Source organism: Levilactobacillus enshiensis (assembly GCF_007115095.1).
GTDB classification, from domain to species: Bacteria; Bacillota; Bacilli; order Lactobacillales; family Lactobacillaceae; genus Levilactobacillus; species Levilactobacillus enshiensis.
Genome location: NZ_SULH01000001.1, coordinates 1 through 115,343 on the forward strand (window position 1 = coordinate 1; position 115,343 = coordinate 115,343).

103 protein-coding genes (1 of these 103 running past the window's edge) are annotated in these 115,343 nt (G+C 47.3%); 67 read left to right on the top strand and 36 right to left on the bottom strand.

Annotated features, from left to right (window positions below):
• Both FAY32_RS00005 and FAY32_RS00010 read left to right on the top strand, forming a co-directional pair.
• Positions 1–4,619 (top strand): MBG domain-containing protein (locus FAY32_RS00005; protein ID WP_318635479.1); only part of this gene is annotated, 4,619 nt, incomplete at its 5' end.
• A gap of 527 nt (positions 4,620–5,146) precedes the next feature.
• Positions 5,147–5,878: a hypothetical protein gene (locus tag FAY32_RS00010; protein ID WP_143461282.1), complete on the top strand. Its 732-nt coding sequence runs from the start codon at positions 5,147–5,149 to the stop codon at positions 5,876–5,878.
• Positions 5,879–6,141: 263 nt separating this feature from the next.
• Here FAY32_RS00010 and FAY32_RS00015 read toward each other — a convergent pair whose 3' ends face one another.
• From FAY32_RS00015 to FAY32_RS00025, 3 genes are all read right to left on the bottom strand, one after another.
• A complete protein-coding gene (locus FAY32_RS00015; RefSeq protein WP_143461283.1) occupies positions 6,142–7,101 on the bottom strand; it encodes a tyrosine-protein phosphatase in 960 nt (319 codons plus the stop codon).
• A 247-nt stretch (positions 7,102–7,348) separates the two neighbouring features.
• Positions 7,349–8,275, bottom strand: coding sequence for a tyrosine-protein phosphatase (locus tag FAY32_RS00020; RefSeq protein ID WP_143461284.1), 927 nt, complete (start codon positions 8,273–8,275; stop codon positions 7,349–7,351).
• 360 nt (positions 8,276–8,635) lie between these two features.
• On the bottom strand, positions 8,636–9,271 hold the full coding sequence (locus tag FAY32_RS00025) for a glutathione binding-like protein (RefSeq protein ID WP_143461285.1): 636 nt from the start codon (positions 9,269–9,271) through the stop codon (positions 8,636–8,638).
• A gap of 182 nt (positions 9,272–9,453) precedes the next feature.
• On the opposite strand from FAY32_RS00025, the gene FAY32_RS00030 reads away from it, so the two are divergent.
• Both FAY32_RS00030 and FAY32_RS00035 read left to right on the top strand, forming a co-directional pair.
• Positions 9,454–10,311 carry a glycosyltransferase family 8 protein gene (locus FAY32_RS00030; RefSeq protein WP_143461286.1) on the top strand — a complete coding sequence of 286 codons (858 nt, stop codon included), beginning with the start codon at positions 9,454–9,456 and terminating at the stop codon, positions 10,309–10,311.
• Between the two features lie 432 nt (positions 10,312–10,743).
• Positions 10,744–13,203 (top strand): phosphoketolase family protein, encoded by a 2,460-nt coding sequence (locus FAY32_RS00035; protein ID WP_143461287.1) that lies wholly within the window; start codon positions 10,744–10,746, stop codon positions 13,201–13,203.
• 344 nt (positions 13,204–13,547) lie between these two features.
• Here FAY32_RS00035 and FAY32_RS00040 read toward each other — a convergent pair whose 3' ends face one another.
• Positions 13,548–14,099 (bottom strand): TetR/AcrR family transcriptional regulator, encoded by a 552-nt coding sequence (locus tag FAY32_RS00040; protein ID WP_143461288.1) that lies wholly within the window; start codon positions 14,097–14,099, stop codon positions 13,548–13,550.
• A 138-nt stretch (positions 14,100–14,237) separates the two neighbouring features.
• Here FAY32_RS00040 and FAY32_RS00045 point away from each other — a divergent pair, with 138 nt between their 5' ends.
• The 9 genes from FAY32_RS00045 to FAY32_RS00085 all read left to right on the top strand — a co-directional run bounded on the left by FAY32_RS00045 (position 14,238) and on the right by FAY32_RS00085 (position 20,565).
• On the top strand, positions 14,238–15,239 hold the full coding sequence (locus FAY32_RS00045) for an NADP-dependent oxidoreductase (protein WP_143461289.1): 1,002 nt from the start codon (positions 14,238–14,240) through the stop codon (positions 15,237–15,239).
• A 72-nt stretch (positions 15,240–15,311) separates the two neighbouring features.
• A complete protein-coding gene (locus FAY32_RS00050) occupies positions 15,312–16,256 on the top strand; it encodes a helix-turn-helix transcriptional regulator (RefSeq protein WP_225428250.1) in 945 nt (314 codons plus the stop codon).
• A 145-nt stretch (positions 16,257–16,401) separates the two neighbouring features.
• The gene (locus FAY32_RS00055) at positions 16,402–16,956 is read left to right on the top strand and encodes a hypothetical protein (protein WP_143461290.1); all 555 of its coding nucleotides are present in this window, start codon (positions 16,402–16,404) and stop codon (positions 16,954–16,956) included.
• A 53-nt stretch (positions 16,957–17,009) separates the two neighbouring features.
• A complete protein-coding gene (locus FAY32_RS00060) occupies positions 17,010–17,555 on the top strand; it encodes a hypothetical protein (RefSeq protein WP_143461291.1) in 546 nt (181 codons plus the stop codon).
• Between the two features lie 30 nt (positions 17,556–17,585).
• Complete coding sequence (locus FAY32_RS00065; protein ID WP_143461292.1) at positions 17,586–18,143, top strand: hypothetical protein; 558 nt, start codon at positions 17,586–17,588, stop codon at positions 18,141–18,143.
• Between the two features lie 14 nt (positions 18,144–18,157).
• Positions 18,158–18,694 carry a hypothetical protein gene (locus FAY32_RS00070; protein WP_143461293.1) on the top strand — a complete coding sequence of 179 codons (537 nt, stop codon included), beginning with the start codon at positions 18,158–18,160 and terminating at the stop codon, positions 18,692–18,694.
• A gap of 58 nt (positions 18,695–18,752) precedes the next feature.
• A complete protein-coding gene (locus tag FAY32_RS00075; protein ID WP_143461294.1) occupies positions 18,753–19,289 on the top strand; it encodes a hypothetical protein in 537 nt (178 codons plus the stop codon).
• Positions 19,290–19,303: 14 nt separating this feature from the next.
• A complete protein-coding gene (locus FAY32_RS00080; protein WP_143461295.1) occupies positions 19,304–19,828 on the top strand; it encodes a hypothetical protein in 525 nt (174 codons plus the stop codon).
• 26 nt (positions 19,829–19,854) lie between these two features.
• Positions 19,855–20,565, top strand: a complete 711-nt coding sequence (locus FAY32_RS00085; RefSeq protein WP_143461296.1) for a hypothetical protein — start codon at positions 19,855–19,857, stop codon at positions 20,563–20,565.
• A 201-nt stretch (positions 20,566–20,766) separates the two neighbouring features.
• Here the strand turns inward: FAY32_RS00085 and FAY32_RS00090 are convergent, their stop codons facing one another.
• From FAY32_RS00090 to FAY32_RS00105, 4 genes are read right to left on the bottom strand one after another with little or no spacing between them, the layout of a single operon-like run.
• Positions 20,767–22,008: an ABC transporter substrate-binding protein gene (locus FAY32_RS00090; protein WP_143461297.1), complete on the bottom strand. Its 1,242-nt coding sequence runs from the start codon at positions 22,006–22,008 to the stop codon at positions 20,767–20,769.
• The gene (locus tag FAY32_RS00095; RefSeq protein ID WP_143461298.1) at positions 22,005–22,835 is read right to left on the bottom strand and encodes a carbohydrate ABC transporter permease; all 831 of its coding nucleotides are present in this window, start codon (positions 22,833–22,835) and stop codon (positions 22,005–22,007) included. The genes FAY32_RS00090 and FAY32_RS00095 overlap by 4 nt, the downstream gene beginning before the upstream one ends.
• A complete protein-coding gene (locus FAY32_RS00100; RefSeq protein ID WP_143461299.1) occupies positions 22,832–23,731 on the bottom strand; it encodes a carbohydrate ABC transporter permease in 900 nt (299 codons plus the stop codon). The genes FAY32_RS00095 and FAY32_RS00100 overlap by 4 nt, the downstream gene beginning before the upstream one ends.
• The gene (locus FAY32_RS00105; RefSeq protein ID WP_143461300.1) at positions 23,728–24,768 is read right to left on the bottom strand and encodes an ABC transporter ATP-binding protein; all 1,041 of its coding nucleotides are present in this window, start codon (positions 24,766–24,768) and stop codon (positions 23,728–23,730) included. The genes FAY32_RS00100 and FAY32_RS00105 overlap by 4 nt, the downstream gene beginning before the upstream one ends.
• Before the next feature lie 292 nt (positions 24,769–25,060).
• Here FAY32_RS00105 and FAY32_RS14570 point away from each other — a divergent pair, with 292 nt between their 5' ends.
• From FAY32_RS14570 to asnS, 8 genes are all read left to right on the top strand, one after another.
• Positions 25,061–25,234, top strand: a complete 174-nt coding sequence (locus tag FAY32_RS14570) for a hypothetical protein (protein WP_158727512.1) — start codon at positions 25,061–25,063, stop codon at positions 25,232–25,234.
• A gap of 17 nt (positions 25,235–25,251) precedes the next feature.
• A complete protein-coding gene (locus FAY32_RS00110) occupies positions 25,252–25,602 on the top strand; it encodes a hypothetical protein (protein ID WP_158727513.1) in 351 nt (116 codons plus the stop codon).
• A 126-nt stretch (positions 25,603–25,728) separates the two neighbouring features.
• Entirely contained in the window at positions 25,729–26,436 is a 708-nt protein-coding gene (locus FAY32_RS00115; RefSeq protein WP_143461302.1) for a response regulator transcription factor, read from the top strand.
• A complete protein-coding gene (locus FAY32_RS00120) occupies positions 26,417–27,802 on the top strand; it encodes a sensor histidine kinase (RefSeq protein ID WP_158727514.1) in 1,386 nt (461 codons plus the stop codon). Before FAY32_RS00115 ends, FAY32_RS00120 begins: the two co-directional genes overlap by 20 nt.
• 676 nt (positions 27,803–28,478) lie before the next feature.
• Positions 28,479–29,054 (top strand): DUF2975 domain-containing protein, encoded by a 576-nt coding sequence (locus tag FAY32_RS00125; protein WP_158727515.1) that lies wholly within the window; start codon positions 28,479–28,481, stop codon positions 29,052–29,054.
• A gap of 13 nt (positions 29,055–29,067) precedes the next feature.
• Entirely contained in the window at positions 29,068–29,277 is a 210-nt protein-coding gene (locus FAY32_RS00130) for a helix-turn-helix domain-containing protein (protein WP_143461305.1), read from the top strand.
• 273 nt (positions 29,278–29,550) lie between these two features.
• The gene (locus FAY32_RS00135) at positions 29,551–30,681 is read left to right on the top strand and encodes a GGDEF domain-containing protein (RefSeq protein WP_143461306.1); all 1,131 of its coding nucleotides are present in this window, start codon (positions 29,551–29,553) and stop codon (positions 30,679–30,681) included.
• 572 nt (positions 30,682–31,253) lie between these two features.
• Positions 31,254–32,645, top strand: coding sequence for an asparagine--tRNA ligase (gene asnS / locus FAY32_RS00140; protein ID WP_143461307.1), 1,392 nt, complete (start codon positions 31,254–31,256; stop codon positions 32,643–32,645).
• A 49-nt stretch (positions 32,646–32,694) separates the two neighbouring features.
• Here asnS and FAY32_RS00145 read toward each other — a convergent pair whose 3' ends face one another.
• Positions 32,695–33,123 carry an Rrf2 family transcriptional regulator gene (locus FAY32_RS00145; RefSeq protein ID WP_143461308.1) on the bottom strand — a complete coding sequence of 143 codons (429 nt, stop codon included), beginning with the start codon at positions 33,121–33,123 and terminating at the stop codon, positions 32,695–32,697.
• 165 nt (positions 33,124–33,288) lie between these two features.
• Here FAY32_RS00145 and FAY32_RS00150 point away from each other — a divergent pair, with 165 nt between their 5' ends.
• Positions 33,289–33,864 (top strand): NADPH-dependent F420 reductase, encoded by a 576-nt coding sequence (locus FAY32_RS00150; protein ID WP_143461309.1) that lies wholly within the window; start codon positions 33,289–33,291, stop codon positions 33,862–33,864.
• A gap of 173 nt (positions 33,865–34,037) precedes the next feature.
• On the opposite strand, the gene FAY32_RS00155 is transcribed toward FAY32_RS00150, so the two are convergent.
• Positions 34,038–35,078 carry a zinc-binding dehydrogenase gene (locus FAY32_RS00155; RefSeq protein WP_143461310.1) on the bottom strand — a complete coding sequence of 347 codons (1,041 nt, stop codon included), beginning with the start codon at positions 35,076–35,078 and terminating at the stop codon, positions 34,038–34,040.
• A 476-nt stretch (positions 35,079–35,554) separates the two neighbouring features.
• Between FAY32_RS00155 and FAY32_RS00160 the strand changes: the two genes are divergently transcribed.
• The gene (locus FAY32_RS00160) at positions 35,555–40,909 is read left to right on the top strand and encodes a phosphodiester glycosidase family protein (protein WP_143461311.1); all 5,355 of its coding nucleotides are present in this window, start codon (positions 35,555–35,557) and stop codon (positions 40,907–40,909) included.
• Between the two features lie 397 nt (positions 40,910–41,306).
• Positions 41,307–42,485: a DUF998 domain-containing protein gene (locus FAY32_RS00165; protein ID WP_143461312.1), complete on the top strand. Its 1,179-nt coding sequence runs from the start codon at positions 41,307–41,309 to the stop codon at positions 42,483–42,485.
• Positions 42,486–42,531: 46 nt separating this feature from the next.
• Here the strand turns inward: FAY32_RS00165 and FAY32_RS00170 are convergent, their stop codons facing one another.
• The 4 genes from FAY32_RS00170 to FAY32_RS00185 all read right to left on the bottom strand — a co-directional run bounded on the left by FAY32_RS00170 (position 42,532) and on the right by FAY32_RS00185 (position 45,729).
• A complete protein-coding gene (locus FAY32_RS00170) occupies positions 42,532–43,077 on the bottom strand; it encodes a hypothetical protein (RefSeq protein WP_143461313.1) in 546 nt (181 codons plus the stop codon).
• A gap of 129 nt (positions 43,078–43,206) precedes the next feature.
• Positions 43,207–43,605 carry an aggregation-promoting factor C-terminal-like domain-containing protein gene (locus tag FAY32_RS00175; RefSeq protein ID WP_143461314.1) on the bottom strand — a complete coding sequence of 133 codons (399 nt, stop codon included), beginning with the start codon at positions 43,603–43,605 and terminating at the stop codon, positions 43,207–43,209.
• Between the two features lie 245 nt (positions 43,606–43,850).
• Positions 43,851–44,678, bottom strand: a complete 828-nt coding sequence (locus FAY32_RS00180) for an undecaprenyl-diphosphate phosphatase (RefSeq protein ID WP_143461315.1) — start codon at positions 44,676–44,678, stop codon at positions 43,851–43,853.
• Between the two features lie 139 nt (positions 44,679–44,817).
• Entirely contained in the window at positions 44,818–45,729 is a 912-nt protein-coding gene (locus FAY32_RS00185; protein ID WP_143461316.1) for a hypothetical protein, read from the bottom strand.
• A 366-nt stretch (positions 45,730–46,095) separates the two neighbouring features.
• On the opposite strand from FAY32_RS00185, the gene FAY32_RS00190 reads away from it, so the two are divergent.
• From FAY32_RS00190 to FAY32_RS00235, 10 genes are all read left to right on the top strand, one after another.
• Positions 46,096–51,201 (top strand): phosphodiester glycosidase family protein, encoded by a 5,106-nt coding sequence (locus FAY32_RS00190; RefSeq protein WP_143461317.1) that lies wholly within the window; start codon positions 46,096–46,098, stop codon positions 51,199–51,201.
• Between the two features lie 151 nt (positions 51,202–51,352).
• On the top strand, positions 51,353–52,177 hold the full coding sequence (nudC, locus tag FAY32_RS00195) for an NAD(+) diphosphatase (protein ID WP_143461318.1): 825 nt from the start codon (positions 51,353–51,355) through the stop codon (positions 52,175–52,177).
• A 74-nt stretch (positions 52,178–52,251) separates the two neighbouring features.
• Positions 52,252–53,049, top strand: coding sequence for a type I methionyl aminopeptidase (map, locus tag FAY32_RS00200; RefSeq protein ID WP_143461319.1), 798 nt, complete (start codon positions 52,252–52,254; stop codon positions 53,047–53,049).
• A 123-nt stretch (positions 53,050–53,172) separates the two neighbouring features.
• Positions 53,173–53,301: a hypothetical protein gene (locus FAY32_RS14955; RefSeq protein WP_263862535.1), complete on the top strand. Its 129-nt coding sequence runs from the start codon at positions 53,173–53,175 to the stop codon at positions 53,299–53,301.
• A 211-nt stretch (positions 53,302–53,512) separates the two neighbouring features.
• The gene (locus FAY32_RS00210; RefSeq protein WP_143461320.1) at positions 53,513–54,154 is read left to right on the top strand and encodes a helix-turn-helix domain-containing protein; all 642 of its coding nucleotides are present in this window, start codon (positions 53,513–53,515) and stop codon (positions 54,152–54,154) included.
• A 69-nt stretch (positions 54,155–54,223) separates the two neighbouring features.
• The gene (locus tag FAY32_RS00215) at positions 54,224–55,033 is read left to right on the top strand and encodes a Cof-type HAD-IIB family hydrolase (RefSeq protein ID WP_143461321.1); all 810 of its coding nucleotides are present in this window, start codon (positions 54,224–54,226) and stop codon (positions 55,031–55,033) included.
• Positions 55,034–55,225: 192 nt separating this feature from the next.
• The gene (locus FAY32_RS00220) at positions 55,226–56,425 is read left to right on the top strand and encodes a multidrug effflux MFS transporter (RefSeq protein ID WP_143461322.1); all 1,200 of its coding nucleotides are present in this window, start codon (positions 55,226–55,228) and stop codon (positions 56,423–56,425) included.
• 134 nt (positions 56,426–56,559) lie between these two features.
• Positions 56,560–56,742, top strand: coding sequence for a hypothetical protein (locus tag FAY32_RS00225; RefSeq protein WP_143461323.1), 183 nt, complete (start codon positions 56,560–56,562; stop codon positions 56,740–56,742).
• 296 nt (positions 56,743–57,038) lie between these two features.
• Positions 57,039–58,496 carry an NCS2 family permease gene (locus tag FAY32_RS00230; protein ID WP_143461324.1) on the top strand — a complete coding sequence of 486 codons (1,458 nt, stop codon included), beginning with the start codon at positions 57,039–57,041 and terminating at the stop codon, positions 58,494–58,496.
• 173 nt (positions 58,497–58,669) lie between these two features.
• Positions 58,670–59,374, top strand: coding sequence for a matrixin family metalloprotease (locus FAY32_RS00235; protein ID WP_143461325.1), 705 nt, complete (start codon positions 58,670–58,672; stop codon positions 59,372–59,374).
• Between the two features lie 417 nt (positions 59,375–59,791).
• Here the strand turns inward: FAY32_RS00235 and FAY32_RS00240 are convergent, their stop codons facing one another.
• Positions 59,792–61,594: a bifunctional metallophosphatase/5'-nucleotidase gene (locus tag FAY32_RS00240; protein WP_143461326.1), complete on the bottom strand. Its 1,803-nt coding sequence runs from the start codon at positions 61,592–61,594 to the stop codon at positions 59,792–59,794.
• Between the two features lie 168 nt (positions 61,595–61,762).
• Between FAY32_RS00240 and FAY32_RS00245 the strand changes: the two genes are divergently transcribed.
• The 3 genes from FAY32_RS00245 (at position 61,763) to FAY32_RS00255 (ending at position 63,485) form a co-directional block, all read left to right on the top strand.
• Positions 61,763–62,389: a cation transporter gene (locus tag FAY32_RS00245; protein ID WP_143461327.1), complete on the top strand. Its 627-nt coding sequence runs from the start codon at positions 61,763–61,765 to the stop codon at positions 62,387–62,389.
• 33 nt (positions 62,390–62,422) lie between these two features.
• Positions 62,423–62,923, top strand: a complete 501-nt coding sequence (locus tag FAY32_RS00250) for an isochorismatase family protein (protein WP_143461328.1) — start codon at positions 62,423–62,425, stop codon at positions 62,921–62,923.
• A gap of 88 nt (positions 62,924–63,011) precedes the next feature.
• Positions 63,012–63,485 carry a glutathione peroxidase gene (locus FAY32_RS00255; RefSeq protein ID WP_143461329.1) on the top strand — a complete coding sequence of 158 codons (474 nt, stop codon included), beginning with the start codon at positions 63,012–63,014 and terminating at the stop codon, positions 63,483–63,485.
• A 93-nt stretch (positions 63,486–63,578) separates the two neighbouring features.
• Here the strand turns inward: FAY32_RS00255 and FAY32_RS00260 are convergent, their stop codons facing one another.
• From FAY32_RS00260 to FAY32_RS00280, 5 genes are all read right to left on the bottom strand, one after another.
• On the bottom strand, positions 63,579–64,115 hold the full coding sequence (locus tag FAY32_RS00260) for a zinc metalloprotease (RefSeq protein WP_143461330.1): 537 nt from the start codon (positions 64,113–64,115) through the stop codon (positions 63,579–63,581).
• Between the two features lie 307 nt (positions 64,116–64,422).
• Positions 64,423–66,354: a copper-translocating P-type ATPase gene (locus FAY32_RS00265; protein ID WP_143461331.1), complete on the bottom strand. Its 1,932-nt coding sequence runs from the start codon at positions 66,352–66,354 to the stop codon at positions 64,423–64,425.
• Positions 66,351–66,623 (bottom strand): cupredoxin domain-containing protein, encoded by a 273-nt coding sequence (locus FAY32_RS00270; RefSeq protein WP_143461332.1) that lies wholly within the window; start codon positions 66,621–66,623, stop codon positions 66,351–66,353. Before FAY32_RS00270 ends, FAY32_RS00265 begins: the two co-directional genes overlap by 4 nt.
• Before the next feature lie 14 nt (positions 66,624–66,637).
• Positions 66,638–67,009 carry a cupredoxin domain-containing protein gene (locus FAY32_RS00275; protein ID WP_143461333.1) on the bottom strand — a complete coding sequence of 124 codons (372 nt, stop codon included), beginning with the start codon at positions 67,007–67,009 and terminating at the stop codon, positions 66,638–66,640.
• Between the two features lie 260 nt (positions 67,010–67,269).
• Positions 67,270–68,250 carry a serine hydrolase gene (locus FAY32_RS00280; protein WP_143461334.1) on the bottom strand — a complete coding sequence of 327 codons (981 nt, stop codon included), beginning with the start codon at positions 68,248–68,250 and terminating at the stop codon, positions 67,270–67,272.
• A 464-nt stretch (positions 68,251–68,714) separates the two neighbouring features.
• Between FAY32_RS00280 and FAY32_RS00285 the strand changes: the two genes are divergently transcribed.
• The 5 genes from FAY32_RS00285 to FAY32_RS00305 all read left to right on the top strand — a co-directional run bounded on the left by FAY32_RS00285 (position 68,715) and on the right by FAY32_RS00305 (position 73,950).
• A complete protein-coding gene (locus FAY32_RS00285) occupies positions 68,715–69,683 on the top strand; it encodes an aldo/keto reductase family protein (RefSeq protein ID WP_143461335.1) in 969 nt (322 codons plus the stop codon).
• Between the two features lie 245 nt (positions 69,684–69,928).
• Entirely contained in the window at positions 69,929–70,597 is a 669-nt protein-coding gene (locus FAY32_RS00290) for a hypothetical protein (RefSeq protein WP_143461336.1), read from the top strand.
• Positions 70,598–71,021: 424 nt separating this feature from the next.
• On the top strand, positions 71,022–72,230 hold the full coding sequence (locus tag FAY32_RS00295) for an NAD(P) transhydrogenase subunit alpha (RefSeq protein ID WP_143461337.1): 1,209 nt from the start codon (positions 71,022–71,024) through the stop codon (positions 72,228–72,230).
• On the top strand, positions 72,227–72,538 hold the full coding sequence (locus FAY32_RS00300) for an NAD(P) transhydrogenase subunit alpha (RefSeq protein ID WP_048732835.1): 312 nt from the start codon (positions 72,227–72,229) through the stop codon (positions 72,536–72,538). The genes FAY32_RS00295 and FAY32_RS00300 overlap by 4 nt, the downstream gene beginning before the upstream one ends.
• A complete protein-coding gene (locus tag FAY32_RS00305) occupies positions 72,535–73,950 on the top strand; it encodes an NAD(P)(+) transhydrogenase (Re/Si-specific) subunit beta (RefSeq protein WP_143461338.1) in 1,416 nt (471 codons plus the stop codon). Before FAY32_RS00300 ends, FAY32_RS00305 begins: the two co-directional genes overlap by 4 nt.
• 96 nt (positions 73,951–74,046) lie before the next feature.
• Here FAY32_RS00305 and FAY32_RS14575 read toward each other — a convergent pair whose 3' ends face one another.
• Positions 74,047–74,214 carry a hypothetical protein gene (locus FAY32_RS14575; protein WP_158727516.1) on the bottom strand — a complete coding sequence of 56 codons (168 nt, stop codon included), beginning with the start codon at positions 74,212–74,214 and terminating at the stop codon, positions 74,047–74,049.
• A 228-nt stretch (positions 74,215–74,442) separates the two neighbouring features.
• Between FAY32_RS14575 and FAY32_RS00310 the strand changes: the two genes are divergently transcribed.
• The 3 genes from FAY32_RS00310 to FAY32_RS00320 are packed head-to-tail and all read left to right on the top strand — an operon-like array spanning position 74,443 to position 76,274.
• A complete protein-coding gene (locus tag FAY32_RS00310) occupies positions 74,443–74,817 on the top strand; it encodes a GntR family transcriptional regulator (RefSeq protein ID WP_143461339.1) in 375 nt (124 codons plus the stop codon).
• The gene (locus FAY32_RS00315) at positions 74,810–75,520 is read left to right on the top strand and encodes an ATP-binding cassette domain-containing protein (protein ID WP_143461340.1); all 711 of its coding nucleotides are present in this window, start codon (positions 74,810–74,812) and stop codon (positions 75,518–75,520) included. Before FAY32_RS00310 ends, FAY32_RS00315 begins: the two co-directional genes overlap by 8 nt.
• Positions 75,513–76,274 carry an ABC transporter permease gene (locus tag FAY32_RS00320; RefSeq protein WP_143461341.1) on the top strand — a complete coding sequence of 254 codons (762 nt, stop codon included), beginning with the start codon at positions 75,513–75,515 and terminating at the stop codon, positions 76,272–76,274. The genes FAY32_RS00315 and FAY32_RS00320 overlap by 8 nt, the downstream gene beginning before the upstream one ends.
• Before the next feature lie 378 nt (positions 76,275–76,652).
• On the opposite strand, the gene FAY32_RS00325 is transcribed toward FAY32_RS00320, so the two are convergent.
• Complete coding sequence (locus tag FAY32_RS00325; protein WP_143461342.1) at positions 76,653–77,771, bottom strand: ROK family transcriptional regulator; 1,119 nt, start codon at positions 77,769–77,771, stop codon at positions 76,653–76,655.
• Positions 77,772–78,167: 396 nt separating this feature from the next.
• Between FAY32_RS00325 and FAY32_RS00330 the strand changes: the two genes are divergently transcribed.
• The 4 genes from FAY32_RS00330 to FAY32_RS00345 all read left to right on the top strand — a co-directional run bounded on the left by FAY32_RS00330 (position 78,168) and on the right by FAY32_RS00345 (position 84,046).
• Entirely contained in the window at positions 78,168–79,595 is a 1,428-nt protein-coding gene (locus FAY32_RS00330) for a glycoside-pentoside-hexuronide (GPH):cation symporter (RefSeq protein ID WP_143461343.1), read from the top strand.
• A gap of 117 nt (positions 79,596–79,712) precedes the next feature.
• Positions 79,713–80,492, top strand: coding sequence for an SDR family oxidoreductase (locus FAY32_RS00335; RefSeq protein WP_225428251.1), 780 nt, complete (start codon positions 79,713–79,715; stop codon positions 80,490–80,492).
• Positions 80,493–80,929: 437 nt separating this feature from the next.
• The gene (locus tag FAY32_RS00340; RefSeq protein ID WP_143461345.1) at positions 80,930–82,471 is read left to right on the top strand and encodes an FGGY-family carbohydrate kinase; all 1,542 of its coding nucleotides are present in this window, start codon (positions 80,930–80,932) and stop codon (positions 82,469–82,471) included.
• A 210-nt stretch (positions 82,472–82,681) separates the two neighbouring features.
• Positions 82,682–84,046: an MDR family MFS transporter gene (locus FAY32_RS00345; RefSeq protein WP_158727517.1), complete on the top strand. Its 1,365-nt coding sequence runs from the start codon at positions 82,682–82,684 to the stop codon at positions 84,044–84,046.
• Between the two features lie 47 nt (positions 84,047–84,093).
• On the opposite strand, the gene FAY32_RS00350 is transcribed toward FAY32_RS00345, so the two are convergent.
• Positions 84,094–84,810, bottom strand: a complete 717-nt coding sequence (locus FAY32_RS00350; RefSeq protein WP_143461347.1) for a sulfite exporter TauE/SafE family protein — start codon at positions 84,808–84,810, stop codon at positions 84,094–84,096.
• Between the two features lie 189 nt (positions 84,811–84,999).
• Between FAY32_RS00350 and FAY32_RS00355 the strand changes: the two genes are divergently transcribed.
• Complete coding sequence (locus FAY32_RS00355) at positions 85,000–85,788, top strand: tyrosine-protein phosphatase (protein ID WP_143461348.1); 789 nt, start codon at positions 85,000–85,002, stop codon at positions 85,786–85,788.
• Between the two features lie 102 nt (positions 85,789–85,890).
• On the opposite strand, the gene FAY32_RS00360 is transcribed toward FAY32_RS00355, so the two are convergent.
• Positions 85,891–86,463, bottom strand: coding sequence for a GNAT family N-acetyltransferase (locus FAY32_RS00360; RefSeq protein ID WP_143461349.1), 573 nt, complete (start codon positions 86,461–86,463; stop codon positions 85,891–85,893).
• A 9-nt stretch (positions 86,464–86,472) separates the two neighbouring features.
• On the bottom strand, positions 86,473–87,024 hold the full coding sequence (locus tag FAY32_RS00365) for a TetR/AcrR family transcriptional regulator (protein WP_143461350.1): 552 nt from the start codon (positions 87,022–87,024) through the stop codon (positions 86,473–86,475).
• Positions 87,025–87,428: 404 nt separating this feature from the next.
• Here FAY32_RS00365 and FAY32_RS00370 point away from each other — a divergent pair, with 404 nt between their 5' ends.
• The 5 genes from FAY32_RS00370 to FAY32_RS00390 all read left to right on the top strand — a co-directional run bounded on the left by FAY32_RS00370 (position 87,429) and on the right by FAY32_RS00390 (position 91,111).
• Positions 87,429–87,788, top strand: a complete 360-nt coding sequence (locus FAY32_RS00370; RefSeq protein ID WP_158727519.1) for a VOC family protein — start codon at positions 87,429–87,431, stop codon at positions 87,786–87,788.
• A gap of 160 nt (positions 87,789–87,948) precedes the next feature.
• A complete protein-coding gene (locus FAY32_RS00375; RefSeq protein WP_143461352.1) occupies positions 87,949–88,473 on the top strand; it encodes a MarR family winged helix-turn-helix transcriptional regulator in 525 nt (174 codons plus the stop codon).
• 27 nt (positions 88,474–88,500) lie between these two features.
• On the top strand, positions 88,501–90,270 hold the full coding sequence (locus FAY32_RS00380; RefSeq protein WP_143461353.1) for an ABC transporter ATP-binding protein: 1,770 nt from the start codon (positions 88,501–88,503) through the stop codon (positions 90,268–90,270).
• Between the two features lie 146 nt (positions 90,271–90,416).
• Positions 90,417–90,887: a DUF2975 domain-containing protein gene (locus tag FAY32_RS00385; RefSeq protein WP_158727520.1), complete on the top strand. Its 471-nt coding sequence runs from the start codon at positions 90,417–90,419 to the stop codon at positions 90,885–90,887.
• Positions 90,884–91,111, top strand: coding sequence for a helix-turn-helix domain-containing protein (locus FAY32_RS00390; RefSeq protein WP_143461355.1), 228 nt, complete (start codon positions 90,884–90,886; stop codon positions 91,109–91,111). Before FAY32_RS00385 ends, FAY32_RS00390 begins: the two co-directional genes overlap by 4 nt.
• A gap of 45 nt (positions 91,112–91,156) precedes the next feature.
• Here FAY32_RS00390 and FAY32_RS00395 read toward each other — a convergent pair whose 3' ends face one another.
• On the bottom strand, positions 91,157–92,887 hold the full coding sequence (locus tag FAY32_RS00395; protein WP_143461356.1) for a phosphatase PAP2 family protein: 1,731 nt from the start codon (positions 92,885–92,887) through the stop codon (positions 91,157–91,159).
• Positions 92,888–93,170: 283 nt separating this feature from the next.
• Here FAY32_RS00395 and FAY32_RS00400 point away from each other — a divergent pair, with 283 nt between their 5' ends.
• Positions 93,171–94,736 (top strand): glycoside hydrolase family 31 protein, encoded by a 1,566-nt coding sequence (locus FAY32_RS00400; RefSeq protein ID WP_143461357.1) that lies wholly within the window; start codon positions 93,171–93,173, stop codon positions 94,734–94,736.
• Positions 94,737–94,757: 21 nt separating this feature from the next.
• Positions 94,758–96,188: a glycoside-pentoside-hexuronide (GPH):cation symporter gene (locus FAY32_RS00405; protein WP_143461358.1), complete on the top strand. Its 1,431-nt coding sequence runs from the start codon at positions 94,758–94,760 to the stop codon at positions 96,186–96,188.
• A 124-nt stretch (positions 96,189–96,312) separates the two neighbouring features.
• Here FAY32_RS00405 and FAY32_RS00410 read toward each other — a convergent pair whose 3' ends face one another.
• Positions 96,313–96,900: a TetR-like C-terminal domain-containing protein gene (locus FAY32_RS00410; RefSeq protein WP_143461359.1), complete on the bottom strand. Its 588-nt coding sequence runs from the start codon at positions 96,898–96,900 to the stop codon at positions 96,313–96,315.
• Between the two features lie 170 nt (positions 96,901–97,070).
• Here FAY32_RS00410 and FAY32_RS00415 point away from each other — a divergent pair, with 170 nt between their 5' ends.
• Positions 97,071–98,246, top strand: coding sequence for an NADH-dependent flavin oxidoreductase (locus FAY32_RS00415; RefSeq protein WP_143461360.1), 1,176 nt, complete (start codon positions 97,071–97,073; stop codon positions 98,244–98,246).
• A gap of 63 nt (positions 98,247–98,309) precedes the next feature.
• Here the strand turns inward: FAY32_RS00415 and FAY32_RS00420 are convergent, their stop codons facing one another.
• Both FAY32_RS00420 and FAY32_RS00425 read right to left on the bottom strand, forming a co-directional pair.
• Positions 98,310–98,624 carry a winged helix-turn-helix transcriptional regulator gene (locus FAY32_RS00420; protein ID WP_158727521.1) on the bottom strand — a complete coding sequence of 105 codons (315 nt, stop codon included), beginning with the start codon at positions 98,622–98,624 and terminating at the stop codon, positions 98,310–98,312.
• A gap of 64 nt (positions 98,625–98,688) precedes the next feature.
• Positions 98,689–99,765 (bottom strand): PucR family transcriptional regulator, encoded by a 1,077-nt coding sequence (locus FAY32_RS00425; RefSeq protein WP_143461362.1) that lies wholly within the window; start codon positions 99,763–99,765, stop codon positions 98,689–98,691.
• Positions 99,766–99,918: 153 nt separating this feature from the next.
• On the opposite strand from FAY32_RS00425, the gene FAY32_RS00430 reads away from it, so the two are divergent.
• The 5 genes from FAY32_RS00430 (at position 99,919) to FAY32_RS00450 (ending at position 105,055) form a co-directional block, all read left to right on the top strand.
• A complete protein-coding gene (locus FAY32_RS00430; protein WP_143461363.1) occupies positions 99,919–100,575 on the top strand; it encodes a nitroreductase in 657 nt (218 codons plus the stop codon).
• Between the two features lie 13 nt (positions 100,576–100,588).
• A complete protein-coding gene (locus FAY32_RS00435; protein WP_143461364.1) occupies positions 100,589–101,209 on the top strand; it encodes an NAD(P)H-binding protein in 621 nt (206 codons plus the stop codon).
• Positions 101,210–101,335: 126 nt separating this feature from the next.
• Positions 101,336–103,555: an alpha-galactosidase gene (locus FAY32_RS00440; RefSeq protein ID WP_143461365.1), complete on the top strand. Its 2,220-nt coding sequence runs from the start codon at positions 101,336–101,338 to the stop codon at positions 103,553–103,555.
• Between the two features lie 88 nt (positions 103,556–103,643).
• Positions 103,644–104,255 (top strand): pyroglutamyl-peptidase I, encoded by a 612-nt coding sequence (gene pcp / locus FAY32_RS00445; RefSeq protein ID WP_143461366.1) that lies wholly within the window; start codon positions 103,644–103,646, stop codon positions 104,253–104,255.
• 149 nt (positions 104,256–104,404) lie between these two features.
• Entirely contained in the window at positions 104,405–105,055 is a 651-nt protein-coding gene (locus FAY32_RS00450) for an MIP/aquaporin family protein (protein WP_143461367.1), read from the top strand.
• A gap of 113 nt (positions 105,056–105,168) precedes the next feature.
• Here the strand turns inward: FAY32_RS00450 and FAY32_RS00455 are convergent, their stop codons facing one another.
• The 5 genes from FAY32_RS00455 to FAY32_RS00475 all read right to left on the bottom strand — a co-directional run bounded on the left by FAY32_RS00455 (position 105,169) and on the right by FAY32_RS00475 (position 108,551).
• A complete protein-coding gene (locus FAY32_RS00455) occupies positions 105,169–105,513 on the bottom strand; it encodes an iron chaperone (RefSeq protein WP_143461368.1) in 345 nt (114 codons plus the stop codon).
• Between the two features lie 13 nt (positions 105,514–105,526).
• Entirely contained in the window at positions 105,527–106,474 is a 948-nt protein-coding gene (locus FAY32_RS00460; RefSeq protein WP_143461369.1) for a DNA adenine methylase, read from the bottom strand.
• Positions 106,474–107,247: a DNA-methyltransferase gene (locus FAY32_RS00465; protein WP_404820109.1), complete on the bottom strand. Its 774-nt coding sequence runs from the start codon at positions 107,245–107,247 to the stop codon at positions 106,474–106,476. Before FAY32_RS00465 ends, FAY32_RS00460 begins: the two co-directional genes overlap by 1 nt.
• Before the next feature lie 117 nt (positions 107,248–107,364).
• Positions 107,365–107,913, bottom strand: coding sequence for a DUF7004 family protein (locus FAY32_RS00470; RefSeq protein ID WP_143461371.1), 549 nt, complete (start codon positions 107,911–107,913; stop codon positions 107,365–107,367).
• Between the two features lie 11 nt (positions 107,914–107,924).
• A complete protein-coding gene (locus FAY32_RS00475) occupies positions 107,925–108,551 on the bottom strand; it encodes a hypothetical protein (RefSeq protein ID WP_225428252.1) in 627 nt (208 codons plus the stop codon).
• A 267-nt stretch (positions 108,552–108,818) separates the two neighbouring features.
• On the opposite strand from FAY32_RS00475, the gene FAY32_RS00480 reads away from it, so the two are divergent.
• Positions 108,819–110,216: a type II restriction enzyme gene (locus tag FAY32_RS00480; RefSeq protein WP_143461372.1), complete on the top strand. Its 1,398-nt coding sequence runs from the start codon at positions 108,819–108,821 to the stop codon at positions 110,214–110,216.
• A 144-nt stretch (positions 110,217–110,360) separates the two neighbouring features.
• Here the strand turns inward: FAY32_RS00480 and FAY32_RS00485 are convergent, their stop codons facing one another.
• Positions 110,361–111,782 carry an APC family permease gene (locus FAY32_RS00485; protein WP_143461373.1) on the bottom strand — a complete coding sequence of 474 codons (1,422 nt, stop codon included), beginning with the start codon at positions 111,780–111,782 and terminating at the stop codon, positions 110,361–110,363.
• Between the two features lie 229 nt (positions 111,783–112,011).
• On the opposite strand from FAY32_RS00485, the gene FAY32_RS00490 reads away from it, so the two are divergent.
• The 3 genes from FAY32_RS00490 to FAY32_RS00500 all read left to right on the top strand — a co-directional run bounded on the left by FAY32_RS00490 (position 112,012) and on the right by FAY32_RS00500 (position 114,712).
• On the top strand, positions 112,012–112,365 hold the full coding sequence (locus FAY32_RS00490; protein WP_143461374.1) for a hypothetical protein: 354 nt from the start codon (positions 112,012–112,014) through the stop codon (positions 112,363–112,365).
• 318 nt (positions 112,366–112,683) lie between these two features.
• Positions 112,684–114,090, top strand: a complete 1,407-nt coding sequence (locus FAY32_RS00495; protein WP_143461375.1) for a subtype B tannase — start codon at positions 112,684–112,686, stop codon at positions 114,088–114,090.
• A gap of 253 nt (positions 114,091–114,343) precedes the next feature.
• Entirely contained in the window at positions 114,344–114,712 is a 369-nt protein-coding gene (locus tag FAY32_RS00500; protein ID WP_143461376.1) for a hypothetical protein, read from the top strand.
• A 90-nt stretch (positions 114,713–114,802) separates the two neighbouring features.
• On the opposite strand, the gene FAY32_RS00505 is transcribed toward FAY32_RS00500, so the two are convergent.
• Positions 114,803–115,343, bottom strand: partial view of a sugar O-acetyltransferase gene (locus tag FAY32_RS00505; protein WP_143461891.1) — the 3' portion only. The gene runs 77 nt beyond the window's last position; 541 of the gene's 618 nt are visible here — the last part of the coding sequence; its start codon lies beyond the right edge, outside the window; its stop codon occupies positions 114,803–114,805.

The following is a 115,343-nucleotide window of genomic DNA, read 5'->3' on the forward strand; positions in this document are numbered from 1 at the left end:
ATGCAATTACAGTTACGCCTAAGAGCAATAACTACACCTTTGAAGTGACACAAGGAACATTCACAATCAAAAAGCGAGCTGTTACGGTTCAGATTGAAAATCAGAGTAAAACTTACGATGACGATGTTTCGACAGACCCAGCTTTGGGTTGGAAAGTTGTTTCTGAACAAGGTTTGGCCCCCAACGAGACAAGCGACGTGTTAAATGTAAAGTTGAATCAACAAGCAGGTGAAACAATTGGTCACCATGCCATTACAGGGACTTTCGACAATGCTAACTATGATGTTCATTTTATCGATGGGAACCTCTTGATTAATCCACGCGTGGTTGGACTTATCGTTGACCCCCAAGGAAAGACGTACGGTGATGATGATGCGGATCACCCTTTGACTTGTAGACTTGCAGATGGTTCGACCCTTGCGGCTGGCCAAAAACTGACAGACTTGGTAACTTTGACACGTGATATTGGCGAAAATGTCGGTGATTATGCTATTACAGTCACTCCTAAGAGCAATAACTACACCTTTGAAGTGACGCAAGGAACCTTCACGATTAACCAGCGTTCTCTCACGGTTCAGACTGATAATCAACAGAAGGTATATGGTGAAAAGGATCCGCAACTGACTTGGCAAGTTTCTGAGTCGACGCCACTGCTAAAGGGTGATTCATTGGCGGACTTACAAGTTGCGCTTCAGCGACAGTCTGGTGAGAATACCGGTCGTTACACAATTAGTGGTGAAGGGACTGCTAAGAACTATGCGATTACAGTTGTTGACGGCACCCTTGCGATTGATCCACGGCCAGTAGCCGTCACCATTGATAAACAAACGAAGGTCTACGGTAACATTGCCCCTGAGTTAACATGGCATGTGAGTGAGCAGACGCCGCTAGCTACCAGCCAGCAACCAGCTGACTTACAGTTGAGTTTGAGTTGTGGCACTGCCAGAGACGTGGGGGCCTACACCATTTCAGGAACGGCTGCGAACACTAACTTCTTAGTCACAGTTACCAATGGGACTTTAGAGGTGACTAAGCGGCCCGTTACAGTATCCGTGACCAATCAGACTAAGACGTATGGCGATGCTGATAAACCATTTACGCTAAAAGATGGTCAATCCGTTGTCGTTAATGGCGATTCTGAAGCAGCGTTGGGTGTCACCTTAACGCGGCGTTCCGGTGAAAACGTGGATACCTATGCCATCACAGGCTCGTCAGCGAGTCAGAATTATGAGGTGACTGTCACCCCTGGAACGCTAGACATCATCAAACGGAAAGTAACCGTTACCGCTGATACGCAGTTGAAGACCTATGGTGAAGATGACCCAACGTTGACGTTGACCAAGGACAGTGACGATGTATTGGTCAACCACGATTCAGAAAAAGCACTCGGCGTTACCTTGACGCGGGTTGCTGGTGAAAATGCTGGGACTTATAAGATTAGTGGCACGGCCGATAGTCAAAACTATGATGTCACGGTCGACCCTGGAACGTTCAAGATTGCGCCAAAGGTGGTAACGGTCACCGCAGCTGATAAATCCAAGACATTTGGCGAAGCTGATCCAACATTAACCTTGGTGGATCCATCTGCTCAATTAGTAAATGGTGATTCGGAAGCCGCTTTGGGCGTGAAGTTAACACGCCAAGCGGGTGACACAGTTGGGGAGTATGAAATCACTGGGACAGCAACTAATCGGAACTATACGACGAATGTTTTATCAGGGACGCTAACGATTAAGCCAGCTGCAGCACAAGTCAAAGTTGATGATTCAAATATTGTCTACGGGAACATGCCCGCGTTTATGGGACGGTTTAGTTTCCTGCGAATGGCCTACAGTTTTGCGCCAGAGGATTTGATGATTATCAATTCGCAGAAGCAGGTCGTTGCGTTAGCTGACTTGCAAGCCGGTAATTACACGCTCCAGTTAACGAAGCAAGCACAGAAAAACTTAGCCGCGCAACATCCAAACCATGATTTTACGAAATTTAGTCTGGGCCAGTTAAGCGTCGCTAAGCGGCCAGTTACGGTTCAAGTGGCTAACCAGGAAATGTATGCTGGCCATCAGAACCCTGAGAATCAGACGAAATTGGTCGATGGTTCACTCGTCGATGACGCGTCGAAGCTGGGCTTGCAATACGAGGAACCAAATAGCAAAGAAGTGGGGACCTACACAATTGGTGTCAAGGCCGACAATCCAAACTATGCGGTGACGGTTATCCCTGGTGAGTTGAAGGTCCTGGGTAAGGACGTTGATTCAGCTGGCAATGTGACGATAACGGAAAAAGATCCGGCTGGTAACGTGGTTAAGGTCGTCAAGCAGTGGCACGATGGGAGTCAAACGACTTTCACCTATGATCCAGTCACGAAAGACCGGGCGGTACATGAGCAGAAGGACGGTAAGCCAGTTGACCAACAAAAGATTGCTCCTGATTCTGCGCCGGTGACGTTACCTGATGATGGTCATACGGTTACCGTGGTTAGTCTTGATCCGACCACGAAAGAGCCGGAGTTTGACCACAAGACAACTGATCAAACGACAGACGCAAGCGGCAATGTGACGACCACGACGAAAAACGCCACGGGCGATGTCGTTAAGGTCGTCAAGCAGTGGACGGACGGTAGTAAGACTATCTATACCGCCGATCCAGCCACGGGCAAGCAGACGGTTACTGAGCAAAAAGACGGTAAGACAGTCGCCCAGCAGACGATTGCACCAGACTCAGCACCAGCAACGTTGCCGAGTGGTGACAACAGTAAAACAACGGTTACTCCTGGGAAGCCAGGCGCACAACCGACGATTGACCACTACACAACGACCAAAGACGTTGACAAGTCTGGTAACGTGACGCACACGACGAAGGACGCCGAAGGCAATGTCGTTAAGGTCACGAAGGATTGGCATGACGGTGGCAAGACGATTTACACCTACGATCCCAAGACTGGCAAACAAACAGTTACGGAACAAAAGGACGGTAAGACAGTCGCCCAGCAGACGATTGCTCCTGATTCAGCGCCAGCAACGTTGCCGAGTGGTGACAACAGTAAGACAACGGTTACTCCTGGGAAGCCAGGCACGCAACCAACGATTGACCACTACACGACGACCAAAGACGCCGACAAGTCTGGTAACGTGACAACTACGGTCAAGGATGCACAGGGGAATGTCGTCAAGGTCACGAAGGATTGGCATGACGGTGGCAAGACAATTTACACTTACGATCCTAAGACTGGCGACCAAACAGTCACGGAACAGAAGGATGGTAAGACGGTTGCGCACCAAGCAATCGCCCCTGATTCAGCGCCGGTAACGTTGCCGAGTGGTGACAACATTGAAACAACGGTGACTCCCGGGAAGCCAGGCGGGCAACCAACGATTGAGCATTACACAACGACCAAAGTTGTCGACAAGTCGGGTAACGCGACGGCCACGACGAAAGATTCTGCTGGTCACGTCGTCAAGATTGACAAGCAGTGGCCAGATGGCAGTGGCATTGTGTATACCGCCAATCCGACAACTGGCAAACAGACCATCAGTATACAAAAGAATGGCCAGACGATTGCGCAACAGACCATCAAGCCGGATTCCATAGCAACCACGTTACCGGATGGTGCCAGTGGTGAAATTATCGTTAAGTACGATCAAGCGGCCAACATGCCGACATTTGATCACTATACGACGACTAAAACTACCGATGCCAGCGGTAACGTGACGGCCACGACGAAGAATGCGACTGGCAAGGTCGTCAAGATCACGAAGCAGTGGACCGATGGCAGCACCACGACTTACACCGATGATCCAACGACTGGCGACCGGACCATTACCGAATCGCGGAATGGCAAGACGGTTAAGCACCTCACGATTGCTCCCGGCATTACGGAAGTGACCTTGCCGGACGGGACGGGTGGCAAGACGATTGTTAAATTCAGTCAGTCAGCCGCCATGCCGACCTTCAGTCATTATCCGGCAGTTAGCTATACGGCGCCGGCAGTGCCAACAAGTGATGCCGGTAAGACCGTGAAGATTACCAAGCAGTGGCAAGATGGCAGCAAAGTCATCTACACCTACAATCCGGTAACCGGTAAACGGCTACTCCGTGAGTTGAAGAATGGCCACCTGATTGAACAACGAACCGTTGCCCCCGGGTTGTTACTCGCAATTTTACCTGATGGCAAGAATGCTTCGATCATCGTTAAGTTTGATGCGTCCGGCACGCACCCAGTCTTTACGCGGCAACTTGCCGGCGCATCTGGCAGACGCCACTTGACGCCACGGAAAAAGGCAGTGAAGAGCGCTGGCACGCGCAAAGGTGAAGACTTACATGAGCGGATGACCGCACCGAAGTTAACGCTTCGGGGTGCAAATGGGAGTCGCCATGTTCAGTCACCAGCGGGACGTACGCGCAAGCTTGCTGGGACTGAACGTGTTCGAACGTTGCAGCAAGCCGTGACTAAGCAGCAAGCCGTACAACGGCAAACCAGTCAGCAGCAGGCCAGTCAGCAACAAGCCGAGTTACCACAGACGGGCCAGAAGAATGAGAGCTTCTTGGTACGACTAGGAGCTGTGTTATTGGCTTTGCTAGTGACACCGTTTGTTCGGCGGCGGTCACATGAATCACGTTAAAAAAATAGTCTGGTTAGCAATGACCTGATAAGTCTAAAAAACCGCCCTGCAACCTGAGGACGGTTTTTTAGTTAGACTAACTTATTTAGCTGTGCTGGCAGCATCTTCAATTAGACGTTGCGTCTTGAAAGATAGGCGTTATTTGAACAATTGGTGTGTAAAAAGACTAAGCTCAAAGTGATAGTGATTTGAAGAACGAGGAGTGAGGAGCCGATTTAAAAAAAATGTGAAAAAAAGATAGTTGCGCGGGGTAGCCAATCTATTGAGGGTGGTAATTGTCTATTTTTTACAAAGTTGACGATTAGTCAGTTACTTTTGAAGAACGGATGCCGGCAACAGATGGGTTGCCAGCAAAAATACTGATTATAAGTAGTAGAAATAGTCGGTACTGTGGCCCGTATAAACCCGGGCATGAACGATGTGGGGCCTTTAGAATATTTTAATAATATTACAGTTCTCACCCCGTTGACACAATTCTGTAACAATAATATAATAGTTGTAATCTTTGGATAGGGGAGTTGGATATTATGAAAAAATCATTAACGCTTATGACTGTTTTAGCTTTGGTAGCACCTTTAGCGCTGGCTGTACCAGCCTCAGCTAAGGGCACGACAACTGCAACAACGACTGCTGCAACGACGAAGGGGAAGACCTACACGATTGTGTCTTCTAACTTCTTCAAGAAAGCCAAGACGTACCACACGAAGGACGCTAAGCCAGTTGTTTACAAGGCAGCGATTGCTGCAGACCGGCCAACCATGACGTTAACCACTAAGGGGAAATTAAAGGCGGGCACAACTTACAAGGTTACGAAGCAAGCTAAATTAAAGATCAACGCTAAGAAGACCCAAAAGTACAGTTACGTTAAGGGCCAAGGCTGGGTCGTTGCTAGCCAATTAACTGCAGGCAAGTTCAAGGCTGCTGACGGTAACGGTGTGAAGGATGCCAAGACGACCGCTGCTAAAGTAACGAAGGGTAAGACTTACACAATCGTGTCTTCTGACTTCTTCAAGAAAGCCAAGACGTACCATACGAAAGATGCTAAGCCAGTTGTTTACAAGGCAGCGATTGCTGCAGACCGGCCAACGATGACGTTGACGGCTAACGGTAAATTAAAGGCCGGCACGACTTACAAGGTCACGAAGCAAGCTAAGTTAAAGAGTTCAGCTAAGAAGACCCAAACGTACAGCTACGTTAAGAGTCACGGCTGGGTATTAAAGAGTGATTTAACCAGCGGCCAATTCAAGAACGCTGACTAGTTGGGGAACTAGAAAATCGTTCAAATGGTCACTGAAGTAAGGAAATTGAGAATATTTGGTAACCACTAACTCGGTTTGCCATTAAGATAGGGCCTCAGATCTGATGAGTTTTCAGATTTGAGGCCCTATTTGTGTGGTGTGGACATCGTTGTGCCGATTGCACATTCAGTTCATATTTGGTTGGTGTACCAACGTTAAAACGACCAGCACTGATTTTCGTGGGCTGGTCGTTTTAAACGTTACAAGAGATTTAAGCGGCGATACTACTTAGCTGGCGTCAGGTAGTTTGCCCGCAGTTGCTTTAATTGCGTGTTGGATAAGCCTAGACCCTTGTGGAGGAAGTTATCCATGCTACCGTACTTGGTGTTGATGGCCTTGTACATGGTATCGATGTAGGACTTCTTCACACCATTTTGATCCTTGAAGTTGGCGATGACGGTTGGTGTCAGCGCCTTGCCTTGTGCCTTCCAACCGGCTTCTTGCTTTTGCAGGTTTTCGGCGTTAGTTTTGGCTAAGTAGGTGTTGGACTTTAAGTAATCGGTAGTAATCGCTTTTCTATTAAAGTTAAGGGCAGAGAGCACCAGAGCAGTTCCCATCCCGGCGCGGTCCTTACCTGCTGAACAGTGCCACAGAACGGCCTTGTTCTTAGGGTTCTTCAGTAATTGATGGAACAAGGACTTGTAAGCCTTGCGACCTTGGGCAGTCGTGATGGCGTCGTGGTAAGACTTCTTCATCATCTTATCGCCGGCGTTCTTCTTGGAGAAGTCGGGGAAGGCTGGGAAGGCCTTGAAAACATTGGCTTTGACCAACTTAACGCCCTTAATTTTAACATCGGGGCTCTTTTGTTGTTCAACGACCGTTCGCAGGTCAACATCGGTGGCAACGTGATAAGTCTTAACCAGCTTTTGTTGGTCGGACTTGGACAGAGTGGACAGACCATTAGAACGAATTAAGCGGTGAACCTTGATCTTTTGACCATTTTGGTTGATGTAACCACCTAAATCACGGGCATTGGAAGCGCCTTGAAGTTTGATATGGGTTGACTTTCCCGCCACAGTTTTGGCCTTAGCGTGTTTCGGCGCTTTGGCTTTCTTAGTGGCTTTAGTGGTCTTAGTCGTTTGGGTCGTTTTCGCAGCGGCCGTGAGGGTTGATAATGGTTGTTGCCAACCTAAAGTAGTGGTCAACAGTAAGGCAGTAACGAGTGTGCTTAATCGTTTGTTCATAATACGAATTCCTCCTCTGTGTTTGGTACAGTTTCTAGAATACAAAGTGGATGTAAAGGGGAGGTGTAGATTGTGTAAAGGTATCAGGCACCACATCAATCAGCTATGTAAATCGTTATAAAAGGGAATTGTGACCGTGAAATGATGGGTTCTTCAATAATATAGGTAAATTGGCCAGTCTACAGAAAAATGCGACATCTTCTTGTGAGGACGTCGCATTTTTTCTTATAACCTAGTTAGGTTGCGCTTACTTGGCTGGTGTCAGGTAGTTTGCTTGCAATGACTTCAGTTGGGCATTGGTTAAGCCAAGTCCTTTGTTGAGGAACTTCGCCATACTGCCATACTTCGCATCAATGGCCTTGTAGGTGGCGTTCAGGTACGCTTTTTGAACCCCGTTTTCATCCTTGAAGTTGGCAATGACGGTCGGTGTCAGCGTCTTGCCTTGGGCCTTCCAGCCAGCTTCTTCTTTTTGCAGATTTACCTTGTTCGTTTGAACGAGATAGGTGTTGGACTTTAAGTAGTCCTTGGTGATGGCAGCTCTGCTGAACCCAAGGGCAGAGAGGATAAATGCGGTCCCCATGCCAGCACGATCCTTACCCGCGGAGCAGTGCCACAGAACAGCCTTGTTCTTAGGATTGATCAGTAGTTGATGGAATAGTGATTTGTAGGCTTTACGGCCTTGCGCCGTGGTCACGGCATCACGATAGGTTGTTTCCATCATTTGATTAGCAGCATTCTTTTTAGTGAAGTCAGGTAATGGTGGAAATTCCTTGAAGACGTTAGCCTTGACCAACTTGACGCCCTTCATCCGAACGTCAGGACTCTGCTTTTGTTCACTGATCGTTCGCAGGTCGACATCGGTTGCAACGTGGTAGGTCTTGACGAGCTTGGTCTGGTCGGCTTTAGTTAAGGTGGAGAGGCTGTTGGAGCGAATCAAGCGGTGAACCTTGATCTTTTGGCCCTTCGAGTTGACGTAACCGCCGAGATCACGGGCATTGGATGCGCCTTGTAAGTTGATGTGGGTGGATGTTGTGGCAACGGTCTTCCCCTTGACCTTTGCCGTCTGCGTGGTTCTCGCCTTAGCAGCGGCGGTGACGGTCGCCAACGGTTGCTGCCAGCCGAAAGTAGTTGCTAACAACATCGCCGTTACTAAAGTATTCAATCTCTTATTCATTTTGCGAACTCCTCCTCTAAATTTGGTACAGCCCTTAGGATAGTTGGCGAATGTAACGAGATCATGTTGATTGTGTAAAAATATGGGGTAACCTGATAATCCGGCAATGTAGTCAGTCATTGAACCGCCTAAGAATAGTGCAATGTTAGTTGCTGCGAGTGTTTAACCGATCAAAGGTGGTTTGTAAAGATGATGATCAAATTTAGTGTGCGGCGGGCGTGATGACGTGGTCGATTTTGTGGGCGAAATGGGTTCTGAACCCGAGATTGTTGGAAAAAGTAAAAAGGCAGCGACACACTCGCAATCGAGTTGATCGATACCTTACTTGAATGACTATAGTAGTTTTAGAATATTCAGTAGTTATTTGCCGTCCACCAAGGAGTGAGGCTGCCCCTCTTGTCGGAAGACGCGTTGCACGGCTGGCCGTTGTCGCATGCGAGTGTCGAAGGCTTTCAGCTGAGGAAAATCAGCAAAACTGTAATCCAGCCGTTGCATCCAGTTGGTTATGACGAAGAGGTAGGGGTCGGCCACGGAAAAGTTGTCGCCTAGCAGATACGGACCATTTGCCGCCAACTGATGTTCTACGAAGACTAAGCGCGGCTGCACTCGCGTCCATACCAGTTGCTTAGATTCCGCCGTATTGGGTAGCCAGTTGCCCTGGCGGAAGGGAGAAATGAAGTTCTTGTGCAGCTCCGTTGCGATGTAGTTCAGCCAGACGCGCTGCTCCCAGTAGGCGGGGGTCGCATATGCCGGCATCAGTGGCGATTGGGTACCGATGAATTCGAGGATCACGGCGCATTCCGTCAACAGGGGATGATCATCAACTTTGAGGGCGGGGACGTAGGATTTGGGAGTTACCTGATTGTAATCACCCTGAGTCCACGTCTTGTCATCCAGATTGACCTTTTCTAAGTGATAGGGCAGGCCGAGTTCTTCGAGTAAAATGTGGGGCGCCATGGGACTTGCACCAGCAGCGTAAAATAACGTTAACTTCATTTTTGATCATCACTCCTTAACTGTAATGTTATCAGTATAGCTGGCGGCGATGATTAACCTAAGTAAGTTGACTCGGCTAAGTTGGCTGTGAAGAGATAGTCGTCCACAGTCATAATCTGTGTTTAATATCGCAATAAATGATTAAATAGAGGAGAACCTAAAAATGAAAGTCGGTGGAGACCTTGTCTGATGAAATCAATCTTTTGGTCACCCTCAACGCGGGCTATTTGGCGCCGTTAAAGGTGATGCTCTACTCGGTACACGCAAATAATCCGGACGAACAGATTCACTTGTGGTTGGTGCACGCCAGTCTGACACCAGCGGAAGTCGCTGAGATTCAGACGCTAACAGACGCCTTCAGTTGGCAGTTCAGCAACGAACGGGTACAGACGGATTTTGCTGCCGGGGTGCCGTTGATCAAACGTTATCCCAAAGAGATGTATTTCCGGCTACTAAGCGGCCAAATTTTGCCACCAACGGTTAAACGCGTCATCTATTTGGACCCCGATTTGTTGGTCATTAATCCGTTGCGGCCACTCTGGGAGTTGAATTTGGATGGGCATATGTTGGCGGCCGCTGTCCATCGCGGCGTTACCAATCTGGTCGATAGCGTGAATCAGCTGCGGCTAGGAACCACGACCAGTTATTTTAACTCTGGGGTGCTGGTGATCGATCTCGACCAGGCGCGGGCCAAAATCAAGCTAAACGACATTACCACCATGATCGAAGAACACCAGAGTGAACTCCTTTTGCCAGATCAGGATGTCCTGAACTTCTTATACGGGTCAGATATCGTTGAAATTCCTGAGGAAATCTGGAATTACGATACGCGGAAATATTTAACGTATCAAACACGGAGTCTCAATGAACACGAAATCCATTGGGTGATGGCCAATACGGTCATTCTGCACTACTGTGGCACGCCCAAACCCTGGGAGGCCAATAGCGACAGCAAGTTTACCGGGCTATTCCTCAACTACCAGCAGCAAGTTCAGCGGCTGATTGCTAAGCTGACGCCGGTTGTTGTGGATGAAAATTAAGTGAGCAGTAATGAAAACGGACTAGGCCGCTCAGCGACTTAGTCTTTTTTAGTGGCAATAGCTGCCAATTGAAAACGAAACTAGTGAATCACCTTGAAGAAAATTCCCCGGACACGAGTAAACCACAATGCTTCACGGTGAAAATCTGGTATACTGAGAACGAAATTTGAATTTTGAATTCATTTTCTGGGAAAGCAAGTCGTGGCAACCGATAGAAGGGTCGTGGGTGAGCACAAACGGTCGATTTCGGAATAGAATTTGCAAGCAGTATGGGCTATGAAAAATGATTTGTACAAATATTGGGTCGTACCACTTTAGAAAAAGGTTGACTTTTTCGAAAAGTTTAGTATAGTTAAGGAATACAAATTGACTCTGACTCATTGATGTTAATTTAGAAGATGCAACTCAACGACACGAAGGAGTGTAGAATTCATGGCAGTAGATTTTGATTCCAAGTCTTACTTGGAAAAAGTTGACGCTTGGTGGCGTGCTACGACGTACCTTTCCGGTGGTATGATCTTCCTGAAGAGCAACCCATTGTTCTCAGTAACGAACACACCAATCCAAAAGGATGACGTTAAGGTTAAGCCTATCGGACACTGGGGTACTATTTCAGGACAAACGTTCCTGTATGCCCACGCTAACCGTCTGATCAACAAGTACGGCTTGAACATGTTCTATATCGGTGGCCCTGGTCATGGTGGTCAAGTAATGGTTACCAACTCTTACTTGGACGGCACGTACACGGATGCTTACCCTGAAATCACTCAGGACCTTGAAGGGATGTCACGTCTGTACAAGCGGTTCTCATTCCCTGGTGGAATTGGTTCCCACATGACTGCCCAAACGCCTGGTTCACTCCATGAAGGTGGAGAACTTGGTTACTCACTTTCACATGCAACTGGTGCTGTTTTAGACAACCCAGACCAAATTGCCTTTACGGTAGTTGGTGATGGGGAAGTTGAAACCGGCCCTGCTATGACTGCATGGAACTCCATCAAGTTCTTGAACCCTAAGAATGATGGTGCCGTATTACCTATTCTTGACTTAAACGGATTCAAGATTTCCAACCCAACTCTCTTCTCACGGATGAGCGACGAAAACATCGCGAAGTTCTTCGAAGGTTTAGGCTGGTCACCTCGTTTCCTTGAAAACGACGATATCCATGATTACATGACTTACCACGAAAAAGCTGCTAAGTTATTTGACCAAGCTATCGCTGACATTCAACAAATCCAAAAGGATGCGCGTGAAAACGGCAAGTACGAAGATGGGACTATCCCAGCTTGGCCAGTCGTTATCGCTCGTTTGCCAAAGGGTTGGGGCGGTCCTCAAAAGAACCCAGCCGGCGAACCAATCGAAGGCTCCTTCCGTGCTCACCAAGTTCCACTTGGCTTAGCACAAGGCAAGCTTGACGAACTTCCAGAATTCGAAGCTTGGATGAACTCATACAAGCCTACTGAATTATTCAATGCCGATGGTTCATTGAAGGCAGAAGTCGCTGACTTCGCTCCTAAGGGCGACAAGCGGATGGCTGCTAACCCAGTTGCCAATGGTGGCCGTGTTCGCGGTGCCAAGGCCGACATGCTCGACCTGCCTAACTGGAAAGACTTCGCTAACGACATCAACGAAAATAACCGTGGGACGCAATTGCCAGATGGCAACAAGAACATGGATATGAACGTTCTGTCAACCTTCTTCGCTGGCGTTGCTACGAAGAACCCATCATCATTCCGGATCTTCGGACCTGATGAAACGATGTCTAACCGTCTTTGGGAAATGTTCAAGATTACGAACCGTCAATGGATGAGTAAGGTCAAGGAACCAAATGACCAATACGAAGCTCCTGAAGGCCGTATCTTGGATGCCCAATTATCAGAACACCAAGCTGAAGGTTGGCTTGAAGGTTACACCTTAACTGGTCGTACCGGTGTGTTCACGTCTTACGAATCATTCTTGCGGGTTGTCGACTCAATGACGACGCAACACTTCAAGTGGATCCGTCAGGCCGCTGCAGAACCATGGCGTAACGATTACCCATCCCTGAACTTGGTTTCGACTTCCACTGTGTTCCAACAAGACCACAACGGTTACACCCACCAAGACCCAGGTATGCTGACTCACTTGGCTGAAAAGAAGTCTGACTTCATCCGCCAATACCTGCCAGCTGATGGGAACACGTTGTTAGCTGTCTTTGACCGTGCCTTCAAGGACCGTCAAAAGGTTAACCACATCGTTGCTTCCAAGCAACCTCGTCAACAATGGTTCTCCGTTGCCGAAGCCGAAGAACTGGCTAACACCGGTTTGAAGACTATCGACTGGGCTTCCACTGTTGCTGAAGGCGAAGATGCTGATATCGTCTTTGCTTCTGCTGGTGTTGAACCAACCATCGAAACGTTGGCTGCTGTTGACTTGATCAACGATGCTTTCCCAGCTGTTAAGATGCGTTACGTCAACATTGTTGAATTAGAACGTCTGCAAAAGAAGAACGGGCCTCTTAACGATGACCGTGCCTTGAGCGACGCTGAATTCAGTTCATTCTTCGGCGAATCCGGGACTCCTGTTGTCTTTGGTTTCCACGGTTACGAAGACTTGATCGAATCAATGTTCTACGAACGTCAACACTTAGGCTTACACGTTCATGGTTACCGTGAAGACGGTGACATCACGACTGCTTACGACATGCGTGTCTACTCCGAACTTGACCGGTTCCACCAAGCCAAGGACGCTGTTAACACCTTGATTGCTAAGGGTGTTATCGACGAAGCTGCCGGTAAGGCCTTCGACGCCAAGATGGACACTATCTTAGCTAAGCACATGAAGATCACTCGTGACGAAGGTCGCGATATCGAAGAATTTACGAAGTGGCAATGGACGCCATTAAAGAAGTAATTTTCTTTAATCAACGTTAATTAAAACTCGGGAGACCAGCTCAGAAATGAGTTGGTCTCTTTTTTGTTCTTTGGCAACCGTACTTCAGGGTAAAAATATGGTTGGCGACTGTTCGACTTGTCGGGTCATCCTTAACAGATCACAAAAGGTGCGTTCTGAGAGTGATTCTCGAACGCACTTTTTGTGACCACTATTAAGATTAAAATTCCTAAAATACCAGCCATGCCGGTTCAGCAATACTAGGACTAAAGCTAGGCAACCTGGTGATCTTCCAGCCCACAGCAGGTGGAATCCCTGGCAGCCAGAGTGCGCTCAATCTAGACTAATTTAAGGGATGAATCCAGTCAGAATGATGCCAACCCGGGGGCAATCAAGCGCCAAACAAGTTCAAACCGATGCTGATAGTCCGGTGAGTTCCAGCTGTCCTTAAAGTTCGGTAGCGTGAAAGCGGAGAACGCGGCCAGAATCGTTTCCGCTCGTTCAAAATTGGCATCGTGATAGCCTAAGATGTCGTCAATACTGCGATAGGCGCTAGTCAGCACGGTTCGCAGGGCCGCCGGATTGTTGTCGATGTAACGGGTATTGAGGGTAAACATCTGGGGGTTCGCGTGATACGCTTGCTTTTTGGCAGTCACGAAGGCCCAGAGCCAGGCGTGGAGTTGCTGCTCTGGCGGGAGGGTGGTGTCGACCGTGATCTGGTTGATAATGGTTCGTTGAAACCAGGCGGCGGCAACGGCTTCCCACAGGTCACGTTTATTTTGGAAATGTTTGTAAAGGGCGGCGTGCGTGATACCTAATTCCTGAGCGAGTTGGTCTAAGGTCACCGCTGCGTTACCAGTTTGCATGATGAGTTTTTCAGCAACGGCGATGATTTTGGTGCGGGTCAGTTGTGCCATGAGTTGCGTGACCTCCTTGGATAGCTTTCTTTCTAGTGTAGCACAAAATGGCTAAAAGTAACTTTATTTGATTTTTGTTACTAAATGCGATAAACTTTGGAAAAAGTTAGCAGCACATCCAAGGGGGATAATTTAACTATGCAGGCAGCACAATTAGACAAGTACCAATCAGATTTCAAACTCGTGGTCCGAGAGGTGCCGACACCAGAAATTACGGCTACCGAGGTGCTCGTGCAGGTCAGGGCGGCAGCAGTCAATCCTTTGGAAATGCTGATCGGAACCGGTAGCGTCAAGCTGATTCAAGACTATGCGCGGCCCGTTACCATGGGGAACGAGTTGTCTGGTATCGTGACGGCCGTGGGCAACCAAGTAGCCGATTTTAAGGTGGGCGACCGGGTTTACGCCCGTCTGCCACTCACCAAGATTGGTGCCTTTGCCGAATACGTAGCGGTCGACCAACAGGCGTTGGCACCGATGCCAGCTGGGATGGACTTTGACCACAGTGCTGCAGTACCCTTAACCGGTTTGACGGCATATCAGGGCCTCCATGAAGAGCTGGGTGCCCGGCCTGGACAATCAGTGATGATTCCTGGTGGGTCCGGCTCATTTGGCCAAATGGCGATTCCAATTGCCAAGGCGATGGGGTTGAAGGTCAGCGTTAGCGGGAACGCCCGGGCCAAGGAACAATTGTTGGCGCAGGGCGTCACCAACTACTTTGACTATCACAAAGAGAATTATTGGGAAGAACTTGACCCCGTTGATTACGTGATCGACACCATTGGTCCTAAGGAATACGCCCATGAATTGCAAGTGTTGAAGCGCGGCGGTCGGCTGTTATCTCTCCGGATGGGACCTAACCGGCAATTTGCTAAGGATCGTCATTTACCATTCTGGAAGACGACTCTCCTCACGCTGGCCGGCTTGAAGTTTGATCGACAGGCCAAACAGGTTGGCGGTCAGTATCGGTTTATCTTCGTCAGAAGCGATGGCAAGCAGTTACGGACCATTACGAGATTGGTAGAGGAAGCGCAAATCGTGCCAGTAATCGACCCAACGCCCTTTAAGTTAGCCGATATCAATGAGGCCCTTAAGTTAGTCGCCACCGGTCACCCCAAGGGGAAAGTCTTGATTCACTTTTAGCGGTTTACTTTTACACGGGAACACGCCATAATTACTGATATATTGTGTAAATTGGTAAGCGGGGTGAACAGGGTGCAGAGTAATCAGCGAATTGCGGAATTAATGGTCCAGTTGATGGCGGGCAAGACGTTACAGGCGGAGAAAATCGCCGCCAAGTATGCCGTCAGCGCACGAACCAGTCAACGGGACTTTGCCTACATTCGCCGGGCGCTGTCTGAGTACACCGTGGGGGACTTAATTGAGAAACACGGCACCTACCGGCTGTCCCAACGGAGTGAAGAGACGGATGCCGCGATGGTGCTGGCCATGAGTAACATTCTGTTAGGCTCGCGCGCACTGAACCAAACGGAGTTGTCGGGGACCCTTGATTACCTCAGCTCTGGGCTGGCACCAGCGATGCAAACTATTATCCGTCAGCAACTTACATCAGCACGGGGCAGCTACATGCCGTTATCGCGCAGCAAACCGCTATTGCACATGTTAAGAGAAGTCGCCAGTTGCATTACAAAAAATCAGCGGCTGGTGTTCACTTACCGTAGTAGTCAAGCTGGGGAGACGCATGCTAAGGTGCATCATGCCAAACCGATTGCGTTATTTTTTGAGACCTATTACTTTTATGTGGCAATGCTGAGTGAGGAGCATGCGGGGTATTGGCTGTACCGCTTGGATCGCATTCAGACCATTCAGGAAAAATTGCCAGGTGAGAAGCACCATTTCGATGACCGCTACTCACTACAGGAACACCGGAACTACGCGTATCTATTAGATTCAGGAGCGCTCACGCAGATTCGGTTTCGTTACTATAATTATGCGCAGACGGCCCTCGACCATTTTCCAGCCTCCCGCGTGGTCAAAGAATATCCAGATGGCAGTTGCGACATCGAAGCTTACGTGAAAATTGACGGTGCCATCCTGTGGTTACTCAGTCAGGGAGCAGCCTTACGTGTGCTATCGTCAGTCTCGCTGGTGGACCAGATGCGTGCAACTTTACAGGCGACTTTAGAACAATACGACTAGTACCAACGCTTAGTAGTGATCAAACTACTAGGCGTTTTTTTCATGGCTGCCCTAAAAGTGACATATTATGTCGCCATCGTTTTGTATAATGAGGCTTGTGAGTGGATTCTGATTATTGATAGAAACATAAGGAGGAGAGTTACAAATGAAACTAGCAAAAGTAATTGGTTCATTATTAGTTGTGGGAACGATGGGGGCCGTTGCAATCGTCACCACACCAACGGCGACGGCACAAGCCAAGACCACTTATTTGAAAACGCTGCCTAAGTCAATCCGGGGCACCTGGTACTACTATGAGGGTGGTCACTATCAAACGGATACGATTACCGCTAAGACTTGGAAGAACCAGATATATTATGGCAAAAAAATGAACACGAGTACTTATACCCTGCATCAACCCAGCGTTAAGGGGAAGGCAAGTTGGATTTATGCGACTAAGAGTAGTAAGGGAACCGTCAGAATTGATGATTGGCCGTTATATAAGGGTAAGGCAGCGATGAAGGATTTTGGTAAACGCTACCTTACTGGTTTTAAAGCAACGACTAAGACCTATCAAGGAAGGAAAATCAAAGCACTTTCGCAAGTAGCCTACTCGTCACTTCCACGGATTACAAACTACTCATTCACCAGTAAGAAATTAGCCAAGCATTTTAATCCCAAGGGCCTGAGCTTCTACGACCGAATGGATCAACAGAAATAAATAGATTTGTTGTAACGGTGAAAAGATGATGCAGAATGGAAGGAAGAATTTAAATGAAAAAGTGGTTCAAACAAGTTTTGTTGGGGATGGCGTTGGTTGTCGGCTTCTTGGTTGTTGGTCTTGGTTCACCAGCTAAAGCACAAGCCGAGGCGCTTCCACATTTTGCTAGTCGGACGATTACATACCGGATTACGACGAAGAGCAAGGCTTACAAGAATGCGTGGACGAATGCCCTGAAGCAGTGGGGAAAGCTTGGCGTAGTCAAGTTTGTCCCAGCAACAGGGACTGCAAAGCCGGATTTTCAATTGGGAGCGGCTAACCTTAGTGATAATAGGAGTGACCATTACGATACTACGCAAAGCATTGTGGAAAACTCTGAAGATGACATTGTTGTGAGGTATAAACTTAGCCTGAACCGGCGTGGTAAAAAGTCTGGCATTAAGAGGACAGCCATGGGTGCTATCGGTATCACACTTGGCTTAGAGACACCTAGCAAAAAGGCGAACAGTGCGCTGAAACCAGGGAAGAAGGCACCATCTAAGCCAACCAAACTGGATAAAAAGAATTTACAGAAAGTATATAAAGGTGTTCCTTACTAAGCGCTAGGAACAGTAAAGGAAGAAAATAAAATGGAAACGTGGTTAAAACGATTAATCGTGAGCACAGCACTGATTGTCGGCTGCCTGATTGGCCTTAGTACATCGGTTAATGCGCAGGCAAGTAGAACATTTCCCAGTCGAACAATTACCTACCGCATCACTTCGAGCAGTCCCTACTACAAGAGTGTCTGGACGAAGGCAATCAAACGGTGGAATCACTTGCGGGTGGTTAAGCTAGTCAAGGCAGACGCTAACGCGGGTATGCCAGATGTTCAGATGACGACTACGCCGGGCGACAAGGGATCTTCTTACATGCTGATTTTAGATGAAGGTGATGATGATGCACCTAGTCAGCGTACGACTTATAAAATTCAGCTGTATCGCAAGTTCATGAAATCCTGGTATTTTGACAAAGGTGATCGGGTTCAACTGGCAACGCGTACCATCGGTGATGTAATGGGGCTGAAGACATCGAGTGATCCGAATAAGTTTGATAGTGTGATGAATACAACGACCTTTTCGTCTGCTAAACCAACGAAACGCGATAAGAAGAATTTACAGAAATTGTACAAGAACGTCGCTTACTAAAGGAGAAAATTATCGTGAAATTACTTAAAGCAACCAGTATTTTGCTGGCAGCAACCACTTTTGGTGCTGCATTGGTAGCAGTGACTCCTGCAGCCACTGCCCATGCGGCAAAAAGAACGATGTTGAAGTCATACCCGAAGAATATGCGGCGGACTTGGTATCGTTACGAAAAGGGCCAGTATGTTTCGACGAAGATTACCGCTAAAAAGAATAGTGGTGTCGTGTTACATTACTTCAATCCGAATAAGAAGTGGCCAACAATCACCAAGAAAAATCTATATTGGGCCTATGCTTATAAGATGAATAACGGTGTAATTGGTTCTGGCCCTTGGGGATCAATCAAATCTGAAAACTGGACAACGGTCAATGATCTTGGTGCTTTGTTCGATCAAAAAGTGACGACTAAGACCTATAAAGGCAAAAAAATTAAGGTGCTTAAGGAACTTTATGCGAATTCGCAACCAGCCACTTGGCGGTATTCTTACACCTCGAAGAAGCTCGCAAAGCATTTCAATCCTAAAGGGACTGTTTTGTGGGCAGCAGATAAGTAAAATGGAGGAGAAATAATATAAGAAATTGATTGAATAATTTGAGAAGGGAAGAACTGAAGTGAAAAAATGGGTTAAGCAACTCATGATGGGCATGGCTGTCGTGGTTGGCCTTTTGGTGATTGGGTTTGGCTCACCAGTTAATGCACAAGCTAAAAAAGATTCACATTTGCCAAGCCGGACGATTACATATCAGATTGTGACGACGAGTCCGACTTACCGGCAGGCGTGGACTGATGCGCTCAAGCAATGGGGGAAACTCCACGTCGTTCGTTTTGTCCCAACTACGGAAACGGCAACCGTTCAGTTAGGAACATTTACGTCGAAGAACAAAAAGAATGTGTTCAAGACGGATCAACGGACGACCTACACGCAGACAGGCGTCTTTTCAACCTACAAATTGGACATGAATCGGCGCGTTATCAAAAAGGCCGATACCCCTAAAATGGCAAACAAAGCCATCGGCATCTTCCTGGGATTACAGCCAACCAGTAAAAAGGCCAACAGTATCTTGAGCCCGCGGAAGAAGGCGCCTGCTAAGCCAACGAGGCTGGATAAACAGCATTTACAGAAATTGTACAAGAACGTCGCTTACTAAAGGAGAAAAATATAGTGAAACTACTTAAAGCAACCAGTATTTTGCTGGCAGCAACCACATTTGGCGCTTCGTTAGTAGCAGTGGCTCCTGCAGCCACCGCCCATGCGGCCAACAAAACGATGCTTAAAGCATACCCCAAGAATATGCGCCGGACTTGGTATCGCTACGAGAAAGGCCACTACGTCAAGGAACGGATTACGGCTAAGACTAATGATGGGGACAAGCTCCATTACGTTAATCCAAAGAAAAAATGGCCGAAAGTCACTAAGAAAAATAGAAATTGGATCTACGCCTTCCGTACGAACAAAGGTGTCGTTGGCACAGGTCCTTGGTGGGGATTTGAGACCAACTGGGAGAGCCTGAATGACGTTGGTAGTATGAAGGGTGAACAAGTTGTTACGAAGACTTATCAAGGTAAGAAAGTTAAGGTGCTTAAGGAAATTTACTCCAATTCGGCACCATTAGTTTGGGGTTATTCCTATCCAACCAAGCAAATGGCCAAGCATTTTAACCCTAAAGGGACCGTTTTGTGGTCTTAGAATTAACATCCTAAAGGAGAAATAATATGATGAAAAAATTTGTTAAAGCAAGTGTCTTAGCAACGTTGAGTTTAGGTCTAGTCGTACCAGCTGCAACCACATCGGCTAGTGCCAAGAGTCGTGTCAAGGTCATTTCAACGACCAGCGTGGCGAAGCAGGCCTACCACGGGAAAAAGGGAAACATTTACACGAGTGCCAAGCTGAACAAGCGTCACTACGTCATGAAAAATTATAAGTACACGACTTGGTACGTGACGAAGCAAGCGGTTATTAAGAACAACGGCAAGAAGGGGACTTTGGCCTACGTCAAGGCGGGCAATAAGGCTGGTTGGATCTATAAGAAGTATTTGACCGCGGGCAAGGCACCGGTGAATAAAGCTAAGATTTTAGCCAACGATTCCGTTTCGTTTAACCGGGCGATGATGTCGGCTAGTGAACAAATCCAAGACTCAACAAGTGAAAATTATGATAGCTATAAGGATATGGGCAGTCAACTAACATATGCCTTTTTTGAATACGACGGCGACGTAGCTGAAATTAATTTGGACAGAACAGCAATGTTAAAGGTTTACAATTTGTTTGAAGGTCGGTTTAGCAAATCTCAAAATGCAGATTTAGCTGCAATGGCTAGTCAAATAGAAAACCTACAAGTTACAGGAGATAATCAGGACTTGTCAGCAACTAAAGTAACAACATTTGGAACAACTCTTGGGGGCTTAATTCAGACTCTGGGTTAGCTAGAAGTAAGGAAAAAATCGAAGAAGTTGGCCAAACACTTCGATCCTAAAGAAATCGTGTTACGGGTCGAGAGTGAATAACAAGAAATAGGCAAACAATACTGCTACAACGTCGCTCTAAGCAATCGACTTAAAATGATGATCCTAATAAAACAGGGCAAACCTTCATGCGGGAGGTTTGTCCTGTTTGTGTTTGGTCGTTTATTTTTGAGTACGTTTCAATTGGGCCTGCAACTGAGCTAGGCCCTTCTCTGGCGTCACTTCCAGCGTACTCAATTGGCTGACGGTCTGGTTGACCGCATTCAACTGGGTGCTGTAACCGGAGAAGGTTTTGTCTTGGAAGCCAATTGGCAGGGACTTGACCGCCGCTTTCGCCGTTGGATTTTGGACTAAATATTGACGGTAGCCTCGGCTCCGCAACGCCGTCTTGGTCAGTGGCAGGTAGCCCGTGGCCTTGGCCCACTTTACCGTTTCGCGGTTGGTCAACAGAAACTGCATGAAGGCCGCGGCGCCCTTGCGTTGAGCTTGGGATGCCGACTTGAAGAGCACGAGGTCGTTGCCAGCAATACTAGTCGCAGACTTTCCACGATAGCTGGGGAGGACGGCCGTTCTCCAGTGGAGACCCTTGGGCGTGCTAGCCGTCATGATGCCAAGGGCCGCGGATGAGCCGCTATAGAAGAGGGTCTTGCCCTTGAAAAATTTGACGTTGCCAAAGCCGTCCGTGCCCGCCGTCGTGGCCGTTTTTTGCTTGAGCATGTCCGTAAGCACGTGGGTTGCCGCTACCATTCGTGGATTGGTCAACTGGGGATGCGGGGTCATTAGCGGCGTCCCAGCTTGCATGGCTAAATTGTTCAGTTCCGCCGTGAAACTCTGGTCGAGGGCGAGGCCGGTCAATCCCTTGGCTTTGGCCTGAACACTTTCTCGTTGGAGTTCACCCCAAGTTCGGGGTACCCGGAAACCATTTTTCTTGAGTAAATCGCGATTGTAGAAGAGAATCCGTGCTGACTTGGAAAATGGCCAAGCGTACGTTTTCCCTTGATATTGGCTGGATTGGCGCAGACTGGGGACCACCTGATTGAGCTTGGCCGGGTCAACGTAGGCGTTCAGCGGGACGATAAAGTTGCCACGAACGTAGTCGGGAACGTTGGTGTAGGTCGTCTGCGCCATAGTTGGCAGCGTCTGCGATTTGGCCGCAGCCGTAATTTTTTGCTGGACGTTGCCGAAGTTGCCTTCTGAGCTGCCAACGACTTTATAGGTCGACTGCGACTGGTTGAAATCCTGAATCATTTTGTTAAGTGCTTGCTGGTGATCACCGGTCATGCCGTGCCAGAAGGTAATGGTCACGCGTTTGCTGGTGGCCGCTTTTGGCTGAGAACAGGCGCTCAATGCCCCCAAAAGCAGGATGGCGCTGAGGCTGGTTAAGAAGTAACGAAATAATTTCATAGTGACTTGCCTTTCGATTGGGAGGTGGTGATTCCCAGAACTAGATATTTTTGAAGCCCGAAGTAGAGCAGAATCAAGGGGAGAATGACGCAGACGGTCGCTGCCATTAACAGGGGATAGTTGGTGCCTTGTTCACTGGTAAACGCCATGAGGCCCACGGGGAGCGTACGTAACCGGTCGTCGTTGATGACGATTAGGGGCCACATGAACGCATTCCACGAGCCGATGACCTGCAGCAACGCCACGGCCGTAATGACGGGTCGATTGGTGGGAACCAGGACGTGCCACAAGTATTGCCAGTCGCTGGCACCGTCGATGTGGGCCGCGTAATACAGCGTCTTGGGCTGTGCGCGGAAGGCCTGATGCAGCGTGATGAACATGAAGATGCTAGCCAGCCACGGCACAATTAGGGCGGCGTAGGTGTTGATCCAGTGGAGGTGCGCCAAGGTGACGAAGTTGGGAATCAGCAGGAGCTCACCGGGAACCAGCATCAGGGCCAGCAGCAGGCCAAAGAGGATACGGCGACCGTAGAATTGAAGATGGGTAAAGGCGAAGGCGGCCAGAATGCTGGTGAGCAGTTGGCCAGCCGTTGTGACACTGGTGACCAGCAGGGAGTTGAGACAGTAGCGCGCAAATGGCGCTGCCTGCCAGATGCGGTGGTAGTTGTCCCACTGGAGGGCTTGTGGCAGCCAGTGGGTCGGCACACTGAGCGTGGTGCTGGCGGGTTGCAGGCTGGTCAGTAGCATCCAAATGAAGGGGAGCAACATGAGTCCCGCCCCCAGCAACAGGCAGAGAATGCGAGTACCGTTTAGCAGGCGCTTCGTCATCGCGACCACCGCCCTAACCGCCGGTAAATGCCATAAGTGAGGAGCGTCAAACTACCAACAAAGAGAAAGAGGATTAGGCCGCTAGCTGCAGCGATGGTGACCTGATTTTCGACGTAAGATTTTTGATAGAGGTAGTACATCATGGTGAGGTCAGCGTTGCCCGGACCAGCTGAGCCGTGAAAGAGCGCGTAAACTTGGTCGAACACTTTAAAATTGGTGACGCTGGTGTTGATCACAATCAGCACGGTCATCGGCAGCAGGAGGGGCCAGGTGACGTTAGTGAATCGCTGCCAGGCAGTGGCGCCGTCCAGTGTGGCAACTTGCGCGTAACGCTGGTCGAGGTGGTTGAGACCGGCTAAAAATAAAATGATATTGACGCCCAGTCCCTGCCAGATACAGACCATGCTGAGGACCAACAATGCGTAACGGGGGTCATTGAGCCAGTCGATGGCGTGCAGACCGAATTTTTCCAAAATGGCGTTTAGCAGGCCACCGTCGAGACGAAAGATCCAATTCCAGACGAGACCAATGGCAACGGTCGAGGTGACGAATGGCAGAAAGTAGATGGATCGTAATAGGCCAGCCAAGCGTTCACTGCGGTTAAGGCCGAGCGCAATCAGCAGGGATAGGGCCACCGTGATCGGCATGACCAGCAGGACCAGAATCAGGGTGTTACGGACAGCCAGATGAAAGGTCGGGTCGTGCCAGAGGTAGGCGAAATTTGCCCAGCCCAACGCGCGGACCTGATTGGTATAGTAATTGTATTTGGTATAACTACTCATCAGCAAGGCGTTGATCAGTGGCCAAACGGTGAACATCAAGGTAATGATGAGCAGCGGTGCTAGGTAGAGCGCGGCCCGCAACGTTGACTTGAGGGTGGGACGGGAATTGATCATTGGTCCGCCCCCGTCCAGAGACAATCACCGGTCGCCGCAAAGAGCAGGCAACCTTGACGGTCAACGGTGATAGGCAGCGTTGACCGGTCAGTGCGCGGAATGGCGGTGCTGACGAGACGGGGCGCGGCCTGGAGACTAGTCAGCGTGTCGCGGCCGAGTTGTCGTTGCTGAATGACGGTTGCCGTGAACTGAGCCTCAGTGGGTGCCGAGGCTAACTGTAAGGCCTCGCTGCGGATGCCGAGGGTCGTGGCCTGTGCCAACACGGCTGCTGGTAAACTGGCGCGCAGTGGTGTTGGCAGGGTAGCAACTGGCCACAAGTTGAGCTGCGGCCGACCGATGAACTGCGCCACCGTCAGATTTCGGGGCTGGGCGTAGAGGTCGTGGCCCGTGCCAACTTGTTGCAGTTGACCATTTGCCAGTAGCATGATGTGATCGGCAATCTGCAGGGCGTCTTCCTGATTGTGGGTGACGAAGAGGGTCGTGACGCCGGTGGCCCGCTGTACATTATGGATGACCGTACGCAGTTCTTCGCGCAGCGTGGTGTCGAGGCTGGAGAGCGGTTCATCGAGTAATAAAAGCTGGGGATGTTTAGCTAAGGCTCTGGCCAGGGCGACGCGTTGCTGTTGGCCGCCGGAAAGTTCACGTGGCAATTTAGCAAGTTGATCGGTGATTTGGACCAGATCAGCTAACTCGGCGACGCGTTGTTGACGAGCCGCCTTTTTTACGTGGGCCATTTTCAGGGGAAAAGCGATGTTGTCGTTCACGCTGAGGTGTGGGTAGAGTGCATAGTCCTGAAAGACCATCCCAATATTGCGGTGGCGGCTGTCTTGCCGGGTCACGTCGGTCTGGTCGAAGAGAATCTGACCAGCATCGGGGGTCAGGAGTCCCGCCAGTAGATTGAGGATGGTCGACTTCCCACTGCCGCTAGGGCCAAGGAGGGCCACTAGCTCGCCGTCCGGAATGGTACAGGTAAAATTTTTAAGTATGGTGGCAGGTGGATCGTAAGCCAGGGTCACGTTGTGGAGCGTTGCGCGCATGGAACCCCTCCTTTTAGGCAGCTATTTTGGGCCGGTACACAATCTGTTTCATTATAAACTATCGTGGAAGCGGGTGGTATCAATATTTTTGCTAGCGGACGATTTACGGGTCTTCATGAATTCAGTTGACTAGTTGTGGGAAAATCTGGACCATTGAAAATGGCCGAGTGGCGGCAATCGTTGATATAACAATATTTGTAAGACGTTTTGGTTTGACCTGTCGGCGACATCTGCTAAAGTTGGGATTAACAAATAACGGGTGATTAATCCTTGGGGATAAGGGGAATGGCAGATGCAAAAGAACATGCGGCGGCACAGCTTTTTGGGGGATCTGTTGGCGATTCTCGGAATCGTGATTGTTCTTTACGGGATGATGTTTCAGGAGACAGTTGCAGCGACAGCGGCGTTGATTGGCTTTGCCTTGATCGTGTTTAGTCAGGACGTTGGACGGTCGCTGTTTAAGTAGGTGATGAAGGGAAGTCGATGATGGCAAAGTGGTGGCTGGTCATACGAACAGTTTTGTTGCTCGGTTATTTATTGTGGTTGCGCTGGGTGTTTCGCACGGGCACTTATCACGGCTTATTGAGTTGGGTAGGACTGATCCTACTAGTCGCGATTTGGGTCGGCGACAGACGGTATCACCAATCCCGCTATACGGCGATGAGTTGGCTGTGGCAGGGGGCGGTGGATGTCGTCTTGGCTGTTGTGATACAGGTTGTCCTGGTGCCACTCTGGGGTTTTGCATGGTATCAACCAGTTATTTTGGCACTCCTGGTCATTGGTCGGGGGGTGTCCGCATATCGGTTGGGGCGCCAACCGACCGGTCAAGTCTAGCACGATGACTCTTTTAGAATTGGTTTAGAAAGTCAGTGAGCGACTCGTTAGTCGGCTAAAAGATGGTAGAATAAACCCATTAACACGTATAACTGAAATGACAGTTATCGAGGGGGAAGCCATAGTTTGAAAGTGACCATACTTTTAGTAGAAGATGAAGAGGGGCTGCGGACGCTACTGAGTGCCGAGCTCGGGTTTGAAGAGTACACCGTGATTGCCTGTGCAAGCGGTGAGGACGCCCTGAAGCAGTTTGCGCAGCATCAGGCGGAGATTTCGCTGATCATTTTAGATTGGATGTTACCGGGAATCGATGGCCTGGGCGTTTTACGTAAGATTCGGCGCCACTATGACGTGCCCATCATGATGATGACGGCTAGAAATTACGTGGGGGACAAGGTCTCCGGCTTGGATGCTGGGGCCGACGATTACATCACCAAACCCTTTGAAACGGAAGAACTGTTAGCCCGGATTCGCGTCATTTTACGGCGCAACGTTGTTAAGAATATCAATGACAAGAAATTCCGGGTGGGACCCATCTCGCTAGACACCAAGACGCGGCAGGTCTTTGGCAACGATGTGGAGATTCAGTTGACCCAACGGGAATTCGACCTGATGCTGGTCTTTATGCAACATGAGAATGAGGTCATGACCCGTGATGACTTGCTGGATGCCGTGTGGGGAACCAGTTTCGAGGGGCAGATCAACATTGTGGATGTTTACGTTCGCTATCTGCGGAATAAACTGAAGGCCGGCGTCTCTGGACAGCTGATTCAGACCGTGCGGGGTGTCGGGTACAGATTGACGGGCGATGGCGATGAAGAAAAGCATATTTAATAGCAGTGCCGCCAAGATTACCAAAGTTTATGCGTTACTGCTACTTGGCATCACCGTAATTTTAAGCAGTGTGATCATTTCCGTTGTCGGGATGAAACAGTTTCAGGTCCAGCGCCACGATGCATTGGGCATCGTCCGCGGGCTAAAACGGAGCTTCATTGCGAACCGCAATGATTGGTATTGGTGGCGACTGGGCAGTTGGATGGATACGGACACGACCTTTGTCCGTATCAGTGTGGCCCAACGGGGGAAACGACAGCACTACTTGTATTCACCCAATGCCAAGGCTTTTTTGGCGGCTAAGGACCGGCAGGCGGTGACCCAACTGACTGCTAATACGCGCTATGCCGCGAAAATTGGCTTGTTTTATCACGTCCGCGCGTCGGACCTGTCGACCAATAAGACCGACCCGAGTGTGCGGTATGATATTTGGGTCAAGCTGAATGGGCTTATGGCGTTACTGTGGTTGTTGATCCGTTTGATCTTACTGATTGCGTTAGCCTTTCTGATAATTGGCACCTGGTTCATTTACCTGTTGGCCCGTAAGTTGAATCAGCCATTAGTTGAGCTGACGGGCACGACGAAGGTCATCAATGAAGATATTTCGAATAACTATGAGCGGCAATTGCCGGTGCCGGATTCACCTCAGGAAGTCCACGATTTGACCGTGGCCTTCAACCAGTTACTGCAATCGTTGCGTGATCAGGAACAGGCGGATCGACGCTTTGTTTCCAATGCATCACATGAGTTGAAGACGCCGATTGCGACGATTCGGGGGTACGTATCGTTGGTTGATCGGCGTGGGACGGCCCATCCGGAGGTCATTCCGACTGCCTTAAAATACATTGATCAGGAGTCGGAACGCATGCAACGGCTGGTGGAGAGTCTATTGAAACTTTCACGGGCCAACCAGTTGGAGTTGAAAACGACGGCTGTTGACCTGAGTGTGGTGGTCCAGGCGACCGCCACGCATTATGGTGAATCTATGGCGCGCGCAATCGTGACGCAGATTCAGCCGCAAGTCACGGCGCAAGCCCATCAGGATAGCGTTGAACAGATTCTGGTTAGCCTACTGAACAATGCCCAGAAATATTCGCCAGCGGAGGCGCCAATTGTCGTCAGTTTGACAACGAATGACCAAGCCGTTACCCTGGCTGTTGCTGACCAGGGAATGGGCGTACCAGATGAGCAAAAGAAATTGATTTTTGGACGCTTTTACCGCGCCAGCAGCGTTCGCAACAGCATCGCTGGCAATGGGTTAGGTCTAGCCATCGTGCAACAGTTGGTCACACTAAGTCACGGCCAGATTGAGGTGCGGGACAATCAGCCACAGGGAAGTATTTTTGTGGTGACCTTGCCACGGTAACCGTTTCTGAGAAATTCTCAGTTTGAACTCTTTTAATATAGATAGAATCCCTGCCGATGACTGTGTAGAATTAAGTTCAGTTAATTGGAAAGGGATTTTATTTTCGTTAACGTGGCGAACAAGCCACTGGTGAGAATGATTATTTAGGGGAATGATCGTTGTCAGCGGTGTGCGGGGCCAAGGGGTAAGCAGAATAGAAGTAGACATGGTTATCGGGGTAAAGAAAATGAGATTTGGTGCAATCATCATGGGGATGAGCGGTTGTGCCAGTAGTTATTGACAGTAACGATAAAGCGTGCGGCTTCATTGGTAGACCAAACCTGTTTGGGATTGCAGGCTTGGATGACGAACCACGTCGGGGAAACTGAGTTGGGGAACTCAGTGACGTGACGAAGCGGCACTTTCAAAACTAGGCCCAGTGTCTTGTACCGGTCGGATGATGGGGGTTATCTCGACGGCGATAGGGAAACTGAGACTAGGCACGTAACGACTAAATTGACAAAGGAACACGTTGGGAGCTGAATCTGAGGAGATTTCGGCTCTTTTTGCGTTTCATGATGCCACCTGATCGAGCCATTGTTTGTTCACCGAGAATTCTAATTGTTTTCGTCAAACAAAGATTGCTTATCGTTTTTCGATATTCTACAATAGCCGCAATTCTTGGGGAGGAATGAATATGACAAAAAAATTAATGAAAGCAATCAGCGCGTTGAACTCACTGTGTTACGTGACTTACTTAGCCAGTTTCTTCTTGTTTTTAGCCCCGTTAAGTAGCTGGTATCGTGCTTGGCGCGGCCAAACGGCAACAACGATTCTGCATGGTCAAAATTTCTTATCCGTGACGGCCCATCCAACCGTCTCGGCGGCGGTGGTGGCTAGTTTTCCTAGCTGGGGGTATGCCGGTTTGATGACGGTTGGGATTGTACTGATGACAATTGGGGAGTTACGCTTCTTAAAGGCATTTATGAAAATTCTGGACAGCCTGATGACGGGAGATTATTTCACAGCAGCAAATGCGGTGGCGTTACGCCAAATGGTCACTGCGCAATTTTGGCAAATTGGGGGAACCTTCTGCTTAGCCGTGGCCAATCAATTGACGACGAGTTGGTTAGGTCGGGTTGGCAATGGCACCTTTTCTGCAAACTGGTCAGATCTGGGCAATAGCCTGATTGGGCCATTAATTTTGACGATTATTTATGCGTTGTACAGTCGCGCAGTGGGACTGAAAACGGAAAATGATCTGACCGTGTGAAGGGGGAATGATCATGATTAAATTGACCCTCAATGTCGTGATGGCCCAACGCAATATTTCTAGTAATGACCTGGCTGAGCAAGTGGGGATTACGCCGACGAATCTATCAATCTTGAAGACCGGAAAGGCGCGGGCCATTCGGTTTTCAACGTTAGAGAAGCTGTGTGCAGTGTTGGCCTGTCAACCGGGCGATATTCTCATGTACGTGCCTGATGAAGGTTAACCGTGTGGGGGGAGTGGTGACGACTGTCAGGGCTTCCCTTTTTTAATGTATAAATGCAGAAGAAATGATAATAGTTAATACTTAAACTAGATTCGTTACTGACAATGTTTACATAATTCAGCACTTTTCATTTTCTGGTAGTAGTTTTTGAGTATAAAAAGGATTATATTCGCTATATATTATTGGGAAGTGGTGCCTTCAAATGGAAATGAAGACATCGCTTTTCACGGCTTCTGAAGTTGACGTGCAAAATTTAATGAAGAGGGTTTATTAATGACATGGTCTCATTGGCAGGTGCCACCATTTATTACCAGTGTGTTCTTCGTTCTGGGCGTGCTGACACTGTACTGGGTCTCCTATAACTGGATTGCGTCGTGGTTTCATGCTAGGCGGATCAACGTTAAGGATGATGATGTGAGTACGTGGTACGGCATTATTTACATGCTAGTCTTTGTCTTTGGTATTCAAACATTTATCGTCGGGACCAATGATTCCTGGCAGTTTATGAATTTTCAATTGATTGCGATGATTTTCTGTGCGTACTTTTTAAATATTCACGTCCGCTATTACTTTTTCTTTCCGATTCTGTTTATCTACATGATCTTTAATGGGTCGATGGGATATTGGCAGTCGTGGGGACACGCCTTTACCATGATGATTTTCTTTTGGGTTTTAAATGTGATTCGCGTAAAATACCGTAGTCAGCGGATTGCGCCGGCTGTCTACCTTTTAGTCGGGGTGCCGTTCGGCGGGGTGCTGTGGCTCTGGATGAAGTTGAAGTTTAATTTTTCCTGGGTGACGTTAGGTCAAGAATGGGCCTATTTGATCATCTTTGAAATTTTGCTCTACGCGTATGTGTCGATGATTACGCATGACAGCGAGATCAAGGTGCGGTTAGCGCGGTTCGCTAGCCACGATGCGTTGACGAAGACGGAAAATTTTGCCGCCTATACCGATACCATGGACCACTTCTTTGAGGACAGTTCGAAGACGGGGGCACCGCTTTCCATGATGATGTTTGATATTGACCACTTCAAGCATATCAATGACACGTACGGCCACTCGGTGGGGGATGAGGTTTTGCGCAAGGTTGCTGAGACCGTTCAAACGGTAATTACCGCCAATGACCCCAATGTTCGTTTCTATCGCACCGGGGGCGAGGAGTTCAACCTGTTATTCCCGGGCTACGATGTGACCAGCACCAACGCCATCGTTGAGCAGATCTTTATGGCGGTCAACCACTTAGAGATTCATGCAGGTGGCCAGGTCATCCAAATTTCCATTTCGGTGGGGGTCTCCGCCATTACGGGCAATGACCAGTCGCCAATGGATTTCTACAATCGGGTCGACAAGAATCTGTATCACTCTAAGCGAAACGGTCGGATGCAGGTGACGGTTGCTTAACTAAAGATAAAATTCAGGTCTCATCTCAGTATTGGTAAGCAGTCGTACCGTTAAATTAGTCTAAATTGGGCGCACTCCGGCTGCCAGAAATTCCACCTGCTGTGGTGACTTGAGCATTTCAGATGGTTGGGCGATAAATGCGCAGCTGGTGTCGAGGAGAATGCCGGCAATAATCGTTGGCAGAAATGAGAATTGTGACCGATCCGCTGATATTTAGGAATCGCGATTGTATCTCGGCATGATTTGTGCTAATCTGACAACAGTTGAATAAAGTTAAAAACGATAGGAATGGACAGCGCCGAATCGGTCACGGGTGTTTAGCGAGCTAAGGAGAGTGAGAGCTTAGTCAACCGCCCGATACGGATAACCCCATTTTTGTTGCCGGCTGAAATCTGGTGTGAGAGTAGGCTGAGCCGTTACCGCAACGTTATTGAGCGGTGCGTATGTCATGTACGTTTATTAAAGTTGGTTTTGAATCAAAAACAATTTGGGTGGTACCGCGGAAGACTCTTTCGTCCCTAGTTTCTAGGGATGGTGAGTCTTTTTTTGTGGCCACAGAAGGAGAATAAATGATGACAGAAGTTTTAGTTAAAGATCTATTTGGCGCAACACATTTTGCCGAAAGCGAAGAAGTTGTCTTACACGGTTGGGTAAAGACGGTGCGGGGATCTAAGCGCGTCGGGTTTATCGAATTAAGCGATGGCTCCACAATCAAAAATGCGCAGATCGTCATGAAGAGCGACATCGAAAACTATGCAGAATTAACCAAGTTACCTTTGAGCTCCACGATTAAAGTTGTGGGGACGGTGTTGTACACGCCAGATGCCAAACAACCATTGGAAGTGCACGCCAAGGAAATCGTGTTGGAAGGCTCTTCCGACAATGATTACCCCTTACAAAAGAAGAAGCATTCCTACGAATACCTGCGGACGATGGCCCACTTGCGGCCACGGACCAACACGTTCTACGCGGTGTTCCGGATTCGCTCCTTAGCTGCGTTTGCCATTCACCAGTACCTACAAGGCCACGGCTTTACCTACGTCAACACGCCAATCATTACTAGTAGTGACAGTGAAGGGGCCGGGGAAATGTTTCGGGTCACGACATTGGACATGAACAACTTGCCCAAGACGGAAGACGGTAAGGTCGATGACCACGCCGACTTCTTCAAGAAGGAAACGAACCTGACCGTTAGTGGCCAGTTACCAGTTGAAGCCTTCGCCTTAGCTTTGCGGGATGTTTACACGTTCGGTCCTACTTTCCGGGCAGAAAACTCTCATACGGCGCGCCATGCCTCAGAGTTCTGGATGATCGAACCCGAAATGGCTTTCGCTGACCTGCAAGATGTCATCAATGAATCCGAAGGGCTATTGAAGTACGTTGTTAACTACTTGCTTGAAAATGCGAAGGACGAATTGGACTTCTTGAACGGGGCTGTCGATGAGGGCTTGTTGGACCGTTTGCACCAAACGACTAACGAAAAGTTCGCCCAAGTTACCTACACGCAAGCCATTGAACAGTTGGAAAAGGCACCCGTTAAATTCGACGTTCCCGTTTACTGGGGGCTCGACTTACAGGCGGAACATGAACGTTACCTGTGCGAACAGGTCTACAAGCGCCCAACCTTCTTGACGGATTATCCTAAGGAAATCAAGGCCTTCTACATGCGCGACAACGACGACGGCAAGACCGTTGCTGCTGCTGACTTGTTAGTTCCACGGATCGGTGAATTGATCGGTGGCAGTCAACGTGAAGAACGTTACGCTGAAATGGCTGAAAAGATCAAGAACCACAACTTGCCACAAGAAGAATACCAGTGGTACCTCGACCTGCGGAAGTACGGCGAAACACCGCACTCCGGCTACGGGATCGGGTTCGAACGGTTATTGATGTACGTGACCGGGATGGAAAACATCCGCGACGTCATCCCTTACCCACGGACACCGGGTAACGCTGAATTCTAAACGAGATAATGAAAAAGACCGATTTCGCTGGGGAGTCGGTCTTTTTTTGTTAGGCCTCTAATCGCTGAAGTAGCGTGACGTCGTTTAAAATATCCTGCAACGTAATCTTAGCCATCTTGGCCTCAGCAGCGGCTTGAATCTCGGCGTAGTAGTTGGTGAGTACCTTGGGTACGGTCTTGCCCACCGGACATTTCTGCGACGTGTGGGTATCAACGTTAAGCAGAGGAGCCTGGTTAGGCAAGGTGGCGTAGATATCACGCAATGTGATGGCATCGGGTTTCCGGGATAAGGCGAGCTGTGTCGGCCCATGGGTAGGTTCGAGGAGGTCGTGACGTTTTAAGTTGGCCATGATCTTACGAATTAAACTGGGTGACGTTTCAAGACTACTGGCGATTTCCTGGCTGGTCATTTTTTTACCCTCAAAATAGGCGATGTAAACCAGAACGTGAATGGTGTCGCTGAATTGTGTGTTAGCCATGAGTTCCCCTCTCTTCATATTCTTGTATTATATTCTATAACAGTTTTAGATAAAAAGCATTCAAAAAGATTATATGAGCTAATAAATTGACAATTAAAACGGAATGTCGTATCTTGAAAGTGTACTTAAAAATAATACAAAAAAACAAATCAGGGGGTCTGCATTATGGCAGCAATTACAATTTTTGGTAAGGGAAACATGGGTCAAGCAATCGGCGACGTCTTTACACAGGGTGGTAACCAGGTTAGCTTTATCGACTCTAAGGATCCGGTTGAAAATTTAGGCGAGATTATTGTTTTGGCTGTACCATACCCAGCCGCAATTAGCATTGTTAAGGCCAACCAAGCCGCTTTAGCTGGCAAGGTCGTTGTGGATATCACGAACCCCTTGAACTTTGAAACTTGGGACGAATTAGTGGTCCCAGCTGACAGCTCCGCAACGGCACAGATTGCCGAATTGTTGCCAGAGTCTAAGGTGCTGAAGGCCTTCAACACGACCTTTGCCGCAACCTTACAGAGTCGTAAGGTCAGTGGGCAAGCACAGACGACCGTGATGGCTGCCGGTGACGATGCCGCTGCTAAGCAATTGCTCGGCGATGCCTTGACCGATAGCGGCGTGGCATTCGTTGATGCAGGCTCCTTGAAGCGGGCCCACGAACTGGAAAGCTTTGGCTTCTTACAAATGACCTTAGCGGCCGGCGAAAAGATTGGCTGGACTGGTGGCTTTGCAGTTCTGAAGTAACCGATTGAATTGATCATTAAATGGTGACAGAAAGTTCCAGAATCGAAAGGTGATTCTGGAACTTTTTTGGCGTTCATTGTCATATGTAATGGTCGCAGTGAAGCTTGATAGGGTCAAAAAAACGCTCAGAACAGTCCCGGAGGCGTTCTGAGCGTTACTTTGATTAGCGTTAATTAGTCAACCACAATCAGTGACTTGATTGCTTCACGGTTGGTCATGGCTTGGTAAGCGTCATCGATATCATCGAGGGCAAATTCCTTGGTGAAGACCTTACCAGGGTGAATGTCGCCGTCCAACACAGCCTTCAACAAGACTTGCTTGTCGTAGGTCGTGACGGAAGCGGGGCCACCAGCAATGATCGTGTTGGTGTAGAAGGAGGTGGTCATGTCCATCTTAGGTTCATGTGGTAGGCCAACCCGGCCGACAATAGCACCTGGACGGGCAACCTTCATGGCCGTGTCGTTGGACAATTCAGTCCCGACACATTCCAAGACAGCATCGGCACCAGCACCATTGGTCAATTCAAGGACTTTGGCAACGGCGTCATCGCCCCGTTCAGAGACGATGTCAGTTGCGCCAAATTCGGTAGCGAGTTGTTGGCGATCAGCGTGGCGACTCATGGCAATGATCCGCTTGGCGCCGCGCATTTGAGCGGCAATGACACCACAGAGACCAACGGCCCCGTCACCGACAACGACGACCGTGTCACCCGTTTTAACGTTAGCAACGCGGGCGGCGTGGTAACCAGTAGCCATAACGTCGGCAAGGCTCAAGAGAGACTTGAGCATGGCATCGCTGTAGTCGGCTGGCTTGCCAGGAATCTTAACCAAAGCCCATTCGCCGTGTTGGAAACGAATGTACTCGGATTGTACGCCGTTACTGAAGTTGTCGGTGTGGTTTTGGCAGACGCCATCAAAGCCGGCAAGACAAGCAGCACAGTGACCGCAGCCGTGGGTAAATGGGGCAATAACGAAGTCGCCGGGTTTAACGGTCGTGATGTCGGTCCCGACTTCTTCGACGATTCCGATGGCCTCGTGACCGGAGTTTTCGGAATGGGCAGCCTTATCTTCTAAGCCGCGGTAAGCCCACAGGTCGGAGCCACAGACACAGGTCCGAACAACGTGAATGATGACGTCGTCGGGTGCCTGAATCGTTGGTTTATCAATGTTTTCGATTTCAACTTTGCCAGGTTTCATAAAAATAGTGGATTTCATTTTATATCCTCCTAATTGGTTCTACAGAAATTTTAAGCGTTTCCAGTTGGCTTGTAAAGAATCCTTACTTTCTATTGCAAAGGGTAACTACCGATTAGTTTAGCCTTATGACGGTACGATGTCTAATACCTATCTGGTATTGCTGGGTATGCGTATGGGGTATGGATTGGGCTAATGTTCTATTTTAAATTAGTAGTATAACTTTCAGAAAAACTAATTTTAAATGTATTTAATATTCAAACGTTGTAATAATTATTAGGCATTTTCTATACAAATAGCGATTTTTGTAGGGAGGTAAAGGTTATGTAGTCAAATAGTACAAGCTTAGTAAAGCGCCACATTTGTGTTAAGCCTTCAGGTAAACTTGGTCTTATCCTATTTCGGTTCGTTTAGGGGAAAGTTCTATAGGGTTATACCAGATAGGATAATTAATCATGGAGAGGGTTTGAAAAATAGTGACAAAGCGAAGCAGACAATTGAGTGCAGCACTTACCACCGCCTTAGTACTTATGCCATTGATGACGCCTGTAGCACAGGCGAAAATGGGGGTATCTCATCAAGTCTTATCTTCTGAGGTAGCTACTGGACTCAAAAAGGACACAGAGAATAGTGTGACAACGTCCAGTAAAAAACATACGATCGAGAAAACGGATACGCAGTTAGCAAAAGGTGTCACCGAAGAAAAATTAACATATAATAATTCAAAAGGTGAACGAACTGTAATGCAGACGGTATCCGTTGATTTAAAAGGTACAGGAGCAAGTTTGTATGCTGGTACACCGGATGATGGCAAGGGGTTTGCACGACAAAAAGTAACTGATCAGGTGAAGGCTGCTGAAAAGAATGGTCATCAGGTTGTTGCGGGAGTTAACGCGGACTTCTTTAGTATGACTACTGGGGAACCTTCAGGAGTAGTTGTTAAAAATGGTGAAGTACTGCATGACAAGAAACCAGGAAATAAGGAGTCCTTCTTCGGTATTACTAAGGATGGAACACCAATGATTGGTGATCAAGATTTATATTTGAAAGTGAGTAAAGAACAAGGATTCAAACAGGCTCTCGGAGGTCTAGGAATCCTAGTAAAAGATGGTGAAATCAACAAGGACTTTAAAGGGATGGATGATGAGCGGTCAGCCAGAACTGCTATTGGTATTCGAAAGGATAAGACAGTTTTCTTTGTAACGATTGATGGTAAACAGTCTGGATATTCTAATGGTATTTCTGATCTTGAACTAGCACAGACGATGAAAGATCAAGGAGCTGTTGATTCCCTGAATCTTGATAGTGGGGGTTCGGCAACGTATCTATCGAGAACGCCTGGTGATAAGACAGTTAGTCTGAAAAATAGGCCATCTGATGGAGACGAACGAACGGTCGCTAATAGTTGGTTAATTTTGACTGATGAAGAATCAGACCATAAGTTTAATAGTGCTTACGTAACCCCTAAAGATAAAGTCTATTCGCCAAAATCAGAGGTAGATTTTTCAGCGAAGGGTGTAGATAAAGCGGGGTACAATGCGGACTTACCAACAAGTGAGTTAAGTTGGTCGATAAATGACAAGACACTTGGTAGCATTGATGAAAAGAGCGGGAAATTTCTTTCTAGCGGAAAACCAGGTGATGTCACTGCTACGCTTAGTAAAGGTGGCAAAGAGGTTGGTAGTTCTACCATTACAGTGGCAATACCAGATGAAATTGATTTCTTAAACAAGAGTGTCAGCTTAAAAACCGGATCGACACATTCTTTAGGTATGAAAGTTCGGTATAAAGACCGCGATGTCATTTTGAAACCAAATGATATTGTATGGAATGTTCCTAAAGAAATTGGAAAAATGAATGATAAAAATCAATTAGAAACGGCTAGTGGACATGCAAAGGGGACCGTTACGGCAACAATTTCTGGAACTAAAGTGTCAAACTCACTAGACGTTGAGATTGGACAGCTGCCAGAAGTCTTATATGATTTTGAAAAAGGTCTAGGTGATTGGAAAGTTGACAGTTCAAAGCGTGGAGAAGTCAATAAGTTAGATTTAGCAAGTGAAGCGAATGGTCAGGTCAGATTTGGCGATCATGCGCTTGAAGTAAAGTTCGGTTTTAGTACTGCACAAAAAGAATCGACCTTAGGTGCATATGCTGGCCCGGCTGAAAAGAAGGACATTCCAGGATCACCTACTGCTATTGGAATGTGGGTGTATGGAACGCCTGAATCACAAGGCTACTGGTTAAGAAGTCAGATTTATGATGGCAAGGGTACTCCCAAGCCACTTAACTTTACAGATGAAAGTACGGGAATTGATTGGTTAGGTTGGAAGTATGTGGAGGCTCAGATTCCAGATAATTATGAAGGTCCATTTGCCACATTCCCTAACCAAGTGGTTCGAGTAATGTTGTTGAAATCAGGAACAGCTGGCCACGCAATGCGTAATGGAAGTATTTTTGTCGATAACGTTCGTGCAGTTTATGGGGCAAATGTTGATGATTTGAAGAGTCCAATTGTGGACAGTATTTCTGCTGATGGTGGAAGCTATTCTGGAAATAAGCTCACGATTACCACAAAGATTCATGATGATATGAAGGACCCGAATGCAACTGGTATTGATTGGGATCGGAACAAAATCTATATTGACGGTAAGGACTATACTGTTGATGGATCTAGATATAGTTATGATAAGGATGGCAACTTTACAGTTAAAAATTACCAATTTGCCGATGGAATTCACCATATTCGCGTTTCAATTTTTGACAGATTTGGGAACCGTACGGACAAAGATGCTTATTTTGAAATTCATGCGGGAAATAAAACACGGGTTAGTTTTCAAGCATCGAATGACTCAAAGACTAAGTTAGGTGGAACGGCAAGTTTTGATTTGAACGCTGATGATCTATCTAATATTAAGTCTGGTGAGTTTACCGTTCAATTAGCAAAAGGATTTCCTGTAAAGAGTGTCGAGTTCCCTAACGAATCAAAAGACAATAGCTTTGACTATGATAAAGAATCCGGTATTTTGAAGATACACGTGAAGGATACTACAGGCAGTAAGGACGTTAAAGGATCACTTGCCCATATAACAGTTGACGTTCCTAAAAACACACCAAGTGGAATGAAACTAAGCTACCAATTAGTAACAGGAACTGCCAAATTTGGTGATTTGAATGACAATGCGGACATAGTTAATACTTTTTCGTCTAAACCAAGTGACTTAGCAATTCAAGCGGATTATGGATTAGTTATGAATCAATACATTGTTGGTGAAAAGGGAAGCTTAAAAGTTATTGGATCAGATCAAAAGGCGGTTTCAGGGGCAACGATTGTTATGACTTCTGCGGATGGAAAAGCTGAAGAGATTGGCAAAACAGATGATGAGGGAAATCTTGAGAGTGAGAAGTTAACAAAAAAGGAAGGCCATTTTAAACTGACAGCAACTAAAGACGGAAGTAGTAGTTTTGAAACAGCTGCACAAGCGTTCACGCCAGTTAAGGATGAAAAGCCATCAAATCTTTTAGCGGGGGCAACACAGGATCCTACTACACAGAAAACGATTACTTGGTTTTCTAATCCCGTGAAGGGAAATACAGAAACTATTATGCAAGTAGCGACTGATGCTGACTTTAAGAGTAAAGGTGATGAGGCATTCAGAAATTATAATGGGGAACGGAAAGTGTTTACCTACGTTAGTGATAGCAAGGCAGTTCGAGTGAACAGTGTAACAGCCAAGGGGCTCAAGCCAGGGACCACCTACACATATCGAGTAGGTGATGGGACAACATGGTCTGAAACACGTCATTTCAAAACACTAACTGATAGTGATCATTTAAGCTTTAATGTCTTTGGTGATACACAAGTAAATGCGAGTGATCAGCTTGGAGACTTTGACAAGATTATTCAGCACTTGGAAACGGCAAAAGACAAGCCTGACTTTGCAATTCACGTTGGAGATTTTAATGATGATCAGTCAATTTTCAATGAAGCTGATGTAACTTCACAGATGTTTGATAAGCATCCAGTGTATGATTCTCTTGATATGATTCATGTCTTGGGAAACCATGAGTATATGGGGGATGACGGAAGTAAAGCAACGATGATGTTGGGGACACCAGCCCATAACGGTGCAGCAGTTAACCGAAAGGGAACGTTCTCAGTTGACTATGGTAATATGCATATCGCATCGTTAGGATGGACTGATGATGCGGAAGAAATGAAGCAAGAATTAGATTGGTTACGTAAAGATATGAAGGATTCTAAGAAAACTTGGAAAGTTGTTGCAACACATCAACCACCATATAATAAAAATCCAGCTGATTCACGATCAACGATGTTTAATAAAATGTTGCCACCAGTTTGTGATGAACTAGGAATTGACGTTGTCTTTAGTGGACATGATCATTCCTATGGTCGAACGAAACCACTGGTTGCCGGTAAAGAAAATAAGAATGGGACTACCTATATTTCTGCCGGGCACACAGGTGACAAGACTTATGATATTTTACCTAATGAAAAGAGTGTCTGGGATTATATTCAGAAGCCAGAGGAGAAGAAACAAAAAGTTTATCTTTCAGTTCAAGTTGTTGGCGGTAAGATGAACTTGATTACGCGTGATCCGGATGATAAGGAAGTTGATAAGGCTACTTTGACGGCTCATAGTATGCAAGATAGTGGTCAAAAACCGGGAACATCTGCAGGTAGTGGCAATACAGATAAACCGGGTTCCAATACGGGGAGTGGTTCTGCTGGCAAACCAGGATCAGGTAATGGTGGACATACCGATGGTTCCAATACGGGTGACACTAATAAACCAGGTTCAGGCTCAAACAGTAACAATGGCCATAAACCGGGTATCACCAAACCAGGATCAGGTAATGATGGACACACCGATGGATCTAATACTGGTGACACTAATAAACCAGGTTCAGGCTCGAACAGTAATGGTGGTCATAAGCCAGGTGTTACCAAACCAGGATCAGGTTCTAATAGCGGGAATACAACAGGAACACATACTGGTATTAATAAACCAACCCTTACTGGCAATAAGCCAGGTCTAAGTACGGAAACTGGTGCTAATCATAATTCAACAATACCTACAAGCAATGGTGGTAATCACAATAATTCGATGAGTGGTACGGGAAGTCATTACAGTACTAGCGCAAATGAACAACCAGTTCAGCACAGAAATAAATTATTAGAAAAGGTTGTGGCATTAAAGGGAATTGCACTGTATAAGACTGTAAACTTTTCTAAGAAGAATAGGATTATTAGTTACACAAAACAAAATCGAATGCATCGGCCAGAGTTTAAGGTATTAGGGATTTCTAAATCTAAAGATGGACATTTACGGTATCATGTGCGTGATCTAAATAAGAATTCTAAGGGGTATGGTAAAACAGGTTATATTACTGCCAGCAGTAAGTACGTACAGTCTGCAGAGTATACAAAGAAAGTTAAGCTATTAACGGTAATTAACATTCATGGAATTAAGTCTTATTTGAATGCCAAATTGACTGGTAAGGCAAAGCATCATTACAATCAGGGACAATTCTTAAAAGTTAAACGCATTGTTCATCAGGGGAGGACCGTTAAATTCCAGTTAACTAATGGACAATATGTTTCTGCCAATAAGCACGATGTTCAAGCTGGAAAAGTCAATAAGCCTAAGTCAGTAACTGCTAAGACTACCATTAATTTGTATGGTGATACTAACTTTAAACACAAGCTTCGTCATGTACCATCAGGAACAAAGCTAAAGATTAAAGGTTGGGATTACTCTGATAAAGGTATTTTACATTACAGAGTTCAAGGAGGATTTATTACAGCTAGTCACAGTTTAATCAAATAATAGATGAAGTAATAATGTATGTTAAAGAGACCAATTCCATTTTGGAATTGGTCTCTTTAATATATTGGTACTGTCACTCGTAGCTGTGAAACAATTGGTTGAACACATTTTCTGTGTGCAGATGGAGCGCAAAGGTAGATATTTGTGTTTCCAAATTATTAATTAACGTATTGGACAATTTTAGTTAGGTTTATCCGTTCATTCGGTGGAAAAGCTTAACGTTGGAAATGAAAACTGTTAAACAAAACATAATGAAACTGTTAGAATGATCCTTTTGCATAGCACATTTAGTAGCCCAGCAAACCACTCCGCCACAAAATTAATCACAAGCTGGCCAATCTAGTGATAAAACTTGTTATAATGGAAATCATAGTGGAATGAGGCAGTGGAGGGAAACATGAAAAGTAAGGATTTTCAGTTAAAAATACCGCCAGAAGTTAGCGAGCAACTTAAGCTAACTGACAAAACGCCAGTTAAACTGGTGGTGAAGCGGGATCGGTTAGTCGTGCAACTTGAGGAGCCACGGCTGCAGCTTTTTCAAAATCGAGTTCTGATTTGGCCAGTTGCAACGGCGTTATTAACCAGCATTGGATTCTATATTTTTTGTTTGTGGCAGGGGTTGAGCAGCGTGCCATTGGTGGGAGACCGGTCATTAGCGACTGCTATTATTGTGCTAGAAGTTATTATGGGAACGTTATTGTTTGCCGGCTTTTTTATTCGTGACCGGAATAACCCGCAAAATCACTTCACGAAAAATATATATTGGCGAAATTTCCCAGTGATCGTGCTGTCATTTGCCTTAATCTTAGCTTTAGTTTTGGTGGGGAGCATGTGGTTGCTGGGCGTTCTGTTTAAAGGGGCAATCTTTGGAACCGCGACGGCCAGTATTATCATGTTTGCTTTTGGCTTGGTCACGAATTCGGCGATGGTCTACTTTGCCTTGATTGTGGATGCCGGTGTGTTGTCAACGGTGCTCGTGTTAGTGATCATCAGTGGCGTGGTAATTGCGATGGCTGTGAACAACCAGAAATACTGGTGGCAGCATAACCTGAGTTTTTTAGGAACTAGCAATGCTTCCAGTGGTTGGCAATTCAATGCGACACTGATTTTTTCGGCATTACTGATGATTGCGTTGATCGACTATCTATTTGTGAGTTTACACGAATTCTTTCCCCGGTCGCGGCGATTATTGGTGTTGCGCATTCTGCTGACCTTGACCGCGGTCGATTTAGGACTGGTCGGCGTCTTTCCAAACAATGTGAACTCACATGACCTGCATGATGAAGTGGCCATTTTCCTGGTTTACTTTATTATTGCTTTGATTATCGGTGTTCGGTGGCTCTTACCGAACATTACGAAGGATTTCTTGTATTTGTCCTATGGCGTCGGTATCGCCCTGGTCGTGGCAGACCTGTTATTTCAAGTTTTTGGGTACTTCTCGTTGACGGCGTTTGAAATGGTTGGTTTCGTGATTGCCTTTGGCTGGTTACTGATGTTGCTTGATCGGATCGAAGCGTTGATCAATTCTGGGACTGAAGGTTTAATTGAACTGGAATCGGAGTCTGTAAAAGAATAGTGATTAAAAAGACGGCCACCTGGTTTGGGTAGCCGTTTTTTAATCGTTATTTGGACTGGTGGGTAAGCTGGCTGAGGTTGTGACTGAGGCGGCGAACAGTGGCCATCTTATGAGCTTGGTTAAGCTGACGCGTGATTTTGGTTAGCGTGGTCGTTGCCGTTTGATCTTGGCGGAAGGAATGGACGATCATGCTGTCATAAGTGACGTTGCCAGTTGCTGTGAGCTTAAACCAGTTTGGTTCCAGGTTCTTTTCAGCAGTCGTGATATTTTTATCGGGCCAGACTAGATATTTGTCGGGATTGTGGGTGAGATAGCGTTCAACCTGCCAACCCAGCTGGAAGTCGGACAATTCCTGCCAACGTTGTAACTTGGTGTATTTGACAGCAAAATAAATGATACAGGTCGCCCGGAGCTGCGAGTTGTGGTTAAGCTCAGTAACGGTGAGTGGCCGCAAACTGTTATGCTTTTTCGGTGCCGTCTTGGTTGTGGGATGTGGTTCAGCCGGCGTGACGGCCTGGTGCCAAGCCAGCGCGCTGACAGCTAGGCTAACGACTAGAAGTACACTGACTAGTAAGATGAGACGTCTTTTCATGGTAATCCATTCTTTCTCAAATTAGATGATGAATCTAGTTTACGGGAATCAGTAAGTGAGAACAATAAATGCCGAAAAAAATGACTAACCCTTAAGTAATGGATTAGCCAAGAACGTGATGTTTAAATTTTAGTACCAGTGGTGACTCTGCCAGAAACGCTTGGCATGTGTCCAAGTTCCGTAACGACCGGCAACGTAAGAGTTAGCGGTCCGTTCCTGATTGACTGGGGAAAGGTCGCCGTGTAAGTAAGCCTTTAATAATTGGTAACGACCGTAACAGTTTCCATTTCGAGCGGTGTACCGGTAGCTGGATTCACGCTTGGCAATCCAGTTCTTCGCGGCCTTTTGCTTCTTGGACAGGCCAGCATTAATCGCTGCGATTTGCTTCTTTTGACTAGCGGAAAGCGTTGCTGCTTGGGCGGTCGTTGTTTGTTCTGGTAAAATGTTAGCTGCGACGTCAGTGACCATACCGAACGAAAAGCCGAATAGTAATAAGAGTGTTGCAAATTTTAGTTTTAGTTTTGACATTTTTATATAACTCCCTGACTTGTCTCTTAATACTAACTAGCATACCCGATTAGTATTGCAGTCATGTTACTAGGGAATTAAAAGGTCGTCACATCTGTTAGTTTTATACGTAGGTGGGATGCATTAAAATCGTTCAGAATCAACGACTGGCGTACGTTAGAGGCTTGATTACTATAACTGCAAATGAATCGCCAGAAAATAAAAATCGACCCGCAATCTCTAAAGAGGGCGGACCGATTGATAGGTCAACGAATTAATCCAAAGTAACTGATGACGATAATTCCTAGGCCGATACGGTACCAGCCGAAAGGTTTAAAGTCATTATTCCGAATGTAATTTAGCAGGAATTTAATTGACAGGTAGGCAACCACAAATGAGACCACCACACCGGTGAAAAGAACCAGCAACTGACTACCGGTAAAGGTATTGCCGCTAACGAAGTATTTTAACACCTTAAGCAGTGAGGCACCGAACATGGTCGGAATTGCCAAAAAGAATGAAAATTCAGTGGCCACGTAGCGGGAAGCGCCGATGAGGATAGCGCCTAAGATGGTTGCCCCAGAACGAGATGTCCCTGGAACTAGTGAAAGCACCTGAAAGAGACCGATCATCAAGGCTAGTTTGTAAGAAATCTGGTTGAGATCCGCAAAGCGCGGGCGTCTCTTCTGATTGAAGTTTTCAATTACAATGAAGAGAATGCCGTAGATAATCAGGGTTGCAGAAATAACTTGCCAACTGGTCAGGTGAGCGTCCATCCAGTCATTCAAGGGTAGACCAACGATGACTGAAGGTAAGACGGCGACGATAACCTTAAACCAGAGTGTCCAGGTTTGGTTACGTTCAAGCTGGTCTTTACCTGGCGCCCATGGATTGAGTTTATTGAAGTAGAGCACCAAGACAGCCAGAATCGCGCCCAGTTGGATAACCACCATGAACATATTGATAAAGGCAGTCGATTCATTTAATTTAACGAATTCATCGGCCAAGTAAAGGTGACCGGTGGAACTGATCGGTAGAAACTCAGTAATTCCTTCGACGATGCCGAGAATGACGGCTTTAATAATTTCTAACACGGCGAGTCTCCTTTGTAAGTGCAGGATGAAGTAAGTAACTTCAATCATAGGTAATGACTGTGTAGAAGGCGTCACGTTTATGTAAAATCTCTGTAAATTAAAATGACCACCGCAAACGTTGGGCGATGGTCATTTTAGATTAGTCATTCTCAATCGTGACCTGTAAGCGACTCTGTAACTGACGGTAGATCACGACGGTGCCAAGAAAGAATGTTGCTGCTAGAAACGCGGATAGGGGTAGTCGGTGGAACATGCTAATTGGGAGTACCAACGCTAGTAACGGAAAGGCATAGGCGGCAGGTAATTTGACACGCAGTAGTTGTAGTAAAACAAAGACTAATGGCAAACTGATCAGGGTCGTCAGTAACCAAGAAGCCAGCAGAAGGTGAACCAGCACGCCAATGGTTGCCGCACCGCCTAGGGCAATCACGTGTTTAATTGCCAATTTTACAGAATAGGTGGGCATCTGAGAGACTTCGAAAAAGACGACTAGGACAGGAGGAATGCCTGCCATCTGGGGGTAGCCGCAAGCCCAAACAATGATGACCCAAAGTAAAGCGGTGAGGCTAAAGCCCAGCATGTGAGAGAACCGGAGTGGGTGGCCTGCAGGAAGCCCTTTATAGTGCCCCTGAATTAAAACACCAAGCATTAATAATGCAGTAAATAGAAAAATGGCGAGAATAAAAGACCAATGGGTGGCGTTAATAATGATGGGCAATAGGCCGGTTGCGAAGGCGGGGGCTAAGGTCGAGTTTAGAATTCGGAGCAAGATCAGGATTAAAACCAGGGTTAAGAGGACTTTCTCCGGATAGCTAATGGTTGCTTGGTTGACCAAGAAACCAATGACTGCGGTTCCAGATGGGGCAAGGAATAGCTTGATGGGTTGACGAATCCAAGTCTTGTTTTGATAAATCCACGTGCCGGTTGTAAGGGCGGCAATTTCTGGCAGGATGATTTCGGCATCATGGCGTAAAGTAGCGGTGGTAACCATGAGGAGAACAAAGGCAAAACCAATAAGATAATTGCCAAGCTCTCGTTTTGTGAGTGACATGTGAGTTGCAAGCCTCCTTAGACTGTTGTTTTCTGAAAGGTAAATTGAATTTAGCACAAGTGATTATGATTCTAACATATATTTTCAGAAAATTCAGGTCACAGAAGTGATGAAAGTAGTTGGAGAAATGTCAGTAATCATCGATTTAAATACATAGAAAATTATGAATGCGTCTGCTGTAATCGCTGTTATATAGGCTTTTTAATAAACACGTAAAGGTTGTGTAGATGAATTGTACAGGGTTAGTGTAGTTACCCAAATCGCATGAAAACTCGGGTAAACTGTGCAGTATGCTATTTCGATTATGAACGGTCGAAGTGCCAAATTGTATATTTGCAGACAAATTCAGAAGGGATTTTGAGATAGATGACTACCCGAGGAAGACAATTACGAGCAACACTCGCAACTGCTCTAGTATTGATGCCATTGCTGACACCGGTGGCGCATGCGCAAACGAGTATGACCCATCAGATTTTGGCAAGTCAAGTGGCGGCTAAGGCTGAAACCACCAAAGCCGTAGATGTAAAGGGGAATACGTTTGAACAAACTGGAAATCAATTAGCCTCAGGAATCAAAGAAACCAAGGTAACCTACAAGAACACGGCAGGTGATCGTACGGTCATGCATTCTGTATCGGTCGATTTAAAGGATAAGACCGCTGGATTGTACGCCGGGACAATGGATGATGGCAAAGACATCGGTTTACAGACGGTTCGCGGTGAAGCCGAGGCAGCAATCAAAAATGGTCATCAAGTAGTTGCCGGGCTTAACGCGGATTTCTTTAACATGGGAACGGGTGAACCGTCCGGAAGTGTCGTTAAGGATGGTGTCGAAATTCATGCGGCAAAGGCAGATAGTGGCGAAGCCTTCTTTGGGGTTAAGAAGAATGGTGAAGCCATGATTGGCGATCAGGGGCAATATGACGCCGTGAAGGGTGATTTACAACAAGCCTTGGGTGGTTTAGGAATCTTGGTGAAACAAGGTGTCGTTCAGACTGGTCTGACACAGTATGGCGATAACTTTGCTGCCCGTAGCGCTGTGGGTATTCGTGCAGATGGCACTGTGTTCTTCGTCACCATTGATGGGAAGCAATCGCCGTACTCTAATGGAATGACAACGGCGGAACTCGCAGAGACGATGAAGGACCAAGGCGCCGTTGACGCATTGAACCTTGATGGTGGTGGGTCCGCAACGTACTTATCCCGAACACCGGGTGACAAAGACTTGAGTTTAAAGAACAAGCCTTCCGATGGTGAAGAGCGTAAGGTTGCCAACAGTTGGCTGATTACGACAACTGAAAAGTCTGACCATACTTTTGACCGTGCACAGGTAACGCCTAAGGATCAAGTGTACACGCCAGAGTCAACTATCAATTTCACGGCCAAAGGGGTCGATAAGGCTGGTTATGATGCAGAATTACCGGCTGACGCAACTTGGTCGCTACAAGACAAGAGCTTAGGTGAAATCGATGCGAAAACCGGTGCGTTTAAGTCAAATGGTAAAAGTGGTGACGTTACCGCTAATTTAGTTCATGACGGTAAAACGGTTGGTCAAGCAACGGTCACGGTGGCAACGCCAGATACGATTGAATTCTTAAACAAGAAGTTGAGTTTAAAGACGGACTTTGTCGCCTCATTGGGAATGACTGCCCGTTATAAGGGCCGCGATGTCACATTGAAGGCCGGCGATATCGACTGGAACTTGCCTGCAGAGTTAGGGACAATTGACGATAAAAACCAGTTACATACGGCTGGTAAGCATGCCAAGGGAACGATTACGGCGACGGTTGCTGGCACTAAGATTTCAGAATCATTAGAAGTTCAAATTGGGCAATTGCCTGTTGTTCTGTATGATTTTGAAAATGGACTAGGTGATTGGTCAGTTGGAAGCGCCAAGCGTGGGGAACAAAATAACTTGTCACTAGCAAGTCCAGAGAATGGACAGGTTCGCTTTGGAGACCACGCTATGGAGGTCAAATTCGACTTCACAACTGGACAACAGGGAACTACGTTAGGTGCTTACGCTGGGCCAAAAGATAAGAAGGAAATTCCGGGCGTTCCAACAGCAATTGGAATGTGGGTTTATGCAACACCTGAAGCACAGGGTTACTGGCTAAGAAGCCAAATTTACGATGGCAGTGGGGGATTTAAGCCGCTCAACTTTACTGATCAAAAGAAGGGAATCGACTGGCTCGGTTGGAAGTATGTGGAAGCCGAAATTCCAGCTAATTATCAAGGACCATATGCGACTTATCCTTCACAAGTTGTGCGGATTATGGCGTTAAAGTCTGGTGCCCCAGGTGGCTCACCACAGACCAAAGGAAGCATTTATGTTGATAATATTCGGGCGGTATACGGTGCTAACGTTGACGATTTGAAGAGTCCAATTGTGGATAATATTTCCGTTGATGGCAAGACGTTTAAAGATGGTAATATTACAATCACGACCAAGGTACATGACAACCAAGATGACCCCAACATGACGGGCATCGACTGGGAAAAGAACAAGATCTATATTGATGGTCAAGATATGACCAGCGATGGTACCAAGTACACCTTCGATCCGGATGGTACGTTTACACTGAAGGGTTACCAATACGCTAATGGTACGCACCACGTTAAGGTATCCGTGTACGATAAGTTTGGCAACCGGACGGATAAGGATGCTTACTTTGAAGTTCACACGAGCAACGAAACTGGAATTAGCTTAGAGGTTGCCAAAAATGTATCGGCTAACTTGGGTAGCACGGTTGGCTTTGACATCATGGCGGAGAATCTAGCTAAAATTAAGTCTGGCGAATTCACAATTAACGTCGGAAAAGGTTTCCCAGTTAAGGATGTTAAATTTGCCAATGCGTCTAAAGATAATACCTTTGAATATGACGAAGGTACTGGAATCCTAAAACTACACATTAAGGAAAATAGCCAAGCAAAAGGCACAAACAAGTCGCTGGCACATGTAACGTTAAATATTCCGACGGCTACCGAGGCAGATGCAAAACTTGTCTTACAACTTACCAAAGGAACTGCCGAATTTGTCGATGCACCTAACGCAGACATGCTGAGTACTTTTGCATCGAAGCCAACGCCAATTAAGATTGCAGCCAGTTATCAAATGAAGCTGGGCCAAATGATTGTTGGGGCAGCAGGCACGTTAACTGTAGTTGATGCGCACAACAAGCCAGTTGGTGGCGCAGTGGTGACGATGACAACGGATGATAAGTCGGTTGAAGTTGGCAAGACTGATAGTCAGGGTCGACTTAAGAGTGACAAGTTAACCGAAAAAGCGGGTAAGTTTACGTTGACTGCAGCTATTGGTAGCCATAGTAGTTTCCCAATGCCAGCCCAAGCATTTGCGCCAGTAAAGTCAGATACACCTTCTAACTTGCTGACAGGGGCGACGCAAGATCCAACGACGCAAAAGACGGTTACCTGGTTCTCTAATCCTATCGTCGGGAAGCAAGCAGCAATCATGCAAATTGCGCCTTCTAAGGATTATGCGGATAAAAAGGAAAAGGCATTTAAGGACTATAAGGGTGAACAAAAGACATTTACCTACGTCAGTGATAGCAAGGCAGTTTCTGTAAATAGTGTGACTGCCAAAGACCTGAAGCCAGGAACTGACTACACTTTCCGCGTTGGAAATGGCGAGAAATGGTCCGCACCACGCCAATTTAAGACGTTAACGGATAGTAAGCAGTTGCGCTTTAATATCTTCGGTGATACGCAGGTCAGCAACGCAGAGCAGTTAGCCGACTTTGACAAGATTATTCAACGGTTGGAAACAGCTGAACATAAACCGGACTTTGCATTACATGTCGGTGACTTTAACGATGATCAAGCCGTTTTTAATGAGGCTGACATTACGTCACAGATGTTTGATAACCATCCCGTGTATGACTCCCTAGATATGATTCACGTCTTAGGGAACCATGAATACATGGGGGATGATGGTAGCAAGGCAACGGCAATGCTGGGAACCCCAAGCCATAACGGCGCACCAGTCAACAAGAAGGGAACCTTCTCGGTTGACTACGGTAATATCCACATTGCTTCATTGGGATGGACGAACAACGTTGATGAAATGAAGCAAGAATTAGATTGGTTACGCCAAGACATGCAAGCTTCTAACAAGACTTGGAAGATTGTGGCGACCCATCAACCACCATACAACAAGAACCCATCTGATTCTGAATCAACGATGTTCCGGAAAATGTTACCACCGGTTTGTGATGAATTAGGTATCGATGTTGTCTTCAGCGGTCATGATCATTCCTATGGTCGAACGAAAAAACTTTTTGACAACAAGGAGAATGCAACCAAGGGGACCACGTATCTCGCAGCGGGACATACTGGGGATAAGACGTATGATATCTTACCAAACGAGCCAGGAGCTTGGGCCTTCTTACAAGCTGAAAAGGATAAAAATCAAAAAGTCTATTTGACGGCCGAAGTTAATGACAACCAGATGAAGATTATTACGCGTGATCCAGATGGTAACCAAGTGGATGCGGTCGATTTAATTGCTAATAAGCATCCACAAACGATTACGGATGGTAACAATGGTCAAGGTGGTGGGACTGATACAGGCAAGCCAACGCCACCAACAAAGCCAACGGAACCAGGCAAGCCAACGCCACCGACAAAACCGACGGTACCAAGTAAGCCAACACCACCAACGACGCCAACAGTGCCGGGCAAGCCAACATTACCAACGCATGAAACACCGGCTACAAAACCAACGACTCCTGCAAAGCCAACAGTAACGGCGGAGACTTCAAAGCCAACGACGTCAACTTCGGCACACAAGAAGTCAACACCATCTGTTGTTACTGCTGTTAAGGGTATGGCCCTTTACCGGAAACCAGACTTCTCCAAGTCGGGGCGGATTGTGGCTTACCGGCAACAAGCACAAATGCACCAGCCGCAGTTTAAGGTCCTAGGGACAGCTAAGTCTAAAGCAGGGCATTTGCGTTACCATGTTCGCGATGTGAACAAAAAGTCTAAGAGCTATGGTAAGACTGGGTATATCACGGCTAGTTCCAAGTACATTCAGTCGGCAACATATACCAAAGCTGCTAAGATGATTACAGTGATCAACGCCAAGGGACTCAATGCTTATAGCAACGGCAAACTGTCTGGTAAGACGAAGCATCATTATCGTCAAGGCCAGGTGTTAAAGGTGAAACGAATTGTCCGTCAAAATGGCAAGTACAGTTTCCAATTAACCAATAAACAGTACGTTTCAGCTAATAAGCAAGACGTTCAAACTGGTAAGCACACGAAGCCAAAGACAATTACGGTAAAACAGAGTATCAATCTTTACCGTGATGTTAACTTCAAGCACAAACTGCACCAAATCTCAGCGAAGACGGTGCTTAAAGTGACTGGTTGGGATTACTCTAACAAGGGTGTTCTCCACTACCGAGTTGCTGGCGGCTACGTTACTGCTAGTCATGCTTTAGTCAAGTAAATCAGCTAGAATAGATTGCAAGGGAGTCATTACGTGATGTAGTGACTCTTTTTGCGTTCTGGGTCTCAGAAGGCCTACGCTTCACCCAATAAAGGTGTAAAATCAAACTACGATTTTACTTCTCGTCAATCTCAAGAAAGCAGGTTAAAACATGTTTCAGGACATTGCCCCTAAAGTCTTCGACAATCACTATGAACAGCGGCGAGCACCACGCGCTGATGATTACGTCGTTATTTACAATGATCGTCAGGTTGTCATGTATCAAGCGCGTGCGTTGCCGAAGTTTCAGGAAGTCACGGTCAAATGGCAGTTGCGGCCAAGCCAGATGACGTACCTCTTTCAAATCGACCAAACAGCGTTTTATTTGGTGGCGGCTAAAGTCGCGCCCGATACAGACTATCAATACACAAATGCTCGGGCCTTTCGTAATTTTTCACCGACCTGGTTAGGTTATGCAGGCGCGACCGCTGCTCACCTGGGTTGGTGGTATGAGACTAACCAGTTCTGTGGTCGATGTGGGCACGCCATGGTTCCCGACCAGCAAGAACGGGCCATGGATTGTCCGCAGTGTGGGCAGAAAATATATCCGCGAATTTCGCCAGTTGTGGTGGTCGGGGTTACCAGCGGCGATAAGATTTTGTTGACGAAATACCTAACGGGTTACCAACCATACACGTTGATCTCTGGTTTCGTTGAAATTGGTGAGACCCTTGAAGATGCCGTGCGCCGTGAGGTTCATGAAGAGGTGGGACTAGATATTCGCAACATTCATTACTATGGTAGCCAGCCCTGGGCCTTCTCCGAGTCGCTACTTATGGGCTTCTTCGCCGAGCTGGACCAGCCGGAAGCCATTCAATTGGAACATGATGAATTGGCCCAAGCCAAGTGGTTTGATCGCAACGACACTCCCGATGAAGGAGCCAAGTTTATTTTAGCTTGGGAAATGCGACAGGCGTTCCGGCATGCGCAAGCCTAAGCCACTGGAATTTTTCTTTTCGGTCAGGTAAGGTATACTGAAATTAAGCACAACTACCGTTCAGGAGGGACACTATGATTACACTAAAATCAACCCGTGAAATTAACGGCATGCAGGCCGCTGGCGACATTTTGGCCGGCCTCTTTCACGCGTTAGCCGATTACATCAAGCCCGGTATTACGACTTGGGACATCGACCACTTTTCTTACCAATACATTATTGACCACGACGCTACGCCAGGAGAACTGAATTTTGAAGGCTACAAGTACTCGACCTGTGTCAGCGTCAATGACATGATCTGTCACGGTTGTCCCAGCAAAGACATTCTGATTAAGCAGGGCGACTTGATCAAAGTCGATACAGTCATCGACTACCACGGCTACCTCAGTGACGCTTGCCACGCTTTTGTGGCGGGTGAAGCTTCTGCCGAGGTTCAAAAATTAATGGATGTGACGCTGAAATCCCTGTATCTCGGTATCGACCAAGCCGTTGTCGGTAATCGTATCGGTGATATTGGCCATGCCATTCAAGCCTATGCCGAAGATGAATTGGGCTACGGCGTCGTACGTGACTACGTGGGCCATGGCATCGGGCCAACCATGCATGAAGATCCAGACGTTCCCCATTATGGTAGAGCAGGCCACGGGACGCGGTTAAAGGCCGGCATGACCATTACCATTGAACCGATGATCAACGTGGGCGATTGGGGCTGTAGTGATCCCGCCGATGATGGTTGGACGATTCGGACCATCGATGGTAGTTTGAGCTGCCAGTATGAACACACGCTGGTCGTGACCGACAATGGCCCAAAGATTTTGACGTCGTTTGACCATGAGTTGGATGCGAAGTATTTGTGGCAAGCAACGGACTAATGACGATTTTGTTACGATTTCTAAGAATGTCGCTATTGCGTATAATTGATCAGTACGTCGGCTAGTTTCTTTAGTCGGCGTGCTGATTTTTTTGTCACTAATTTGTTGAAGGCGTGTTTATTTTTGAAATTTCAACAACGGTTACCACAGAACTTACGGGAAACAATCTTATTTATGGCGATTATCTCACTGATTTCAGTCAACCTGATTGCACCGGTCAGATTACGACAGACCCCATCATTCATTTTGTAGTGAAATGGCCCCGGAATTTCACCATTGCTTTTATCATTGAGGCCTTCATTGTCCAACCCATCGCCCGTTTTGTGATGGCTAACGTCCACCGTTTTGCAACAAATAGTGTGTCAAATAAGGTGCGTTAAACGCCGTCATGCCGCGAATGCTACAAACCCGAGCTTGTCGATTAACGTCATTTTCGGTAAGCTATTTTGTGGAGGCGGGGCTAATGAACTTTGCGGACAACTTAAAAAGTGTCCGGCATCAGCAAGGGATGACGCAAGCGGATGTCGCGACCGAATTACATGTTTCACGGAAGACCATTTCAAGTTGGGAAAATGGGCGAACCTATCCGGACATCCTAACGCTGGTAAAACTAGGGGACGTTTATCAGATTTCACTAGATCGTTTGATGAAAGAGGACTTGGGAATGGCACAACATTATCAACATCAAGAAAAGGTTAGTCGGTGGAATGACCGCGTCGTGGAAACGACCATTTATGCGAATATTGCGTTTCTATTTCTCACTTATATCTTGCTCTTTTTACCAGGACATCGGTTGGGGGCACTTGCTGGTTGCTTAATGTTAATCAATCTGATTATTTTGGCTCCAGCCTACCATGACTTCGCTGCGTGGCGAGTTCATGGCTGGCACCTGGCCTTAATCACGATCATGGCAATTATTCTGAACACGGTCATCGTGGTCACAGTTAGTGGGCAACCGGAAGCTAGCTTGTTAGCATCGAATGCAGCCAACGGCGCCGCGAGTGCCGGGTACGCCGTTGGTTACGTGGTTGGCCGCGTTATTTGTGTTGGGACCTTAACGGTTAGCGGCATTTTTGCCATCTATGGACGGGCTAAGCCAGTATAAATTGGCCTATACCAAGTGCCTTTCTCATGGTATAGTTGACCTAAACGAAAATCAGAGGGGCGAAGCGATTTGTACAAGATTATTACGAGTGATTTAGATGAAACGTTGCTGCGAAAAGATGGCACGGTCTCACAGGCCAACATCGACGCAATTACCGCGGCCTCGGCGCAAGGGGTTAAATTTGTTCCCAATACGGGCCGGAGTTTTACCAGTATTCAGGACTTGCTGCAACAACTGCATCTTTATCAGCAGCCGAATGAATACGTCGTCTCGTACAACGGTGGTGCCGTGATCGAGAACCAAGGCAACCGCGTCATTGTCAGCAATGCCATGCCATTTGACGAGGCACAGCGGGTCTTTGACATCATGCGCCAGTACGATGTCGACATTCACGTCTACACGCTAGATCACTTGTATATTTATCAGCCACGGACTGACGATAGGCATTATTTGCAAACGCGGGGCGTTCACTTCGACGAAATGGTGGGAGCGTTTGACCAATTTAAGGATGATCAGATTATGAAGGTCATCGCCATGAATCCGAACTTCAGTGTGCGACAGGAGATGTTGCAGGCCGTGACGGCGGCCTTTGATGGGCAGATCAACTGTACTTACTCTTCGGGAATCTACATGGAGGTCAACCATTTCGGCGTCGATAAGGGGACTGCGATTCTGGACCTTGGTAAGCAACTGGGCGTGACGGCCGCTGAAATCATTGCTATTGGGGATAATGCCAATGACTTGGGCATGCTGACGAAGGTCGGGTTGCCAATTTCAGTGGCGAATGGCATCGATGAGGTCAAGCAAGTTGCGAAATTTGTCACGCCGAACGACTACGAACGTGGCGTTGCGGATGCCATTGAAAAGTTTATTTTATAATGTAGCAGGGCCGGAAAATTAACTTCCTGGCCTTTTTTGTCCGACTTGACAGGTTCCACAATCTCCCGTATGGTAGGACAATATTACACTGAGAGGGGGGCTAGCCTCATGAATTTAGAAAAATTAATGGCGTGTGTCCCCGCAAACGGGCAAGGACGTTTTTCCGTAGAGTAAATTTTAAGGAGAAATACGATGAAAAACGTCCGTCACACTGTCCCATCATTGGGATTAATTATTGTCCTCGTTGGTTTTCCACAAATCAGCGAATCTATCTTTACCCCGGTCTTGCCGCAGCTCCAGCGTGCCTTTGCTGTGAGCGCCAACCGGGTACAATTGACCATGAGCACCTACTTCATTGCGTTTGCCATCGGGGTCCTTATTTGGGGCCAGTTAGCCGATAAATGGGGGCGTCGTCCGGCTATGTTAGCGGGGATCGCCGTTTACCTGCTTGGCAATTGCGGCTTATATTTGAGCGGTAGTTTCCTCCCGTTTTTAGGCTGGCGGTTAGTTCAAGCCTTCGGGGCCAGTGCAGGTTCTGTAGTCACGCAGACGATTATGCGCGAGAGTTTTAACGGCATCACGGGGGCCAAAATCTTTGCTCGCACCAGTGCCGCCATGGCGTTAGCTCCGGCTCTAGGGCCACTGATCGGCGGCCTGGTTCAGACGTATCTTGGATACCGTAGCGTCTTTGCCACACTGATAACGATGGCGGTCGCTGTGGGGATGTATGCTCTGAGTCGGCTCCCCGAAACGCGGCCGATTCAGGCGACCACGCCGCGGGTTGATCAGCGGCAAGTTGTTGGCCGTTTGCTGACCGACCCCGTCGTTTGGGGGTACGGTATCTTGATTGGTGGGATCAACGGTATTCTGTTTAGCTACTACGCGGAGGCGCCGTTTATCTTCATGACCCATTTTGGCTATTCTGCGGTCCACTATGGCTGGTTGGGGCTGGTGCTGGCGAGTGCCAGTCTGTTAGGGGCGGTCGTCGTCAACTTTGCATTGAACTTCTGGTCACCAGAACGGGCTGCGATGGCAGGCCTCTTGTTGAGCGTCATTGCTGGCGGCGGTCTACTCGTTGCGGCTGTTCTGCAGTCAGCAATCGCCATGATTGGGGGCATCTTCATCACCTTTTTAGGCTTAAATATCACGTTACCCAATGCCTTAAACCGGGCGTTGGTCGGTTATGAAGCCGTTATGGGGAGTGCCAGTGGTTGGTTCAGTTTGGGCTACTATTTGCTGGTCAGCGCTGTGACGTACGGCATGAGTCTGGTTCACAATGGCTCAATCGTCACGTTACCCGTCTACATGCTGGTGACCTGTGTGGTGATGCTCGTCGTGTATGGGCGACTGGGACGCCGACGAGAAGAAGCGGGTGTCGTTGCAGACGATTAATTGTAAATGACACGATGACCTCCTGGTGGAATCTGGGAGGTCATTTTTTATAAAATTATTTGTAAGACGTTCTCGCAGAATCCAGCCTGAAGTTATGCTAAACTGGCTGTGAAATTCAGAGAGGAGTCGGAACCGTGCAGAAGAAGTTAGAAACATTGGCATTTAGTGGACCCTTGAAGTTGAAGCGAGATAGCGTGAGTGACAAGAAAGTGACTGTTGAGGCTAAAGTGGACCTAGATACCGGAGCGGTCCAGCTAGTGGTGAGTGATCGCGACTTGCAGCGGTTACGGCAGGACGCTCAGCAAAGCTGTCGGTAACAATTGACAATAGAATGTGGTACATGCAGTTGTTGGCCTGCGGGCTGGCAACTGCTTTTTAGATTCTGGAAAACTTAGCGGCCATAATTAGTCAACTTGATTAATGGCCACAACTTTAACTAACCGTAGGGCCGAACGGCTAGCTAGCGAATTAAATATGACGCCAGTTGCATTAAAGTTCGTTTATTTTTAATTTTTGTAGCTTTTTCAGCGTTGCTCTGTTATAGTTTTGAATGTATTAGTTAACGATTTCTGACTATAATTTTATTAATATTCGCTTTTAGGAGGAATCCACCGTGGATAAGTTTTTCAAGCTTAAAGAATCAGGAACCACTGTTGGCACCGAAGTTGTTGCCGGCATCACGACGTTCTTCGCGATGTCGTATATTTTATTCGTCAATCCGCAAATCTTAGGCCAGACCGGCATGCCACAACAGGCGGTCTTTTTGGCGACCATCATTGCCTCAGTTGCCGGCACGTTGGTCATGGGACTATTCGCAAACGTTCCTTACGCCTTGGCGCCCGGAATGGGGTTGAACGCGTTCTTCACTTATACCGTAGTGATGGGGTTGGGCTTCAAGTGGCAACAAGCCCTGGCCCTAGTCTTCTTCTGTGGTATTATCAATATCATTATTACCGCCACTAAGATTCGGAAAATGCTGATTTCGGCAATTCCGATGAATCTGCAACTTGCTATCAGTGGTGGGATTGGAGCCTTCATTGCTTACGTCGGCTTGAAAAATGCGAACTTCCTGCAGTTTACCAGTGATGCTAGTAACATCCTGTCCATTAACGGTAAGGCGTTTGATGCGACCCAAAAGGCGTTTAGCCAAGGTGTCGGCACCGTTGTGACCGGTGGGGGAATCGTTCCGGCATTGGAAAATTTTAATTCACCAGCGTTGGTCTTAGCGTTGATTGGTTTGGTAATTACCGTCATCTTCAAGGTACGGAAAGTTCCCGGCGCGTTATTGATCGGGATTTTAGCCACCACGGTAATTGGGATTCCCATGGGCGTGACGAATCTTCATTTAGCTAGCAGTTATTCGATTGGTTCCTCCGTTCATCAGTTGGGCACGACTTTCTTAGCGGCATTTTCTCACGAAGGGATGGGGTCATTATTTGCCGAGCACAACCGGGTCATCTTGGTGCTCATGACGATCCTGTCGTTTAGCTTATCCGACACCTTCGATTCATTGGGGACGTTTATTGGTACGGGGCGTCAAACTGGTATCTTCTCCGGGACCAAGGAACTCGAATTGGAAGGCCAACCCGGATTCAAGTCCAAGCTGGACAAGGCCTTATTCGCTGATTCCATCGCAACTGGGGTGGGTTCCATCTTCGGGACGTCTAACCTAACGACTTACGTGGAAAGCTCCGCGGGGATCGGTGCCGGTGGGCGAACCGGATTGACCAGTGTTGTGGTTGCCATTCTCTTCCTCTTGAGTTCGCTGGCTTCACCATTGCTCTCGATCATTCCGACCGCCGCAATTGCGCCATCCTTGATTCTGGTGGGAATCATGATGATGAGCTCGCTCAGTAAGATTCCATGGCACGATTTAAATGAAGCCATTCCAGCTTTCATGACTACGTTTATCATGGCGTTTGCCTACAACATTACCTACGGAATCGCCGCTGGGTTCATTTTCTACTGCCTGGTGAAAGTCGTCTTGGGTAAGGCCAAGGAAGTTCACCCATTGATTTGGATCGTTTCCATTCTGTTTATCATTAACTTTACGGTATTAGCTTTAGTTTAAATTGTACCCAAGAACGTCGGCATCGGTCTGTAGATCGGTGACGGCGTTTTTTTGCGCCAATGAAAGTAAAGTGAAAACTAGCGAGCCTAACTAGTTGATGTCCACAACTAGAAGTCCTAAAATCTAAACGGAATTAAGTATTTCGACAGAGAGCGGGAAGGGACGAAGTGAGGTTGAAAATTTTTAGGCGATTCATGTTGGTCATGACGTTGGCAGTAGGCCTCTTTGTCGTCAGCAATTGGCGTTCACTCAGCTATTACCGAACCGCGTTAGCGACGTTGGCAACGGGGCTAGTGACTGGCAAGACGACCACGACGCAGTCCGCCGACTATCGGTCGAGTGGGTATATTTTGCGAAATACCACTGATGCAGCGACTCAGACCGGGGCGAACAACACGCCGGTCGAAGAGGCCATGCAGGGGGTCCTCTTGCAGAAAACGTATCGTTACCATTACGCGGTGGGAACGCCAGCACGCGTCAAACAAAAGTTCAACACGGCCATTCGGGTCTACAATCAGACCGGCATCGTCAAATTGACAGCCGGCAAAGCGAAAGCCAATGAGAATCAGGTCACGCTGAGTGCTTATCGCAAGGAAGAGGAACTCAGGCAAGGAACCGTAGAGTTGGGGCACGGTGGCCCTCAGATTACACAGCGCATCAGTTGGCGGGGCATTCAAACCACCAACACCGGTCAAGCCAAATTGAATGTGACTTATACGCAGGCAGTTAAGCTATCCGTGGCGGTGCACGAATTAGGTCATGCCCTAGGACTCGACCACAGTTCTGACAGGGACTCCGTGATGACTGCCATTGATCATGGGAACACGCAGTTGTCGACGGCCGATGTGAAGAGCTTGAAGAGCATTTACGACAAGTAAGACCTGAATATAACCGGCGGACCGCTCCTCTGACGACAGGTATCTAACTACGGTGAAAAAGGTCCAAAGTATAGTAGCAACAACGGTGGGGCTAAAACTAGGTAACTTGGTGGTTGAGTCGCCTTACCGGCCGGCAGATATGGGCTGGATCGGTGCGAACACAACTTGAAGCCTCGGAAACCACGAGTCTACAAGCTTGGTTTTCTATTAAGCCAGTAAGCAGATCACTTACTGGCTAAGTAGAACGACGCGCCTGAGCCCATATCTGCCGACCTTTCGGCTTACATAGTTTGCGTAGACAACACTGAGAATAACCGCAACCGTCGTTATCTTTTTTTTGATCTAACAGAAAACGCCCAGACAACAGTGCAAAGGGGCCGTTGTCTGGGCGTTTTTAAATGCAGTTAAATGCTGATGTTAGGCCAGTGGGACTTTTCGGTCTAATTTTGGTGTGGTGATTGGGCTATGTGTTTGAAGGTAAGTCGTCAGCAGGTCAATATCCTGACCGGCGTTATCCACGATTGTGCCGTGAGTAAAGGCGGCGTAACCGTCACCACCCGTTGAGAGGTAGTCATTGGTTAAGACGTGATACTTCTGAGTCGGGTTGATAGCGTCACCCTTAGCCGTTTTCACATCGGAGACCGTGAAGAGTTGGTCACCGGTGGTCGCTGGACTGTACTTGTAAGTTAATCCGGAAATTTGCAGGAAGTAGAGCTGGGACTTGGTGTACTGCTCGTTCAACAGGTCAATGAGGTCTTTCCCGGTCATTTCAACGATAGGCTGGCTATTGCCATAGGGTTGCATGTCGTACAGCGTTCCCAACGTGACTTTGCCAGCAGGGTTAACGTTCATATCGCTACGGATGGAGTCATTACTAGTCACAGCGAAGTCGACCGAATGGTTCTGTTCATTCGCGGTCGTTCGTTGCGCATCGACTACCACGTAGGCTGCGGCGGATTCTTTGTTGGCAGATAGCTCGTTACTGATGGTCTTGCCACCGGCGACAGACCCAACTTCCGTGTTGATGATTGGTGCCACGCGGTGGTTGGCGTCGGCAATGATGCTGTTGATCTTCTTAACGGTCTTGTCTTTGGCAAACGTAGCAGTGGGGTCATCCTTCAATGAAAAGACAGGGCTGACCTTTGCCTTGACACTACTTTTGACAAAATCATGGGTCTTAGTGCTCAGCTTAGCCGTAATGTTGGCGTAGCCACGACCCTGCATCCCAGCTTGGACCACGGGCACACCCTTCACGCGACCATTAGCATACTGGTGGCTGTGACCAGCAAAGAAGATGTCAACACTGTTTTTCGGATCAATCTTGTTAAGTTGCTTGAGGTCGTTGACGGCATCACCAGTGGTCTTGCCATTCTGGGTGACTGCCCCGGTATGACCGAGAACCACGATGGCCTTAACGCCCTTAGCCCGCAACTGCTTATCGTATTTAGCAATCGTCTTGGCTTCATTAAGTAGCTTGTAGTTCTTGGCGATGCCCGGTAGATTGGTATTTAAAATACCAATGTAGCCGACCTTGACCGTGGCCTTAGTCTTGGGATCCGTTATCTTTTTGATCGTGTAGGGTTTCCAATTAGCGGGAATCTTGTTGGTCTTTTTATCACGAACGTTAGCAATCACGATTTGCATGCCGGTCTTCACGAACGGATATTTCTTAATAGCTTGGACCTGTTGGGGATTCTTGATGCCGGTGGTGCTAGGCTTTTTCCCATTAACGAGGTTGCCATATTGATTGAGGCCGTGGTCAAATTCGTGATTACCGATGACGCCAACCTTGACCTTCATGGCCTTCAACGTACTTAGTGTTGGGCCATCATCAAGGAGGGCTGAATTGGCGGGACTAGCGCCGACCATATCACCGGACTGAACGCGCACGGTGACGCCGTTGGCATGGGATTTCTTAAATGACGTCTGTGCTTGATCGAGGTAACCGCCTAGGCGGGCAACGGTCCCGGCACCTTCGATCGTCTTGCTATCCATAAAGAGTTTCCCGGTCGCCTGTAACCCACCGTGGAGATCGTTAATCCCTAAGAACTGAACGGGAATCTGAACGTTCTTAGCCTGCTTAACTGTTTTTGCTTTTTTAGCGTATGCCGTGGTTTGCGGGCTTAGTGACGACGACGGACTCATTAATCCACCGGCTACTGCGCCTAAGCACCCTAATGCACCTAATATGTATAACGTTTTACCTGACAAACTAGCCATGTTGTTGGCCTCCCTGAAATATAATGATAACGCTTACAAATATGATAGTAGCATAATTAAAGCGGATAAACAATATTACCCTTGTTCGAGTTTGTTCTTTTTTCTATCCACAAGAGGGCCGCCTTGCGGTAGACTGGAAATAAGGTGACTTGAGAAGTGAGGGGATAGATGATGGTAAATGAGACGGGGAAGTTAGTGCAACACGGTCTACGGACGGAATATTTTTCGACGGCTTGGATGGTCTTTGAATTTTCAGTGGGATTGTATTCCGGACTAAAGGCGGGGTCAATTTTACTGATTGCCTTTGGCCTGGACAGTTGTTTGGAGATCATCTCTGGGAGTGCGTTGATCTGGCGACTGCGTAAAGCGGCTAAGGGGGCACCAGCAGCCGAGATTGAACGTGCTGAGCGGCAGTCATCGTTGATTGTGGGCACGGTATTGCTGCTGTTGGCGCTTTACGTGACCGGCGTAGCCATTACCAATTTGGTGCTGCATCAAGCCGCGGATAGTAGTCTGTCCGGTATCGGTATCGCGATTGCCTCGGTGATCTTAATGCCGTTGTTGGCGTTGCGGAAACGAACCTTGGGTAAGCAACTCCACTCGCCAGCATTGATGGAAGATGGCATGTGTAACGTGACCTGTGCCTACATGGCCGCCACGGTGCTGATCGGTGCGACTTTGACGGCGTGGGTCGGTTGGTGGTGGAGCGATTCCGTTGCCGCATTGGTCCTGGTCTACTTCATTGCGAGTGAGGGCTGGGAGGCATTTCAAGTTGGCTGTGGTCGCGCGGCGTAAGGTGGAGAGTTCATTTTTTGAGGAGGAGTTTCTGTGCCAGTACAGAATGGCTTATTAGTGATCAACGTGCAAAATGGGTACCAGCAAGCAGTCGGCTATGATGAAGTGGTTGCTAAAATTAATCGGCGCTTGGACGTGTACCATCACGCGCACCATCCCGTAATTTTTTTACAGCGCACGGATGATGCCTTCGTGTATGGAAGTCCGTCGTGGGAATTGGACGCACGGTTACAGGTGCAACGTGACGTGATTGTGCTCAACTATCAGACGGATATTTTCTTTGAAACGGGGTTAGTGGAACGACTACGACATCTGAACATTAACAGCCTTGAGGTGTGCGGGTTGCAGACCGAGCTGGCCGTGGACACGGCAATTCGTGTGGGCCACAACCAAGGGTTTCAGATGGCGATTCAGTCGGGATTGGCAACGACCTTTGCTACCCCGGAATTGACAGCGGAACAGATTCGTTGCCACCACGAACGTGTCTGGGCGCAGGGCTTCGCCACGGTTTACACGCAGCCCCTAGCAAAATAGAAGCTAATGACAAACGATTGTTGTATGATAAACTTGTGCACAATCGTTTTTTTAGTTCAACTAATTCAATGTGAAAGGGTGACGGGTTATGGCAACGATTTATGAGTTTAAGGAAACTGAAATGAGTGGTAAGACCATTGACTTCAAAGACTATCAGGGCAAAGTATTACTGATTGTTAATACGGCCAGTAAGTGTGGACTAGCTCCCCAACTAGAGGGGATCGAGGCACTGTACAAGCAGTATCATGATCAAGGATTTGAGGTGCTTGGGTTGCCGTCCAATCAATTCCACCAGGAACTAGACTCAGACGAAGCCACCAGTGACTTTTGTCAAATGCATTATGGGGTAACCTTTCCGATGACTAAAAAGATTGCGGTCAATGGAGATGACGAGGACCCGCTGTTCACCTACCTCAAGGCGACCGCGGGCCACGGACGGATCAAATGGAACTTCACGAAGTTTCTGATTGGTCGCGATGGTCAGTTGATCGACCGTTACGCGCCAGTGACCAAGCCAGAGAAGGTTGAGCCGGATATTGTTAAGGCTTTGGCGGAAAAATAATAGGTATGCTAAAAAGGATTATCCGTTGTTGGCCGGCTTATGGTCAGTCTGGGTAATCCTTTTACGATTAATTATTTAGTTGGTGATAGTCGCTTATTTGACGCCTTTATATGCTGCCTTTAAGTTAGCTCGGTCAAATGACGTGATTGTCTGACTGCCACCCATGATACTATTATCAGAATCAACATAATTTAAACCTAGTGCAGAGCCTAATTCGGCTGTCGCAAACTGAATAATTTGAGTATCCGAATAATTGTATTTTTTAATATAATGCCTACTTAAACGAATTTGAGTATTCATAATACTACCTCCAAATAAACTGGAGTTATTCCTATCTGGTGCATCATGCTTTATATTTTTAACAGATGTTATTCTAATATCTGCCTTACTTTTTTTCTTTGTGTTTACTAATTTTATTACGCCATTCGTTTCCCAATTCTTGACAGCAGCCTTAAATATTCCACGATAGTGTTTTGAAGTTGAATCAATATGATAAGTAATTTTCTTTGAATCGAAATGACCCCAATATGGCTTACTGGAGGCATTCACAGTAACACTGCCCATACTTAATAAACTAATTCCAAGTCCCATCAAGGCTACAAACTTGAGTAAACCTTTGTTTTTAAACACGATATCAGCTCTCTTCTTCAGTCTTTTTCACTACAATTGTGATTCTACGCGGAGGGGACGACATAATATGTCATTTGGCTACCAACGGGGAAATTAAATAAAAAAATGCAGATAAATCAGGTTGCATAGGATATTTACGTAAAAAAGGATCATCGCAGCCCTAGTCGCTACGATGATCCCTTTGCTTGCCATGTTAATGGCCAATCAAGGCGCCAATGCCAATTGCCACAATCGTGTAGACGATGGCAATCAACGCTGTTTGCCAGGTGCTTTTACGCCAAAATTTTTCTTCCATTGCGAATCCCTCCTATGCGGCAGTGGGTGCTGGTGCAGACGTCAATTTCGACGTGTTCAGCAACAAGGAACTGGCAACGACTGATAAGGAACTGAGGGCCATGCCCAGTCCGGCAATCTCCGGACTCAGTGAGAGGCCAAGGGCGAAGAAGACGCCAGCAGCCACGGGAATCCCTAACGTGTTGTAGATGAATGCCCAAAACAGGTTCAGCTTAATCCGGCTGAAAGTCTTCTTGCTGAGTTCCAGGGCGTGAACGACATCTTGGAGGTCATTCTTGACCAAGACGATTCCGCCAGATTCAATGGCGATATCGGTACCAGAGCCCATGGCGATGCCGACATCGGCAGTGGTTAAGGCTGGGGCGTCGTTGATGCCGTCACCCACAAAGGCGACCGGGCCATCAGCTTGGAGCCGTTTAACGTTATCGGCCTTATCGCCGGGGAGCACATCTGCAATAACGTCATCGATGCCAACTTCGGCGGCAATCGCCTGAGCGACCCGTTGGTTATCCCCGGTCAGCATAACGGTTCGCAGACCCCGTTTCTTCAGTGCAGCAATGGCACCAGCGGAGCTCGCTTTCGGTGCGTCTTGAATCGCAATCAGACCAATGATCTTGCCGGCCAGACCGACCAGCACAACGGTCTTGGCCTCGCTTTGAAGTTTGGTCATTTGGCGGCTGAGTTCTGTGGTCAAGGCGTAGTCAGCGAGCAATTTGTCATTACCAATGAGGGCGGCTTGGCCATTGACCGTGGCCTGGACCCCCTTGCCTTCGATCGCTTTAAAATCAGTTGCGGCGGTCACGGTTCGGCCGTCAGCCTTGGCCTTATCTAAAATGGCGGCGGCAAGGGGATGCTCAGATGAGACTTCCAAACTAGCGGCAACGTCCAGGACGGTCTCCGGGTCGCCCACAATGTCAGTGACCTGTGGCTGACCGGCCGTAATGGTGCCAGTCTTGTCGAAAACCACCGTCTTTACGCGGTTAGCAGCTTCGAGGACCTCCCCATTTTTAATCAGGATGCCCATCTTAGCACTCCGGCCAGTACCGACCATCAAGGCCGTGGGGGTCGCGATGCCGAGGGCACAGGGACAAGCGATGATGACAACGGAGACGGCAAAGAGCATGGCATTGACCACACTGGCCCCGAGAAAGACGTACCAGACCGTAAACGTTAAGATCGCAATCATCAGAACGGCGGGAACGAAGATATCCGCCACCTTGTCGACCGTTTTCTGAATGGGGGCATGGCTGGTCTGAGCCTTCTTGACCATCTCGACAATTTGCGATAACAGGGTGTCACTCCCGACCTTGCTGGCCCGGAATAAGAACGTTCCCGTGTTATTCATCGTCGCACCGATAACGTGATCACCAGCTTGTTTCGTGACGGGCATACTTTCACCGGTAACCATGGACTCGTCAATGGTCGAGGTCCCTTCAGTAATGACGCCATCGACCGCAATTTTTTGGCCGGGCTTCACGCGCACGATATCACCAACAATGACTTCAGCCAAGGGGACCTTGACCAGTTGGCCATCGCGCATGACTTCGGCATCCTTGGCCTGCAGGTCGACTAATTTGCTAACCGCGCCCGAGGCGGAATGTTTCATTTTTTCTTCAAAATACTGGCCGAGCAAAATGAAGGTGACCACGAAGGCGGCACTTTCATAGAAGACGGCTTTACCAGTCAGCGTCGCGTAGAAACTATAGAGGTAGGCCGTCGCCGTTCCAATGGCGACCAGTGTATCCATGTTGGCGTGGTGATGACGAAAGGCGGCCCAAGCACTCTCGATGAAGGGACCGGCGGAGACGGCCATCACGGCGGTGGTCAGGAGAAACATGGTCCAGGCACCACCGGGAAGCATGAAACCAAAGGGTTGGCCCACCATTTCAACCAGCATGGGGAGGGAGACAATCAGTGAGAAGACAAACCGGTTTTTGATGCTCATGGCTTGATGACCACCTTTCCGTGGAACATATCCATACCGCAACTGAAGTCGAATTCACCGGCATGACTGGTGTCGATGGTGACGGTCCGTGGTGTGTTGAGTGGCAGGTCTTCATTGAAATTGAGCGCTTGCGAGTGGACTTGATCCAGACAGCCGGCATCTTTGATCCGATTAAACGTCAATTCGGCAGGAACACCCTGAGTCAATGTGACTGTAGCGGGAACGTAGCCGCCATCAACGATAATGGTTGCAACTTGTTTGTTTGTCATGATGAAGACCTCCGTTATTTAATAATGACCTTACCGTGAAACATGTTCATCCCACACGCGTAGTCGAACTCGCCGGCCTTGCTGGTGTCGATGTCGATGACCTGGTCTTGGTCCTTAGGAAGAAACTGGTTGATTCCGAAATCAGGAAAGACGACTTGTTCCAAACAACTTGATGGGTCCTTACGGTTAAAGGTGATGTGGGCGGGCACACCGCGCTTTAAGACGACCGTACTGGGCGAGTAGCCACCGCTGACTTCAACTGCAGCATCCTGGGATTGACCAGTCATGGCAGCATCAACAGCTCGTGTGGTGTGTTTGCCGAAGAACCACCAGGCGATGAAGCCAATCAGTGCCGCAGCAACTATGAGGACGATTAATTTGATCATGAGAAATTCCTGCTTTCTTTGTTTACGTTTGTAATCTATGAATGTAGCTTACCGCCAACGATTACATTTGTCAACATAAAGTGATTATCAAATTTAGTTGTGGGGCAAAAGTAGGTGCCAACTGGTTGTGGTGTAGTTACCGGAATCGCTGTTGGCGTCGCACGGATCAGACCTGTGTTTAGTCTAGAAAGCAACTAGCAGGGCATAAAAAAAGAACCATGATGGCTTTTCTCATCATAGTTCCCAAATGTTCTATTTACTTACCGATTGAGGCCCTGAACAATGCTGGGGTCATACATCATCTTCTGAATGTGCGTGGTGATTTCGGCCATCCGGGGGAAGCCACTGAAGCCGCTTTGACCGTGGCCGTGGGTCATGATGACCAGCACGTAGCGTTGGCCATTGGGCAGGGTGACGATGGCGGCATCGTTGTTGGTATCCCCGAGAAAACCGACCTTGTCAGCAGCGACTGTCCCTTTTTTCGCGGTAGCCGCACCGGCTGGAATCCCGGTCCGGTAGATCTGTTTGCGCATGAGCGAAAGTAGCCACTGCTGGTCGTGAAGATGGTTAAATGGGGCCTGCTGGCGGGCCAATTTCTTCAGGAGCAACGTCAGACTGTAGGCCGTGGTGACGGACGCTTGGTTAGCAACGAAGGTGGGCGTGTACCAGCCTTCGCTCGCGATGAAGTCATCAAGAGTCGTCAGTCCATAGGTATCCAACACGCCTTCCGCAAAGTCATTCTCACTGTTGACGATCATGCGTTGGAAGCCTTCCTTTTCGGTGAGCGTCCAATCGTAGTAGCCTAAGTGATTTTGGTGGAAGAGGTAGGCGGCGATGAATAACTTGTAGGTGCTAGCGGAGACCATCGGCGTGTGAGCGTTGGCCGATGTGGCGAGCTTGCCCTGTTTATAGAACTGGCGGGTCGTCTGGGACTTTGCCGCCGAGCTGCCAGCGGTTGGTCCTAAATTATAGAAGCTGACGCTGGCTGTCCCGTCAGATGTAACCGATTTCAAGTAGCGGTTCAGCTTATGTTTGAGTCGCTTTTGTTGGACCGTGATTTCATGGGGAGTTGGGCCCTTAGCTTCTGCCAACGAAGTGGTCGCATTCTCAGCCGCGTTCTTCTGATGGGCCTGAACACCAACGATGCTGGCGATGCCGACGACTAAAATGACGAGTCCTAGCAAATAAGTACGGTATTTATAGAGTTTTCCCAAAAATGATTGCGGTTCTGTATGTTTCATCGGCTGACTCTCATTTCTTTAAGTTGTATGTCTGGTGAACTAATTAATGGTTTTAATTATACGCTCAAATTTTGGCGGCGTATACGAAGAATTCTGAAGTAAAGGTGGTTGGCTAAAAAAGATGAAATGCCTGATATTCTGGGAATGGGGTGCTTCATGTTGCCCAACCGGTGACGTTGCTGTTCATCAACGGGTGATTCGAAGCGGGGGGCCGGATGATTAAGGCAGACCCTGATCTCATTGAAGAAGCCGATGGGGCCAATGCATAGCATGAACGTGTTCTTTAGTGGTGAGGATTCAAGGGATGACCAATATTGATGACTAAAAAGGTTATCATCCTCAAACTTTTTGGCGAATATTTATCAGGTTACTGACCTAGTTGTGCAAAATCTGGTAGACTAAATTTATGACGTTGTGAGACCGTTTTCATTCCGACCATCACAACAAACTTAGGAGGATTTCGCATGAAGTATCGGCATTTAGGAAAACAAGGATTACGCGTGAGTGAACTGGCACTTGGAAGCTGGATGACTGACGTGAGTGCGGGCGACAAGCAGGACTTGGCCGCACAGAGTATCAAGTTAGCTTATGAAAATGGTATCAACTTTTTTGACTGTGCCGACGCTTATAGTGGTGGTGCGGCTGAACGCTTCTTGGGTAAGACGTTGAAGCAGTTCCCCCGTAAAGAATTGGTGATGTCTAGTAAGGTTTTCTTCCCCACGGGTGAGGGCGTGAATGACGGGGGCCTTTCCCGCAAGCACATTACGGAATCATTGGAGCAATCGTTAAGCAACATGCAGACCGACTACCTCGACCTGTACTTCTGTCACCGGTTTGACCCCGAAACGCCGCTGGCCGAAACGTTGACCACGCTGAGCGGGTTGGTCGACCAAGGTAAGATTCTGTACTACGGCGTCAGTGAATGGCGGCCCGTGCAGATTTTGGAGGCCCAATTAATCATTCAGGAACGTGGCCTGCACCCCATGTCTGTCGTGCAACCTCAGTACAACATGTTTGACCGCTACATTGAACACGAACTACTCGATGTTTGTGGCAAGCTCGGCCTGGGCGTTGTCCCATTTTCACCGCTGTCACAGGGCCTCCTGACCGGTAAGTACCGTAAGGGTCAAGCGATTCCAGCGGGTTCACGGGCAACCTATCAAGGACAGATTAAGGCGTTACTGACCGACGACAACTTGGATAAGGTTGAAGCGTTGGTCAAGATGGCCGCCGAATTGGACACGGACCTGTCGACATTTGCCTTAGCCTGGGGCTTACGCGACCCACGGATCTCCAGCCTGATTACCGGTGCCAGCAAGCCTAAGCAATTGCAGAACAATTTGAAGGCCATTGATTTAGACATTCCAGCAGAATACTTTACCCGAATCGATAAGCTATTTGGGTTTAAAAAGTTCTCCCGCCAAATTGGCTAAATATACAGCTCGTGCATTAAAAAGCGTGTCATGCAAGACACGCTTTTTTTATCGCCCGATTAAGGCCACTTTCAGTAATGAGCGATCTACCGGACACGAACCGCCTCGCTTCCCACGAGTGGGTGTGGTATACTAACCATTCGTAAGAAATTCAGAATGTATAAAATTGGAAATTTTAGGGACCTGCGGCGACGACTTTTAAATAGCAGCGCCAAGCAACCTAAATCATCAAGGAGGAACCACGTGTGACACTCACGACCGCAACAAACTATTTACTCTTGACCGAAAGAATCGGGCAGAAACCGACTCTCCGTACTCGGTTCACAGCCCAAGCCTATTTCGTCTTGGGCGCCTTACTCGATTTGATCGATCAACGGGTGCTGGTCGTGACGGGGGATAACCTCGCAATTGCGGACGACGCACAGTGGGAGAACCTCCCGTCTTATCTGTCGGCCTTTAAGATGCGGCTGCGCAATGACTTGATGCAGACCCCCCAGTTAAAGTCGATTCTAAAATTGGTGACCAGCTGGGATATTGCCAACACCATTTACGATGGCATTGGGGCTGAGACCTTGGCTGCTGGGACCACGGAACGGGTTTTATTTCAAAACAACCTGACACCACACGTGATTTACGAGCCTAAGGCGGCCAGTCGTCAGCAGGTGATCACCACCTTAAAGCAGCAGTTACAATCCGGTCAGGTGACCCACACGACGCTGAATCTCTTGATCATCCTAGAGCAAGAAGACGCGTTGAACTGGATATTTGGTGAGACCGAAATGACCACGCTGACTGGCCGCTTGCAACAGGTCACGGCCAACGATGCCTACGCCCAGATGGTCAAACAACTCACGACCGCTGCGAGTGAGATCATTGTGACCAAAAAGTTCTGGATGGACGGCTGGTTGAGTTAGTCAAGTGATGAAAATAGGTCCAGTACCAGTTTGTGAAAGCAAATCGGTGCGGGGCCTTTTTGGCGCTACGTGATTGGCGGCGTGGGACGGTATAAATTTTATAAATTTGATGGACACCACCGCGCACTCAATGTTCAAATTGTAAGGATACTTTTCCAAGATCAGCTGCGACTAATGGAAAAATTTTGGTGCAAGTGGACGGGGGATTTTATAACCATTGACTGGCTGATGACGTTTAATAATGAGAACAGTATTGATGATTAATCCCGTTTTTTACAGAAATAGTCGACTAAATGACCCTAAAATTCGTCAAATTCGACAAAATATCAAGATATTTATCAATTCGGCCGTTCGAGCATTGTTTTGCGCCCGAAAATGCCCTATAGTTAAGTTGTGAAGACTTTATCAAAAGGGGATGTATGGCATGTCAATTACCATTTCGGCTTTGAAAGAAGCACCTGGCGAGAACCGGGTCGCTCTATCACCGGACGTTGTTCGCAAGCTGGTCAAAAGTGATTATCAAGTGCTGATCGAACAGGGCGCCGGTGAAAGCGCCTTCTATCAGGATGCTGTCTACACGGATGCGGGGGCTAAAGTTGTTGACCGCGCTGCTGCTGTTAAGCAGGCGACCATTATCGCAACAGTTGGCCAACCGGGTGACGACGTTGTCGACCAATTACAAGCTGGTCAGACGCTTTTAGGGTTATTATCACCATTAACGGATTTAGATTTCGTTAAGAAATTAGCGGCTAAAAAAGTTAATGCGTTGGCATTTGAACTTTTGCCACGGACGGTTTCACGGGCACAAACGATGGACGTTTTAAGTTCACAAGCCAGTGTAGCCGGTTACAAAGCAGCCTTGTTGGCGGCAGACCGGTTCTCACGGTATCTGCCAATGATGATCACCGCTGCGGGGACTGCCAAGCCAACCAAGGTCTTAGTCTTAGGGACTGGGGTTGCAGGCCTGCAAGCGATTGGGACTGCTAAACGGTTAGGTGCGATGGTTTCCGGGTACGATATTCGTCCAGCATCACGGGGCGAAGTTGAATCCCTGGGGGCAACGTTCCTGACGACCTCTGTTTCGGCCACTGGTGAAGGCGGTTACGCGCGGGCATTGACTCCCGAAGAAACCGCCCAACAACAGGCAGAATTAGCTGAATTTATTGCCCAAAACGACGTGGTCATCACGACCGCACAAGTTCCTGGGCGACGGCCACCATTACTGGTTACCCAGAAATCAGTGGACGAAGCTAAGGCCGGCAAACTCTTTATCGATTTAGCTGCCAGTGATTTAGGCGGTAACGTAGCTGGTTCTAAGCCAGATGAAACGGTGACGACGCCAAATGACGCCCAAATCGTGGGTGCCGGCGATATGGCCAGTCAACTGCCAGCTTCCGCTTCTGACATGTACGCCAAGAACGTTCAGTCGGTCATCACGGATATTACCAAAGATGGCGAACTTGTCCTTGACGTGGACGATGAAGTGGTTGGCGAATTGCTCGCGACGTACCAAGGGGAAATTATCAGTAGTCGCGAACGCTCGGCGATGAAGCTACCAGAACGTCACCCTGCTAGCGCGGAGGAGACGCCCGCCGATCAACCAGACGATAAAAAAGGAGTTGATCAAGCATGAGTGAAGAACTATTTACGAACTTAGCAATCTTTGTTTTGAGTCTATTAGTCGGATTTGAAGTTATGAGTAAAATTCCAGCAACCTTACAGACCCCAATGATGTCTGGGGCCAATGCGATTCACGGGGTCGTTGTCGTGGGGGCATTTGTCATCGCGGCTGAGGCCAACAGCTGGGTCTTCTATTGTTTAGCATTCTTTGGGGCCTTCTTTGCGGCCGTTAACGTTGCGGGTGGTTATACCGTTACCGACCGGATGTTAGGAATGTTTGACCGCAAACCAGCAGCCAAAAAGGAGGATGATCAGAAATGAGTGCCTTACAGACGATTTCTTCCTTAATTTATTTGATATCCGCGGTCTGCTACGTTCTCGGTGTGCACATGATGCGTTCACCAAAGACCGCTCGGCGCGGGAATGGCCTGTCAGCCGTTGGGATGTTCCTGGCCGTCATCACAATTATTGTGACGATTATTGTTGAAGGTAAAATTGATGCCATTGGCTGGGTTGTCTTGATCTTGGGCCTGGCTCTGGGGATCCTTTATGGGGTCGTCAAAGCACGTAAGGTGCCAATGACCGATGTGCCACAACTGGTTAGTCTGTTCAACGCCGTTGGTGGTGGTGCTGCCGCCGTTATCGGGATCTTCGATTACTTACTTAAAGGTGACGGTGCTAGCTTAAGTATCGCCTTCTCCCTACCAGTTTTGCTGGACGTTATCATTGGGGGAATCACCTTCTCCGGGTCATTGATTGCGACCGGGAAACTTTCAGGTCACGTCTCCGGGAAGCCAATTACGGTGCCTGGTGCACGGATCTTAAACATTATTGTGGTCATTGCCATTTTAGCTTCAGCTTGGTTCATGATCGGTTCACCAACCAATATCTGGTATGTCATCTTAGCCTTGGCCATGAGTTTGGTCTTCGGGCTGTTAATGACGTTGCCAATTGGTGGGGCCGACATGCCGGTCGTGGTTTCACTGTTAAACGCCTTCACCGGTTTAGCGGTTGCCTTTGCCGGGTTCGTTATCAATAACCAAGTCTTAATCATTGCCGGTGCCTTAGTTGGGGCTGCCGGGACCATCTTGACCTTACAGATGGCCGACGCCATGAACCGGTCCGTGGCCAACATTTTGGCTGGGGGCTTTGGGACTGGTGACAGCGATACAGGTAGTGCTGCGGACGCCGTACCAGTTGACGTTAAGGAAACCTCTGCTGACGATATTGGGTTGCAATTGGCCTACGCTCAGAACGTCATGATCGTTCCTGGGTATGGGTTAGCCGCTGCGCAAGCACAACATGAAGTTGCCGAATTGGCCAAGGTCTTGACCGATAAAGGCATCAATGTAAACTATGCCATTCACCCAGTTGCTGGACGGATGCCTGGTCACATGAACGTGCTGTTGGCGGATGTCAACGTGCCTTATGAACAAATGAAGCAGTTGGACGATGCCAACCCAATGTTCGAAAGTACCGACGTCTCGCTGGTCATTGGGGCCAACGATGTTACCAACCCGTTAGCGCGGGAAAGTGGTAACGAAATTTCTGGGATGCCAATTCTGGACGTCGACAAGTCGAAGTCTGTCGTGGTGATCAAGCGTTCCATGAGTACTGGGTATGCCGGCGTGCAAAACCCACTGTTCTCCATGGACAACACGCAAATGTTCTTCTCCGATGCTAAGAAGGGGCTGCAAGACATTGTCGCTTCAACGAAGCAATACTTGGAGTAAGCGAGCAGAAATTGTAAATGCGTCAAATTAAAGCGTCACGTTAGTTGCCAATTTGGTGGCTAGCGTGACGCTTTTTTATGACCTGATGTTTTACAGCTAGGAGTCTTCCTTTCGTCGCTGTTTGATGATGACAGCAAGTGAACCGGCCACGTAGAGCGTTAAGCCCAAGATGTGAATCAGAGTGAATGTCATCGTACTGGCGAGATATAAGAAGACAAAGATAGCGATAGTAGTGGCAAACTCGCTTTTCTTCAGATATTCCATTAGAATGCGCCTACTTTCTCAATGCTTAGGCACAGTATACGACTACGGCATAAGGTGTAGGCGGCATTGGACAGGAGATAGCCCGGTCAGCGAACAATCTGTTGGCAGGGGCTATGTTAGTGGCGACCAGTGGGGTGTAGGCGGCCACTAAATAGCGAGGGCTTGCCAATCATCAAAATCCATGTTATAGTGTAATGGTAAAATATAACACTAGGGAGGCAGGACAATATGAAGTTTGATGATAAGGTACCAATTTACTATCAAATCAAGAATTACCTTTATCATGAAATGATGACTGGCACGCTTGGACCAGGGGATAAGCTACCAGCAGTTCGCCAGCTAGCGGTTGACTTAACGGTCAACGTCAATACCGTTCAGCGGGCACTCGGGGAAATGATCACGGAGGGGACAATCGAGTCTCAGCGGGGAAAGGGGAATTTCGTCACGATGGATACGAATCGAATTACCCAACTAAAGGAGCAGTTAGTCATCGAGCAATTGGAACGCGTCTACAACGAATTACATGCGTTAAATTTAACGGATGAGCAGATTTTGACGAGTCTGCAGACCTATATTGAGCGAAGGGGGCAACAACATGACTAACGTTTTAACGATTGAGCAGTTATCCTATAAACACAATTTAAAAACGATCTTAGAGAACGTTGATTTGACCCTGGAAACGGGAAAGATTGTCGGCCTGTTAGGGGAAAACGGTGCCGGTAAAACAACGTTGATGCGGTTAATTACGGGGAGTGCCAAAGGGTCTGGAACGATTACGGTTTGTGGGGATCGGGCAGTCGCCCATCAAAAGAGCAACGTCAGCTTTACCGAACAACTCAAAGGCTTTCGGGCGAATACTAAGATTGATCGCATCGTTGATTTTTACCGGGCGGTTTATCCAGACTTTAATGGCCAACGCTTCGAAGAGCTCGTGACGTTCTTACAGATCGATACGAGCTTAAGATTAGGGGCACTGTCCAAGGGGATGAAGGAAAAGGTAGTCATTGCCTTGACCTTGGCCCGCCAAACGCACTTGTATCTGTTAGACGAGCCGTTTAGTGGTATTGATAGCATGAGTCGTAAGCGCATCATCAGCAGTATCATCAAATGGAAGCCGGACGACGCCACGATGATCATCAGTGACCACTATGTCTCCGAAATTGCGCCGATCCTAGATGAGATCGTGGTGGTTAAGGACCACACCATTTATACACACAGACAGAGTGATGAGATTCGCGAAGAGTTTGGCTTGGGCATCGAAGCATACTACGAAAGTCTATATGAGGGGGGCGTCAACCATGACTAGTTTCGGAACGTTGTTTAAAGTCATGAGCCGTGATCGATTCCGGTTGGTGAATAAAATAATTTTGGCAGAGCTGGCTGTGATTGCGGTAACCCTATTGTGGAGCCTGATGACCTCCGGCGTGGAAGGCGGCGAAATCTTTGGTGTCACGGGCGCCTGGTCATTTCCGACCTTCTGGATTGTATTCATCATGTTAAGCGTCGCCAATGAGCGGGTCTTTACGCGGGATACGTACCGGTTGATTCCAATTGGGGAAACGAAACTATATACAGTTAATCTATTATCAGCCTTTGCCATGATTTTATATTTTGCCGTGGTGCAAGTTATTTTCTACCTGGTCACGATGATGGCCGAAAAAGATTACTTATTGCGTCTATTTTCAGATATTAGTGGTGGACCGGATACTGCAACCGCAGTGAAGGCAACGCTGGGAATGTTTATACTGGGGCTCTCAATTATCATAATGGGACTGACCACAATTTCCTTGGTCCACTTGACGGTGAGTGCGACGAATAACTTCTTACCAAATATCAGTCGGCGGGCAGTGGACATTGTGTTATACATTATCGTGATCTACTTACTCGTCCGGATTGCCATCTTTGTCTTTAACGAGATCAACAATTTCGGCAGCTTGCTCAGCACGGGGATGCAAACGCAATTTATCCTTAACATCTGCGGCGTCCTAGTGATTGCTTTGGTGGAAGCCATTATTAACGTGTTCCTACTAAAGAAGTGGGTTGAAACGATTCCGAATTAGAATTTTGATCAGATTAAAAAGGAGTCAACTTAGCATTATTGCTAGGTTGGCTCCTTTTTGAGTGATAGCAACTAAAAATTGAGCCTGAAGAAGTGATTCTAATCTTGGTCAGCAGCGATGATTAGATTTGCTTTTAGCGCTGACAGTTAGCTCATTGCTAAATCTAGGATGACGTCTTAATTGACAGCGCGTTAAGTAGCCGTGAGTGAGTCAAATTTGGACTCAGCCGTGGGATTTTTCAAGTGTTCTCCTTGAAAAATGGCGTCTTTGAGACAGCGATTTTCTGGCTCAAAGCGAGGCCAAAGACCGCTTCTCAGGCTTTGGCCGTCCTCCCCACCGCGTTCCAGTCCAAATTTGGCGAACGGTAAGGCGGCATTGTTAGAGGTTGGCCAATTGTTCGCGGATGGCCGGAATGGCCGCGCCGATTGCAACGGCGTGGTCGCTGACCGTTCCCAAGTGGAGATAGCTTTCGGTTTCGGGGAACACGGATAGTTTTTTTAAGCGCGCTTTTAAGGCGGTCAGGTCCTTCTCCGTCAGGTGTTTGGTGATGGCTCCCGCAAGAACTAAGGGAATGTCGACAAACATGTGCAGGTTGTAAATTGATTCTGCCAAGTAGTCGAGGTAGCGTTCGAAACGCTTGCTGACGGCCGGATCGTGATGGCGAAGGTCACTGAAAAAGTTAGCGGCAGCTTCGTTGGGCTGTAACAAGGAGCTCAATGAGCAGTAAGTTTCAATGCAGCCACGGCGGCCACAGTAACAGACAGGACCGTCAATGGAGTTCAACGTGATATGTTCCATGGTGCCATTTCGACCACTGGGACTGTTGAGCATTTTACCGTTAATGATGATGGCGGTGCCAATGTGTTCGCCAATCGACAGAAAGATCCCGTCGGTCGGATGCTGCGCGTATTCCGCCCGAGCCACGCAATCCGCGTCGTGATAAAAGGTGACGGGGAAGGGCAGGTATTGCCCAAAATTAGCAGCCTTCATCCCTGTGCAGTTGAGAATTTTACCATAGAGAATAGTGGTCCCATCGTTAGAGATGAGTCCCTGAATCCCAATACCGACGCCGGAAATCTGAGTCAAACTGAAGCCACGGTCTTTGATGGCGGCGAGAATCTGTTGGGCCAAAGCTGCGGCATACTGGTCGTCATTGGCAAAGGGCAGTGAGATTGTGTGGAGCGTGAGCACTTCTTTACGTAAATTCAAAACGGTCATGGTCGCATAGTTCGCAAAAATTTCGACACCGACACTTAGGCTGACATTCGGGTCGATCGCATAGGCGGTGGCGCGGCGGCCAATTAAGGATTTGAGCTGACCACTTTTGACAATCAACTGCTGCTTAGTTAGTTTCTGCAAGTTGGCGCTAACGGTGGGGAGACTCAGGTTCAATTGGTCTGCGATATCTTGCTTGGATAATTTTTCATTAGCGTAAAGCAAGTGATAAATATCGGAGTAATTCGAATGTTGAATGGACTGCATGTTACTTGTACTCATAGCTAGCTCCTTTCAGTGGTGTAATTACACTTAGTTTATCACAGTTTATCCAAATAGAAAGTCAATTTACAAAATAATGTAACCGTTATCAATTAAAGTGAATGAATAACTGGTCTAGGTAATTTCAGGGGAGTCGTCACTAAAAATTAGGAGCAAACGGGGTTCTTGTTCAATTTATAGATAAGAATAATTATCTAGCTAAAATTTGACGACCGAAAGATTGGGGGAAATTAGTCGTATCAAGGGCTCCTAAACGGTATAGGCAACCTGTGAAATAGATAATTAAATGGAAAATCAATTGCCAATGTAACCGATTGCAGATATAATGGCAACTGAATTGATTTTATAAAATGCATTTATAAAACAGTTTTCTATTTTACAAGAGGGGTGTTTCTGGTGAAAAAGTATATTTCCTACGCATTAGGGACGTTTGGTCATGATGCGTTCTACAATACGCTCAGTATTTATTTCATGATGTTTCTGACAAGCCAGCTCTTCACGAATTCCGGCGATGAAAAAATGGTGGGAATTGTCACCACCATGGTCGTGGTGATTCGAGTCGGTGAAATCATGTTTGATCCGATGATCGGTGGCATCGTGGACAACACGAATACCCGCTGGGGAAAGTTCCGCCCGTGGATTATGATCGGGTCAGCGGTGGCCGCAATTGGTCTCGTCTTTCTGTTCTCCGACTACTTTGGTCTAGCATGGAACAGTCCAATCTTTTACCTGATATTGGTAGCGATTACATTTTTGACGATCGATGTCTTCTATTCGTTTAGTGACATTGCCCTGTGGTCGATGTTGCCGGCTGTGAGTTTGGATAACAAGACGCGGACTAAATTTGGAACCGCTTCCCGGATTGGATCAACGTTGGGGGCCCAGATTGTTATTGTGATTATCACGCCAGCAATTCTGCTGTTTTCGCATTGGATTTCCAAGGTGCCATTCGGGCAACAAACGCGTGCCGGCTGGACCGGGTACGTTCTGATCGTGGCGTTGTTGTGTGTCGGTGGCGCGCTGATTACCTGCTTGAACATTAAAGAAGAGCATAATCTGATTCGCGCAAACGTCAAGCACACCACCGTATCCGACATTTTCCGGGCAATTGGGCGTAACAAGCAATTGCTGTGGATTGCAGCGTCATATTTTCTATTTGCTTTTAGCTACGTGGTGACCAATTCCTTGCTGATGTACTACTTCACGTACCGGTTAGGAAATGCGGCCGCCTACACCTGGGTTGGGGTAATCACGTGTATCTTGGGCGTGATCTCGGTTTCCCTGTTCCCGGCGCTAGAGTCGTTGATTCAACGTAAGGCCATCTACGTTGGGGGAATTGCGTTCATGCTGATAGGCTATGTGATTTTCCTGTTTGCAGGGCAGAATTTAACCCTAGTTCTAGTGGCAGTTGCGTTTTACTTCTTCCCCTACCCACTGATCTTTTTGGCAACGTTGATGACGATTACCGATAGTGTTGAGTATGGGCAATTAATTAATGGTGTCCGGAATGAATCGGTGACCCTATCTGTCCGGCCACTGATCGACAAGCTAGCCGGGGCAGCCTCCAACGGGATCGTGGGTATTGTTGCCGTGGTTGCGGGGATGACTGGCAATGCAAAACCAGCGGATATCACTGCGGGAGGTGTTGCCCAATTCAATATGTTCATGTTCTATATTCCAATCGTCTTATTGGTGATTGCCGCGGTCATCTTCTACACCAAGGTCACCTTAACGGAAGCCAAGCATGCTGAAATTGTTGCGGAACTGCGGAAACGCTTGAAGTCACAGCAATCAGCACCTACTGAAACAGCACCAACAGAATAGAAAATGAAAACGTTGTCAAAAACCTATTGACTTCTAGAACTTTTGGAATTATGCTTATTTACGAATTAAAGAAAGTCGTTTTATAAAATGTCTTTCAAACAAAAAATGGAGGGATTCATGATGGGTATTTTAGATCGTATGCGTCTAGACGGTAAGAAAGCTTACGTTACGGGCGGTGCACAAGGATTAGGTAAAGCAATGGCAACCGGATTAGCAGAAGCAGGTGCCGATGTCGCCATCGTTGATATCAACATCGACAAGGCCAAGGCAACAGCCGCTGAGATTGCTAAGGCTACTGGTCAAAAGGCAATCGCCATTAAGACGGATGTTACCGACCCTGAACAAGTTCAAAACATGGTCGAAACAGTCGTTAAGGAATTAGGTGGTTTGGATGCAGCCTTCAACAACGCTGGTGTCTGCATGAACATTCCAGCCGAAGAAATGACGTTTGAACAATGGCAAAAGGTCGTTAACTTAAACCTGAACGCGGTCTTCCTTTGCTCAACAGCTGCTGGTCGTTACATGTTGAAGCAAGGTTCTGGTTCAATCGTCAACACGGCTTCAATGTCGGCCCACATCGTTAACCGGCCACAACCACAATGTTCATACAACGCAACTAAGGCCGGGGTCATTCAATTGTCCAAGTCCTTAGCCATTGAATGGGCCAAGAAGGGTGTGCGGGTCAACACCATGAGTCCTGGTTACATGGGAACTGATTTGACCTTGAACTCACCTGACTTGAAGCCATTGATCAAGACTTGGAATGACTGGGCACCACTTGGCCGCTTAGGTAAGCCAGAAGAATTACAAGGCATGGCTGTTTACTTGGCCGGCGATACCAGCAGCTTCTCAACTGGTTGTGACTACTTAGTTGATGGTGCCTTTACAGCATGGTAAACCGTCCATTAGCGTTAAGTAACGCACAGGATGGCTGTCACGTCGAGAAAGTGTCTGACTAATATCAAGCTAGCATTGTTAGATTAGTTGTTAGTCGCGACCAACCTTAAGCCCACAGTGCTACTCCTTAGATATTTGCAGATGCTGGGAACTTAAGCCCAACTCGAAGTTGGCAGTAAACAACGTAACGATTAACAATGTAAGCGGTTGATTTCTGAAAAAAGGATTCACCCTGAGCATTGCTGAATTTACCGCCATTACGTTGGAATTCAGGTAAACCGGTGGTGGCATCTGGGGCCACTGCCGGCCAATCGGTGTGAATTGTAGCGCACTGATTAATAATTACATTTAAATTCGTTGTGGAACTGACGCTTTAGGTGACGGCCTAAAACGAAAGTCTGACCTTAACTTTTTTAGGAGAAGAGAGGAACGCCGACATGAAGTACTTAATTGGAACTGACATTGGGACATCAGGAACGAAGAGTATTCTGATGGACACCAACGGTCATTTGGTTGCACAAGATTTGGAAGAATATGACGTGTTAACTCCCCGGCCACTCTGGGCAGAACAATGGCCAGATGTCTGGGTTAAGGGAGTTAAGGACTCCATTCGCGCCGTTGTGCAAGAGAGCGGGGTTGACGCTGCAGACATTAAGGGAATTGGCTTAAGTGGTCTGTACGGTGGCTCTGGTATTCCCGTTGACAAGGACATGAATCCAGTTCGACCGGATCTGATTTGGATGGACCGCCGGGCAGCTAAGGAAACGGAATGGGTCAAGGAACACATTGACCTTGACCGGTTATCTGAGATTACTGGCAACGATGTGGTCGATCCGTACTACGGTTACACGAAGGTTCTGTGGATTAAGAATCACGAGCCAGAAAATTGGAAGAAAACGGCTTTGTTCTTGCCACCTAACAACTATGCAATTTACAAGTTGACCGGTGCCGTTTCAATTGATTACTCTGCCGCTGGTAATATCGGTGGTTTCTACGACATCAACACGGGAACTTGGTCCAAAGAAATGATGGATGCCATGGGTGTGCCAATGGATAAGATGCCACAGAAGTTTGTGGATGCCACGGAGATTGCCGGGCGTTTGACCAAAGAAGCCGCTGCAGATCTAGGGCTGAATGAAGGAACCCCCGTTATCGCTGGTGGTGTCGACGTTGGTGCTGCCAACATCGGGATGGGCGTTCTGGAACCGGGACGCTACGTTGCTGCAATTGGGTCTTCCATGAACGCTGCCTTGGTTAGCGAAAAGCCGATCAAGGGTCGGGGCATGATCGTTTGGCCATACCCTTACAAGTCACGTGACTTGGTTTACAACTTCAGTGGATCCGCAACAGCGGGGGCCATTACAAAATGGTTCCGGGATAACTTCGGGGATGCAGAAGTTGCCGTTCAAAACCAAGGCGGTAAGAATGCCTACGTGACCTTGGGTGAAGAAGCGAAGGATGTTCCGGCTGGTAGTCGGGGATTAGTGGTTCTGCCTTACTTTATGGGCGAACGCGCACCAGTCTGGAATTCCGATGCAAAGGGCATGGTCTTTGGGCTGTCACTGGTCCACACGAAGGCCGATCTCTTCCATGCCTTTGAGGAAGCTGTTTGTTACGCATTGCGGCACAGTATCGAGAGTACTGGCCGTGACTTAGGTGATTACATCGTCATTGCTGGTGGGGTGACCCACTCCAAAGCCTGGGTTCAAATGTTTGCTGACGTTACGGGCTACGCTGTTCGGACACCAGTTGATGATGCCGAAGCCAACTTAGGTGACGTGATGTTGGCTGGCCTGGCAACGGACACGTTGACCACGGATGAAGTTCAAAAGTGGCAAGTTCTGGGTGACAAGGTGGAACCACGGGCAGCACAACATGCAACCTACAATCAGTATTACCAACTTTACCGCAACCTTTACAAGGATTTAGGCGACGATATGCATGATCTGTCATTGATCTCTGGAATTGAAGAATCCTAAATAAATGAAAAAGAGTCTGGGATGAGCTCCTGGACTCTTTTTGCGTTGGTAAGGTGGCCGCGAGTGACCGACGGCCATATCGCGCCTCAGGTTGACAAATAGCAGTCGTATCCATATGCTAAAAAGAGCAATTTTTGACGCAACTAGGTTGTCAGCAATGCTCAGTTGCGGCTAAATGCGAAACTACATATGAAGGTTGTTGGGCAAGTTATGCATAAGAATCGTTTTTCCTTCGCGCTGATCATGATCGGTGCGTTTCTCAGCGTTCTTAACCAGACGCTGATGTCGACTGCCTTACCTGCAATCATGCGGGCGTTTCACATTACCACGGCCCAGGGACAGTGGCTCAACAACGGTTACTTATTGATCAACGCGCTGATGATTCCAACTACGGCGTATTTGATCAAACGGTACACGACGCGTCAACTCTATTTCACAGCTTCACTAATTTTTATTTTGGGGTCGCTGATTGGCGCCACGGCACCGGTTTATCCGATTCTAATCCTTGGTCGGATGATTCAGGCATTGGGCGCGGGCATCATTATCCCCCTGGTCAACGTGGTCGTGATGACGTCAACGAAACCCAGTGAGCGGGGAGCGGCCATGGGAATCGTTGGGTTAGCGTTGAACTTGGCGCCAGTCTTGGGGCCAACGGTCGCGGGGGTCATTTTAACGCATCTGAGCTGGCAATATTTGTTTGGCTTAACGTTACCGTTGATGGTGCTCGACGTGCTTTTAGCACCTAAGTTTTTAGAAAATGTGGGCGATTTGCATCGCCAGCCGTTGGACCGGACGGGGTTACTTCTGTCTGGACTAGGGTTGACGTTGGCGCTCTATAGTTTTTCCAACGTGGGGGAAACGGCATTCCTGTCACTCAAGGGCATTGTGCCGTTGGTCTTGGGAGCGTTCCTGTTAGGATTGTTCACCAAAAGTCAGTGGACAAAGACGGCACCACTGCTAAATTTACACGTGTTTCGTTACCGGCAGTTCAATCTACCCCTGATCATTAACATGTTGTTGATGGTCACGATGTATGGGAATGCCATTATTATTCCAGTGCTAGTACAAAATGTATTTCATCAAAGTGCGCTGATCTCGGGGCTGACATTGCTGCCGGGATCAGTTTGTACGGCCATTATTTCACCATTGAGTGGTCGATTTTATGACAAGTACAATTTTAGACGAATGGTGATGGTCGGCTTGACCATTGATATGAGTGGGTCGTTACTGTTGAGTGCTACGGGGAGTCACTCGTCGATGGCGTACGTGATCGCTGGGCAGACGATTCGCCAACTAGGATTGGTGTTGGTGCTGATTCCAATTCAGACGCACGCTTGGTCCATGCTCCCATTGCCAATGATTCCGGACGGCGTGGCAGTTTTCAATACGTTACGGCAGGTGGCAGCTTCATTTGGGACGGCGTTACTGGTGGCCATCATCAGTCTGACGAGCACCAGCCACATTCATTGGTCGATGGACAGTCAGCTGGTCGGCATTAAGTTTAGCTATCTCCTGTCAACGGGGATGGTCTTTGTCTGCTGGTTATTAGCACGACAGTTGCAGAAAGCAGATTAACTAAAAAACGGGTCAGATGACAAACCGCCATCTGATCCGATTTTTAGTTAAAAGAATAGATAGTAGACGCCGCTGACGCCAATGAAAAGGTAGACCAGACGCTGAACCATGGTCATATTCATGCGATTCAACAGGTGATTGGCAATAATCGTTCCCCCGACGGCGCCCACCATGCCAACGAGGATAATGGGAATGTCTTGGACGACCAGAATGCCGGTGGTGACACGTAGCGTGGTGATATAGATGATGTCGATCAGGAAGAAGGCTTGAACGCTGGCAATGTATTCGGGGGTTGTTTTCGCTAAGGACAGGAAGTACAGGGCCATCAGCGGCCCACCAATGCCAAATAAGCCATTGAAAAATCCCGAGATAATCATAAATATCCCGGCTACCAGTATGGGAAATTGTTGATTACTGGTTCGCTTAACGAAGGAAAAATAGAGGGCCAAGACAATCAGTAGCCCACCAAGGAGGGCACGGAGCAACTGTGTATCGAGAATTCGTCCCAGGTGAACGGACCAAGATGCCACACCAGCGTAGATGAGAAAGGGAATGACGATTCGTTTGAAGCAAATCTCGTGGCGGTAGCGAATGACAAGCGTGAGCACGCTGGCCGACATAATCAGTGCGGCGACCCCGGCGCTTTGGTCGATAGGCAGCAGTGATGGTAAAAAAATCATCATGATAATTGCCGCACCGAATCCAGTTAGTCCCTGCACGAGACCGGCGAGTACGCAGGGGATAATAATTAATAACCAGGACATCTGGAGCCCTCCTTAAAGTCTTTAGCGTCAAGTCTGAATGTCTTGGCGAGGAAAGTCAACACACCGGGATTGACGACCTTTTCATTATACATTTGATAAGATTTTATACAAAATGCTTACATGAAATTTGTCGGTCCTTTACATAGACTTGGTATTCTAAAAACATTCAGAAAGGGGAAATTAATAACTATGCGATTCCAGACAGTACTGGCAACACTCGGTTGTTCCTTAGTCTTAGCGACTGCGGTGACACCAGCCTACGCCGCTACCGCAACACCGACAGATGCACAACTGCAACCCGCTATCTCACAAAAGGTGAGCCGGCCGATTCATTTGAGTGGTCCTGAAAACATGCGTGACATGGGGGGCTACAAGACCAAGACGGGTCAACGGGTTAAGATGGGCAAGCTGCTTCGGAGTGACTCCTTAGAAAAATTGACGATTTCTGATCAACTTCAATTGACGGCTAACTATCACTTGAGTGAAATTGTCGATTTACGGACGACGGAACAAATCTTGAAGAAGCCGGATCCCGTGATGGACGGTGTAAAGTATATGCAGGCTTCCGTTTTGGGTACGAAGTCCAACTACGACAACGATGACGAAGGTATGTACTTCGACATGGCGACCAAGGGTGCTGCTCGTCGTAGTTACCGTAATCTGTTAGTACAAATCGCTGAAAACAAAAAAGGCGCACTTCTGTTCCACTGTTCTCATGGAATGGACCGGACGGGGACGTCAGCAGCCATCATTTACAGCATCTTAGGCGTAAGCAAGCGTGACATCGAACGTGACTACTTACTGTCCAACACGCAATTAAACGTGACGTGGGCTAGGCCAGCATTATTGAATTCTTTCTACAAGCAAGTAGACAAGCAATACGGCTCCATGGATAACTACGTGAAAAAAGGTCTGAAGATTACGCCAGCCCAAATCAAGGCAATCAAGGCCAATTTATTAACTAAAGCTGCACACTAATTGAAAAATTAGGTGTAGGGGACTGGCTAAAGCAAACAAATTTTTAGCCGGAATAGAAAAAAGCGTCCGACTCACCTTTGCGAGTTGGACGCTTTTACCTATTTAGTAATTGTCAGGAATCCCCAAACTATGGACTTCTAGGTTGACGAAGAACCGAAAAAGGATGCCGGAATAATGGCGAACGACCTTTTCCAATTCCTTGCTGTCCATGTCACCGTTCCAGGTCATGACTTGGTAGGGCAACCCTTGTTCTTCAATCCAGAAGGGCGCCATTTGAAAGCCGTGATTTTCAAAGAAGCGGCGGCGTTGGACACGCTGCGTATAGTTTTCAGCACGCGCACTAAGGTATTCGATGGTGACGCTGAGCCTTTTTTGCGGATAGGTTGCCTTTAATTGCTCTAACAATTGGCCACCGTAGCCCTTGGTTTGGCTGGCCGGTTGAATGGCTAAATAGAAAATGTAAATCGTGTCGTCGTGAAAGATGAGATAAACAAAACCCACAAATTGATTGCCATCGTAGAGCGTGTAGAAGTGGACGATTGACGATTGCGCCTTGATTCGAAGAATAGAAAAGGGAACCTGTTCAGTTGTGGGCCAACTTTGCAAATATAAGCGTCGGACAGCAAGCCGATCTTTGACCGACGTATGGTTGAAGGGAGTTAAAGTAAGCGTAATCGAGACCTCCTAGGGTGAGAACTTGGCGAGAAGCGTATCAATAATTTGAGCGAGCTGGTCAGCACTGACAGCTAAATTTCCGGTAAGCCAGTCGGTAAGAACACCAATGGCACCAGCAGTGGTAAAGGCAACCGTCACTTGAATAGTAGAATCGTTCGGATCGAATTGTCTTTCGGCCATGACTCGCTGGGCAAAGAGTTCTTTGATTTGTTGCATGACTTTACCGCTCTTCTGGTTCTGAAGCAGAACTTTGAAGAGGGTAGCGTTAGCAGTTAAATATTGTGTAACGGCGCGGAAAAGGGCAACAAAGTCATCATTGTCCTTTTTCACGACAGCGGGATATTTTTGATCGAATAATTTAGTTAAGTTGCCAATGGCCTCGTTAATGATCTGATCATATAAATCATCAACGTCTGAATAGTGAACATAGAACGTTCCTCGTCCAATATTAGCAATTTGTGTAATCTCGGAAACCGCGATTTTTTGCAATGGTTTTTGTTGTAAAAGTTGAAGAAAAGTATCCTTGATTAAGCGCTGAGTCTTAAGACTTCTACGGTCCATTGAGTAACACCTTCTATCTGTTATTCTAACGATAAGTAACTATCTGATTTAATCATTGATAGAATGGTTCTAACTATGTTTAATCAACATAACGATATATAGTATAAGCACTCAACTAAAAAAAATCAACACCTGTTCAATAACTTTTAGTGAATTGCCACTTTGTAAGCGATTAATGGTGCATTAAATTAAAAAATGGGTACAAAAAAGCCCCCATCAATCCGAGATGGAGGCAACTAGTTGATCCATAGGTTACATCTGGAATGTACAGAGCAACTAGGCAGGCGCAAACCTGCATAGATAAGCATACCTGTTCTATCGGTGAAAAGCTAGGAAAACTTGAAAGTTCTCTAAATTAGTTTTTGATGGTAGAATGTGAGGCATCAAAAGATGAGGTGAATCGAATGCAAAAAACACGTGTTATGCTCTACGTAACCGATGTCGAGCGGTCTGCGCAATTTTGGCAAGATTACTTTGAGTTATCACTGGTGTCCAAGACGCCGTTGGCAGATGGGTCACAAAATGTGGTTTTGGCAGTGAGTGCGGGGACGGAACTTTCTTTATTCTCACGTCAGTTTATTGAGAAATATTCGCCAGAGGTTTTGGATAATGTGCCTTCATTAATGTTCTTTAGTGACCGGTTTGAGGAATTGCATGACGAATTGCCTGGTGCGACTGAAATTGTTGATGACAATGGTCAGCTGGCATTTGGTTTTCCAGATCCGGACGGTATTTATTTCGCCGTCGGACAAGCAACTGCATAATTTTTGAAAGGTTGTGGCGTGAGTCACAACTTTTTTTGACCAATAAATGCCGGTGCGACGGTAATCTCCAGCTTTTAGTTAGCTTTTAGTTAGTTTTTGTTGTTAAAAGCTAACTAAAGTGCTAAGATAATGACACGAATTTAAAGAGGAGGTCTGAAGCATGTCAGATGAAAGTCGTGACTTATTGCAAAGTTTTGGAAAATTACTACAGAATCGAGAATTCTTGATGGTGATTGGCCATCAAGCCGGCATGGGAGGTCATGGTGGTCCTAACGGTAACGGTGGTCGAGGACAGATGCGGCTATTGCAGCTCTTGCATCACGCTAGAAACGGCATGACCAACGCAGATATTGCGGAAATTTTGGATATTCGCCCGAGTTCCGTTAGTGCGACTATCAGTCGTTTGGAAGACATGGGCTTGGTGGAACGGGTCCCTAGTGAAGCTGATAAGCGGGCCGTGATTGTTAAACTCAGTGATCAAGGACAAAAAATGTTTGCACAGTATGATCAACGGGTAGATGGTTTGTCTGAAAAGTTATTCGGTGGCTTAGATGAAAATGAACAGGCGGATTTACAACGTTTATTGACGAAATTGAGTCATCAAGTGAGTGATTTGGATTGGGGAGATTTAAACCATCGCGGAAACGATTGGCCCCATCATGGTTTTGGGCCCCGCTGGTTTTAATCACGTTTGAAATGAGGCGTAAGAGAGATGGAACGAAGAGTAGCAGCACCAAGTGTTAAACGGTCCCGAGTTGGGAGCAAATTCGATTTTAAAGGTTTTATGCATTTGATTCGCCAAACTAAGCCGAAGTATTGGCAATTGTGGGTGGGACTGGGCCTAGGGGCATTGGCCACGGGGGCCCAACTAGCCGTTCCCAAGTTGGCCCAATCCTTAATCAACGGGTTGGGCCATGCGCTAAATCAGCCGTTGCTGATTGGCGTAATTGTTTTATTCATTGTCAGTGCCTTAGTGAGTGCCTTTTCGGGTGCCTTACTCGGATTCTTCGGTGAAAACGTGGTTGCCCGGTTGCGAGAGATTCTGTGGCAAAAGCTGGTCCGGCTCCGGGTAAGTTATTTTGATAGCGTTAAGACCGGGGAAATGACCTCGCGACTCGTTAACGATACTATGCAGATCAAAGACTTGTTAGCCAATTCGTTCCCACAAATGGTAACTGCCCTCCTGCAACTTGGTGGGGCACTCGTCATCATGTTATTCATGGACTGGAAGATGACGGCCATTATGTTTATTGCTGTGCCATTGATGATGTTAGTCATGTTTCCCATTATGCGTCTGAGTAATAAGATTGGACATCAACGTCAAGATACCATGGCAGCGTTCAGTGGAGCAACCAATGAAACGTTGGGTGAAATCCGGTTGGTCAAGTCCTCCAATGCAGAGAGTTACGAAACACAGACTGGTAGTCAACAGATTGGGCGCCTTTATCAGATTGGACTAAAGGAAGCCATTTACGATGCTATTGCGGGTCCGGTCATGACGACAAGTATGTTAGCGGTTTTTGTGGGTGTCCTGGCTTACGCAGCGGCGCGAGTTTCGGCGGGCACCATGAGCATGGGGACGATGTTCTCATTTCTGATGTACTTGTTCCAAATCATCGGCCCAGCGGGGACCCTGGCGCGCTTCTTCACGACGCTGTCAAAGGCCAGTGGTTCTACTGAACGAGTTCGGGATTTACTTGCCGAACCGGAAGAACAATTGTTGACGGGGGTAACACAATCCGTCAGCGACCAAGCTTTGGCAATGGAACACGTTGATTTTGCCTACGATGATGATGGTGAAATGATTTTGCATGATGTGAATTTTGAGGCCAAACCGAACTCGGTAGTGGCTTTTGCGGGACCATCTGGTGGTGGCAAGTCGACGATCTTTGGACTGCTCGAACGTTATTACCAGCCACAGAATGGCCAGATCACGATTGGAGGTCAGGACGTGGCGACTCTAAATCTGAGTGATTGGCGGTCACAGATTGGTTACGTGAGCCAGGATTCAGCCATTATGGCGGGCACAGTTCGGCATAACTTGACGTATGGTTCTGACCAAACCTATAGTGACGAGGAATTGTGGCACGTGTTGCGGTTGGCGTCGGCGGATGAGTTTGTCAGTCATATGACCGATGGCTTGGATACACAAGTTGGTGAACGCGGGGTCAAAGTTAGTGGGGGTCAGCGCCAGCGTCTGGCGATTGCGCGGGCATTCCTACGTGATCCTAAGATTCTGTTGTTGGATGAAGCCACCGCTAGTTTGGATTCAGAATCAGAAGCGATGGTCCAACAAGCGCTTAGCCAATTGATGAAGGGCCGCACGACATTGATTATTGCGCACCGTCTGAGTACGATTGTCGATGCAGATAATATTTACTTTGTGGAAAATGGGCACATTAGTGGTCATGGCACCCATCAGGAATTAATGGCCAGCCTGCCAATTTACAAAGATTACGTTAGAATTCAATTTAAAGAGTAGTCAGAAAAAGCGTGAATCGCGATAGAAAGCGGGACCACGCTTTTTTGCTGGTTTCAACCTGGCATTTGTTGTATCTTAATGCTTATTTATTGTTTATCAATAAATAAATGGTGTATTCTGAATTTAGACAAAAGGAGGGATCCGTCGTGAAACGAGAAACGTTGCTGCTAAAGTTAGCTTTAGCTGTTATCGGTTTGGTCGTCATTGGGTTGGGACTAGTTGTGGTGCCATTTTTGGTGGATGGCACGATGCACATCCTGCACGGTTTTTCATTCGTCATGGGTGGCGGGCTATTAGTAACGTGTGGTTGTGTGCTAAATGCAATCGGGCAAGCCTACATGCTCCTACGGCGAGTTGATCAGAATACGGCTTTTTCACCGCAGTCAATTATTGCGTTCAAACGAATTAAATGGAGTGCTTATCTGGTGGCAATCGTATTCTTAGCCATGTTACCGTTAGCTTATTGGTGGGCGAACGCGGCTGATGCCCCAGGAATTCTGCTATTATCGTGTATTATTTTGGCCGTAGCGATGACCATTGGTATCTTTGCTAGCATTCTGCAAAAATTGGTGACCAATGCGTTTGCATTTAAGACAGAAAATGAGCTGACAATATGATTGTAATTAATTTAGACGTGATGCTAGCGAAGCGCAAGATGACACTAACAGAACTCTCCAATGCGGTCGGCATTACCATGGCTAATTTATCAATTTTGAAAACTGGCAAAGCACGTGCGGTTCGGTTTTCAACGCTGACGGCACTTTGCCAGGTGTTAAACTGCCAGCCGGGAGATTTGTTGGCATATCAGGAAACGAATGAAGACACAGAAAAAGGATCGTGACGACAACCGCCACGGTCCTTTTTAGGTAGATTTTTGTTTTGCTTTTTACTTTTCTAACATAACGGCGTGTTTCGTGTAAACAATGTGCCAGCCCTTAGGTAAACCGGAAACGTGGTTGAACTTCCCCTTGTGTGCATGGAAGGTCATCAGTTTTGATCCGTTCTTTAAGGCGCCGGCCGTTAATTTTAGCGTCCCGTTCAGCTTAGCCGTCTTCTTGATGTTGACGTGAGCATCACGGCTTAGCTTCAATTGACCAGCCTTGGCTTGTTGGAAGTTACCCTTAATAGTGACCTTAGTGGTTGCTAATTGAAGTTGGCCACCCTTAATTGTGACATTTCCTTTACCCAGAGCGGAAGTCGTTGCCAATTGTAAGGTCCCAGCCTTTAACAGCGTACCGCCCGTGTAGCTGTTGTTACCACTCAACGTTAAATGACCTGAACCGGTCTTCGTCAGTTGCCCCTTACCGGCAATGTTGTTCCGCCAGTTGTCCTTAGCGTTGAAACCACCTTGGCTAGCATCCATGTTGACCGTGACCTGGTCATTGAGGGCACCGTAACCGTTGGCGGCAGAGAAGAGATCTAAGCGACCCCAACCTTCAGCATCATCCATAATCGGGTAGCCAGATGGCATCCCAGTCGTGAAGAGGACATCACGTCGTTGGGCAGCATTTAGGTAAGGTAATCGTGTGGCTAAGAGCACTTCGGCTCCCTTAGGAACGCGCATGGCTTGCGTGGTGTTGCCAGTTTGACTAAAGCCATAGGTCATCCGGAAACGGTAGGCATCGCGGTTAATTTGGTAGTCTTTAAAGTCGTCGGTTGCGGAGAGTTCCTTGGTCTTCAATAGGGAATCGGTATGGGCAACGGCGTAGGCTTGCTTCATCAGTTCTTGGTTCTTAGGATCATTTAAAGTTGCAGCCGTCATGGCGGTTCCGACCATTCGGCCGCCCATTACGGCTAAAGGTGAGTGCCGACCGGCCAAAATACGGTCGTAACCAACTTCAGAGGAACGGGTAATCAATTCTTGGAACCGTTCGGGAACGGCATAAGCCAACGCTTCACCGGTTTCGAAGGCAGCAGTCGTGTGACCACTAGGGAAGTCGTAGTCGTCAGCCTTAGCAGCTGCCATCACTTTAGATAGCGCAGGGATTACTTTAACGTCACTACTTTGGCGGTAAGGACGAACGTAACGAACGACGTGTTTGACGACACCGGTACCGGAGAATGGTGAGCTTGCAGTGGTATCCACCAGCTTAACCAGGGGACCAAGTGGTGAGGTCGTAGATGCCCAAGTTACCTTACTGTAGGGCGCATTTGCAGGAAGTGGGGTACTTGGCATGGTACTAAAGTCAGTTTTAGCATCAGCATTTTTAATGAATGCCGATGCGTAGGGCCCTAAGCCAGAAATCAGGTTGTAGCGCAGATTGCGGCGGTCGGTCAGATAGGAACGGGTGGCTTCTGCATCCGTTCGTTTCTGGGTAATGGCAGCAGACTTACCCACGTTTTCACCTAACAGGACGGGATTCGTCGCCTTGTCGTTATTCCAGTATGTAGAGAACTCGGCCATTTCACCAATAACGGGGTTGTTGGTCTGAGTCGTGTTTTTCTTGATGTTTTGTTGGTACGTATCTACAAAGTAGCCATAAGGGGCGACGTGTGTAGAGAGATCGTCAGTCGTTGTTGCGGCGCTAGCCACGGTTGTTGCCATGGGAAGCGTCACGGCAACTAAAGAAAGAATCGTTGCGGCATGCTTGGTCCAAGTACGTTGTCTGTTTTTCATGAAAATACCTGCCTTTCAAAAGTGCGGTGACGTTTTCATTTCTGGTTACATTCACATCATAACGTAGCAATTGGAGATTGTCAGTAGGGTTAATTAAAACAATACACTAACCAAACAAAACCATTACATAGCGTTCGGAGCCAGGTCTCAGGAGGGTTGGTTAAAAAATTAAGTTACTTAATTACTCCAAGGGGTAAAACGATAGCGATTCGAGTTGCTATCGTTTCGAAATAGATTTGGCTATGATAAGACAGAAATCACCAAATATTGGGAGGAAGTTCTGATGATAACTTTTGATGAATTGACAGCAAGTTTGACGGCACCACTGGAGATCCCCGTTTTGGAAGATGAAGAGTGGTACGGCGGTTGTGTGGCTGATGGCTCGCAGTACCCGTTAACTCGTGAGAGTACATATGAGCTTGATTTGATTCATTTGGTGAATGGCAACCAGGTGGCCCCCATTTTCCTATCTACGAAGGGCCGAGCCATCTGGAGTGCGACCCCCTTCAAGTTAACGTTGGCTGATGGTGTCTTTCACATCATTACGCGCGATTCCGTCACAGTGGTCACCGGGGCTGATGGTCTTCGTGGCGCACAACAAGTGGTCGCTGAACAGGCCTTTCAGTTGGGTAAGATGCCACCGCGGGCATTCTTTGATTTGCCCCAATGGAATACCTGGATCGAATTACTCTATCAACAGAATCAGGCTGATGTTTTAAAGTACGCGCATGGGATTGCTGATAATGGGTTTCCAGCTGGAATTATCATGATCGATGATTTGTGGGCAGACTACTATGGACGTTGGGAATTTTCTGCACGAAAGTTCCCCGATCCTCGTGCCATGGTCGATGAGCTTCACGACATGGGCTTCAAGGTCATGGTATGGGTTTGTCCGTTTGTTAGTGCGGACTCGATGGAGTATCGTGAATTGCGCGATAAACAGATGTTGTTGCGCGAACCATCGGGTGAGCCGGCTGTCCGTGAATGGTGGAATGGTTACAGTGCCGTCTTAGATTTGAGTAACTCAGAGACGTATGACTGGCTAAAAGGTACGCTGCAAAAGTTACAAGCCGATACTGGCGTTGATGGGTTTAAGTTCGACGCGGGTGATGCCCACTTCTACAAGGATACCGACGTTTCGGCCGGTGAGTTGAGTCCACAACAACAGACCCAACTGTGGGGGGAGTTTGGTGCAGAATTTCCTTACAACGAATTTCGGGCCAACTACCGTAATGAAGGGGCACCGTTGGTTAATCGCCTGCAAGACAAGCGTTTTGAATGGGGCAAAGATGGCCTATCCGAGTTGATTCCGGACACGATTGCTCAAGGCCTGCTGGGTTACTACTTCAGTTGTCCAGATATGATCGGTGGCGGTGAAATTCGTAGTTTGATTACCCTCGACCATTTTGATCAAGAGCTTATTGTCCGCTCTGCACAATGTTCGGCATTGATGCCAATGATGCAATTCTCAGTGGCGCCATGGCGGGTACTCGACCAGGAACATCTCGCCCTATGTCGTCAAGCGGCAAAGCTTCACCAGCAATTCGCCGGTGATATTGCGACCTTAGCAGAAAATGCGGCGCAGACCGGCGCGCCAATCGTGCGCTCCATGGCTTACGACTTCGCCGAAACCAAGCGCCAATACTTGAATACACAGTTTATGCTGGGAAGCGATTTCCTGGTTGCTCCAGTCTTAGAGCAACATGCGACCCAAAAGGCCATTTACTTCCCTGCTGGCCAATGGCAATCCGTCACTGGCGAGGCCACAATCATTACAGGACCAGCTGAACGGCAAGTATCGGTAACGTTACAATCTTTACCAGCTTACCGTAAGTTATCGTCAAATTAAGGGAAAATGGGGCGCGAGATTATGGAAAACAATACAAATCATGGTTGGGTCAGCCGGACATCTTATGCATTTGGAGCGTTCGGTCACGACCTGTTCAACCAAGTCATGAACAGTTACTTCATCATGTTTGTCACGAACCACTTATTTAATTCTTCAGATACGGCCTACAACAATAAAATGATTGGAATCATGACGACAATCATCTTCGTTCTCCGGGTCGCTGAATTGTTCATTGATCCTTTCATTGGGAATACGATTGATAAGACCCAGACCCGGTGGGGAAAATTCAAACCTTGGGTCGTAGTGGGGACCATTGTTTCTGGTTTAGCCATGATGCTCTTATTCAGTGATATGTGGGGCCTGACCAGTAAGCCAATGTATTACCTGTTTATCTTTACCTTTGTCTACATCGTTATGGATATCTTCTTTGCTTTCAAAGATATTGGTCTATGGTCCATGTTGCCAGCGTTGTCATTTGACTCACTGGAACGGGAAAAGACCGCGACGATTGCACGGGTTGGGTCCACGTTAGGTGGGACAATCGTAACCGTGACAATCATCCCAATGATTTTAATGTTTTCAGCCACTAACGAGGGTGGTACTGGGGATAGCCGAGGGTGGTTCCTGTACGCCGTCATCGCCGCTATCATCGCACTTTTGGGAGCGGTTTCAATTGGGTTTGGGACCAAAGAAGTGAACTCTCGTTTGCGGGAAAATAAAGAAGAAACCGGATTTAAGAAGGTGCTGTGGATTCTGGTCCACAACGATCAACTGCTATGGTTGGCGTTAGCGTACGTACTGTACGGGTCTGGGGTCTACCTGACCAACTCGCTCATGCTGTACTACTTCACCTACGTCTTGGGTGACGCCGCTAAATTCTCTATTTTGGGGATGCTGAACATGGGAATTGGCCTGCTGGCCGTTTCCCTGTTCCCAGCGTTGGCTAAAAAATTCAAACGGCGGAATGTCTTCGTCATTTGTGTTGTGATTATTTTTATCGCAATCGGGATCTTCTCCTTTGCTGATAAGAACCTCTGGTTAGTTCTGTTGGCTGGTGCGCTGTTCAACTTGCCACAACCACTGGTCTTCTTGGTTGTTTTGATGACCTTTACCGATATCGTGGAATATGGACAATTGAAGTTGGGACACCGGGATGAGTCCTTGGTTCTGTCCATTCGGCCACTGATCGACAAATTGTCTGGAGCAATCGTGACTGGGATTACGGGGATGACGGCAGTGATGGCCGGGATGTCCGGTAATGCCAAGGTGAGTGCGATGACGGCTAGCAACGTTTGGACGTTGAAAGCTATCATGCTGGGCACACCGATCGTAACCGTGATTATCGGGACCATTATCTTCTTGAGTAAAGTTAAGATTACTGAAGAGAAACATGCGGAAATCGTTGCCGAGTTGGAAAAAACTTGGGGCAAGGATGACGTCGAAGACAAATAGGTCAACTAAATAGCGGACGCCGTCGAACTTAAGTGGTTTGGCGGCGTCCGTTTTTAATTATCTCAGTCGTGGTGAGAACTGAAGGGTGAAAATGGGATTGTGGTGATCAAAGTAAAGATAGGTTTTATTGCTGCATGGCTGCACGCGAATGCGACTCGGATACTAGTGGTGCGTGACGGATGTTCAGCTTGATTCGGCAGAGCAGTTCAGGCATAAATGAATGTAGATCATGTCCGAGTTCCGCTGCTGGTTGTTGCATACCGGTTAAGGCCCAATGACGCGTATAGGTAACGAACCCATCGACATAGAAAGCAAGGGCTTTTTGTTCGTCAGAAGTGAGCGCTGGGTGAGTGCTGTGGATTGCGATGGCATTGGAGAATTCACGCAGTAGTTCGCCGTGAAAGAATTCGGTGAAGGAATTTTGACCGGCATCCTGAAAGGTCATTTTGTAGAATGCTTGGTGGGCCTTGAGATAGGTCAAGGATTTGGTAAAGATTCCCTCCCAAGTATATTCATGGCAGTCCTTAAAAATCTCAATCATCGCTTCTTGATAATAATTATTAATGACATCATATTTATCAGCAAAGTATTTGTAGAAGGAACCGCGGCTGACACTGGCAGTTTGGAGAATGTCGTTGACCGTAATGCTTTTGATTTCTTGGTGCTGACCAAGCGTGTAGACGGCGTTAAAAAGCTGTTGTCGAATATCCATTTTTTTCACCTACTTTAGACAGAATATGGGCTTTGTTTAGTAATGAACAAAAAGTACAAAATGTCTCTTACTTATCATAAGCGCTTCTGGTACATTGGACAAGTAAGCGTTACCCAGCCGGTTCAGACTGGTTAGAAATGAGTCGGGTAAATGAAGTATAGGAGGCTTTTGTGATGAGCTATCAATTTTTGCAAGCTAAGACGTTAAAATCTGGTGTACGGGTTAAAAACCGGGTCGTTTTACCACCAATGACGGAATGCATGGGACTGGAAAACGGTGAAATTTCGCGTGAAGAGTTACGTTATGCGGCTATTCATACTGGTGGTGTGGGATTGTTCATTACGCCAGTTGCTTATGTAAATTCCCGGGGAAAAGGCTTTGAAGGGCAACTGTCAGCTGCAGAGGATCGGTTTATTCCTGGTCTAACCAAGTTGGCACGGGCTATCCAGCAGAACGGAACGAAAGCCATCTTGCAGATCTTTAGTGCTGGCCGGATGTCAACGTCGGCAATCTTACGGGGCCAACAGACCGTTTCCGCAAGTGCCGTTGCGGCGCCACGTCCCGGTGCTGAGACACCAGTTGCCTTAACGGATGCCGAAATTGAGCAAACCATTACCGACTTTGGTGAAGCCACCCGCCGCGCCATTGCTGCGGGGTTTGATGGCGTTGAAATTCATGGCGCCAACACGTATCTGATTCAGCAGTTTTTCTCTCCACACAGCAACCGACGTACGGATCGGTGGGGCGGTTCCGTTGAAAAGCGGATGGCGTTTCCCCTGCGAATCGTGGCTGAAGTGCAACGGGTCGTTCAGGAGAATAGTCACCGGCCATTTGCTGTTGGCTATCGGTTCTCGCCGGAGGAAATAGAGAAACCAGGAATTACCATGGCGGATACCCTAAAGCTTGTTGCGAAGTTAGATACACTTGGTTTGGACTATCTACATGTTTCGATGGGCAATGTTTGGCGGACATCGTTGCGTGATCAGGATGATCAGGAACCCCTAATCAAGAAGATTCAACGGGCGGTTTCCCAAACACCGCTGATTTCTGTGGGGAGTGTTGCGACGCCAGCGGATGCTGAACGGGTCATGACGGCTGGCATTGACTTTGTGGCAATCGGGCGTGAAAGTATTCGTGAACCACAATGGGTCGAGAAGGTTGAAGCGGGTGCTGAAGACAGTATTCGTTACACGTTGCCACTGACCGACTTAGATGAGTTAGGCATTGCATCACCGTATTTCGAATTTTTGGCTGGCATGGATGCTGGTGGGGCGCACATTGGCTTTGTGCCCGCGTTAAATCAGCCCACGATGGCGGCTGCGGAAGATCCCGTCTTTAAAAAGTAAATATCATGGAAAAAATAAACGAACGTTTCCGAACCTAAAGGGTGGGGGAGCGTCCGTTTTTGATTAGCGACTAAGTTCGTATGTTAAGGTCTCGTTACCCCAGTGCTCGAGGGATAATAAGATGTTGTGCAACATGTAGCCACTATCTGTGAGGCGATAGCTGTAGTCGTCGTTTGCTATCGTTTCAATTAGTCTTAAATCTGTGAGTTGTTTGAGTTGCAACAGAAGATTAAAGGTAGAGATACCACGAACGGTGCGGCGAAGTGCCATAAAATCTGTAGGCTGGGGGCCTAGTTGATATAAGATCAAGGAGTACCAACGTTGATTCAGTACCTCGACGCCGAGTTCACTACCAAGATTAAGTTGTGTTAATGCCATGGTTACAGAGCCTTTCTTTATTTTCATGATTAGGAGAATACGCAGTACTGACTGCAATTAAGGACTATTGAAGCCGAAGATAGTTAAATAGTCGGTAGCTCAGCCGAACGCCAAAAGTTTTGTCGGGATTACTGAAGTCAATTTCAATCAGCCCTTGAATTTTACTGAGTCGTTTGGAGAGACTATTGCGGTGCAAGTGAAGCTGTTCAGCAGTTGTACTGATGCGACAATCATTTTCTAAGAACTCGTGGAGGGTGATGAAAAGCTCCGTGTGATGGTCATCATCATACTGTTTTAAAAAGAGAAGCTGCGCGCACATCGTATTTTTTAACAGTGGAGAATTCTTAACTTGGGATAGGATGATATAGATGTTGTATTTTTGAGTGAGATTGACGACCGTCAAAGTGCGTAACCGATGTGCCAGGTGATTGGCTTGCTGGCAGATTTGTAAAAATTCTGGTGTCTTGAGGACATCTTGGTAAGCCTCTGAAATGAAGAAATAGTGGTCAAATTCTCGCCCCAGACGTTCTAGTTGTGGACGTAGTTGTGGAATATCAGCTTCGTTCAATAGGAAAATCAACCCCTGCTTTGAGTCTTCAGTTAAGGGAAGTGGTGCAATTAAGTTGCGAAGGGTCGCAATAAATTCGGTCTGATTTGTCGCTTTAGCCGTGGCGGTTACGCAGACAATCCGGCCGCGAACGACGTTACGTAGCAAACTAACGTCCGTTGTTGCGGGGTGTGACAACAACGTTGCTAAGACATTGTTGACCTCTCCCTGATTGGGATTCAGTGCATAGCGGTCAATGAACCGATTGAGAACTTGCAGAGCCAATTGAACTTGGCCGAGAGTCAATGGATAGATTTTAGACTGTGACGCGAAGAAGTACCATTTGGTGAGTGCTAAGGGGTTGACGACGCTACGAATAAATTCTTGTTGACCTTGACGATAGATGTCTGTATTAGTTGTGGGGACTAACCAGTCGGTGGGAACCTGAGCCAACGATGACCGTCCCTGACTCACAATGTGACCGTGTTGGTCGACAACTAAAACGGTCTGGTCTAAGTAGTCAGCGAGTAAGGCGGTTACTTGATCAAACGTCGTACATTCAATGGCCCGTAGCAAAAGTGTTTCGTTCTTCATGAGTATCCTCCTTGGTGTTCATTATGCACACTTCGAATCTAGATGAGTGGTGATTTTTCACCTTGTAGCTAACGTGTTGGCGGTGTTAAAGTAACACCATGTTGAAAAATAGCTTAGCATTTGTAGGGCAGGCTGTCTACCAGGAGGGATAAAATGGAATTTGATAAATTAGTTCATGTACGACATTCATCACGAGACTTTAGTGATCGTCCGGTTTCAGCAGCGACTTTGACGGCAATCGTGATGGACGCCAAACAAGCCCCATCGTGGGCTAATGCACAGCCTTGGCAGGTCATCATTGCGACTGGACAAACGTTAGCAACGATTAAACAGCAGCACCGGTTGCGTAGTCGTCAAGGCTTGCCTGGTAACGCTGATCTTACGGTAGCACATCGTACAGAATGGTCGGATACAGCACGACAAAACATGGCAATTTGGAATAGTGAACTAGGTCAATTTTTGCAGCAAACGGTAGCCGGACCGGCCGGATATGGCCGCACGCAAGATAATTTATTTAATGCGGCTGCTCTGGTCTATTTAGTTCTGCCGCGTCCCATTAATCAGTGGGCAGTATTTGATCTTGGGGCGTTTGCGCAAACCTTAATGCTGAGCGCGGCTAATCGTGGTGTTCAGTCAATCCCAGCTTACGAGATTGTTCGTTATCCAGATAATCTACGAAGCTTGCTACAAGTTGATGATGATCAGCGATTTGTGATGGGGATTGCATTGGGATATGAAAATGACAATCCTATCAACAAATTTGGCTCATCGCGGGCCAGCAATCAACAATTTTTAACTTTAAAGGATTAGGTGGGATATGAAAATGAAAATTTTAATTGTGGGTGGTACCGGTCGAATTGGAACCTTGCTGGCAAAGCAGTTAAGCGCACGGGGACATACAGTCATCAGCGCATCTCGACAGGTGGTAAATACAACGACAACGATGACGCTGGATCTGCATGCAGCACCTGAGAAACTAGCCCCGCAGCTAAAAGGAATGGACTTAATCTACTTTGTAGCGGGATCACGAGGCAATGATCTTTTGCAAACGGACTTAAACGGCGCGGTTAATATCATGAAGGCCGCCGAGTTAAGTGGCGTCCAGCGTTACATTCAATTGAGTTCGGCGTTTGCATTGCAGCCAGAGCATTGGCATGAAGGCTATTTGGCTGGAATCACGGACTATAATATTGCTAAATACTTTGCCGATAAGTGGTTGATGACACAGACGAATCTCGCTTATACGATCCTACAGCCGGGTGTACTGACTGAAAAACCGGCGACTGGGAAAGTGACTTTTGACGTGACGAAGCCAGGTGAAAATTCCTTGGCTGATGTTGCAGGTGTACTGGCTAAATTGGCGACGGCAACAAATACGATTGGAAAAGTAATTATGATGGGGAGTGGTCAACAGGCAATTTCACGGGCTGTGGCTAACGTTTAGTTGAGATACAATTTATGGTTCCAACCATTTAATGGTCGGAACTGTTTTTTGATCCAAAATAACTGTAAGCGGTACCGAGATATGCTACGATGAGAGCAGAAGTCAACTTTGAAGGGAGCAACGAACATGCCAATTTTAGTTCAGCATCACCAATTTCATCTGCAGACGGACCATACCAGTTATATTCTTCAGGTCATGGAGAATGGCGAGCTAGGTCAGTTGTACTATGGGCGACGGATTCATGATCGGACTAGCTATCCTGACCTGACCGCTAGAGAAGAGCACGGGGCCATTCCAGCGTGGCGACTCAACCGGCCAGACTTTCAACCGGAAACGTTAAAACAGGAGTTTGCCAGTTTAGGTAAGGGGGATTATCGTGATCCGGCTTTTCAAATTACCTCACCAGATGGCAGTCGCATCTCGGAATTTCATTACGTTGCCTATCAGCTCGAAACTGGGAAACAGCGATTAGCCGGTCTACCGTCGACTTTTGCCACGGACGATGACGTTCAGACCCTGACCCTGATGTTGAATGATACCGTTTCACAGCTAACGTTAGCGTTGCAGTACACAGTCTTTCCCCATCAGGATGTCATTGTGCGTAGCGCCAGCTTCACAAATACTGGCCAGCAAACACTGATGCTGAATCGGGCCATGAGTAGTCAGTTGGATCTGCCGGATGCCAATTATGATTTCATGCAATTCTCCGGAAGTTGGGCACGTGAACGCCATCTGGTTCGTTCGCCGTTACATAGTGGGACGCAGCGTATTGGTAGCCTCCGGGGGGCTTCCAGTCACCAGCAAAATCCAGCAATGATTTTAGCACGGTCGACGACGGATGAGGACCACGGATCTGCGTTTGGGTTCAACCTGATTTATTCAGGAAACTTTTTGGATCAGGTCGAGGTCGATGCTTTCGGGACGGCCCGAATCTTAATCGGCATCAATCCAGAGGAATTCGGCTGGCAATTGACACCGGGTGAGCAGTTTCAGACGCCAGAAGCAGTGCTCAGCTATACGGATGCTGGTCTGAACCAGTTGAGCCAGCAAATGGGTGAATTTTATCAGCGCCATCTGGTCAATCCGCACTTCGCGCAGGCACCGCGACCGGTCCTAATCAATAATTGGGAAGGCACTTATTTTAATTTTGATGAGGCGAAACTCACGGCGATTGCCAGTGACGCTAAGAAATTGGGCATCGAAATGTTTGTCCTGGATGATGGCTGGTTCGGTCACCGTGACGATGACACAACGTCGTTAGGGGATTGGGATGTTTACGCGCAAAAATTGCCTAACGGGATTGCGCACTTAGCCGCCAAAATTCATGGTATGGCGTTGAAATTTGGTCTGTGGTTCGAACCAGAAATGATTTCAATCGATAGCGACCTGTACCGCGCCCATCCAGAGTGGACGGTGAAGACGCCCCACCGGGAAATGACGCCAGGGCGCAACCAATTTGTCATTGATATGGCCAATCCAGCAGTGGTTGACTACTTGTATGGTAAGATCAGTCGGTTGATTGAAGATGCCCACCTAGACTATATCAAGTGGGATATGAATCGAAACATCACGGAGGCTTACAGTCCAACCCTGCCAGCCAGTCAGCAGTTAGAGTTTGCTCATCGCTACATGTTGGGTGTTTATCAGCTGTATGGCCGGTTGACCACGGATTATCCGGATGTCTTGTTTGAGTCCTGTGCTTCCGGTGGCGGGCGCTTTGATTTGGGGATGATGGCGTACGCGCCACAAGCCTGGACCAGTGACGACACGGATGCGGTGGAACGGCTGAAGATTCAATTTGGCACGTCGTATGGCTACCCACAAACGATGATGGGTGCACACGTATCGGCTGTGCCGAATGATCAGACGGGACGAATCACGCCGATTGAAACGCGGGCGGCCGTGGCGTACTTTGGTGACCTTGGCTATGAACTGGACGTGACGAAATGTTCGACGGCGGAGAAGGCGGCCATTAAGACACAGGTTGCGTTCTACAAGGCCCATCGTGAGCTGTTCCAGCAAGGAAAATTTTACCGGTTGGACAGCCCATTTGCGGGTGACGGTAACGTTGGTAGTTGGCAGGTCGTCAGCGCGGATGGTCAGCACGCGATTGCGGCTCGTTATCAAGTGCTGAATCATCCTAACCCAGCCTACAATCGCCTGTATTTGCGTGGCCTACAAGCGGATCAACGCTACCGCATCGCGGGCAACGACCACGTTTACTACGGGGACGAGTTGATGAACGCGGGTGTGTTCATCCCGCACCTGCAAGACAGCACGGAAGGCATCGAGGAGTCATTTGATTTTAGTGCCCGTTTGCTGGTAATCGATGCGGTTGAGAAGTAAAAAATGAACAGCAAAGGGGCGATTGCGTTGCGGCGTGGTCGCCCCTTTAGCGTATAATAGGGCTAATAATTGCTCGGAGGTGGCGGCAGTGAAAGTCTTAGTGACGGGATTTGACCCGTTTGGCGGGGAAACGATGAACCCGGCGATTGAAGCGGTGAACCAGTTGCCAGCGACAATTGCGGGGGCGACGATTGTAAAATTAGAGATTCCAACTGTATTCAATCGGTGTGCGACGGTTGTACGGGAAGCGATTGTACGTGAGCGACCAGCCGTGGTTTTGAGCATTGGTCAAGCGGGTGGACGTGCGGCGTTGACACCGGAACTGGTCGCCATTAATTTAAGCGATGGTCGAATTCCGGATAACGCCGGCCAACAACCGGTCGATCAGCCGATTCAGACTGATGGGGCGACAGCGTACTTCACGCAACTCCCAGTTAAGGCCATGGTTGCAGCGATTCGGGCGGCTGGTCTGCCAAGCACTTTGTCGACGACGGCGGGGACCTACGTTTGCAATCATCTCATGTATCAGGTCCAGTACTTGCGGTCGACTGAGTTTCCGGAGTTGCGGGCGGGTTTCATGCACATTCCATTTTTACCGAGTCAGGTGACTGACCGGCCCAATACGCCGTCGCTCGCGTTGGCGGATGACGTACGGGGAATCACAGCGGCGATTACGGCCATTGTGCAGCAAACAGAGTGAGCTAGGAACGCTTTTCCGAGAAGGGGGAGCGTTTTTTTACGGGTCGGTAGTCAAAAATAGATGAGTTGCCGGGACATTTTGCGTATTGGTACCGTCGTTTACTGAAGTGTTCTATAATTATTTACATAAGTGAGATAGGAGGAATTATCATGCAGAAATATACTGCAGAGTTTATGGGAACCTTTATGCTGGTCTTCTTGGGAACCGGTGCGGTAACGGTCGCTGCTGGGAATACGTTGACGATTGGACTGGCCTTTGGGTTGGCAATCACGGTGTCGGCGTACGCGTTTGGCGGTATCTCTGGCGGACATTTTAACCCGGCAGTGACGACGGCCATGTTGATCAATCGCCGAATTGGCGGTAAGGATGCCGCAGGCTATATCGTGGCGCAGGTGTTGGGGGCGACGGTGGCGTCAGCCTTTATTAAATTATTTGTCAGTGGTCTGGGCTTAGCAACCAATCAATTAGGGCAAACAGATTTCCCTAAGATTTCGATGGGCTTGGCCTTCGTGGTGGAAGCACTGGTCACGTTCCTATTTTTGTTGGTGATTTTAAATGTGACGAGCGACCGTCATGGTAATGGAGACTTTGCTGGTCTGACGATTGGGATAACGTTGGCCTTTTTGATCATTGTGGCACTGAATCTGACGGGCGGTTCATTAAATCCAGCCCGTTCATTCGGTCCCGCAATTTTTGCTGGCGGTAGTGCCTTGTCTCACCTGTGGTTGTACATTTTGGCTCCAGAAGTCGGTGCAATTTTGGCAGCGTTCGTTGGTCGACTGATGGGTAGCGAAGACTAAGTTAGCGAATGAAAAATACGCGGTGACGCTGTTCCGGGACACAAGTTGCCACAATATAATTTCGATGAGCACGAAAGGAGCTATGAAAAAAATCATAGCTCCTTTTTTGGTGGTTAATCGGTAATTTCATGCACGCGAAAAGCAACGATGGCGGCGATCAAGTTTTCGGGAAGCGGCTGATCGTAAGGGAGCTGAATAGCGCCTTTAGAGGTGTGGTAGGCCGTCAGCTCGTCGGCAAAATGCACAATTGGCGAGGCCGTTGGGTAGAGACCGAGGTGGCGCTTAGCCGCAGCAAAGTAAATAACGGGCTTTCCAGCAACGTAGAAGGCGGGCATGCCGTAACTGATTTTCTCGGTGGCATCAGGAAGTAGTGACTTGAGAAGGTCATACATAGCGACGAGCTCGGTGTGGTGCTTAGCTGCGGCGGGAGTGGTGAGGTAGGATTGGATGGGAGACATGGGTGGGGCTCCTTTAGTTAATAATTAATAATTCTGAAACATTTCCACGCCCCTTTGAACGTGCGGAAATCATTCGTGCAGCCTGAATTCGTTGAATCGTATAGTCAGAGTATAGGCTGTCAAAGAAATCGTCATTGGGATCACTTTGGTGTGGATCGGAATTACTTAGTGCAAAGTGTGAGCGACGTTTGGTAATTTCTTTAATAAAGTTGGCTAGTTCAATCTGTGAGGCATCATTAAAACTAGATTTTGCGTAGCTAGTGAAGCTAGCAGAGTCACTTAAGGGTCTGTAAGGCGGATCAAAATAGAAAAATGAATTTTCATCAGCAAAATGAAGTGTATCCTGATAATCACCAAGGAGAATTTCGGTGTTTTGTAGAAGATTGGAGAAGTTTAAAAGGTTATCATTATCAAAAAGATTTAATTGTTTCCGACGTCCAAAGGGAACATTGAAAGTACCTTTGGAGTTAACACGATAAAGGCCATTGAAATCTGTCTTATTTAGAAAGATAAAGCGCACAGCTTGTTCTATTTTTTGAGTGGTATCTATTTCAGTAGACTTACTTTGTTCTAAAAGCAGAGTTTGATTGAAACAATTACGTACCTGATAAAAATAATTCTTTTTTTCGTCGAAGTCATCATCATTAGATAATGTGTTGTATTCAATTTGAATATTTGTTAGACCAGTCATGAGTGGTTGGAGATGGTCCCGGACCTGAATGTATAGATTAATTAGTTCCGGATTAATATCCATAATGACTTGTTTTTTAAACTGATATTTAGTTGCTAGGTGAAGAAAAAGTGATGCACCACCAGCAAAGGGCTCAATGTACGTATCAATTTTATCTAAATTGAATTTTTTACTGATAGCTTGTTCGATTAGTGGAGTCAACTTTTTCTTTCCACCAGCCCATTTGATAATTGGTGATATTTCAGATAGTTTTGAGTTTGCAGCACACATTAAAATAAGGCTCCTTCTTCATTGCGGACACGACGTTTTGCAATTTCTAGATAGTCAATGGATAAATCAATTCCGATGCAATGACGATTAAGCAATTGACAGGCAAGGGCAGTTGTGCCACTGCCAACAAACGGATCAAGGACTAGCATGTCTTCGGTAGTAGAGGCTTCAATTATCCTAGTGATGATTGCCAAAGGTTTCTGGGTAGGGTGTTTACCAAATTTGCGTTCGGACTGGTTAATAACTGGGGTTGACCAGACATCCTTCATTTGCTTGCCGTGATTGTATTTACGCATTAATTCATAATTGTAGTAGTGTTTTTGTTTAGCAAATTTTCTAGCCCAGACAATAGTTTCCGTTGAGTGCGTGAACATTCTACAGCTAAGGTTTGGCGGCGGATTCAGTTTTTGCCAAGTAATATTATTTAGAATACGATATTCGAATTTCTTCATCAAGTAACCAATCTCGTAAATATTATGCATACTACCAAACACCCAGATGGTTCCAGTTGTTTTTAAAATTCGCCGCGCTTCCTTTAAAAATAGGTCATTAAATATTTCTGAGGTGGCATATTTAGAGTTGGGCTGATCCCAAGTTCCCTTATTAACACTAACCTTTTTGCCACCTCTGTTTGAGAAGCCACCATTGGATAAAAAATAAGGTGGATCAGCGACAATGACATCAACGCTATTATCCATCATCTTGTGCATAAGTTGAAGTGAATCACCCTGATAAAGACGAATTAAATTGTTCTGATAGTACGGCTCCCTCACTAAGCACCTCTTTTGATAAAGTATTGTTTTATGGATTGAAAGTAAGTATATGATGAAAAAACAATGGTGTCTTGAGAACGTACGTTTGAACTCAAGTGTAACAAAAAAAGCACGACCTTAGAAGCCGTGCTTTTTCATTTCTTGATCTAAATCTCTGGCAGACTTGTGCTTTGAATAATTTGCGGCAGCTTCTGGAGACATACCCTCATGAATTACTTGATAAACTCCTAATCTTTTTATGCGATGTTTCAGTTTAGAAGGTTGTCCACGAGTAGTTTTATAATACCATTCAGATATCATTGTCATGTAGAAACAATCAAATAACTTATGGAGCATAATAATTTGTTGTGGATCATCAGAGTATGATTGTGCGATTTTTTTGATTTGATCAAGCTGTTCTTGACTAGGTACCGGACGACCATTAGTCTCTTTAGCGTTTTTTGAAACTAGATCAAAAACAATAACAAATGAAGTGTAGACATGTTCGTGACCGTAATAGTGACTAATAGTCTTAATACGAGACAAATAGTCTTTATCATAGAGCTCATGGCCTCCTTTGGTATCGTGGTACATAAGGTGCCAATTATCTTTGGTACCTGTAGAAAATGTATAATAAGAATTATCAGCATATCTTTGAACAGTTCGTAAATTATCATTCCATGCCATGTTAGATCACCTCACAGACCGAACCACCAATAGTCATAATCATCGAAAAATATTTTTATGCCGTCCATTCTAAGGGCATCGAAATAGTCTTGATAGTTTTTTTGAGGTAGACTAGTTAGGTTGCCAGTTGGCTTAGTTTTAAGACCATATAACCACCATGAGGAATTAAAAAGGGCAGCAAAGGAAACAGTTGGTTTTGGTTCAAGCTGAAGCTGATTAAAATTATTTTGGTATAGTCTACGTTTATTGCCAAATCCGAAAATTTTCTCGTCAGTAGATCCAGTATGGTTCTGCCACTTTTTTTCGACTATAAAAATAGTGTTTGTTTCAAAATTAAAGAAAGTTTCGTCCGGTTCCCATTGCTTATAATTTATATTTTTCACGTTATAATGTTCATACATAATGTTATAGAATTGCTGCTTTTTAGAGATTATTCCAATTGATTTTTGATCTATTAAACGAATAACATCAAAAACGGCTAAACTTGAATGGATTGGTACTTTTTTTGAGAAAATGTGAGGCCTTAAGTCATATTTGGTTGAGAGATCTTGTACAATATGTGCGGCTAAGTCTGTCTTTTTTTCAAAAGTTAACCCATTATGATTGGTGTTAGCACCACCAGTTCCACCAGTCTTCATTAGGACACCCTCTTATCATATTCCTACAATTATAGTATACGATGTATTGTTTAAAAGTAAAATTAATTTAAAAAAATAGAATAATGTGTACCTTTACAGAGGCAAAGATATATATTTGCAATTTATTAATTTATAATGTAGCTTTCAAATAAAAAACAAAATTTTACGGGAAATGACTTAGTAGAGTACGATCTAATTTTTTATGTATAATATAAAGTAAATACAAACATTCTGCCCAAGGGGTGTTAACTACAAGGAAGTTAAATAATGGCACGTGGCACAAATAAAGCAAATAAAAATGAAGTATGGCAAGAGATATTTGATATTGACGGAGATAAAATTAGTGATTCCTTAGAGAAAAATGGTTATTTTGATATTACGGCGCCAGAGTTAAAGGAATTTAGTAATAAGTTAAATGGTCCAGACGTACGTAATTTAGCTAAATTTGATCGATCTTACAGTTTGCCAGCTCCATTTAAAACTGGTGTTAGTGACATTAAACATTTTATTAATATTATGCCGTTGGGGTATATTGACAAGGTATATACGTATCGATTAGGTAGATTTAATGCCTATGCTAATTTGGACATTGATGAGAATAAGGAACCAGAACTGATTAAGTTTCCTAATGTTCAGACGATTACACCTGAAACGATTCCGTCTGAGAATACCTACATTGATGCGGCTTTTTCTAGTGGAATGCTAAACAAGGCACTTCAAGATGGAGGTAGTCAATTTTTGCCGGTGCTACATGGAAGAATGGGATCAGGCCCGATGGAGTTTAATATTGGGACAGATCATCCACAAAAACTTAGTGTCAACAGTGCACAAATAGAAATTGATGCTACTTTTGAGAATGATAGGTCAATTGTTATTATTGAAGCTAAAGCCGTTCCAGAAGCCGATTTTTTAGTTCGTCAGTTATATTACCCTTATTATGTTATTCGTAATCGAGGTGTGACTAAGCCTGTTCGTCCTGCATTTTTATCATTACTTGCAGGAACCTATTATTTTAATGAGTATAAGTTTACAGATCCTAATAACTACTCAACGATCAAAATGGTTAGTCAGAGATCATATAGATTTTTTGATAATTCACCAATAACTTTAGGTGATATCGTTGAAATTTATAATGAAACTAAGACTATACTTGAACCTAAGAGTATTGTTTTTCCACAAGCTAATTCTTATCTTAAGCTGGTAAAAACACTAACTCTTTTAAACGATGCTTATTTTGATGAAGACAATGATAGTCAGGGATTACATAAAAGAGACATTGCGAGTGTGTTTGGGTATGCAGAGCGACAAGGTGACTATTATGGAAATCTAATTTTGTATTTAAATCTATGTGTAAAGCAAGGGGATAGTTATCTGATTAATGAAAATGGACGAACCTTATTACGAGAATTAGATACCAATGAGGGGAAAATATCGTTGATTACGCTATTACTACAACATCATCCATTTCGAGTTGTTTTTAAATACTTGTTAGATAACCCTCAGAAAAGAACACATGCACTGTCAGCAGATGATAAAAAAATATTGGCAGGTCAAGTTAAACCATTTTTAAATACCGATTATAATGATTCAACTATGAAAAGAAGAATTGAAAGTACTGACGCTTTAGTTCGTTCAGTAATATTTGATGCGATTGATGCGGAATAGCTCTAATGTGAATGGCATTATCGAATATATTTTTGATTGAAAGTGGAATTTAGTGGTGTTCGTGCGACGAACACATAAAATTAAGAAGTAGCTGCTATACAATCAAAAAACGGCCACCGCGTATTGCCAGCGGTGGCCGTTTTCCTACGCATTTTTCTTCAATCGTTGATATTCCTTCTCACCCAGCAAATGGTGCAACGCTTGATCCTTCTCCTGATGGTTCGACCGGCCTAGCCAGTAGAACAATAAGCCGAGACCAATCCACACCGCCAGCATGATATATTCTGTGGGCCAGGCCAATGCGACCGGTGATTTAGGATACAGCGTGCTGATGGCAATCAGCACCGCTAGTAGACCGCCCAACGTACTCGGCCACAGATGTCGCAACCGAAAGCCACCATCTAGTGTCGGATAATCGCGGCGGGTTCGGCGCAGTGCCATCGCCGTGATTGCCCAGGCCATCGCCACGAAGAAGCCGCCCAAGTCCAGAAAGTACGTCATCGCACCCTTACCTAACCAGCCGAAGCCAATTGCAAATACCAAGACCAGGACCGTCGCGTTGATTGGCGTATTACGTTTAACACTGATTGCCGCAAACTTTGGTGGCAGCAGACCTGCGCGGGCCAACGATAAAATCAGCCGAGGGGCCGCCGTAAATAGGCCAATGAAGCTGGTGAACAGGCCCAGAAAGGCAATCAGGTAGGCCGCCGTTCCTAGCAGGGGGAAGCCCGCTTTCGTAAACGCCGTGATCGACCCCATCGGAAACGTTGCCGTTTTATGCCACGGGTAGACCCACGCGCTGGCCAGCAGCACAATGATATAGTAACTGGCCGCGAGGATGATAGCGCCAACGACCGCCTTGCCAATCTTCTTTGGGGGCATCGCCGCTTCTTCTGCCAGAATCGTCACGACCTCCCAACCTGTCAGAAACGTCATGGCAGGCAATACGAACCGAACCACATTAGCAAATGGCTGGCTCCCCGCACTGAACGCTGGCCAAAAATTTGCCGGACTGCCTTGCGTAAACCCTGTGACGACCAGCGCGCCTCCCAAGATGAGCAACCCAATAAAGAGCACCGCTTGCACCCCCGCGGTCAGTTTGGTTCCGCGAACATTGAGCGCAAAAATGAAGAGCGTGAACGCTACGCCGACCGCCAATTCAGTCAGGGAAACGTGGGCCCCGGCAATCGTGTAGCCCGGCCCGGCCGACATCTGGGGAAAGATTGTGGCCAGGAGCATGCTGGAGGCAGTGACATAGAAGGATAAAGCGCTCAAGTAGGCGCCAAGAATCGCCCAGCCTGTGGCAAACGCCCATTTCTGACCAAAGGCTAAATAGCTATAGACGACCGGTCCGCCACTACGCGGGAAGATCGAAGAGAGTTCAGCAAAGGAAAGGGAAGCCAGAATCGTGATGAAGGTGGCCAGGACAAACCCAAATATTTCACCGCCCGCGCCGTACTTATCAAAAAAAATACCGTTAGTGTAGATCCAACTACTCCCAATCACGCTGGATGCACCTAAAATTAGCAGGCGGGGAAACGAGATGTGTCGGGACAAATTTTGCATAATTATCGCTCGCTTTCGTCAATGATGTTCAGCCGTCAGAGTTTTATGTACTTGTGAAATTGCTTCCCTCATTCTACGTGATGTAAGCGGTATCAACAACGAATATGTCTCGGTAAATTCACAATCAGCTGTCGGCAAAGTCATTAGCAGAAAAAATTAAATTAATTTGAAATCCCACAAATATTTCGTCACTTTTTACGGAGTTAGTCAGTAGAGAGGGGTGCTTACGATGAGGGTACGTGCAGCACAGCGACAACGATTAGAACAATTAGGAATGGCAGAACGATATGGCTATAAAGCTGGCTATCGCGGGGAGAAACCGACGATTCTCCTGCGTGAGGTGCGGCTGGTGATTGGCAACAGGCTCATGGCGGACCATCTTTGGTTCAACCTGACAAAAGGATTCCAAGGTTTAGGTCAGCTTCGGCGAGGCGATAGCATTCAATTCAATGGGCGTGTTGACCGCTACGTGAAGGGGTATCAGGGAAGTAAAAATCGTATGCCCCATAACACGGTGGTCGATTATCAGCTTAGCCGGCCAACACAGATTGAGATGCACACCCCCGTTGACACCGTTCCGTGACTAGCCTTACCAACTGAGCCATGGCAAGTCATGGCATTGATTCAACGTCTGAATCGGGTTAGCAATGGGCAAGAACGAAGTGGGTCAATGTCCACAAATCCATGATAAAGGTTGTCGGCCCTTGGAGATAATCCGTTGCATGGGTTGGGTCTGAAGTTGACCTATCCCTTAGCCAATTCCGCTGCAATAAACGGCGAAAGCCATTGATTGACCGATTGTACGTTTCGCATCGTAATTGGTCTTAGCCAAATCAATTGCCTCAGGTCACGTTTTCCACTACAGTAGAGCCAATAGTAAAACTGAAATGGAGGACTGACCATGACCTCAGCCTTGAGATTTGACGAAACGAATTATCAGTCAGCGACAGCGACCGTTGATGGCGAAACGCTGACCTACCGTTGTTTTATGGACCTGCCTTACGTGTCGCGACCAGTCGATGATATTCAGAAACTCAACGTTTTTGTTCCGGAGGCGTACTTCAATGGGCAGCGCATCAACGGGTATAATCGTGTGAGCGCACCAATTTTCATGCCCAATACTGTGGGTGGCTACATGCCGGGTCCCCGTGATTTTCCTAAAAATCCACAACCATTTAGCCGTGGTGAGACGATTCTGCAGGCACTTAAGCGAGGCTACGTTGTGGTATCAGCCGGGGTTCGCGGACGAACCCAGACCAATTTTCAGGGCGAATACATCGGCAAAGCCCCAGCGTTTATCGTGGATATGAAGGCTGCGGTTCGTTACGTAAAATTCAACGCCGGCCGTATTCCCGGAGATCCCGAGAAAATCATTACTAACGGGACCAGTGCTGGTGGCGCGACTTCGGCGTTGATGGGGGCCAGTGGCAATGCTGACTACTTTGACACACCATTGCTAACACTTGGGGCAGCGCCAGCGACCGATGACGTCTTTGCCGTTTCGGCCTACTGTCCGATCCATAACCTGGAACATGCGGATGCCGCCTATGAATGGGAGTTTGGTGGTATTTATCAATGGCACCGCCAGAAGATTCGTGTGGCCGACAATCGGCGAATCTGTACACCGATTCATGGTAAATTGACACCAGCTGAGCGGCGATTATCGCCGATCTTGCAGGCCGATTTCAGTGGCTACCTCAACGGATTAAAATTGACGAATGAAGCTGGGCAACCGCTAACGTTGACGGCCGAAGGCGATGGTAGTTTTAAGGATGCGATTATCACGAAGATCCGGCAATCAGCACAGCATGCTTTGACTGCCGGCATCGATGTGACCAAGTACGCTGGCATCACGGTCGTTGATGGGCAAGTTACCCGGCTAGATTGGAATCAATATCTCCGGGCGATTACGCGGATGAAGGGTGTGCCCGCCTTTGATGCACTTGATCTGAGTAGTCCAGAGGCAGATTTGTTCGGCAGTCGGTTGGTCGCCGCGAAGCACTTTACGTCCTTTGCCCAGGCGCATACAACGGTCACTAGTCAACTGGCCGATGCTGATTTAGTTGCGGCTATCAATCCGTTAACTTATCTATTGCAGCCACAAAGTCACATTGCTCGACACTGGCGAATTCGTCATGGCGCAGCTGACCGTGACACGTCATTTGCGATACCGATGATTCTCGCCACTAAATTAAAAAATCTGGGAAAGGATGTTGACTTCGCCTTCCCGTGGGCCACTCCGCACAGTGGTGACTATGACTTACCAGAACTTTTTGCATGGATTGATCATCTTTGTCAGCCACATTAACGCAAACTAAAAAAACGACCGTTAGCGAGTCGTTTTGGATGATGAAAACTAAGGGGTGAAACTGTAAAGATGAGGGTTGATCCCTTAGTTGACAGTGAGAATTAGTGGTTAACCAGTCGTAGCGGTTACTTTTGATTCAAGAAGCGGTAGCGATTAGTTAGTCCCCTGACATAACTTAAAGGTTGCGTTTTAGTTTACTTTCAGGCGCTAATTTTTTACAGTTGGGACAAACCAACAAAAGGGGGAGACTGCCATGCAGAAACTCTATCCGTTTGTGCCACTGTTAAATATTGTGGGTGAAATCTATTTTTTGCTGATCTTGACGTTTGTACCGGATGCGCTAACCAGCCTGGGCGCTGAGCTCCATTGGCAAGCCGGTTCCCTGCAATTGGTCGCGGTTTTAGGCGTCATCGTATGCCTGACATTCTTCGCAAGGAGTCGGCGATTGAAAAGGGTAGGGTTAGTGGTAAATGCTGGCATTATTGCGTTTATGTCCGTTTACCTCTGGCACAGTACCATTGCCCCTAGCATTAGCGAGTATGTTTGGCTGTGGTCGCTACTGATGATTTTCAACCTGGGTCTGATTGGCTGGGGGTGGATGCAGTTAGCGCGTCATGATTAGAAACAGAGTGGGGCAGCGACTAGCCATCAGCTTCCTTTGGTCCACGAATTGAAAATATTAGAAATTAAAAAAGAGGCAAGTGCCTCTTTTTTAGTACAATTCTGGTTTCAGTTTAATTGCATCAGCTGCCGTAATTTCGCGAACCACGCGGCAAGGATTGCCGACTGCCAAGCTGTTGTCTGGAATATCGCGCGTGACGACACTTCCGGCACCAATCACACAGCCACTGCCAATCGTGACGCCGCCGATAACCGTCACGTTGCTACCAAACCAACAGTTGTCGCCGATTTTGATGGGTTTGTCGTATTCGATATCGAATAACGTCCCGTCAGCGTGTGGTTGTAAGTTGCGTTCCTGGTAACGGAGGGGGTGCATGGGCGTAACTAACGTAACGTTTGGCCCAAACCAACAGCTATCACCAATCGTGACCAGACCACAGTCGAGGACGGTAAAGTTGGCATTGGCGTAGAAGTGCTTTCCCAGGTGGGTGTAGCAGCCATAGTCAAAGAAGATCGGTCCTTGAAGATAGGTCCCCTCACCATGATCTGGGACCAATTGGGTCAGTAGGTCTTCACGTTTCTCATCTTCATCATCAAATGTTCGATTGTAGAGCTGTGATAGGCGATGGGCG

Coding starts and splice junctions, on each gene's coding strand:
- FAY32_RS00010 (WP_143461282.1), top strand. CDS start 5,147: ATGAAAAAATCATTAACGCTTATGACTGTTTTAGCTTTGGTAGCACCT.
- FAY32_RS00015 (WP_143461283.1), bottom strand. CDS start 7,101: ATGAACAAACGATTAAGCACACTCGTTACTGCCTTACTGTTGACCACT.
- FAY32_RS00020 (WP_143461284.1), bottom strand. CDS start 8,275: ATGAATAAGAGATTGAATACTTTAGTAACGGCGATGTTGTTAGCAACT.
- FAY32_RS00025 (WP_143461285.1), bottom strand. CDS start 9,271: ATGAAGTTAACGTTATTTTACGCTGCTGGTGCAAGTCCCATGGCGCCC.
- FAY32_RS00035 (WP_143461287.1), top strand. CDS start 10,744: ATGGCAGTAGATTTTGATTCCAAGTCTTACTTGGAAAAAGTTGACGCT.
- FAY32_RS00040 (WP_143461288.1), bottom strand. CDS start 14,099: ATGGCACAACTGACCCGCACCAAAATCATCGCCGTTGCTGAAAAACTC.
- FAY32_RS00045 (WP_143461289.1), top strand. CDS start 14,238: ATGCAGGCAGCACAATTAGACAAGTACCAATCAGATTTCAAACTCGTG.
- FAY32_RS00055 (WP_143461290.1), top strand. CDS start 16,402: ATGAAACTAGCAAAAGTAATTGGTTCATTATTAGTTGTGGGAACGATG.
- FAY32_RS00060 (WP_143461291.1), top strand. CDS start 17,010: ATGAAAAAGTGGTTCAAACAAGTTTTGTTGGGGATGGCGTTGGTTGTC.
- FAY32_RS00065 (WP_143461292.1), top strand. CDS start 17,586: ATGGAAACGTGGTTAAAACGATTAATCGTGAGCACAGCACTGATTGTC.
- FAY32_RS00085 (WP_143461296.1), top strand. CDS start 19,855: ATGATGAAAAAATTTGTTAAAGCAAGTGTCTTAGCAACGTTGAGTTTA.
- FAY32_RS00090 (WP_143461297.1), bottom strand. CDS start 22,008: ATGAAATTATTTCGTTACTTCTTAACCAGCCTCAGCGCCATCCTGCTT.
- FAY32_RS00095 (WP_143461298.1), bottom strand. CDS start 22,835: ATGACGAAGCGCCTGCTAAACGGTACTCGCATTCTCTGCCTGTTGCTG.
- FAY32_RS00100 (WP_143461299.1), bottom strand. CDS start 23,731: ATGATCAATTCCCGTCCCACCCTCAAGTCAACGTTGCGGGCCGCGCTC.
- FAY32_RS00105 (WP_143461300.1), bottom strand. CDS start 24,768: ATGCGCGCAACGCTCCACAACGTGACCCTGGCTTACGATCCACCTGCC.
- FAY32_RS14570 (WP_158727512.1), top strand. CDS start 25,061: ATGCAAAAGAACATGCGGCGGCACAGCTTTTTGGGGGATCTGTTGGCG.
- FAY32_RS00110 (WP_158727513.1), top strand. CDS start 25,252: ATGATGGCAAAGTGGTGGCTGGTCATACGAACAGTTTTGTTGCTCGGT.
- FAY32_RS00120 (WP_158727514.1), top strand. CDS start 26,417: ATGAAGAAAAGCATATTTAATAGCAGTGCCGCCAAGATTACCAAAGTT.
- FAY32_RS00125 (WP_158727515.1), top strand. CDS start 28,479: ATGACAAAAAAATTAATGAAAGCAATCAGCGCGTTGAACTCACTGTGT.
- FAY32_RS00130 (WP_143461305.1), top strand. CDS start 29,068: ATGATTAAATTGACCCTCAATGTCGTGATGGCCCAACGCAATATTTCT.
- FAY32_RS00135 (WP_143461306.1), top strand. CDS start 29,551: ATGACATGGTCTCATTGGCAGGTGCCACCATTTATTACCAGTGTGTTC.
- asnS (WP_143461307.1), top strand. CDS start 31,254: ATGACAGAAGTTTTAGTTAAAGATCTATTTGGCGCAACACATTTTGCC.
- FAY32_RS00145 (WP_143461308.1), bottom strand. CDS start 33,123: ATGGCTAACACACAATTCAGCGACACCATTCACGTTCTGGTTTACATC.
- FAY32_RS00150 (WP_143461309.1), top strand. CDS start 33,289: ATGGCAGCAATTACAATTTTTGGTAAGGGAAACATGGGTCAAGCAATC.
- FAY32_RS00155 (WP_143461310.1), bottom strand. CDS start 35,078: ATGAAATCCACTATTTTTATGAAACCTGGCAAAGTTGAAATCGAAAAC.
- FAY32_RS00165 (WP_143461312.1), top strand. CDS start 41,307: ATGAAAAGTAAGGATTTTCAGTTAAAAATACCGCCAGAAGTTAGCGAG.
- FAY32_RS00170 (WP_143461313.1), bottom strand. CDS start 43,077: ATGAAAAGACGTCTCATCTTACTAGTCAGTGTACTTCTAGTCGTTAGC.
- FAY32_RS00175 (WP_143461314.1), bottom strand. CDS start 43,605: ATGTCAAAACTAAAACTAAAATTTGCAACACTCTTATTACTATTCGGC.
- FAY32_RS00185 (WP_143461316.1), bottom strand. CDS start 45,729: ATGTCACTCACAAAACGAGAGCTTGGCAATTATCTTATTGGTTTTGCC.
- FAY32_RS00190 (WP_143461317.1), top strand. CDS start 46,096: ATGACTACCCGAGGAAGACAATTACGAGCAACACTCGCAACTGCTCTA.
- nudC (WP_143461318.1), top strand. CDS start 51,353: ATGTTTCAGGACATTGCCCCTAAAGTCTTCGACAATCACTATGAACAG.
- map (WP_143461319.1), top strand. CDS start 52,252: ATGATTACACTAAAATCAACCCGTGAAATTAACGGCATGCAGGCCGCT.
- FAY32_RS00210 (WP_143461320.1), top strand. CDS start 53,513: ATGAACTTTGCGGACAACTTAAAAAGTGTCCGGCATCAGCAAGGGATG.
- FAY32_RS00220 (WP_143461322.1), top strand. CDS start 55,226: ATGAAAAACGTCCGTCACACTGTCCCATCATTGGGATTAATTATTGTC.
- FAY32_RS00240 (WP_143461326.1), bottom strand. CDS start 61,594: ATGGCTAGTTTGTCAGGTAAAACGTTATACATATTAGGTGCATTAGGG.
- FAY32_RS00245 (WP_143461327.1), top strand. CDS start 61,763: ATGATGGTAAATGAGACGGGGAAGTTAGTGCAACACGGTCTACGGACG.
- FAY32_RS00255 (WP_143461329.1), top strand. CDS start 63,012: ATGGCAACGATTTATGAGTTTAAGGAAACTGAAATGAGTGGTAAGACC.
- FAY32_RS00265 (WP_143461331.1), bottom strand. CDS start 66,354: ATGAGCATCAAAAACCGGTTTGTCTTCTCACTGATTGTCTCCCTCCCC.
- FAY32_RS00270 (WP_143461332.1), bottom strand. CDS start 66,623: ATGACAAACAAACAAGTTGCAACCATTATCGTTGATGGCGGCTACGTT.
- FAY32_RS00275 (WP_143461333.1), bottom strand. CDS start 67,009: ATGATCAAATTAATCGTCCTCATAGTTGCTGCGGCACTGATTGGCTTC.
- FAY32_RS00280 (WP_143461334.1), bottom strand. CDS start 68,250: ATGAAACATACAGAACCGCAATCATTTTTGGGAAAACTCTATAAATAC.
- FAY32_RS00285 (WP_143461335.1), top strand. CDS start 68,715: ATGAAGTATCGGCATTTAGGAAAACAAGGATTACGCGTGAGTGAACTG.
- FAY32_RS00295 (WP_143461337.1), top strand. CDS start 71,022: ATGTCAATTACCATTTCGGCTTTGAAAGAAGCACCTGGCGAGAACCGG.
- FAY32_RS00300 (WP_048732835.1), top strand. CDS start 72,227: ATGAGTGAAGAACTATTTACGAACTTAGCAATCTTTGTTTTGAGTCTA.
- FAY32_RS00305 (WP_143461338.1), top strand. CDS start 72,535: ATGAGTGCCTTACAGACGATTTCTTCCTTAATTTATTTGATATCCGCG.
- FAY32_RS14575 (WP_158727516.1), bottom strand. CDS start 74,214: ATGGAATATCTGAAGAAAAGCGAGTTTGCCACTACTATCGCTATCTTT.
- FAY32_RS00310 (WP_143461339.1), top strand. CDS start 74,443: ATGAAGTTTGATGATAAGGTACCAATTTACTATCAAATCAAGAATTAC.
- FAY32_RS00315 (WP_143461340.1), top strand. CDS start 74,810: ATGACTAACGTTTTAACGATTGAGCAGTTATCCTATAAACACAATTTA.
- FAY32_RS00320 (WP_143461341.1), top strand. CDS start 75,513: ATGACTAGTTTCGGAACGTTGTTTAAAGTCATGAGCCGTGATCGATTC.
- FAY32_RS00325 (WP_143461342.1), bottom strand. CDS start 77,771: ATGAGTACAAGTAACATGCAGTCCATTCAACATTCGAATTACTCCGAT.
- FAY32_RS00335 (WP_225428251.1), top strand. CDS start 79,713: ATGATGGGTATTTTAGATCGTATGCGTCTAGACGGTAAGAAAGCTTAC.
- FAY32_RS00340 (WP_143461345.1), top strand. CDS start 80,930: ATGAAGTACTTAATTGGAACTGACATTGGGACATCAGGAACGAAGAGT.
- FAY32_RS00345 (WP_158727517.1), top strand. CDS start 82,682: ATGCATAAGAATCGTTTTTCCTTCGCGCTGATCATGATCGGTGCGTTT.
- FAY32_RS00350 (WP_143461347.1), bottom strand. CDS start 84,810: ATGTCCTGGTTATTAATTATTATCCCCTGCGTACTCGCCGGTCTCGTG.
- FAY32_RS00355 (WP_143461348.1), top strand. CDS start 85,000: ATGCGATTCCAGACAGTACTGGCAACACTCGGTTGTTCCTTAGTCTTA.
- FAY32_RS00365 (WP_143461350.1), bottom strand. CDS start 87,024: ATGGACCGTAGAAGTCTTAAGACTCAGCGCTTAATCAAGGATACTTTT.
- FAY32_RS00370 (WP_158727519.1), top strand. CDS start 87,429: ATGCAAAAAACACGTGTTATGCTCTACGTAACCGATGTCGAGCGGTCT.
- FAY32_RS00375 (WP_143461352.1), top strand. CDS start 87,949: ATGTCAGATGAAAGTCGTGACTTATTGCAAAGTTTTGGAAAATTACTA.
- FAY32_RS00380 (WP_143461353.1), top strand. CDS start 88,501: ATGGAACGAAGAGTAGCAGCACCAAGTGTTAAACGGTCCCGAGTTGGG.
- FAY32_RS00390 (WP_143461355.1), top strand. CDS start 90,884: ATGATTGTAATTAATTTAGACGTGATGCTAGCGAAGCGCAAGATGACA.
- FAY32_RS00395 (WP_143461356.1), bottom strand. CDS start 92,887: ATGAAAAACAGACAACGTACTTGGACCAAGCATGCCGCAACGATTCTT.
- FAY32_RS00400 (WP_143461357.1), top strand. CDS start 93,171: ATGATAACTTTTGATGAATTGACAGCAAGTTTGACGGCACCACTGGAG.
- FAY32_RS00405 (WP_143461358.1), top strand. CDS start 94,758: ATGGAAAACAATACAAATCATGGTTGGGTCAGCCGGACATCTTATGCA.
- FAY32_RS00410 (WP_143461359.1), bottom strand. CDS start 96,900: ATGGATATTCGACAACAGCTTTTTAACGCCGTCTACACGCTTGGTCAG.
- FAY32_RS00420 (WP_158727521.1), bottom strand. CDS start 98,624: ATGGCATTAACACAACTTAATCTTGGTAGTGAACTCGGCGTCGAGGTA.
- FAY32_RS00425 (WP_143461362.1), bottom strand. CDS start 99,765: ATGAAGAACGAAACACTTTTGCTACGGGCCATTGAATGTACGACGTTT.
- FAY32_RS00430 (WP_143461363.1), top strand. CDS start 99,919: ATGGAATTTGATAAATTAGTTCATGTACGACATTCATCACGAGACTTT.
- FAY32_RS00435 (WP_143461364.1), top strand. CDS start 100,589: ATGAAAATTTTAATTGTGGGTGGTACCGGTCGAATTGGAACCTTGCTG.
- FAY32_RS00440 (WP_143461365.1), top strand. CDS start 101,336: ATGCCAATTTTAGTTCAGCATCACCAATTTCATCTGCAGACGGACCAT.
- FAY32_RS00450 (WP_143461367.1), top strand. CDS start 104,405: ATGCAGAAATATACTGCAGAGTTTATGGGAACCTTTATGCTGGTCTTC.
- FAY32_RS00455 (WP_143461368.1), bottom strand. CDS start 105,513: ATGTCTCCCATCCAATCCTACCTCACCACTCCCGCCGCAGCTAAGCAC.
- FAY32_RS00460 (WP_143461369.1), bottom strand. CDS start 106,474: ATGTGTGCTGCAAACTCAAAACTATCTGAAATATCACCAATTATCAAA.
- FAY32_RS00470 (WP_143461371.1), bottom strand. CDS start 107,913: ATGGCATGGAATGATAATTTACGAACTGTTCAAAGATATGCTGATAAT.
- FAY32_RS00475 (WP_225428252.1), bottom strand. CDS start 108,551: ATGAAGACTGGTGGAACTGGTGGTGCTAACACCAATCATAATGGGTTA.
- FAY32_RS00480 (WP_143461372.1), top strand. CDS start 108,819: ATGGCACGTGGCACAAATAAAGCAAATAAAAATGAAGTATGGCAAGAG.
- FAY32_RS00485 (WP_143461373.1), bottom strand. CDS start 111,782: ATGCAAAATTTGTCCCGACACATCTCGTTTCCCCGCCTGCTAATTTTA.
- FAY32_RS00490 (WP_143461374.1), top strand. CDS start 112,012: ATGAGGGTACGTGCAGCACAGCGACAACGATTAGAACAATTAGGAATG.
- FAY32_RS00495 (WP_143461375.1), top strand. CDS start 112,684: ATGACCTCAGCCTTGAGATTTGACGAAACGAATTATCAGTCAGCGACA.
- FAY32_RS00500 (WP_143461376.1), top strand. CDS start 114,344: ATGCAGAAACTCTATCCGTTTGTGCCACTGTTAAATATTGTGGGTGAA.